This is a genomic window from Rania fehmarnensis (genome assembly GCF_056494185.1).
Genome location: NZ_CM151398.1, coordinates 115,344 through 230,686, shown reverse-complemented (window position 1 = coordinate 230,686; position 115,343 = coordinate 115,344). Strand labels below are relative to the sequence as shown.

The 115,343-nt window shown below is 56.5% G+C and carries 85 protein-coding genes (2 of these 85 cut by a window edge); 43 read left to right on the top strand and 42 right to left on the bottom strand.

The window, feature by feature from the left end; translation table 11 throughout:
- Positions 1-177: the start of a hypothetical protein gene (locus SH573x_RS00785; RefSeq protein WP_479352385.1), read on the bottom strand. Its footprint begins 711 nt before the window's first position; only the first 177 of its 888 coding nucleotides appear in the window; the start codon lies at positions 175-177; its stop codon lies off the left edge, out of view.
- Between the two features lie 238 nt (positions 178-415).
- On the opposite strand from SH573x_RS00785, the gene SH573x_RS00780 reads away from it, so the two are divergent.
- On the top strand, positions 416-1,402 hold the full coding sequence (locus SH573x_RS00780; RefSeq protein WP_479352384.1) for a vWA domain-containing protein: 987 nt from the start codon (positions 416-418) through the stop codon (positions 1,400-1,402).
- 636 nt (positions 1,403-2,038) lie between these two features.
- Here SH573x_RS00780 and SH573x_RS00775 read toward each other — a convergent pair.
- Entirely contained in the window at positions 2,039-3,889 is a 1,851-nt protein-coding gene (locus SH573x_RS00775; protein ID WP_479352383.1) for an aminotransferase class V-fold PLP-dependent enzyme, read from the bottom strand.
- A gap of 130 nt (positions 3,890-4,019) precedes the next feature.
- Between SH573x_RS00775 and mch the strand changes: the two genes are divergently transcribed.
- The 4 genes from mch (at position 4,020) to SH573x_RS00755 (ending at position 8,503) form a co-directional block, all read left to right on the top strand.
- Positions 4,020-5,003, top strand: a complete 984-nt coding sequence (gene mch / locus SH573x_RS00770) for a methenyltetrahydromethanopterin cyclohydrolase (RefSeq protein ID WP_479352382.1) — start codon at positions 4,020-4,022, stop codon at positions 5,001-5,003.
- The gene (locus SH573x_RS00765) at positions 4,991-5,932 is read left to right on the top strand and encodes an ATP-grasp domain-containing protein (RefSeq protein WP_479352381.1); all 942 of its coding nucleotides are present in this window, start codon (positions 4,991-4,993) and stop codon (positions 5,930-5,932) included. Before mch ends, SH573x_RS00765 begins: the two co-directional genes overlap by 13 nt.
- Complete coding sequence (locus tag SH573x_RS00760) at positions 5,916-7,631, top strand: fatty acid CoA ligase family protein (protein ID WP_479352380.1); 1,716 nt, start codon at positions 5,916-5,918, stop codon at positions 7,629-7,631. Before SH573x_RS00765 ends, SH573x_RS00760 begins: the two co-directional genes overlap by 17 nt.
- Positions 7,632-7,717: 86 nt before the next feature.
- Positions 7,718-8,503 carry an SDR family NAD(P)-dependent oxidoreductase gene (locus SH573x_RS00755; protein ID WP_479352379.1) on the top strand — a complete coding sequence of 262 codons (786 nt, stop codon included), beginning with the start codon at positions 7,718-7,720 and terminating at the stop codon, positions 8,501-8,503.
- Here SH573x_RS00755 and SH573x_RS00750 read toward each other — a convergent pair whose 3' ends face one another.
- Positions 8,504-8,779: a hypothetical protein gene (locus SH573x_RS00750; RefSeq protein ID WP_479352378.1), complete on the bottom strand. Its 276-nt coding sequence runs from the start codon at positions 8,777-8,779 to the stop codon at positions 8,504-8,506. It lies immediately after the preceding gene.
- Positions 8,780-9,026: 247 nt separating this feature from the next.
- Between SH573x_RS00750 and dapB the strand changes: the two genes are divergently transcribed.
- On the top strand, positions 9,027-9,830 hold the full coding sequence (gene dapB / locus SH573x_RS00745) for a 4-hydroxy-tetrahydrodipicolinate reductase (protein WP_479352377.1): 804 nt from the start codon (positions 9,027-9,029) through the stop codon (positions 9,828-9,830).
- 18 nt (positions 9,831-9,848) lie between these two features.
- Positions 9,849-10,217 (top strand): hypothetical protein, encoded by a 369-nt coding sequence (locus tag SH573x_RS00740; RefSeq protein ID WP_479352376.1) that lies wholly within the window; start codon positions 9,849-9,851, stop codon positions 10,215-10,217.
- A gap of 127 nt (positions 10,218-10,344) precedes the next feature.
- Here SH573x_RS00740 and SH573x_RS00735 read toward each other — a convergent pair whose 3' ends face one another.
- Positions 10,345-11,298, bottom strand: coding sequence for a hypothetical protein (locus SH573x_RS00735; protein ID WP_479352375.1), 954 nt, complete (start codon positions 11,296-11,298; stop codon positions 10,345-10,347).
- Positions 11,299-11,497: 199 nt separating this feature from the next.
- Between SH573x_RS00735 and SH573x_RS00730 the strand changes: the two genes are divergently transcribed.
- The 3 genes from SH573x_RS00730 (at position 11,498) to SH573x_RS00720 (ending at position 13,774) form a co-directional block, all read left to right on the top strand.
- Positions 11,498-11,989 carry a TadE/TadG family type IV pilus assembly protein gene (locus SH573x_RS00730; protein WP_479352374.1) on the top strand — a complete coding sequence of 164 codons (492 nt, stop codon included), beginning with the start codon at positions 11,498-11,500 and terminating at the stop codon, positions 11,987-11,989.
- 79 nt (positions 11,990-12,068) lie between these two features.
- Positions 12,069-13,316: a vWA domain-containing protein gene (locus SH573x_RS00725; RefSeq protein WP_479352373.1), complete on the top strand. Its 1,248-nt coding sequence runs from the start codon at positions 12,069-12,071 to the stop codon at positions 13,314-13,316.
- A 29-nt stretch (positions 13,317-13,345) separates the two neighbouring features.
- The gene (locus SH573x_RS00720; RefSeq protein WP_479352372.1) at positions 13,346-13,774 is read left to right on the top strand and encodes a TadE/TadG family type IV pilus assembly protein; all 429 of its coding nucleotides are present in this window, start codon (positions 13,346-13,348) and stop codon (positions 13,772-13,774) included.
- 206 nt (positions 13,775-13,980) lie between these two features.
- Here SH573x_RS00720 and SH573x_RS00715 read toward each other — a convergent pair whose 3' ends face one another.
- A complete protein-coding gene (locus SH573x_RS00715) occupies positions 13,981-16,287 on the bottom strand; it encodes an esterase/lipase family protein (RefSeq protein ID WP_479352371.1) in 2,307 nt (768 codons plus the stop codon).
- Positions 16,288-16,697: 410 nt separating this feature from the next.
- On the opposite strand from SH573x_RS00715, the gene SH573x_RS00710 reads away from it, so the two are divergent.
- From SH573x_RS00710 to SH573x_RS00700, 3 genes are all read left to right on the top strand, one after another.
- Positions 16,698-20,087 (top strand): hypothetical protein, encoded by a 3,390-nt coding sequence (locus SH573x_RS00710; RefSeq protein ID WP_479352370.1) that lies wholly within the window; start codon positions 16,698-16,700, stop codon positions 20,085-20,087.
- The gene (locus SH573x_RS00705; RefSeq protein ID WP_479352369.1) at positions 20,080-27,624 is read left to right on the top strand and encodes a hypothetical protein; all 7,545 of its coding nucleotides are present in this window, start codon (positions 20,080-20,082) and stop codon (positions 27,622-27,624) included. The genes SH573x_RS00710 and SH573x_RS00705 overlap by 8 nt, the downstream gene beginning before the upstream one ends.
- Positions 27,625-28,082: 458 nt before the next feature.
- Positions 28,083-29,828: a B12-binding domain-containing radical SAM protein gene (locus SH573x_RS00700; RefSeq protein WP_479352368.1), complete on the top strand. Its 1,746-nt coding sequence runs from the start codon at positions 28,083-28,085 to the stop codon at positions 29,826-29,828.
- An 89-nt stretch (positions 29,829-29,917) separates the two neighbouring features.
- Here the strand turns inward: SH573x_RS00700 and SH573x_RS00695 are convergent, their stop codons facing one another.
- On the bottom strand, positions 29,918-30,568 hold the full coding sequence (locus tag SH573x_RS00695; protein ID WP_479352367.1) for an alpha/beta fold hydrolase: 651 nt from the start codon (positions 30,566-30,568) through the stop codon (positions 29,918-29,920).
- A 67-nt stretch (positions 30,569-30,635) separates the two neighbouring features.
- Between SH573x_RS00695 and SH573x_RS00690 the strand changes: the two genes are divergently transcribed.
- Positions 30,636-32,015 carry an MFS transporter gene (locus SH573x_RS00690; RefSeq protein WP_479352366.1) on the top strand — a complete coding sequence of 460 codons (1,380 nt, stop codon included), beginning with the start codon at positions 30,636-30,638 and terminating at the stop codon, positions 32,013-32,015.
- Between the two features lie 980 nt (positions 32,016-32,995).
- On the opposite strand, the gene sdhB is transcribed toward SH573x_RS00690, so the two are convergent.
- The 3 genes from sdhB to SH573x_RS00675 all read right to left on the bottom strand — a co-directional run bounded on the left by sdhB (position 32,996) and on the right by SH573x_RS00675 (position 36,792).
- On the bottom strand, positions 32,996-33,877 hold the full coding sequence (sdhB, locus tag SH573x_RS00685) for a succinate dehydrogenase iron-sulfur subunit (protein ID WP_479352365.1): 882 nt from the start codon (positions 33,875-33,877) through the stop codon (positions 32,996-32,998).
- Positions 33,874-35,868, bottom strand: coding sequence for a succinate dehydrogenase flavoprotein subunit (gene sdhA, locus SH573x_RS00680; RefSeq protein ID WP_479352364.1), 1,995 nt, complete (start codon positions 35,866-35,868; stop codon positions 33,874-33,876). The genes sdhB and sdhA overlap by 4 nt, the downstream gene beginning before the upstream one ends.
- A 69-nt stretch (positions 35,869-35,937) precedes the next feature.
- Positions 35,938-36,792, bottom strand: coding sequence for a succinate dehydrogenase cytochrome b558 subunit (locus SH573x_RS00675; protein WP_479352363.1), 855 nt, complete (start codon positions 36,790-36,792; stop codon positions 35,938-35,940).
- 343 nt (positions 36,793-37,135) lie between these two features.
- Here SH573x_RS00675 and SH573x_RS00670 point away from each other — a divergent pair, with 343 nt between their 5' ends.
- Together SH573x_RS00670 and SH573x_RS00665 are read left to right on the top strand one after the other, a co-directional pair.
- Positions 37,136-37,513: a DUF3127 domain-containing protein gene (locus SH573x_RS00670; RefSeq protein WP_479352362.1), complete on the top strand. Its 378-nt coding sequence runs from the start codon at positions 37,136-37,138 to the stop codon at positions 37,511-37,513.
- Positions 37,510-41,283, top strand: coding sequence for a bifunctional proline dehydrogenase/L-glutamate gamma-semialdehyde dehydrogenase (locus tag SH573x_RS00665; protein WP_479352361.1), 3,774 nt, complete (start codon positions 37,510-37,512; stop codon positions 41,281-41,283). Before SH573x_RS00670 ends, SH573x_RS00665 begins: the two co-directional genes overlap by 4 nt.
- A 19-nt stretch (positions 41,284-41,302) precedes the next feature.
- On the opposite strand, the gene SH573x_RS00660 is transcribed toward SH573x_RS00665, so the two are convergent.
- Positions 41,303-41,650, bottom strand: a complete 348-nt coding sequence (locus tag SH573x_RS00660; protein ID WP_479352360.1) for a P-II family nitrogen regulator — start codon at positions 41,648-41,650, stop codon at positions 41,303-41,305.
- A gap of 948 nt (positions 41,651-42,598) precedes the next feature.
- The gene (locus SH573x_RS00655) at positions 42,599-43,171 is read right to left on the bottom strand and encodes an RNA polymerase sigma factor (RefSeq protein ID WP_479352359.1); all 573 of its coding nucleotides are present in this window, start codon (positions 43,169-43,171) and stop codon (positions 42,599-42,601) included.
- Positions 43,172-43,280: 109 nt separating this feature from the next.
- Between SH573x_RS00655 and SH573x_RS00650 the strand changes: the two genes are divergently transcribed.
- The 3 genes from SH573x_RS00650 to SH573x_RS00640 all read left to right on the top strand — a co-directional run bounded on the left by SH573x_RS00650 (position 43,281) and on the right by SH573x_RS00640 (position 47,521).
- Positions 43,281-44,744: a pectate lyase gene (locus SH573x_RS00650; protein WP_479352358.1), complete on the top strand. Its 1,464-nt coding sequence runs from the start codon at positions 43,281-43,283 to the stop codon at positions 44,742-44,744.
- A gap of 97 nt (positions 44,745-44,841) precedes the next feature.
- Positions 44,842-45,657: a biotin--[acetyl-CoA-carboxylase] ligase gene (locus tag SH573x_RS00645; protein WP_479352357.1), complete on the top strand. Its 816-nt coding sequence runs from the start codon at positions 44,842-44,844 to the stop codon at positions 45,655-45,657.
- Positions 45,658-45,823: 166 nt separating this feature from the next.
- Entirely contained in the window at positions 45,824-47,521 is a 1,698-nt protein-coding gene (locus tag SH573x_RS00640) for an L-lactate permease (RefSeq protein ID WP_479352356.1), read from the top strand.
- Between the two features lie 154 nt (positions 47,522-47,675).
- Here SH573x_RS00640 and SH573x_RS00635 read toward each other — a convergent pair whose 3' ends face one another.
- Positions 47,676-48,611, bottom strand: a complete 936-nt coding sequence (locus SH573x_RS00635; RefSeq protein ID WP_479352355.1) for a hypothetical protein — start codon at positions 48,609-48,611, stop codon at positions 47,676-47,678.
- A gap of 382 nt (positions 48,612-48,993) precedes the next feature.
- Between SH573x_RS00635 and SH573x_RS00630 the strand changes: the two genes are divergently transcribed.
- Positions 48,994-49,191 (top strand): hypothetical protein, encoded by a 198-nt coding sequence (locus SH573x_RS00630; RefSeq protein ID WP_479352354.1) that lies wholly within the window; start codon positions 48,994-48,996, stop codon positions 49,189-49,191.
- 27 nt (positions 49,192-49,218) lie between these two features.
- On the opposite strand, the gene SH573x_RS00625 is transcribed toward SH573x_RS00630, so the two are convergent.
- Both SH573x_RS00625 and floA read right to left on the bottom strand, forming a co-directional pair.
- On the bottom strand, positions 49,219-50,049 hold the full coding sequence (locus SH573x_RS00625) for an alpha/beta hydrolase family protein (protein ID WP_479352353.1): 831 nt from the start codon (positions 50,047-50,049) through the stop codon (positions 49,219-49,221).
- Complete coding sequence (gene floA / locus SH573x_RS00620) at positions 50,046-51,026, bottom strand: flotillin-like protein FloA (protein WP_479356839.1); 981 nt, start codon at positions 51,024-51,026, stop codon at positions 50,046-50,048. Before floA ends, SH573x_RS00625 begins: the two co-directional genes overlap by 4 nt.
- A gap of 170 nt (positions 51,027-51,196) precedes the next feature.
- Between floA and SH573x_RS00615 the strand changes: the two genes are divergently transcribed.
- On the top strand, positions 51,197-52,234 hold the full coding sequence (locus SH573x_RS00615) for a threonine aldolase family protein (RefSeq protein WP_479352352.1): 1,038 nt from the start codon (positions 51,197-51,199) through the stop codon (positions 52,232-52,234).
- A gap of 408 nt (positions 52,235-52,642) precedes the next feature.
- Here SH573x_RS00615 and SH573x_RS00610 read toward each other — a convergent pair whose 3' ends face one another.
- Positions 52,643-53,299 carry a hypothetical protein gene (locus SH573x_RS00610; protein WP_479352351.1) on the bottom strand — a complete coding sequence of 219 codons (657 nt, stop codon included), beginning with the start codon at positions 53,297-53,299 and terminating at the stop codon, positions 52,643-52,645.
- Between the two features lie 276 nt (positions 53,300-53,575).
- Between SH573x_RS00610 and SH573x_RS00605 the strand changes: the two genes are divergently transcribed.
- Positions 53,576-54,403: a glycosyltransferase family 2 protein gene (locus SH573x_RS00605; protein WP_479352350.1), complete on the top strand. Its 828-nt coding sequence runs from the start codon at positions 53,576-53,578 to the stop codon at positions 54,401-54,403.
- Positions 54,404-54,532: 129 nt separating this feature from the next.
- Entirely contained in the window at positions 54,533-55,843 is a 1,311-nt protein-coding gene (locus SH573x_RS00600; RefSeq protein ID WP_479352349.1) for a Gfo/Idh/MocA family protein, read from the top strand.
- Between the two features lie 136 nt (positions 55,844-55,979).
- Here the strand turns inward: SH573x_RS00600 and SH573x_RS00595 are convergent, their stop codons facing one another.
- Positions 55,980-56,252: a hypothetical protein gene (locus SH573x_RS00595; RefSeq protein ID WP_479352348.1), complete on the bottom strand. Its 273-nt coding sequence runs from the start codon at positions 56,250-56,252 to the stop codon at positions 55,980-55,982.
- Positions 56,253-56,726: 474 nt separating this feature from the next.
- On the opposite strand from SH573x_RS00595, the gene SH573x_RS00590 reads away from it, so the two are divergent.
- Both SH573x_RS00590 and SH573x_RS00585 read left to right on the top strand, forming a co-directional pair.
- The gene (locus SH573x_RS00590; protein WP_479352347.1) at positions 56,727-60,395 is read left to right on the top strand and encodes a S1 RNA-binding domain-containing protein; all 3,669 of its coding nucleotides are present in this window, start codon (positions 56,727-56,729) and stop codon (positions 60,393-60,395) included.
- A gap of 7 nt (positions 60,396-60,402) precedes the next feature.
- Positions 60,403-61,674: a S41 family peptidase gene (locus SH573x_RS00585; protein ID WP_479352346.1), complete on the top strand. Its 1,272-nt coding sequence runs from the start codon at positions 60,403-60,405 to the stop codon at positions 61,672-61,674.
- A 29-nt stretch (positions 61,675-61,703) separates the two neighbouring features.
- Here SH573x_RS00585 and SH573x_RS00580 read toward each other — a convergent pair whose 3' ends face one another.
- The 5 genes from SH573x_RS00580 to cphA all read right to left on the bottom strand — a co-directional run bounded on the left by SH573x_RS00580 (position 61,704) and on the right by cphA (position 69,441).
- Positions 61,704-63,392, bottom strand: coding sequence for a M28 family peptidase (locus SH573x_RS00580; protein WP_479352345.1), 1,689 nt, complete (start codon positions 63,390-63,392; stop codon positions 61,704-61,706).
- Between the two features lie 241 nt (positions 63,393-63,633).
- Positions 63,634-64,713, bottom strand: a complete 1,080-nt coding sequence (locus tag SH573x_RS00575) for an Mrp/NBP35 family ATP-binding protein (RefSeq protein WP_479352344.1) — start codon at positions 64,711-64,713, stop codon at positions 63,634-63,636.
- 30 nt (positions 64,714-64,743) lie between these two features.
- Positions 64,744-65,208: a hypothetical protein gene (locus SH573x_RS00570; protein ID WP_479352343.1), complete on the bottom strand. Its 465-nt coding sequence runs from the start codon at positions 65,206-65,208 to the stop codon at positions 64,744-64,746.
- 94 nt (positions 65,209-65,302) lie between these two features.
- Entirely contained in the window at positions 65,303-66,700 is a 1,398-nt protein-coding gene (locus SH573x_RS00565) for a glycosyltransferase family 4 protein (RefSeq protein WP_479352342.1), read from the bottom strand.
- A gap of 77 nt (positions 66,701-66,777) precedes the next feature.
- A complete protein-coding gene (cphA, locus tag SH573x_RS00560) occupies positions 66,778-69,441 on the bottom strand; it encodes a cyanophycin synthetase (RefSeq protein WP_479352341.1) in 2,664 nt (887 codons plus the stop codon).
- Positions 69,442-70,318: 877 nt separating this feature from the next.
- Between cphA and SH573x_RS00555 the strand changes: the two genes are divergently transcribed.
- Positions 70,319-72,538, top strand: coding sequence for a cyanophycin metabolism-associated ABC transporter (locus SH573x_RS00555; RefSeq protein ID WP_479352340.1), 2,220 nt, complete (start codon positions 70,319-70,321; stop codon positions 72,536-72,538).
- A gap of 49 nt (positions 72,539-72,587) precedes the next feature.
- Positions 72,588-73,097: a cyanophycin metabolism-associated DUF1854 family protein gene (locus tag SH573x_RS00550; RefSeq protein WP_479352339.1), complete on the top strand. Its 510-nt coding sequence runs from the start codon at positions 72,588-72,590 to the stop codon at positions 73,095-73,097.
- 933 nt (positions 73,098-74,030) lie between these two features.
- Here SH573x_RS00550 and hemE read toward each other — a convergent pair.
- A complete protein-coding gene (hemE, locus tag SH573x_RS00545) occupies positions 74,031-75,956 on the bottom strand; it encodes a uroporphyrinogen decarboxylase (RefSeq protein WP_479352338.1) in 1,926 nt (641 codons plus the stop codon).
- A gap of 167 nt (positions 75,957-76,123) precedes the next feature.
- Here hemE and SH573x_RS00540 point away from each other — a divergent pair, with 167 nt between their 5' ends.
- Positions 76,124-77,275, top strand: coding sequence for a hypothetical protein (locus SH573x_RS00540; RefSeq protein WP_479352337.1), 1,152 nt, complete (start codon positions 76,124-76,126; stop codon positions 77,273-77,275).
- Between the two features lie 1,005 nt (positions 77,276-78,280).
- Here SH573x_RS00540 and SH573x_RS00535 read toward each other — a convergent pair.
- On the bottom strand, positions 78,281-79,042 hold the full coding sequence (locus SH573x_RS00535; RefSeq protein WP_479352336.1) for a phytanoyl-CoA dioxygenase family protein: 762 nt from the start codon (positions 79,040-79,042) through the stop codon (positions 78,281-78,283).
- Positions 79,043-79,167: 125 nt separating this feature from the next.
- On the opposite strand from SH573x_RS00535, the gene SH573x_RS00530 reads away from it, so the two are divergent.
- Positions 79,168-79,980: an NIPSNAP family protein gene (locus SH573x_RS00530; RefSeq protein ID WP_479352335.1), complete on the top strand. Its 813-nt coding sequence runs from the start codon at positions 79,168-79,170 to the stop codon at positions 79,978-79,980.
- A 132-nt stretch (positions 79,981-80,112) separates the two neighbouring features.
- Positions 80,113-82,152: a M13 family metallopeptidase gene (locus tag SH573x_RS00525; protein WP_479352334.1), complete on the top strand. Its 2,040-nt coding sequence runs from the start codon at positions 80,113-80,115 to the stop codon at positions 82,150-82,152.
- Positions 82,153-82,275: 123 nt separating this feature from the next.
- Here SH573x_RS00525 and SH573x_RS00520 read toward each other — a convergent pair whose 3' ends face one another.
- The 3 genes from SH573x_RS00520 to SH573x_RS00510 all read right to left on the bottom strand — a co-directional run bounded on the left by SH573x_RS00520 (position 82,276) and on the right by SH573x_RS00510 (position 86,758).
- Entirely contained in the window at positions 82,276-84,195 is a 1,920-nt protein-coding gene (locus SH573x_RS00520; protein WP_479352333.1) for a GMC family oxidoreductase N-terminal domain-containing protein, read from the bottom strand.
- 530 nt (positions 84,196-84,725) lie between these two features.
- On the bottom strand, positions 84,726-85,151 hold the full coding sequence (locus SH573x_RS00515; RefSeq protein ID WP_479352332.1) for a hypothetical protein: 426 nt from the start codon (positions 85,149-85,151) through the stop codon (positions 84,726-84,728).
- Positions 85,145-86,758, bottom strand: coding sequence for a HEAT repeat domain-containing protein (locus SH573x_RS00510; RefSeq protein WP_479352331.1), 1,614 nt, complete (start codon positions 86,756-86,758; stop codon positions 85,145-85,147). Before SH573x_RS00510 ends, SH573x_RS00515 begins: the two co-directional genes overlap by 7 nt.
- 221 nt (positions 86,759-86,979) lie before the next feature.
- Here SH573x_RS00510 and SH573x_RS00505 point away from each other — a divergent pair, with 221 nt between their 5' ends.
- The 4 genes from SH573x_RS00505 to SH573x_RS00490 all read left to right on the top strand — a co-directional run bounded on the left by SH573x_RS00505 (position 86,980) and on the right by SH573x_RS00490 (position 89,824).
- Positions 86,980-87,237, top strand: coding sequence for a hypothetical protein (locus tag SH573x_RS00505; RefSeq protein ID WP_479352330.1), 258 nt, complete (start codon positions 86,980-86,982; stop codon positions 87,235-87,237).
- A gap of 64 nt (positions 87,238-87,301) precedes the next feature.
- Complete coding sequence (locus SH573x_RS00500; RefSeq protein WP_479352329.1) at positions 87,302-88,114, top strand: TatD family hydrolase; 813 nt, start codon at positions 87,302-87,304, stop codon at positions 88,112-88,114.
- Positions 88,115-88,235: 121 nt separating this feature from the next.
- The gene (locus tag SH573x_RS00495) at positions 88,236-89,039 is read left to right on the top strand and encodes a hypothetical protein (RefSeq protein ID WP_479352328.1); all 804 of its coding nucleotides are present in this window, start codon (positions 88,236-88,238) and stop codon (positions 89,037-89,039) included.
- 17 nt (positions 89,040-89,056) lie between these two features.
- Positions 89,057-89,824: an SDR family NAD(P)-dependent oxidoreductase gene (locus tag SH573x_RS00490; protein WP_479352327.1), complete on the top strand. Its 768-nt coding sequence runs from the start codon at positions 89,057-89,059 to the stop codon at positions 89,822-89,824.
- 138 nt (positions 89,825-89,962) lie between these two features.
- Here the strand turns inward: SH573x_RS00490 and SH573x_RS00485 are convergent, their stop codons facing one another.
- Positions 89,963-90,874, bottom strand: coding sequence for a hypothetical protein (locus SH573x_RS00485; RefSeq protein ID WP_479352326.1), 912 nt, complete (start codon positions 90,872-90,874; stop codon positions 89,963-89,965).
- A 228-nt stretch (positions 90,875-91,102) separates the two neighbouring features.
- Between SH573x_RS00485 and SH573x_RS00480 the strand changes: the two genes are divergently transcribed.
- The 3 genes from SH573x_RS00480 (at position 91,103) to SH573x_RS00470 (ending at position 93,480) form a co-directional block, all read left to right on the top strand.
- Positions 91,103-91,552, top strand: a complete 450-nt coding sequence (locus SH573x_RS00480) for a hypothetical protein (RefSeq protein WP_479352325.1) — start codon at positions 91,103-91,105, stop codon at positions 91,550-91,552.
- 68 nt (positions 91,553-91,620) lie between these two features.
- Positions 91,621-92,433, top strand: a complete 813-nt coding sequence (locus SH573x_RS00475) for a segregation and condensation protein A (RefSeq protein WP_479352324.1) — start codon at positions 91,621-91,623, stop codon at positions 92,431-92,433.
- Positions 92,434-92,640: 207 nt separating this feature from the next.
- Positions 92,641-93,480, top strand: coding sequence for an MBL fold metallo-hydrolase (locus SH573x_RS00470; RefSeq protein ID WP_479352323.1), 840 nt, complete (start codon positions 92,641-92,643; stop codon positions 93,478-93,480).
- A 26-nt stretch (positions 93,481-93,506) separates the two neighbouring features.
- Here SH573x_RS00470 and SH573x_RS00465 read toward each other — a convergent pair whose 3' ends face one another.
- The gene (locus SH573x_RS00465; RefSeq protein WP_479352322.1) at positions 93,507-95,075 is read right to left on the bottom strand and encodes a 2-isopropylmalate synthase; all 1,569 of its coding nucleotides are present in this window, start codon (positions 95,073-95,075) and stop codon (positions 93,507-93,509) included.
- 440 nt (positions 95,076-95,515) lie between these two features.
- On the opposite strand from SH573x_RS00465, the gene SH573x_RS00460 reads away from it, so the two are divergent.
- Together SH573x_RS00460 and mtnC are read left to right on the top strand one after the other, a co-directional pair.
- Positions 95,516-96,148, top strand: a complete 633-nt coding sequence (locus SH573x_RS00460; RefSeq protein ID WP_479352321.1) for a 1,2-dihydroxy-3-keto-5-methylthiopentene dioxygenase — start codon at positions 95,516-95,518, stop codon at positions 96,146-96,148.
- Between the two features lie 23 nt (positions 96,149-96,171).
- A complete protein-coding gene (gene mtnC / locus SH573x_RS00455) occupies positions 96,172-96,897 on the top strand; it encodes an acireductone synthase (protein WP_479352320.1) in 726 nt (241 codons plus the stop codon).
- 583 nt (positions 96,898-97,480) lie between these two features.
- On the opposite strand, the gene fabF is transcribed toward mtnC, so the two are convergent.
- From fabF to SH573x_RS00400, 11 genes are all read right to left on the bottom strand, one after another.
- Entirely contained in the window at positions 97,481-98,719 is a 1,239-nt protein-coding gene (fabF, locus tag SH573x_RS00450) for a beta-ketoacyl-ACP synthase II (protein ID WP_479352319.1), read from the bottom strand.
- A gap of 338 nt (positions 98,720-99,057) precedes the next feature.
- Entirely contained in the window at positions 99,058-99,297 is a 240-nt protein-coding gene (acpP, locus tag SH573x_RS00445) for an acyl carrier protein (RefSeq protein ID WP_479352318.1), read from the bottom strand.
- Between the two features lie 322 nt (positions 99,298-99,619).
- Complete coding sequence (fabG, locus tag SH573x_RS00440; protein ID WP_479352317.1) at positions 99,620-100,381, bottom strand: 3-oxoacyl-[acyl-carrier-protein] reductase; 762 nt, start codon at positions 100,379-100,381, stop codon at positions 99,620-99,622.
- Between the two features lie 102 nt (positions 100,382-100,483).
- On the bottom strand, positions 100,484-101,395 hold the full coding sequence (fabD, locus tag SH573x_RS00435) for an ACP S-malonyltransferase (RefSeq protein ID WP_479352316.1): 912 nt from the start codon (positions 101,393-101,395) through the stop codon (positions 100,484-100,486).
- Between the two features lie 5 nt (positions 101,396-101,400).
- Positions 101,401-101,586 carry a 50S ribosomal protein L32 gene (gene rpmF / locus SH573x_RS00430; RefSeq protein ID WP_479352315.1) on the bottom strand — a complete coding sequence of 62 codons (186 nt, stop codon included), beginning with the start codon at positions 101,584-101,586 and terminating at the stop codon, positions 101,401-101,403.
- Between the two features lie 109 nt (positions 101,587-101,695).
- Complete coding sequence (locus tag SH573x_RS00425; protein WP_479352314.1) at positions 101,696-102,022, bottom strand: hypothetical protein; 327 nt, start codon at positions 102,020-102,022, stop codon at positions 101,696-101,698.
- Positions 101,982-102,734, bottom strand: a complete 753-nt coding sequence (locus tag SH573x_RS00420) for a DUF480 domain-containing protein (RefSeq protein ID WP_479352313.1) — start codon at positions 102,732-102,734, stop codon at positions 101,982-101,984. Before SH573x_RS00420 ends, SH573x_RS00425 begins: the two co-directional genes overlap by 41 nt.
- Before the next feature lie 117 nt (positions 102,735-102,851).
- Entirely contained in the window at positions 102,852-103,304 is a 453-nt protein-coding gene (locus SH573x_RS00415) for a DMT family transporter (RefSeq protein ID WP_479352312.1), read from the bottom strand.
- Positions 103,304-103,732, bottom strand: coding sequence for a response regulator (locus SH573x_RS00410; protein ID WP_479352311.1), 429 nt, complete (start codon positions 103,730-103,732; stop codon positions 103,304-103,306). Before SH573x_RS00410 ends, SH573x_RS00415 begins: the two co-directional genes overlap by 1 nt.
- 10 nt (positions 103,733-103,742) lie before the next feature.
- The gene (locus SH573x_RS00405) at positions 103,743-104,120 is read right to left on the bottom strand and encodes a cupin domain-containing protein (protein ID WP_479352310.1); all 378 of its coding nucleotides are present in this window, start codon (positions 104,118-104,120) and stop codon (positions 103,743-103,745) included.
- A gap of 1,738 nt (positions 104,121-105,858) precedes the next feature.
- Positions 105,859-106,194, bottom strand: coding sequence for a 2Fe-2S iron-sulfur cluster-binding protein (locus tag SH573x_RS00400; RefSeq protein WP_479352309.1), 336 nt, complete (start codon positions 106,192-106,194; stop codon positions 105,859-105,861).
- 190 nt (positions 106,195-106,384) lie between these two features.
- Here SH573x_RS00400 and SH573x_RS00395 point away from each other — a divergent pair, with 190 nt between their 5' ends.
- The gene (locus SH573x_RS00395) at positions 106,385-106,954 is read left to right on the top strand and encodes a tetratricopeptide repeat protein (RefSeq protein ID WP_479352308.1); all 570 of its coding nucleotides are present in this window, start codon (positions 106,385-106,387) and stop codon (positions 106,952-106,954) included.
- A 335-nt stretch (positions 106,955-107,289) separates the two neighbouring features.
- Entirely contained in the window at positions 107,290-109,851 is a 2,562-nt protein-coding gene (locus tag SH573x_RS00390; protein WP_479352307.1) for an ATP-dependent Clp protease ATP-binding subunit, read from the top strand.
- A 175-nt stretch (positions 109,852-110,026) separates the two neighbouring features.
- On the opposite strand, the gene SH573x_RS00385 is transcribed toward SH573x_RS00390, so the two are convergent.
- Complete coding sequence (locus tag SH573x_RS00385) at positions 110,027-110,311, bottom strand: coiled-coil domain-containing protein (protein ID WP_479352306.1); 285 nt, start codon at positions 110,309-110,311, stop codon at positions 110,027-110,029.
- Positions 110,312-110,437: 126 nt separating this feature from the next.
- Between SH573x_RS00385 and SH573x_RS00380 the strand changes: the two genes are divergently transcribed.
- Both SH573x_RS00380 and SH573x_RS00375 read left to right on the top strand, forming a co-directional pair.
- Entirely contained in the window at positions 110,438-111,178 is a 741-nt protein-coding gene (locus SH573x_RS00380; RefSeq protein ID WP_479352305.1) for an ABC transporter ATP-binding protein, read from the top strand.
- Between the two features lie 7 nt (positions 111,179-111,185).
- Positions 111,186-112,565, top strand: a complete 1,380-nt coding sequence (locus SH573x_RS00375; protein ID WP_479352304.1) for an ABC transporter permease — start codon at positions 111,186-111,188, stop codon at positions 112,563-112,565.
- A 77-nt stretch (positions 112,566-112,642) separates the two neighbouring features.
- Here the strand turns inward: SH573x_RS00375 and SH573x_RS00370 are convergent, their stop codons facing one another.
- The gene (locus tag SH573x_RS00370; RefSeq protein WP_479352303.1) at positions 112,643-113,440 is read right to left on the bottom strand and encodes an inositol monophosphatase family protein; all 798 of its coding nucleotides are present in this window, start codon (positions 113,438-113,440) and stop codon (positions 112,643-112,645) included.
- Between the two features lie 742 nt (positions 113,441-114,182).
- Positions 114,183-115,343, bottom strand: the 3' portion of a protein-coding gene (locus SH573x_RS00365) for a hypothetical protein (RefSeq protein WP_479352302.1). 1,080 nt of this gene lie beyond the right edge of the window; only the last 1,161 of its 2,241 coding nucleotides appear in the window; the start codon falls outside the window, past its right edge; the stop codon is at positions 114,183-114,185.

Sequence of the window (115,343 nt, the reverse complement as noted above, 5' to 3'; positions counted from 1 at the left end):
TTCTAATTCCCAGACAATGGCCGAGGGCGACGACATTTCCAGTCGCGACAGAAAGATGGCTCCCATCACTACCACTGCCAACCCGACCACGATGGCCAAAGCCAGCATCATCCCAGCCACGCGATCGACGATGTTAGTCTGCAGAGCCCCAAAGTTACGGGATTCTTCCACGGTCATCGGAATTGGGGCTCCTCAAGAATTGTAGACAAGCGCCGACGGTCACACTCCTTTAGGTTAATGCCTGTGAGCTCACTCTACAAAGGTCCAGGTGGGAAATTGGGGAGAATTACCTCGTAGCCGATCTCGCCAGAGATTGGATGAATCAAGCTCACGGCGTCCAAAGTCTGGCGACTTCGGCTACGGGCAAAATACTATTCCCTCTCGCGAAGATCGCCTATAATCGGTCGGTGGTGGTTTGAGCGATTGTTCTTTCAATTGGTGGGTTACCTTCGTGGCCACAGAGCGATTTGCCTGGCGAGAAAAACACGCGCGCGGCACGCTTTCTGTGTTGATCAGCTGCATTGTGCATACGTGCCTGCTGATTTTCTTGGCACTTTCGTACATTGCTACGCAGACCGAACAAGTAGCGGTGGTGCTGCAGGCCACCTTGGCTGGAGCCGATGAAGTCTCAGTCGATTACTCCGAGCTCGACAACTTGGAACCACCGGCTGGGGCTGAAGAATCTAAACCCGTGGCCGCCCCGGTTGCCCAGGCTTTCGAATTGAATTTGAGTTCGGATTTGGCTGCCAGCGCGGCCAAACTGGACGCAACGCTGACGGCGGCCATTGCTTCGGCGGCTCGGCCGGGTGGTTCGGGTGGCATCTTAGGCGGCGGTGGTGGGGGAGTCGGCGAAGTCTCCGATAAGCTTGGAGCCAACTTCTTCGGCTCTTACGCAACTGGAGAACGTTTTGTGTTTGTACTGGACAGTTCCAAAAGCATGACCGGCGATCGCTGGATCTATGCTTGCCAGGAACTGCTCGACAGCATCGGCCGGTTGCAACCCAATCAGAAATTTTTCGTCATCTGCTTTGACGACAAGACAACTTTGATGTTCAACGCCCCGGCCACGCGCAAGCAGTATCATCAAAACAGCGACGAGCTACGCACTCGACTGAAACGTTGGTTGGCGACGCGACGTTTGGGGCCGGGCACGTTGCCCGCTGAGGCCATGGTGACTGCCTTGGAAATGCAGCCTGATGCGATCTTTATGCTGTCCGATGGCGAACTGCGCGACGACACGCTTTTTATCTTGCGTAACCTCAACGGCTTCTCAACCGAGCGTCGTCAGATCCCGATTCACACTGTGCATTTGATGAGCGAAGAAGGCCGTTTGACATTGCAAACAATCGCCACTGAAAACTCTGGCACGTTCACACCGGTAATGGGTGGCGGCGTTCAATAACGCCAAGTTGTCAGAAGGCTACGCGATCGAAGTAGACGCAGCGAATGGTTAGAGGGTTCTCCTAGCCTGCGCGGCTACGGGTTAAACGAGGACACCTCGCCTGCGCGGCTAACTCGTTTAACCCGTAGCCGAAGGCGAGGCAATCGCAGCAATTGTCCTTGCGTGGTGAAGTCATCATCTTAAGCAAGCAGACGCTCAGGTAAACGCAGCGTATGGTTAGCAGGTGCACCTCGCCTGTCGGCTACGGGTTAAACGATAAAATAAATAAACCGTCAAGCAACCACGTGGATCACTTGACGGTCTATTTTCGAAGCTTCCAACCGGTGGCGGCAAAAAGCGGAGCCGCTGCGAGACTGGCGAAGACCGAGCGTGCTACTGCACTTGCTACTATTGATCTTGGCCAACGCGTGTTTATGGTCCCTCTGCCGGAATGACGGTTGGAAGTTCATTTTTGCGGGCTCATCGAGACCCGCATGTTCATCATAGGCCAGGCTTGGCCGACAGCAAGGTTAATCGGCGCTCTCCAGGTTCAATCCCGCACTTTTTTCAAGAATTTAACCTGGGTAAACGGTGCCAAGTCACTTAAATGATCAAGGACTTTAACCTGCGACAGCCGCAAGCGAATCTCGTTCCAATTCAACGTAATTCGCTGGTCAGCGCCCGAGCCAAGACGTCGATGTCGTGCGTGGTGTTGTAGAGGTGGCAAGAGACGCGAACTAAATAGCGACCTTCAAAGTGCATGATGGGCACTTCGATTCGATAGCGTTTCCACAAGCGGTCTTGTAAACCGCTGAAGTCACCACCTGTCTTGCCGCTGGTGGGCAACCAGGCTGCGGCCATCCAGCCCATCAATTCGCGAGACTCAGAGACCAAGGGCGCGGTGCCCATTAAATCGCTCAGCACGCGGCGCGCGTAACAGGCCAATTGGTGATTGCGACTATCGAGCACTTCGTATTCAAACTTCGAAAAGAAATCGATGGCCGCTGGAATCGTCAAGAAAGAACTGTAGTCGCGCGTGCCCACCCACGTCAGCTCGTCCACCCAACCACTCGGCCTGGTCGGCGGCAAGCGTCCCCAGCTGAGCCGCAAAGGTTCCACTTGGTCGTGCCATTTAGGATGCACATACAGAAAGCCACTACCCAGCGGCGCGCATAACCACTTGTGACAACTGGCTGTGTAGAAGTCGCAGTTCAGCCGCTCCAGTTGCACGCGCTCCTGCAACAAGGCGTGCGGACCGTCAATACAACTAGCAATGTTTCTCAAACGCAGCTCTGCACATATTCTGGCCACTGGCAACACGATGGCTGTCGGCGAAGTGATGTGACTGAACACGACCAACCGCGTGCGCTCAGTACACTGACTCAAGATGGCGGCCACGATCTGCTCGGGCTCTTCGATGGGTAGCGGTAACTGGGCATAACGCAATTCGGCTCCCGAGCGCGCAGCCCTGCGCTGCCAAATGCGTTTGACCGCGCCATACTCGTGATTAGTCAGCAGAACTTCATCGCCAGGGGCTAGTGGAAACCAGCCTGCTAACTCGTTCATGGCCACCGTTGCATTCTCGCACAGCGCCATATTTTCGGGGCGACTACCCAGCCAATAGGCCAGGTGATCGCGAGCGCGTTGCCAGGCCGGTTCCGTGGTTCTAGCCAGCAAGTCCATGGGCTCGGCGCGATACCGCTGATGCCAAGCGTGTTGTGTCTGCTGAATTAGATACGGTACCGCACCAAACGAACCATGATTGAGATAACACACGCCTTGTCGAAAGTGCCACAAACGAAAGAGCGTACGATGACTCATCGCATCAATCGGTCGCACATAGCGATTGCGAACAATCTGTAACCACACACCCAACCAATTGAAAAGCCACGACCTGTCCAGCAGGCGATGCCAGACTAGCGGCGCAGTCAACAACCCCAGCAGCACCGGCATGCGCAGCTCCATGACCAGCGGCATGTCGCGCGCGGGCAACCTCAGCCCTAAATTGCGAACGGTCACATCGATCACGATCAAGGCCACGATCGTAACCACGTAGAGCGAAATGCGCCGCGCCAGCCGCTGGTAGGTGCGCAACAAATCGCCAATCAGATACGTCAAGGTCATCACGGTGACAAAGACTATCGCTCGCTGATCGATCTGCAACAGATTGACCACGAACGTGCCCAAAGCGGTGAAGGTCGTTAGGCGAAACATGTCGGCCAGTTGCGGCTGCTCGCCGCGCCACAAGCGTTCGGACAAGCGCACCGCGCCCAGTGCAGGCAACGACAAGAATACGAACACCACCGTCGGCGTTAATTCCATCCCCAACATCGTCAGGCCGATGATGGGATTATTGAATAAGACGATGGTCGCATGAATGGCGATCGGCACCGTGACCGCGATGGCTTCCAGAATCGATCCCTTCTGTTGATCGATTGTCGCGCGCAGCCAGAAAAGGATCGCGCTCAGTAGCACGACAACGAACGGCTCGAATTCAAGAAATCTCATGCAGCCTCACAGCGCAAGTACACATGCTTTTGTCGGGACGATTTTTTGTCTGCAACGCCAATGGACCTGAGTCTCGGTGTTTATAATCGTGCCTTACGCATCCCACGAGTTCCGCCGACTAGATTCCATTATGACCTCAAATTACATTTCAGCAGCAGGGCTGAATCAAGCAGCACTGGCAGTTTGTGAAACTTCTGCTCACGCCCGCGATTCTCTGGCCATCGGCCATCACGTTTTGCCCTGCGGAGCGCATGTGTTGGACTTTGGAGTCCACTCGCGAGGCGGCTTGGCAGCCGGCATTGAACTGGCCCGCATCGCCATGGCCGATCAAGCTCACATCTCGATCGTAGCCGGCAATCCGCAGCTATCGAACGGTCCCTGGATTCAGGTCAGCACCCATCGACCTGTCGCAGCCTGCATGCTGGCTCAATACGCCGGCTGGCCAGTCAAACATGAAAAGTTCTTCGCCATGGGTTCAGGGCCAATGCGTGTGCGACGGGGTCGCGAAGAGATTCTCTTGGAGCTCAAAGCTCACGATCCCACCGCCTTGGCAGTTGGCACTTTGGAATGTGACCAGTTGCCCAGCTGCGATATTGCAACCAGCATGGCTGACCAATGCCAGGTACTGCCGGCCGAACTCTGGCTGGCAGTGGCCCCCACACGTTCGCTGGCCGGTTGCGTGCAGGTGGTCGCGCGCAGCGTCGAGACCAGCCTGCACAAACTGCATGCGCTCGGCTTTGATTTGAGTGCCGTGCACGCTGCCTATGGACTGGCCCCGCTGCCGCCACCGACACCCGACTTCGCGCAAGGCATCGGCCGCACCAACGATGCGATTCTGTACGCTGGCATGGTCACGCTGTGGATCGAAGGCGACGACCAGCAGCTAAAAGAACTGCTGCCCAAATTGCCCAGCAACTCGTCAAGCGATTTTGGCTTGCCCTTCGCAGAAACTTTCAAGCGTTACGATTACGACTTCTATAAAGTCGATCCCGGATTATTCAGCCCAGCCCTGATCACGCTGGTAAATTTAAAGAGTGGCAACAGTTTCGTAGCCGGCCAGTTGCGGCCCGATGTGCTGGCCCAGTCCTTCGGTACCAGCCCATGCAGCGGTTAGGCATACTGGGTTCGCCGCAGGGGGCGTATGTGCGCGAGCTGTCCACGGCGGCCGCGCGCCGCCCACGACCAATCGATGTTCAAGTGCTGTCGTTTGCCGAGCTGTCGGTCGAATTGTCAGGCGAGCCGCAGGCGGGCTGCGTCCACAGTCGCTTGCAGGTAGTATCCACAGTCGCGGGCGACCAGTCGCAGGCAGTGGACTTACTGGCGTTGGATGGTCTGGTGGTGCGCACAATGCCCCTGGGATCATTGGAACAAGTGATCTTTCGCATGGACGTGTTGCAAGGGGTGGAAGCGGCCGGCGTGCCGGTACTCAACCCACCGCGAACGCTGGAGATCGCCATCGACAAATGGCTGACGCTACAGCGGCTGGCTGCACAAGGAATTGCCTTGCCAGCGACGATTGCATGTCAGAACCGCGATGCAGCCTTGGAAGCCTACGAGCGGCTGGGTGGTGATGTGGTGGTAAAACCACTCTTCGGCGGCGAAGGACGCGGCTTGTTGCGCGTGACCGATAAAGATATGGCTTGGCGCGTTTTCAGTACGCTTGGGCAATTGTCATGCGTGCTGTATGTTCAACAGTTCGTTCCGCACTTCGGCTACGATATACGCGTTTTAAAGATTGGCTCGAACCTACTGAGCGTCAAACGTTGGGCCACAGCGGACAACTGGCGCACCAATGTTTCGCAAGGTAGTCGAGCCGAAGCTCATCAGTTGACCGACGACCAGCGCGACTTGGCCGAGCGTGCTGCGGCCGTAACAGGGGGTTCGCTGCTGGGGATCGATCTGTTGCCAGCCCGCGACGGTTCGATCAGGTTGCTGGAGGTCAACGCTGTGCCGGGTTGGCGGGGCACGGCACAAGCGCTCAAGCTGGATATTGCTCAGCTGGTGATCGATCATTTGGAACAATTGCATGCGCAAAGAAGTTGATGAGCCAGTCAATCCAGCCAATCAAACAATGGCGTACTCGGTCAACATCGCTAGCCGACTGGCTGCGCAGGCGCTAAGGCAACCCAACAACGTGGCTTTGGCCGCTCCGCTGGGTCCCTATCGACCGGGCATTAGTCGCCCTTACCGACAACTGACTTTCGCGCAGCTGGAACTGCACACCAACTCAATCGCTGCGGGCTTGCAAGCCTTGGGTGTTCAGCCCGGCATGCGCATCGTGCTGGCCGTACGCTTCGGCATCGACTTCATCGCCCTGGTCTTTGCGCTGCTGAAGACGGGTGCGGTGGTGGTGTTGATCGATCCTGGCATGGGACGCAGAAACCTGGTGGCTTGTCTGGAGCAAACCAAGCCTCAAGGCTTTGTGGCTATTCCGCTGGGGCAACTAGTGCGCATGTGCCTGCGCCATCGCTTCCCACAAGCCAAATTGAACGTCACGGTTGGTCGCCGGTTTGGTTTGCTGCCTGCACCGACGCTACAGCAACTGGAGCGCACGCCATCGTCGCTGTACGAGCCGCCGACTCTCGAGCTCGCATCACCTGCGGCCATCATCTTCACCACCGGCAGCACTGGACCTCCCAAAGGTGTGCTATACACACATCGCACGTTTAACAGTCAAGTGGATCAACTGGTCGAGCATTATGGAATTCAACCCGGAGGTAAAGACCTATCGGGCTTTCCGCTGTTTGGCCTGTTCAATGCGGTGATGGGTACGACGACGGTGATCCCTGATATGGATCCGACGCGGCCGGCAGATGTCGATCCACCGCGATTGTTGGATGCCATCGATCAATGGCAAGTCAACCAGGCTTTTGGTTCACCCGCTTTGTGGACCGCAGTGGGGCGCTACTGCGTGGAGCACGGCCGGCGCGTGCCGACACTGCGCCGCGCACTGTCAGCCGGCGCGCCTGTTCCGCCAAATGTCTTGGAATCAATGCGTGTGGCCATGCACTGCGAAGGCGAAATGTTTACTCCCTACGGCGCGACGGAAGCCTTGCCGATTGCTTCCATCGAATCGCGCGAGGTCTTGGACGAGACCGCGGCCAAGACACGCTGCGGAGCCGGGACTTGCGTCGGTAAACGTTTCTCCGGTATTCAGTGGCGCGTGATCAAAATCAATGACGGACCACTGGCCACCATCGACGAGACCGAAAGCTTGCCCACCGGCGAAATTGGCGAACTGATGGTCTGTGGCGATGTGGTTACGACTCAATACATTACGCGCTTGGATCAAAACGCCTTACACAAAGTCAAAGACGGCCCGCGCATCTGGCATCGTATGGGCGATGTCGGTTACTTGGATCAGCAAGATCGATTCTGGTACTGCGGACGCAAAGCACATCGCGTACTGACCAGCGATGGCCCCCTGTTTACCGAGCCTTGCGAAGCGATCTTCAACACTCATCCACACGTCTATCGCAGCGCACTGGTGGGTGTAGGGCCAGTGGGTAACCAACAGCCGGTTATAATCATCGAACCTTGGCCCGAACATCGTCCGCGCGTTTCAACCCAGTTGCATCAACTGCTGACCGAACTCAAACAACTGGCCGACGCCAATCCCATCACAGTCGCGATCCAACATATCCTGGTGCACTCCGGTCGCCTGCCAACCGACATTCGGCATAACTCGAAGATCTTTCGCGAACAGCTCGCCCCTTGGGCCAGTAAACAGTTGGGCAAGTAGCTGACCATCGTAGCGGAAGCCGACACGGCTTTCGATGACTAAACTAGAGGAGCCTCTATACCGTGGACTTAGGTTTACGAGATCAAATGGCAGTGATCGTCGGTGGTGCGCGGGGTATTGGTCTGGCGACGGCCACACAGCTGTTGGAAGAAGGAGCCCGCGTTGAACTGTGGGACTTCGCAGCTGAGGTGAGCCAGGTCGCTGCCCAACTGGATGAGCAATACGCCGGTCGCTGCAGCGCGCAGCGCGTCGACATCGTGGATGCCGAGGGTTGCATTGCGGCTGTCGCGCAAACGCTCCACAACTTTCAGCGCATTGATCACCTGGTCCTGGCCGCAGCCATTGGCTCGGGCAAGTTCGGCTTTCCGTTTACCAATCTGACTCCGGCCGATTGGCGGCATGTCATCGAAGTCAACGTGCTGGGCACTGCCAACATCGCACATGCAATTGCACCGGTAATGATCGCGCAAAGCAGTGGCACGATCACTCTACTGGGTTCGGTGGCTGGGCAGATCGGTTCGCAAACCGACCCGCCCTACAGCGCCAGCAAAGCAGCCAATATCAACTTTATGCAGTGCATGGCCAAAGATTTGGCTCCGCATGGTGTGCGCGTCAACATCGTCAACCCCGGCATGGTGCAAACCGATCTCAATCGCAGCGTGTGGCAAGCTTGGCATGACCAGCAGCCGCCCGAAGCGCGGCGCAGTTATGAAGAGTGGGCTGGTGAGAAGGTCAGCAAAGTCATTCCACTGCGTCAGTGGCAAACGCCGGCCGATATTGCTGCCACGATTGCGTTTCTGATCTCTTCGAAAGCCCGCAACATTACCGGTCAGGCCATCAACGTCGACGGCGGCTTCGTCATGCACTGGTAACTAGGCAACCGCACAGGGAACAGGCATCGACAGCGTGACCACGGGGACGGGCATCAGAAAGTCCGCCGCCCGGCACAACCGCACATTGCTGCACCGCGCCAAGGCAAACTGCCGTGGTTCCTCTCGGCACAGACACAGCCCCAAAAATCGTTCGCCGGGCATAAAGCGAATGGGACTAACGATGCGGCGGGTAAGGATGCCATGAGCGTCTAAGTAATCCAGGCTGATTACGTAATCATCGGCTGCTTGCATGGCTTTGGACAATATCGCTTTCATGGCAATTCCCTTAGTTCGCGGTAGGTCTGGGTTGTGTCCCTGGGAAGTATCGCCAGCTGCCCGACACCTTAGGTCACCACGCAAACATTCGATCGCCGTTTTTGACCGGCTTTGTGCGATAGTCGTAGCCGCTTCACACTTTCAAACTTATCCACCACCCTGCACAACTGTTTGAATTGGTTTACGATATCCTCAGTCAACATCATGGCTGGGTCGGTAATCGTAACTTCAACAGGTCAATGTGCAGATGAGCTCGGTAAAGGTGGCAATTCATGGAGCAGGCGGCCGCATGGGTCGGCGCCTGGTCGCACTGGGCAGTCAAGATCCTAAGCTCAGCGTGTCGGCAGCAATCGAAAATCCGGCTCACCCCGCCTTGGGGCAAGATGCTGGTGTCGTAGCTGGAGTTGCTCCGCTGGGCATCGCCATTGTGGCTCAGTGGCCAGCGCGGCTGGATGTGGCCATCGACTTCTCTTCATCCGAAGGTGCATCGGCCGCCTTGGATCATTGCACCGCGCAGTTGATTCCACTGGTGATTGCGACCACCGGTTTGAGCGATCAACAGATTTCGGCCATTCATCAAAGCGGCAAGAAGATTCCCATTTGCTGGGCACCTAACATGTCGCTAGCCGTTAACTTGACGATGCGGCTGGCCGAACAAGCCGCGCGTGCACTCAAGGATGTACCGCAAGGAGTCGACATCGAAATCATCGAGCGGCATCATCGCTACAAAGAAGACAGTCCCAGCGGCACCGCGCTCAAATTCGGCCAATTGATCGCTGATCAACTCGGCATTAGCAAACATGTGCACGGCCGTGAAGGCCAAGTCGGTGCGCGCACACGGGAAGAGATTGGATATCACGCGGTTCGCACTGGCGATGATCCCGGTCAACACACGATCATCTTCGGCATGTTAGGCGAAACGATTGAACTGCGCGTGGCAGCCTCCAGTCGCGATTGTTATGCGCAAGGTGCCCTGGCGGCGGCCAAGTTCCTGGTGGGCAAAAAGCCTGGCATCTACTCGATGTTCGATGTCTTGGGACTGAACAGTTAAGCAGGCGTTGGTTGTATTATGGCCAAGTGCGAAGAAGGCTACTTGTGTGAAGTATGCGGAGGAGATGTAGAAAACCTTCGCGACAGCGGTCTGTACTTGCAGTTCATCCTTGGCTGGATCGATCCGGAAACCTTACACACGCGGCGCGAAGTCCACATCACCTGCTTGCCCAGCCTGGCTCAGTTTATTGAAGTCCCGACCTTCCAGCCTCCCACGGCTGTTGTCAACCCTGAGTTTGATCGAGCACATCTGGACCCAAGCTTTGTAGAGGCTCGCGTCCGTCAAGTGACCGACGCCTATCATAGACTCTGCCAGCTCGATGCCATGCGTGAGCGGCCGCCGGTAACCGAGTACCCACTGCCAACCGCCATGCAGCGCTGGCAGTAGAGCGGCTGTCCCCAGCCGCTCTGCACCCGGCAAGTCGTATGCCTGTAATGTTGACCTATTGGTTTGAAGAGACTCGGGTTAGAGGGTTCTGAGCAGCTGAGGATAGCTGCTCTACATCCGGCAAAGCTCATTCTTCGCGCTGTTTGAGTTTCGAGTCATCATCCTCTTGGCGATCGTCTTCATCGCGCTCTTTGGCTCGTTTATTTCTGTCGGGCTTGCCGCTGACCTGCTGAAGTTTCTCTTCAAGGCGTTTGATTTGGGCGAGCAGTTCCTGTTTCTCTAGCTTGGCTCGGGCGGCAATTTCGTGACGTTCGACTTCGAAGCGTTCCTTCATCCGCTGCAGTTCCTGCTCTACGTGCCGATCCGTGGGCGGCGGTGATGCTTGGCGTTCGCGTTCGGCCAATCGCTCATGAAGTTCCAACTGCGCTCGCAACTGAGCGTTTTCTTCAGATAGCTCTAGAAAGCGTCTGATCAGCGGTGACTCGAGAATGCGTTCGGCAAAGCGCAGTTGTTCTTCCACTGCTGGTCCAGGTGCAGGCTGCATGGGCCCGTGCGGATCGTGACCTTGACCATGCGGACCTTGACCATGCGGACCTTGACCATGTGGACCAAGCCCTGGTGGTCGTGGGTGATCGGCTTCATGGCGTGGATGATCGTCGTGACCAGGTTCAGGCTGGGGCTGGTATCGAGGGTTATCGCCAAGATGATTGTCGCGCAGTTGTTGGCCCTGCACTTGCCTGGGTCGGGGTGGGCGCTCTTGGTGAATTTGCGGTGGCCGATAGGGGTTGGAGCGATTTTCGGCTGCGGGCGGTTCTGGCACGATCACCTGCTGAGGCTGCGGGGCGGTAGTCAAGATGCCGGTGGGCTGAGCGGGTGTGACTTGCAGGGGTTCGACACCACCGAGCACGATCAAAGGCTGAGCGGGCCGTAGTTGGAGAGCCGGCAGGCTGTCGGTCGAACTGGTTTGACCGAAGGCCGGCAGGGCCGTGCATACGATCGCACCGGCCAGGCTAGCCGCAATAGCCCCCAGCAAGCGGCGGCGGGGCGCGTGGTGACCCTTTGATATGGAACTTGAGAACATGTCCGAGGACCTCCGTGGGTGGGAATTCATCAGGGCGATGGTTTGCATTATAAGCTGGCTGGAGCGTTCGGCTGGGCCGCATGACCCTACAACCCATACAACCGACAATCTCTTGCGTGGTAAAGAGCTCGTCAGCGCATGAAACCCCATAACTTGGGCACCCAGCGGTGCTTTGGTGACCTAGGTTTGAGAGACGTTAATGCCCCTTTACCGAAATGCTGTCATGTTCACCATCGCACATCGCAACCCAAGTCGATCGCGAATGCGTCTGCAAAACAGGCGAGTTCGCCCACTCCATCGCCGCGCCGCAGCTGCTGTCGAGACGGCATTGCTCTTGCCGCTGTTGATTCTGTTGGCATTTGGTTCGATCGAGTTATCGAACATGGTCTTCATGAAACAGTCCTTGTCGATTGCAGCCTATGAAGGTGCTCGCATCGCTACTCGACCTGGAGCTACACAAGCGCAAGCGGACAATCGCATTCGCGAAGTCTTGGCAGCGCGCAATGTAACCAGCTACAACGTGGCTTACACAACCACCGGCGGTACAGCACTGACCGTCACTCCGATCACACCCCGCGGAACGATGTTGAGTGTAGCCGTCACTTCATCCAACGGTGGTGCCCAATATGGGCCCCTGCGAATGTTCACTGGTCGATCGTTGCAATGTCAAACCACGATGGTTCGACAATAAGCCCCTGACGAACGGATACAGCTAAAGTCCCCTCATCTTTGTCTGACTCTTACCGGTCAGAGAAAAGCGAAAGAGCATCATGAACCACATGCCCCGTGGCTTCCGCTCCTTTGCATCCGGGAAACGTTTCACCGGTCGGTACGCCGATCGACGTGGAGCAGCCGCGATGCTGATTACTGTGATGATGTTCGTATTTGTGGTCACTGCCGCCATTACGGTTGACTACGCTTACATGCAGCTAGTGCGCACTGAGTTGCGCGCTGCTACTGACGCAGCCGCCAAGGCTGGCGCTGAGGCCTTGTCGAGAACTCAGGATACTTGCACTGCCAAGGACGAGGCAGTCCGATATGCAGCCACCAATCGAGTTGGTGGACGCGCATTGAGACTGAGTGCCGATGACGTGATGGTCGGGCGAGTCAAAATGAACGCGGCTGGCAAGTGGCAATTCCGTGAAAACCACTTGCCGCTGAACGCTGTTAAGGTTGTGGCCGAGGCCGGTGACGGTCAGACGGAAGGCGGCGGCGTGCCCTTGTTCTTCGGTCGTGTACTGGGACAGAACAACTTTGCACCAACTTACGAAGCTACTGCTGGTCAGCAAGAGGTTGAAGTTTGTTTGTGCCTGGACCGCTCCGGTTCGATGAACTTCGACATGAGTGGTGTTGACTGGGTATTCCCACCCGACAATCCGCGTTTGTCGAGTTTCACCACTTGGGGTGCCGAGTGGCGCAACATGCTTTCCCCACCGCACCCGGTGGACAGTCGCTGGGCAGCGCTGGCGCGGTCGATCGACGTGTTCTTGAGTGAATCGAGTTCGCCCAATGGCCAACCACGGACTTCGGTAGTGACCTGGGGTTCCGAATATATGATGCCCATCTCACCCTATACCTACTATCCAGATGCAGAGATTGACTTCGCCCTACCTAGTCGCGAGGGCTACAGCTGGGACGACAACGCCAATTCGGTACGCGCAGCGGTGGCTGCCCGCAGTGACTCCGTCATCATGGGTAGCACCAACCTGGCCGCCGGGCTAGATATGGCCGTCCAATCGCTCGACAGCGCCAACAATAACCGCTTTGCCAACAAAGTCATCATATTGCTAACCGACGGTGAATGGAATGTTGGTCGCGATCCGGTGATGGCCGCTTACGATGCCCGAGCGCGAGGTATGATTGTCCACTGCATCTCCATGCTTACTGCGGACCAGGAAGCGCTGCAGACCATTGCAGACACCTGTGGCGGTAAGTACTACGGGACGCAGAATGAAGAGCAACTGCGAAACGCCTTTATCGAAATCGCACGCTCGCTGCCCGTGGTATTAACCGAGTAAGATTCGCCCTCTTATCAAACGTCGCCATCATGTTTATGTTCAAGCTCCAACGCAGTTCCAATCGCTCCGGACGCCCGCGCCGCCAGGCCTCGCGATGCGGGGCGACGACCGTTGAGTTCGCCTTTGTCGTGCCGGTCATCTTCACGCTGTTCTTAGGCACCGTGGAGATGACGCGACTGAACTTCATACGCCACTCAGCTGCCAACGCCGCTTATGAAGGCGCGCGCAAGGCGATCATTCCTGGTAACTCCAGTAGTGAAGCCACCGACGAAGCCATGCGATTGATGACGGCCGTCGGCGTCAGCAACGGAGTCTCAGCGTCGCTGGCTACCGTTGGCGAAACGGTTACCGTAACCGTGACGGTACCGGTCAACCAAAACTCATGGGGCGTCGCCCGCTTCTCCAGCGGCATGACGATCACACAAGCCTGCTCGTTGACCAAAGAAACGCCACGCTAATTTCACGCGACGTTTGGTTACTGCTCTCAACCGACCTCGCGTCGGTGGAAGCGCGACTGGTGGGCTAAGGGCCAGCGACCTAGCTAATCAGTCATCGGTCCACCGAGACAAGCTCGATGGGGCCGACTGGTGGGCTAGGGTTCAGCGACCCAGCCAATCAGTCATCGTCCACCGGGACAAGCTCGATGGGACAAGCTCGATGGGGCCTAGCGACGACTACTACTTTCGCTTAGCGCCTGAGCTTTTAGCCAAGGCACTTGTCGAATTGGTTTAGGCGTGGCCGGTTGCGGTGTGCCTTGGACTAGCTCTTGCATCGATTGCTGCGATTGGCCCGCGCTTGCGCCGCTGTAGTTACTGCCTTCGCCTAACCACTTGGGCAACCACCATGAATCGGGCGAACGCGGCTCCGGTGGTCCCCCACGCATGCCGCTGAAGACCGTGCCCCGCGGGCCTGTACTTCTCGACACCGTGCCAGTGGAAATCTGCACCATTGGCACATGAGTGGTCGATTCAGAATTGGAGATGCGCTGCGGAGTCGTACCATCCAAACGCTCGGCCACTTGCTCGTGGCTCCGCAAGTGATCGAGATGTTCGAGCAGGATGCGGCGGACTTCTAAAATCGCCTTGGGTTGATTATGGATGTTCTGATGATCCGCCTGGACCACGATCTCGCTGACTACGTCATCCATATGGGCGCTGGTTACATCGACCACACCATCGCCATCGGCTCCACCATCGCTGAACAGACCTCGATTGGGAACCTGGCCAACAATATTGTGATAGGTAACCCACGATGCTCGCGGCGCTCGTAACATCACCGGGAACACAGGCGAATCAGGACTGAGTGAATCGATAGCCGTATTGGCTGTCAACAATTCGGTACTGCGGAACGCACCCGGATTTTCACGCACCAATGTCTGACTGGCCGAGATCATCATGGTCGGCAGTTTGATAATCTGCTTGCCCAACCAGCGGGTCGTATCGTTCGAATAAGCGCTGCCGCGATGCGGAGTGCCAATCGTGACGACTCGCTTGATCGACGGGTTGGGACGGAAGAAGAGTTCGCGCGAAAGCTTCTCCAAGTTCTCTGGATCACCCTTGATCTCTTCGAAAGGCTTGTCGCTCATGATGCGCCAGAACTCTTGCCCGCTTTCGATCGTCTGCATGCGGCTGACCAGGCCACCCATGCTGTGGCCCACTAGCACCATTTGATCCAGGGCTGGATAACGTCGATCACTATCAAGACGTTCACGCAGTTCCGCCAGGTCGCTGCGCAATTGTGTTGCGCTCAGCCAAAACGGTTGACCGCTGGGATAATAATAGAACCAAAACTGATAGTTCTTGCGCAGCTCTGGGAAGCTGCGCAGATCGTTGAACATGGGCATCCAAGTCATTGGATTGGACCACAGTCCATGCACCATCAACACAGGAATTCGATTCGGGTCGTAGGGCTCCAACATGTAGATGCCGCGGTTGTTCTGCTTGGCCGCGGGATTAAGTAGTCCCTTGGTTGCGTTAGTGTTCTCGCGAAACTGGGGACTATCGAGAAAAAAGGCCAGCGAAGTACTTAAGTCAGTCTGCAACGGCACCAGGCGCTGGGCCAACTGAATATCCGAAGCAGCCAACGGATCATGCAGTTCCAGGACGCAGTGATGCCGATTGTTGGCTTGATGGCGCTGGCCGGGCTGTTGCCGCACTACGCGCAGCAGCGCGGTTACTGGAAAGCTGAGTCCATCCGGATAATACTTTTCGCGCGGATCGTCGGCTGACTGCTCACGACGCACCGCGATCAACGGCACGCCCAGTCCATAGGTCGTACCGGTAAGATCGAGTTTCTCAGACAGCTTAAACTCGCTGACAAATTCAAAGTGGTCAAAATCCTCTTCACGCCACTTGCCCTTAACCACCGTTGCCACTTCGTAAGTCTGTTTGCCAGTGGTAACTGCGTAGCTCTTACCCGGATGCAATTCGCCTTTGGCATTGACCAGTCGCAGAGTCGCTTCCAGCGAAGTGTTATACAAATCGCAGGCGCCGCGAAACTGGGGATCATAAGGATTGCGTATCGGATCGAACTCCGAGGCAAACAAGTACATGTACGCGTTGCTGACGGCTACTCCATACATATCGAGTGCGTTGGCTACATCTTTTTCTTTTTCGGCTCGGACTCCGGCTATATAAGCCAGCTCCGACAAACCGTAGACCAGATCACCCGTGGGCTCAACGCTGGTCAGCTCCTGCATGCGCTCCAAACAAGTAACGGTATTGGTCTCGTACAGTTCCAGCAGATCGTATTTGCGCAAGAGCGTAAGCGTGCGTGGACTTAGCTGCGGGCCACGCTTGTTCGTCAGTTGCAATTGCAGGGCCAGCGGATTGGCTGGCGTGTCGCGCCGAATCAAGAACTTTTCGCTAGCGCAGCCTGAGCCAACAACGCACCATAGGCACACCATCAGCCAGCCAGCCCAAGGCTTGGCGCGCAGAATGGTCGGCTGTGGTCGAGCGATTGCGAAAAACACTGGGCTTCGTAAACAAGGAGTCGTTCAATTGCGGGCACGGGTTCCACCGCGAACCGTACGAAGAATCGCCCCTCGGGGTCAATGGCATTTAACGCCAGAGTGCCGCACCCTGCCGCAACGCAGCCCGTAGCGGAATGCGTCAAGCATTTCGAGTGTGAACGCCCCAAACTTCCAACGGTCTTCTCTGCGATTCTCTGCGCCTCTCTGCGTTTTAAACCGGACTTTGCAAAAGGTTTGTAAAAACAGGTGGATTCGGAAACTGCCTGACTAGGCGGCGCGTCTATTTCGTGGAACCGTATGAGAATATGGTCGCTTTCCAATTCCCCCCTAAGGCACGTGACATGCGCTCTCGGCTCTTCTCCCCAGGTTGCCTATGGTTGCTAATTTGCTGGCTTTCACTCGTTACGATCTTGCCAGCTCAAGAGTCGCCGCCCCCGTCAACGGACCCATCCCCACCTCAAACTGCTCAGTCGGAGCAGACGGTTTACATCCCTTACACTCGGCTGCGCGAAGTATTTGAAAAAGAAGGCCGCGGAGTCTTTTTGCCTTACGGAGAGTTTCGGCAACTGTGGGACGCAGCCCATGCCAAGCCCACCACGACGCTCGAACAGGGCTCGCCGGTCGATGCCCTTATCTCGGAGATCGATAGTGTGGCGGCCATCGAACAAGATGTTGTGCGCGTTCAGGCCACGTTGACCATTGAGCTCTTGAAAAAAGGTTGGTTGCAAATTCCGTTGCGACTGGGTGACGTGGCCTTGCAACAAGCCACTATCGACAATCAACCGGCTTGCGTCACGCCCGCACCGGGCGGTGGTTACCAATTGCTCATTCAACACGCCGATGCCCATCCACAATCGCTGAAACTCAAACTCGAATACGCCAAGGCCTTTACCAAGTCGCCAGGACAAAATCGCGTTGAAATCGATGCTCCGGCCGCGCCGGTCAATCGCTGGCGCATCTCCATTGCTCAGCCGGGTGTCAAGATCAATGTTCAGCCCTACATCGCGGCCACCGATGCACCAGACAAGCCGGCCGATTCGGACAATACCAGCGAAACATCCGGTGAACCTTCCACGCCACAGCCAACGCCAGAAGAATCCGTTCTGCTAGCCTTGGTCGGAGCTGCTCCGAAAGTCATTATCGACTGGACTCCCAAGTCCGAAGGCGCCAGCGGCATGACCGCGCTAGCCACGACGCAAGTAACCCAGGAACTCTTTGTCAGCGAAACGAGCCTACGCACGCGCGCAAGCGTGCGCTATGACATCAGTCGCTCCACGCTCGGTCAACTCTCGATCGATGTTCCTGCCGATCACAAGATTGTCAACGTCTTTGATGCCAACGTGCGCAAGTGGCAAGTTGCCGCCGTGGATGACAAACAGCGCATCACCATCGAACTATTCGAACCGGCCACCACGCAGCAAACCGTAGCCATCGAGCTGGAGAAGATCATCGAGTCGTCGACGCTAAGCAATATTGAAGCGCCGACCATTAGCGCCCTCGACGTGGGCCGCCAGCAAGGCACCTTCGTGGTCAACGTCGATCCCGTACTCCGCGCCGAGGTAACCACGCGCACTGGTTTGACCCAACTCGACACCGCCGAACTGCCGCCCCAGCTAGCCACTCAACCCTGGACGTTTGCCTATCGCTATGCCGCCCTGCCCTTCGATCTGCGCTTGAGCATGGTCAAGGTGCAACCCAGAATCACCGTCAATCAATTGGTCACGACGCAGTTACGTCCCGACCTGATGGCCATCGACATGCGCGCCATCTATGAGATCGCTGAAGCGGGCATCTTTCAATTGGAGTTCGATCTGCCTGCAGACTTTACGATTCGTGATGTCCAGGGCGTGAACTGGGGAGATGCGCAGGCGGTCCAAGTCGATTCGTATCATCTCGACACCACTCGGCCTAATCACTTGATAGTCAACCTAAGTAAGAAAGCCATCGGTAAAGTAGCCTTGGAGGTTCGCCTCGAACAGAAGTTGTCCGATCCCAATCTCCTTTCACCCACAGGCGCACCCGCAAGCTTGCCCTTGGTCGTGCCCAAAGCCAACCAGGACTTTATCACTCGCGTCAGTGGTCAACTGTTGCTGTACGCGCCAGAGAGTCTGCGCATCAATCCGCAATCGACCAATGGCCTGCGACCCGTTTCGCTCAGTGAAGTGACTCAAGATCCTAACGCTAGTCTGCCCGACGTGCGGTTTCCCAATCGTCATCTGGCAGTCGCCTTTGCTTTCTCGGATCAACCGATTTCGGGGACCCTGGCTGTCGAACGCCGCAAACCTTTTATCACAGCCAAACAGCGACTGCTGGCCAGAGTCGATGCGGGCGTGGTGCGGTTTCAAGCTCATTTCGTCTACGACATTCTTTTCAGCGGCGTTGATTCGCTGCGCATCGATGTACCGGCTGCCCTGGCCGACGAGATCACCAATGAAACGGCCAACGTCCGCGAATCGATCATCACTCCGCCGCCTGCCGATGTCGACACTGGCTACATCGCTTGGAACCTAACCGGTCAGAGCGAAATGATTGGCCAGCAAGTCATCACGCTCACTTGGGAACAACCGCTCGATGAGTTGGCTGTCGGCAAAAGTCTGGAAGTCAGCCTGCCGTTTCTCAAGCCGCGCGGTATCGATCGCTCATGGGGACAGATTGTCGTCTCCAAGGCCGAAGCCATCGACGTCCAACCCAGTGGACAACTGGTTGGAGTGCGTCCCATCGATCCTCATCACGACGTCATGCCCGAAGCACCAGTTGCCAATGCGGCGCGAGCCTTTGAGTTTCATGACGATTGGACGCTGACCTTAAACGTCACGCGTTACAAGTTGGAAGAGATCAAACACACGAGCATCGAACGTGCTTTAGTGCGTTCGGTTCTGACACGCAGTGGTCAAGTTGGCGTTCAAGCACTGTTTCGCCTGCGCAGCGCACACCAAAGGCTGACCGTTCAATTGCCCACAGGCGCTGCGTTTGATGCACAACCGGCGCGCATCAATGGCAATCCCGTTAGTTTAGAACGCGGCGATAAAGACGAACTGTACATTCCTATGTCCGGTTTTGAACCCGATCAATCGTTGGTCCTGGAACTGCGGTACACGCTGGCCGACCACAACGACGTGCTGGACATTCCTCACTTTCCAGATAATCCAGCCACTCAGCGAGTCTTCCAGAACGTGTTCCTGCCTAAAGAACAGGCGCTGATCGGCTGGACGGGACCTTGGACCGAGCAGTGGCAATGGATCAACACTCAATTTCTGATCTGGTCTCCTGTCAATCAAACTTCCGACGATAAACTCGAAGCCTGGGTCAAAGAAGGGATCGCCTCGGCCATCAGCCCGCCATTTCAGCGTGATGGCACGCTGTACAGTTTTTCGACCTTGAAGCCAGAAGCACCACCCGATGGATCCTTGCGGCTGGTTACTGTCAACGCGCGCTGGTTGACCGGTGGCGTATTGGTCATGCTCGCCCTGATCGCCATTCTGCTCTTGCGTAGTCCGTTGAAACTGAAAGTTGTGGCGGTCGCCAGCGTAGTGTTGATCTTTATCTTGGTTGGCATATTTGCCTCGTCGCTAGCAGGACAATTGATGAGCTTTCCAATAGTAGCGGGTATGTCCGTGGTCTTGCTGGTTTGGATCGGCGGTTATGGTTACGCCTGGGCCGATCGCGCGACTAGTTCAAACAACTCAACGGCACCTGAGGTCGCAAGTGCGACTCCAACTTCCGGCCCGGCTGTCCCGGAAGATTCGCCAACCTTCGAGGAACAACCTGATCGTTCGGAGGGAGGTGAGCACCATGGTTAAATTCCTGTGGATACTTGGTGCAATCGCCTGTGGATGCTCTCTAGCCACCACCGCTGTGGCGCAGAGCAAGATTGACAACGCAACTGCAGAGCCGCCTTTGCGCGAACTGTTTGTACCCTATCAAGATCTATCGATCATTTTAGGCAGTGAAACACGCCGCGTGTTCATGACTCGCGATGAACTGGCAGAACTAAAACGCAACGCGAAACAAACTCCCGACGAAGCCTTACCTCAAGAGACTGCCCTGCTCTCGGCTCAATACGAAGCTGAATTGCAAGCCGGCCGCGCGATCATTGACGGTCAGTTCAAGATCGAAGTCTTGGCTGAAGGTTTACATGCTTTGCCTCTGACACTCAGTAACGTTGGCATTCGTCAAGCGCTACTGGATGAACAACCAGCTCATCTCTGGCTGGCTGGCGATGGCCAGGTTCAGCTGATCGTCTCTGGACGCGGTGTGCATACACTTCACCTGGAACTGACGGCACCTGTGGCTACGGCTGCCGCCCAACAGAGTCTGTCGATTCAATTGCCCACGCCACCTTCGACGACCTTTCAGCTGACGGTGCCCGGTAATGTCGAGATGAAGTCAGGCGCGTCGATCATCAATCGGCGGGTCGATGATGACACGCAAACCACGCACTTTCAGCTGCTCCCCACGGCCCAGCAAATGAAACTGGTCATGTCGCTGAACAATAAACGCCTGCGCGATGAAACGACGCTGTTGGCCCGCGGCGTTATGATCAGCGAAGTCACCACTGGGTACCAACGCTTGCACGCTACGATCTCGATGCAGGTGCTGCATGGCGCGGCTGATGAGTTTCGCATTCGCATTCCGGCGGACTACGAAGTCACGCAGGTCACCACACCGCTCTTAGCCCGCTGGAGCATGCAGCAGGCCGACGAACCAGCCGCCGCCGCACAAGACTCGCGAGTTCTACTGGTAAAACTGCGCGAGTTGGCTACTGACCAGGTAGTGATCCAATTGCGCGCGGATCGCCTCAAGAGTGAACTGAGCGACTGGCACATGCCGCGCATTGAACCACTGGGTGTTGCCGGTTTCGCCTCGGTCGTCGGCATCTTGCTGGAAGAGCAACTGAGCAGTGGCCCGCTGCAATCCGACGACTTGATCGCTATCGACAACCAGGTGCTCACCTCGGCGCTGCCACCGAGTGTGTTGGCCACCGAACCGGGCACGCCGAAAGTTCGCCCACTGGCTACCTACTACGCGCCTGAGAGCCAATACGAATTGAACACGAGTTTTGTGCGTCCGCCGGCGCGCATTAAAGTTGCCACCAGCGCCGTACTCACGCTCAGCGATCGCGGCTTGGATATCGATGGCAGTTTAGTGCTCACACCCGAGTCGGAAAAACTGTTTGCCTTCGACATGGTGATGCCCGCAGGCTGGTCGCTAGTGAAACTCACTTCGGCCGCTGGTCAACAACTGGAGTATGAACGTCATACAGCGGATAACCAGCAACGCGTTCGCGTTCGACTACCTGGAGGTCTGGTGCCCAACACGCCAACGTCAATCGCCTATCAAGCATCGATCACACCCGATGGTTGGTTGAACGATTGGGAAGAGCAAGCTCTCCAGCTGCCTCACGTCGCACTCGAGCGCAGCCAGCAGGTGCAACAAAGCGGGGCCATCGCAGTGCGAGCGGTGGACGATTTGAAAGTTCAACCGACGAACACTTCTGGGCTCATCGTCATCAGCGATCAAGAGAAAGTGCAGTATGGTTGTGCGCATGTGCCTGTCGATCTAGCCTGGCGTTATACGTCCGATACTTGGCAAGGTAGCCTGGTGGTCACGCGCAAGACACCGCGGATAGTGGGCCGAGTGTTTTCATTTTTACAGACAACACCCGATGCGCTGGTGGCACACTACGAAGTCTTTTTCGATGTCGAACAAGCCCGCACGCAGCGCCTTGAGTTTACGCTGCCTGCTTCCACACCTACAGAAATTTCCGTGCGCGGACTGGGTGATACTCAGGTCAAAGAATCATCCAGTCAAACGCTCGACGGCCGTCGCCAATGGACGATCATACTCGCTGAAAAGAAGACCGGGCGCCTTCGATTGGCCATCGACTTTACGCAACCGCTGAATGCGAGTGAGTTGGCTAGCCTGGAATTGCCCGATGTCGTAACGTTGGGTACTGAGTATCAATCGGGCCTGGTGGCCGTCGAAGGTCATTCCGAACTGGATATCGCGGTCAGCGAGCATCCGCGGACCGTGGACTTGGGAGAGTTGATCGATGCCGAGTATCAACCCGGTAAGCGCTTGCTGGGCGTCTACAGTTATATCGGCAGTACCATGCGGGTGTTGCTACAAGCCCAGCGACGAGCCATTCACAGTTTGCCCACGACCATTGTCGAGCGCGCCGAATTGGTATCTCTGATCGGTACCAACGGTACTTCTCAAACTGCGGCCAGGTATTCACTGCGCACCAAGGCTCAATACTTGGATATCGAAATCCCTGCCGGTGCGCAGCTATGGTCGATTATGGTCGATGGCACGCCCTCGCTACCGGAACGGCAAGATGATCGCATCGTGGTGGGCTTGCCCGTAGTCCCGGCCTATGTACTGCGAGACTTGCGCGTGGTTTACGAACATGCCGTTGGTCCGTTGACGCTTCGAGGTCAAATTCATTTGAGCGCGCCATCCGTGTGGCAACGCGCCGAGCGCAATTCGGATCGACAGCCAGTTCCAATAGCCGACTTGCGCTGGGAAACCTACTTGCCCACAGGCTATAAACTGGTTCGCTCCGGCGGTTCTGTAGTGGTTTCACCCGAGGACCAGCCCGTTGGTTTTCAACTTTCTCCTTGGCTGACCAGGCTGGGCACATCGCTGGGTGCAGCGTTACCTCGCATCGAGCGATCACCTGCGGTCGCCGCGCGTGTCCCGCGGTCTGCGGCCTCTCGCGAGTTGCCTGGCGGCTTGATTGCACCCATGTTAGACGAGGGTATGGAATTTGATCGACCGTTGGCTGATCTGCAGACAGATGGCGTACCAGCTCTACCACCCGTTCAAGCAGCGGTAGAAATTTCCAGTCAGCCTCAAGTTGCGTTTCCGCCGCCCATGGGCGGACAGGCACAGACTAGCCAAAGTGCCGCTGGTCCAAATGCACCAGCCCAACCCAAGACTTGGGCGCTCGATGGCTTGCGCTGCTTGAACATCGATCTAACCGTAACTCAATTAGGTAAGTCGATTGCCTTCACAAGTTTGGGAGGCGATCCAATGCTCAACATGACTTTGGTTAACGAAGTGCGTTGGCGTTGGTTGGGAGCAGCGGGCGGTTTGGGACTGTTCTTGATCGGAGTGATCTTCATCGAATCACGCTGGCGGGCGCGATTGCGTTTCGCTGTCTTGAGCGTCATTGCAGTCTATGTGATTGCTCTAGCCAGTGGCTGGACAAGCGAACTGGCACCGGTCGTCGGTGGAGTAGTAGCCGGCAGTTTGGCTCTGCTGCTGGTGTCCATGTGTACCGCCGTGGCCAGCCGCGTGCGTGCGCGCCGCCAGAGGCGAGCGGAGCCAGCGCCTACGTTGGTTCGGCCCGTGATCACCAGTCTCATGGCGGCGCTAACGACCATAGCCTGCAGCGCTAATGCGCAAGCTCAATCGCCCATGCCGCCTCCGCCGGCCGTCACCAGCCTCGAGCAGCTGGCGGCCATGATCGACGCGCTGCCTGATAAAACTCCGATCGCCATTCCACACGATGCGATCGTCGTACCTTATGATCCAGCGGGCGAATTGCCCACAACTCAAGCGGCTCTAGGTAGCGAGAAGATACTCGTGCCTTATGAAACGTATACGCGACTTTGGCAAGCAGCGCATCCTGAGGAAAGCCAAACTGGAAAGCCACCGGTCGTTCCCTATGCATGGTCCGCAGCTGGTTATGAAACTACGCTCGACGATGCCCAGACGCTGACCGTACGCGGCACGTTTGCCATTGAGACTTTTGCTGAGGCCGCGGTAACTGTACCGCTAACTCTGGGCGGCGGTGTATTAGAAAGTTTGCTGGTCGACGGCCAAGCTGGCAAGGTGCAATTGGTAGAACCAATTGCTGGGGCCGCTCAAGCGCCGCCACAAGCTGCCGTCGCCGTACAACCCAATTTGCCTCAGACGAGCGTACTGCTGCTCTATCTAACCGGCAAGGGCACCAAACAAGTCACGATCACCGTACGTTTGAAAGTGGAACGACGCGGCGGCTGGCGCGCCGTGGAAGGCCAATTGCCTGCGGCGCCGGCCACCAGTCTCTCGATCAAGGTCAGCCAACCCGACAGCGAAGTGCGACTGTACGATCTGTGGGATCGCGAGCTGCATGAGCTCGACAGCGCCAACCAAACGATCGAGACTTCGCTGAGAACCGATGGCCAGGTAAAGTGGCAATGGCGCACGAAGATTGCCGAGACCGCTGTCGATCAAGGTTTATCGGTCGATTCCAAGGCTGTCTTTGATGTTCAAGAAGATGGTCTGCATTTCATTTGGCAAGGCAACTTCCAATTCCGCAGCGGGCGACGCGAATCGTTTTCGCTGCTTGTGCCTGGCGACTACCTGGTTGAAAAAGTGGTCGGTTCTAACTTGCGCGGCTGGAATGTCGAGCGCATCGATGACCATCAACAACTGACGATCGATCTGCTCGCAGCCGTTGCGCAGCGCGAAACGTTGACAGTCTTTTTGTATCGCAATCAGGATGTAGCCGAAGCGACGGACAACGCTCAGGCCAGCCAGATCACAGTGCCCAACATTCAAGTTCCCGACGCGATGTTGCAACGCGGTGAATTGACCGTGCGGCGCAGCCGACTATTGGATATCCGCTCCAGCACCATGAGCGGCTTGAGCCGCATTGATACTCCCGATAACCAGGGCTGGCTGGGACAAACTTCTGCTGCCAGCCCCCTGCCCTTGGATACATTCCAAGCGTTTCAATTCTCGCAGGTCCCCTACACTTACCAGTTAAACGTTCAGCAATCGCGTTCGATCGTGCGGGCTTACGGCCGCAGCGTATTGAGCCTGTCACAACTGGATTCGGCTCTGGAATCGCAATTCACTTTCGATATACAGCAGCGACCAATTTATCACTTGCGATTGCGTGTGCCCGCCGCCTGGCAATTGGAACCCCCTTCGCTGCCCATTCCCTACGAATGGACTCACACGATCGTTGACGATGCACAGGTCGTCGATATCTACCTGGCCAGTGGAGCCAGCGGTTCGTTGCCACTGGTGCTGCGCGGTCGCTTGGATCAAAGTCTGACTGCAGGGGCCGATGGCACGATTCCACCCGTTCCGCTGCCTAAGATCAGCATCGATGAGGTTGATCAGCAAGCCGGCGACATCGTGGTCACCTGCGATCCAGCCTATGCGGTGCGCACAGCCAATCTCATTAACTGCGAAACCGGATTGTTGGGGAGCGTCAACAACTGGTTGGCCGCTCAACATCGGCCGTTGGCCCAGGCACTGGTTCACTATGCAGATGCCACTTACGACGGCCAGCTGGCCGTTGTTCAACGCACGCCGCAAGTGAAAGCGTTCTCGGTGAGTAACGTTAAAGTGACCGATCGTGCGATTGAAGAAACGTTGTACTTCGAATTTCAAATTCGGACCGCGGGTATTCGCCGACTTGCCGTAGTCGTGCCCGCCTGGCTTTCGGGAACCAAAGTTCGTGGCCCGCTGATTCGCAGTCAAACATGGACACCACTCACGACCGAGGCTGGCTCACCTGTCCGACTGCAGATTGAATTGCAAGAAGAAGTCATGGGGCAGTATTCGTTAGTCCTTGAGCATGATCGATTGCTCGAGGGCAATAGTCAACTTGCTCCCGTACCGACAATCGAAACCGGCATCACCGAACATCGCTTTGTAACGCTCGAGAATTCTGGGCGTGATGAAATGATTATCGATAAAACCGTTTCTATGGAACGCTTGCAGCGCTCACAATCGCAATGGAACGTGCTGGCCAATTTGCTGGGCGGCAAAACTACCGAAGCCTTTGTGGTCAACCAACTGGCTACAGAGAGTCTGACTCCTGAACTTACGTACAGCACGAAAGATCGGGCAACCGTGGAAACCGCCGGCGCGCGCATCGGTATTGCCCAGACCCTGATGGTGGTCGACGAAAATGGCATCTATCGCGCTAGCCAGGAATTGCGGATGGAAAACCGCACCGAGCAGTTCCTGGAAATCGAGTTACCCGAGGGCGCCCAACTGTGGACCGCTAGCGTGGCCGGTGAAGCAGTTAAGCCAATGATCAGCACGGCAACCAGTGCAGGAACAGTAGCCAATGCGGGCGGTCCCCAGCGTTTACGATTACCACTGGTAAAGACGGCTGCGGGCGATTTGGATTTTCCGATCGTTATCAAGTATGGTGGCCAGGTCAATCGTCCCGGTGGACTGCGAACCACGCAATTCCCACTCGTGCGCACGATCAACATCAATGTGGAACTTTCACAAGTGCGTTTGCGTTTGCCACCCGGTATGCGCTGGTGGAACTTCGGTGGCTCGATGTCGCGAGTCGAGAGCGAAGATGAACTGCAGGCGGGCTGGGTTTCCTTTCGTACCAAGCAGTTAATGGAGCTGACTCAACTAGCCAGCCGCGCCTCCAGCGGCGATTTCTCCAAGGCGCGCGCATTGAGCAACTTGAAAGAGTTGGGACGCGAAGTCCAGAGCTTTCAAACGCTATCGCGTCGCGGTACAGCCAATGAACATCTAGACGAATCGCTAGCCTCGAACTACTCGGCGTGGTTCGAAGCTGAAAAGGAACTCAATAAGCCCGTCGATGCCAATCAAACAACTGCGGTGGAATTCTCCAATCGCCTACGGCTGAATCAGCGCGTGCAATCGCAATCCAATTCGCGCTCCTTCAACGTCGCTAACTCGGCGGATGCCAACTTCCAAGATCTTGCCGGCGTGACGATTGCTGAGGGCCAAGACGTCAAGTTCAATTCGGAATGGTTAGCGGGTAATCAACTCAATGACCCAACTGCACAACAAGCCGCCACAGCCAAAGCGGTCGACGACGGCAATCGCATTGTTACCCGAGGCGTGGCACCACCGGCGAAGAAGATGCCCGACCCTCCAGCGCCCGCCCAACCCCCAAGTCCCACTCCGGAAGCGAACTTTGATATAGTCCTCCAAAGCAAAGCGGAACAGGAAGATCGTACGGCACAGGTCTATCGTTACCAGCAACGACTCCAGCAAAACTCAGTCGACTCCCTGGCCCGGCAAACCAACGATGCGCTCAACTCTGCCGTGATCAATGCACCGAGCAGCTTTCCCAACATGGCTCCCAACAATGCACCCAACGTGGCCAATCAATTTGCTACCGCCAGCGGCGGCGGCGCGCCCGGTTACCTGGCCAGCTTGGATACGAATTTGCCCGTGAGAGGTGACGAATATCTCTTCACGACTCCCCGAGGTGCAACTGAGATAACGGTGCAGAGTATCTCGATGAAAACTGTCTCGCGTTGGTTGAGCACCGCCGGGTTGCTAATCGCTGGCCTGATCTTTCATCGCTTAACCCGTAAGAAGAAGTTCGCATAACGATCGCAAGAGCCATGCGACTTGCCGGGTTCGGAGCGGCTGGGGACAGCCGCTCTACAAAAAAGGCGGCCTAAAAAAAAGAAGCCCGGAAGAACATCCTGGTGGATGTCTTCCGGGCTGGGACTAACCTCGTAGGATCCGAAAGGAGTTTGGCCTACGAGCGGAGTGGGGCTGCGACTGATAAGACAGCCCGCCGGCTTCTCACCAAGCACCACTCCTAGGGCCGGAACAGATTAAACTCACCTGATCACCTCCTTTCTGAAATGAAGTTGACCGAGCTTGCCACAGTCAGCCAAGATAGGGCAACGCTACGGTGCAAAAACAGACACGCCGCGACGCGTTATCGCGGCCCATCACCTGTCATTCTAACTCACCGCAATACCCACAATCAAGAAACCGGTGCTCCCCAAATTTGAAAATTAAAATTGCGAGTTTCGAGATTCTGTTAAAATGCTTCTATGAATAATTGTCGCAAGGTCCTGCTGGCTCAACTGCCCATTCCACCCGCCGGTATTCAGCCCATCGTGGGCAACGTACCCCTAGCGGCAGGCTATTTGATTCTGCATGCCCGTTTGCGTGGGTTGGAGGACCGTTATCAGTTTGCGATCCTCCCGCCACCGATCGCCAATACCTATTCCGATAGCGGTTTGGTGGAAGAAATTCTCCAGCGTGATCCATGGCTGGTCGGTTTCTCTTGCTATCTCTGGAATATCAATCGGACACTTTGGATTGCCCAACAACTGAAGGCCCGCAATCCTGAGATGAAGATCGTCCTGGGCGGACCCGAAATCACCAGTGACAATGAGTGGGTCTTGCAAAGTGGGCATATCGACTATGCCGTAATTGGCGAAGGCGAACAGACGTTTACCGAATTGCTAGCGGCACTGGATGTTTCCGGCGGCCAGCCCTTGCCCACGGGCACGATCATTCCCGGCTTGTGGCAAGCCCACCATCCGCAGCTGCCGTTATTTCGCAAACCGTTAGCCAACTTGAGCGAGGTATCGTCCCCGTACCTGGCAGGCATCTTAAATGCCGCCGACGAACGCCTGCTGCTACTGGAAACAATTCGCGGCTGCGTCTTCAAGTGCAAGTTCTGTTACTATCCCAAGAGTTATGATGCCTTGTACTTTGTGGATGAGGATAAAGTCATCGCCAACTTGCGGCATGCGCGTCAGGCGGGCGCTACCGAAGTTGTCTTGCTGGATCCTACGCTGAACCAACGCCGCGACTTCGATGATTTTCTGCGACTGCTGGCCCGCGAGAACCACGACCGGCAGTTCACGTACTTTGGTGAACTGCGAGCCGAAGGTATCAAACCTGAAACGGCCCAGCTATTGCGAGCGGCCAACTTTAGCGAAGTCGAAATCGGATTGCAGTCGATCGATCCACAAGCTCAAAGTTTGATGGATCGCCGCAACAACCTGAAAGCCTTCGAGCGCGGCGTAGGAGCCATGATCGATGCGGGTATCAAAGTGAAAGTCGATTTGATTATCGGCTTGCCAGGTGACACGGTCGCTTCTGTGCGCCGCGGTTTCGATTACCTGGCCTCGAGCCAACTGTTCACTTCGATGCAAGTCTTTAACCTGGCGATCTTGCCGGGCACTGCCTTTCGGCATGAAGCCGAACAGTTGGGTTTGAAGTTCCAACCGCGTCCACCCTATTACGTTTACGAAACGCCTACACTCCAGACCAGCGATCTATACACGTTGATGGAAGATGCCCAAGAGGCATTTGATTCCGAATGGGATCCCTTCCCCGAACCAACGCTCGAGTTTGACGCTGCAGTCGATAGTAAACAACGCCCTATTCAGTGCATTAAGTTTCATCTCGATCAAGCCACTCAGCCTACATTACCGCGACCCGAAGAGTGCGCGCAAGCTCTGTGCCTGTGGTTCGCTGCCGATGATCTACAAGCTCACCAATCGGCTATCGACTCTCACATCCGCCAGTTATTGCAAGCCAATCCTCATAGCACGCTCCAAATCGTGCTCGAACCCACGGGCGATCATCGTCGCTTGCAACCAGAGTTGGTCGAATCGGTACTCCAAGTTTGCTATGCACAGCCAAACTATCTCGATCGCTATTACAGCCTCAACCCCCAAGGTCTACTGGGTAGCAAACGCGTCGTCATCAAGCTGAAAGACGATGACCAGGCCGATGACGATTGGGCGGAGAGCATGCTGGACTCGGCCACACTGGTCTAAATGTGGCATAGGCTTCCAGCCTGTGGTCTAGTGTGGCATAGGCTTCCAGCCTGTGTAGAACAAAGAAGAAAATACCACAGGCTAGAAGCCTATGCCACCACGCTTTTCAAATACGCAGTCACTTCTGCAGGATGAGTCAGCGAAACTATATGTCCGCCACCTTCAATGATTGTTTCGGGCTGAGTGTAACGCACGGGTAAGACCCAATCGCGCTGGCCATGGATGTGATGAATTGGGCAAACGACCGGCGGTACGCTGCGCCAGTCTAGCAACTGGCATATCGACCAGCGGATCACGCGCGGATCGGCGCGGCGCATCTGGGCAGCCAAACCATACATGCGTGGCGACATACGTTTCGTCAATCCCATTACGATAGGCGCCAACAGCAGCTGCCATGGTCGCACCGGCAGATAAGGCACCCAGCCGCGCAGTGGTCGAGCCCAGCTCGCATAGCGCGGCAATTCCTGCGGAGTGCGGATGCTGCCGATCAAGATGACACTGGCAGGCTGAACATACTGTGCCATATGCAAGGCCAGAATGCCGCCGAAGGATGCACCGCCAATGTGCAGTGGCTTGGGCACATCCTCCAGATTGTGACTCATGCGCTGCGCGTAATGATCTAATGTTTCGCTCGCAACCGGTATCAACCAGCGTGGCACTTGCAGCTCGGGGATCGCTAGCTTTTGCGGCATGAAGACCAGCTCATCAGCGGCCAGACCGGAAAACAAGACGAGTGACATAGGTTATGATGCTCTAGCTAAATCGGCCAATACTGCAGTCTGAAATCTGAAGTTTGAAATCCATACCATGAACGATACTCGACCTCCACTGTTCCGCGATCTTTCTTTCTGGGGACTGGCCGTCACGCAGTTTCTGGGAGCGTTCAATGACAATCTCTACAAACAACTGCTGCTACTTTTGGCCGTCGGCGCTACGGTCACCACGGCCGTGGCAACGACGGCTACTACTGCAGCCACCACTGCAGCTACAGCCGCAGCCACGACGGTCGCGGAACCGGCCGTCGCGGGCGGTGGGCACATCGATGTTCAAGGCTGGGCGCTGTTGGTGTTCTCGATCCCGTTTGTGATCTTCAGCGGCTTTGCCGGTTACCTGTCGGATCGCTTTAGCAAGCAACCGATCATTTGGATCTGTAAGGTGGCCGAGATCATTATATGTTTGTTGGCGATGGCAGCCTTTCTGATGTATGACACTTTCGGTATGGCTGGCACTTGGACAGTGCTTTTCTTGCTGGGTACACACAGTGCCTTCTTTGGCCCGGGCAAATATGGCATCATTCCCGAACTGTTTCGCAAGACCGATGCGGCTTCGGCCAATGGCATTATCCTGATGTCGACCTTTCTGGCAATCATCTTCGGCACAGTAGCCGCCGGTGTCTGCAAATACCTTTTGGTCGGTGAATCGGGCCAGACCGATAAACTGTGGTTGGGATCCTTGGTGTGCGTAGGCATTGCCGTCGTGGGAACGATTACGGCTGGCTTTATCCGTCGCACTCCGGTGGCTGATCCCAACTTGCCACTAACCCAAGATGCACTCTTGGTGGCCAAAGAAGTACGTCATGCCTTGGCGATCGACCGGCCACTGATGATGGCGCTCTTGGCTTCATGCGTCTTCTGGCTGGTCGCTGGTACTGTGATGCCCACCATCAACTCGCTGGGCCTGACCCAGTTGAAAGTTAACGATGTCTTGACCAGTGTCTTAACTGCATCGACGGCCATCGGCATTATGGGTGGCGCGGTGCTGGCCGGCGCGATCTCGCGTCGTGGCAAGACCGATCGCCTGGTAACGATTGGCATGTGGGGCATCGTCGGTTCGCTCTTAGCCCTGGGACTGTGGCGTGATGCTGACCAACATGTTTTGGGCATGTCGGGTAGCGTACTGGCCCTGATTGCACTGGGCGTGTTCTCAGCGATTTATTCAGTGCCCTTGCAGGTCTTCTTGCAGCAACGCCCGTCAGCCGAGATCAAAGGCCGCATGATTGCCACGATGAACCAAGCTAACTTTGTCGGCATCTTAATCGCCGGTCCGCTGTACCAACTTTTCGAACGCATCGCCAGCTGGAGCCATCTACCGATCTCTAGCGTCTTCTGGATGATCGGCCTGCTGGTATTGCCCCTGGCCATCTTCTACCGTCTGGATTCCGAAGCCCCGGCTACCAATGCCGTGTGACATGTCCCCCAACCGTTGACGATGGGCTTCAATCGTTTAACCCGTAGCCGCCAGGCTAGGCAAACGAAGGAGTTCACGTGCAGTGGCGAGTCTCTGTCTTAAGCACGCAGATGTTCAGGTAAACGCAGCGCTTGGTTAGCAGGTGCGCCTCGCCTGGCGGCAAATCGTTTAACCCGTAGCCGCCAGGCTAGGCAAACGAAGGAGTTCACGTGCCATGGCGAGTCTCTGTCTTAAGCACGCAGATGCTCAGGTAAACGCAGCGCTTGGTTAGCAGGTGCGCCTCGCCTGGCGGCAAATCGTTTAACCCGTAGCCGCCAGGATAGGCAAACGAAGGAGTTCACGTGCAGTGGCGAGTCTCTGTCTTAAGCACGCAGATGCTCAGGTAAACGCAGCGTTTGGTTAGCAGGTTCGCCTCGCCTGGCGGCAAATCGTTTAACCCGTAGCCGCCAGGCTAGGCAAACGAAGGAGTTCACGTGCAGTGGCGAGTCTCTGTCTTAAGCACGCAGATGTTCAGGTAAACGCAGCGCTTGGTTAGCAGGTGCGCCTCGCCTGGCGGCAAATCGTTTAACCCGTAGCCGCCAGGCTAGGCAAACGAAGGAGTTCACGTGCCATGGCGAGTCTCTGTCTTAAGCACGCAGATGCTCAGGTAAACGCAGCGCTTGGTTAGCAGGTTCGCCTCGCCTGGCGGCAAATCGTTTAACCCGTAGCCGCCAGGCTAGGCAAACGAAGGAGTTCACGTGCCATGGCGAGTCTCTGTGTTAAGCACGCAGATGCTCAGGTAAACGCAGCGCTTGGTTAGCAGGTGCGCCTCGCCTGACGGCAAATCGTTTAACCCGTAGCCGCCAGGCTAGGCAAACGAAGGAGTTCACGTGCAGTGGCGAGTCTCTGTGTTAAGCACGCAGATGCTCAGGTAAACGCAGCGCTTGGTTAGCAGGTGCGCCTCGCCTGGCGGCTACGGGTTAAACGATGGAGCCAACTCTTTATCGATCGAAGATCTTTTTGACCGCATAGACAGTGGCCTCGCGACCGGCTTTGGCGATGGAGGTGGTCAGCGGGATATGCTTGGGGCAGACGGCCACGCAGTTTTGCGCATTACCACACACTTGGATGCCGCCAACATCGGTCAGGGCCTCCATGCGTTCTTCTTTCATATTCTGGCCCGTGGGATGCGAATTAAAGAGCACGGCTTGGCTGATAGGCGCAGCGCCTAAGAAGCCTTGATCGTAAGCTTCGCGTTTGCGATTCTCGAAGTCGGCATCACTTTCGCCAGGCCGGCGATTCAATTCGATTTTGTTGTACTGAGGACATGCATCCAAACAACAACCGCACGACATGCATTCGCTGAGCGGGTAACTCTCTTCTTGTTGATGCCGAGATTGTTTAGGTCCGGCACCCATGTCGTAATAACCGTCGACGGGCACCCAGGCTTTGACTTTCTTGAGCGAGTGGAACAGGCGCGAACGATCGACCAGCAGATCGCGGACGACTGGGAACTTCTGCATAGGGCGAAGTTCGATTTCGACTGGGTTGTCTTCCAGCAATCGATCGACCAGGGCCGAACAACTTTGGCGCACGCGACCGTTGATGACCATCGTGCAGGAACCGCAGACTTCTTCCAAACAGCCGCAGTCCCAGGCCACCGGCGCAACGGCTTTGCCTTCGACTGTGCGCGATTGGGCAGCGATGCGTTGGAGCACGCTGATGACATTCATATTTTCTTCGTAGGGAACTTGGTGGCGTTCCCAATACGAAGGCTGGCCTGGTCCGTCTTGTCGCAGGACGCGCACGTTGATCGCACCGCGATTGGTGGGCGCGGCGGCAGCTGCGGTATGACCGTTGGTATGTGCGTGGGGTGCGTTCATGCGTTCACCTCAAGTGGTTCTTGAGCCTTATTCTTTTTAGCGGCCTGCTGTTTAGCGGCCACGCGTTCTTTCCACACTTCTTCTATCGTTTCGGCGCCGACAAGTCCATACAAACGCGGCCGTGGTGGGATTAGCGATGTATCGACATCTTCGTAAGTAATATCCGGATGTTCACCGTTCCACGCAGCGATAGTCGACTTCAAATACTTGTCGCTGTTGGCTTGGAACATGTCGCACCATTCTTCAGCTTGTCGCCGGCGTTCGGCCGGTTCGGTCGCGGACAGACTGTGCATCTCAAATTCTGGTTTGTAGTGCGCACCGCGGCATTCATCGCGGAGTCGCGCGCCCTTGAGAATGGTCTTGGCCAGCGGGAACATATCCTGCAAGGCTTTGGTAAAGATCACATTCTGGTTGGTCCAGTTACCTGTGTCGCTGAGCGAACAGCGCATGGCCCGATCGTGCAATTCGCTGATCTTGGCGTAGGCCTGGTCGAGCTGATCGTTGCGACGCACCACGGTAGCGGCTTCTGTCATCCACTTACCCAGCTCTTGGTGGATCAAATAGGGGTTTTCTCCGCCTGAGGTTTTCATCAGCGATTGATGCCGCGACTCTTCGCGAGCCACTGCGCGTTCGTAGAGGCTCGAAGGCAGATCAGCGGCGGCGCCCTTCTGTGCATTGATGTAATTCTGCACCCCGGGGCCAGAGATCAAACCGGAGAAGATACAACTCAAGAGCGAATTGGCGCCCAGTCGATTGGCTCCGTGATATTGGTAATCGCATTCACCCAGCGCATAGAGGCCGGGAATGTTGGTCATCTGGTTGCGCGGCGAGCCGGCTTTCAGACCACCGTCGGCGCTCTTCTCGTAGTCGGCCCACAGACCACCCATCGAGTAATGCACGGCTGGGAAAATCTTCATCGGCGTAGTCCGCGGATCGACGCCTTGGAATTTCTCGTAGATTTCGAGAATGCCACCGAGCTTGCGGTCCAACTCGCTACGACTGATGTGTGTCAGATCCAAGTACACGCACATCCGATTGGCTTCGACACTCAGTTTGCTGTTGACGCAAATGTCGAAGATCTCGCGCGTCGCGATGTCGCGTGGTACCAGGTTGCCGTACTTCGGATAACGTTCTTCCAGGAAGTAATAACGTTCCGATTCAGGAATGTCCTTAGGCCGGCGTGAATCTTGAGGTTTCTTGGGCACCCACACGCGGCCGCCTTCCCCCCGAGCCGACTCGCTCATCAGACGCAGTTTATCGGCGCCGGGAATGGCAGTAGGGTGCACCTGAATGAACTCGCCATTGGCATACTTCACACCCGCCTGAAAACAACGACTAGCCGCGCTGCCGTTGCAGAAGACCGACATGGTCGACTGACCATACAGCAATCCACAACCACCGGTGGCCACCATACTGGCATCTGCAGGGAAAGCGCGAATCTGCATGGAGACCATGTCTTGAGCAATCACGCCCACACAGCGGCCAGTATCATCCAGCACCGGTCCCAGGAAGTCCCAGAACTCAAACTTGCGCACCAGACCTTCGCTCTCCATCCGCCGCACTTGTTCGTCGAGCGCGTATAGCAATTGTTGGCCAGTGGTGGCGCCGGCAAAGGCCGTACGTTTGTAGAGTGTTCCGCCGAAACGACGTCGATCCAAAAAGCCTTCGGTGGTGCGATTGAAGGGCACACCCAGTCGATCCATCAGCTCGATGATCTTCGGGCCATAAAAAGCCATCTCTTTGACTGGCGGCTGATGTTGCAGAAAATCGCCACCGTAGACTGTATCGTCAAGGTGTTTCCATTCGGAATCACCCAGCTGCCGTGTTTGATCATTGCAGCTATTTATGCCACCTTGGGCGCAGACGCTGTGCGATCGCTTGACGGGTGTCAAACTGATCAGATCGACTGCGACGCCCAGTTCGGCCAACTTCATCGTGGCGGCCAGACCAGCCAGTCCGCCTCCGACAACTACCACACGCTTTGTTGCCATTTCAAAATCTCTCCAGCTCTAGACTGACTTAACCGTGCAGAGCTTCACCTTGGTTAACCGATGGTTGATTTATTTTAATTCTGCGGAAGTGTGCATCACTTGACCTGCACTGGTCTGGCCGTCGCCGGCCGTCGCATGATCAGGAGCACTGGAGCGTTTGTGCGGATCTTCGAGGATCTCGCCGGTCTTGATTTTCTGCTGATACATGGCGTCTTCGACTTGCCGAGCCTGGTCGATGCTGGTGGTCTTGGCAGCAAACAGGGCGGTCATTCCCACTGCAAACAGAAAAACGCCAAAGGCGGAGCAGACGTAACTAGCTCGCTGCTGGGCTTTGGGTGTTAACCACAATCCCCAGGTGATACCCATGGTCCAGATTCCATTGGCGAAATGGTAAACGCTAGCGAGGACGCCAATGAAGTAGAAGACCGGCCAACCGTATCCGCTCAGCGCTTTTGCTAGCGTGCTGGCCGCGTTGTAGGGGCGAAACTGAGCCATGCCGAGAGGTTCAGCCACATTCTTGAGCCATGTGTCAAAGTGAAACCAGCCGTGCAAATGAAACACGTGCAACAGAATGAACACGGTCGCCACCACCCCCGACCAACGTTGCAGGGAGTAACGTCGGTTGTTTAGGTAACGATACTGCGAAGCATTGGAATGACCGGACTGGATGATCCACAACCCTACGACCGCATGAAAGATCAATGGCAGGAAGATAAACAGCCATTCAACGGGCAAGAGCAACGCGCCCAGCGAGTGGATCTGATTCACCTGGGTCTGAAAGGCACCCGGGCCATTGACGAGCGTCGAGTTGACCAGGAGGTGGACCGTCATATAGGCCCCCACCGGCACCAAGCCGCTCAGTGAATGCAATCGCCGGATCAAAAACTCATGCTTGGCAAAAAATGTCGGTGAAGCAGCGTTCATTGCGAAATCAGCTCGTTGGATCGGGCGCTTCGTGGGTGGGATACCGCAGGTAGATAACCTCGAAAAGTATATCGGTTTAACCCGATTCGCGTCAGGGTACATTCCGCCCGATCCGTAGCCGCAGTCGCCAGACTTTGGAAGCGACAAGCTTGATTCATCCAATCTCTGGCGAGATCGGCTACGAAAGATCCCGTAGCCGAAGTCGCCAGACTTTGGAGGCGACAGCCTCTCTGCGTTTTAAGATTTTGCGATCCTAAAAACGAGGTTTCCAATGGCACGAAAGGCTATAGAATAGGAGCCGGAAGTGAAGTTTTTGTGGCTGTAGACTTGAGGACGGTGGCGGATGAGCGACGCAAAAGTTGTTGGATTTGTGCATCTGATCGAAGAGACCAAGACCTTCGGACAAAAAGGCTTTCGCAAACGCCTGCTGGTCTTGGAGCAGGACAATGGTCGCTTCCCGAACTTCATACCTATCGATTTTATTGGTGACGCCTGCGATAGTATCGACAGTTTAAAAGTGGGTGAACAGATCGAAGTCAGCTACCGCCTGGCGGGACGGCGCTGGCAAAAAGACCCCACCAGTGAAGTGAAATTCTTCCTCAGCTGTGAAGCCACCAGTTTTCGGCAGCTCAGTGCCAAGACCGGCGGAGAAACTCCGACCAATGCCAACGCAGCTTTTGCCGAAGCCTCTTACGAAGACGACGAGGACGTACCGTTTTGACACAACTCTCCGCTCAAGTCCTGCATTCAATCGCCGGTGGCACTCACTCCAAAACTCAAGCCGCCGCCAACCGACTGCTTTCTTCCGACACCCAATCTGCCGCTCCGGGTGTCGCTACTGACGGGCCCGATGCCTGGCTACTGAGCGAATCTGTCTTGGCCGACATCACGGCCCGCGCGGGCCAATTGGCCAAGCGCATCCAAGAGCGGGCTACTCAATTGCAAACGCCGGCCGAGCGACGTCAGCAGGCTGAACTGGATCGCATGCTTCAGCATCCAGAAGACAAAGTCACGCTGACTCAAATGACCGATCAGGGCTTCCGCTCGCGCAGTCCCGATCGAGCCGTCGACCAGTTGATTCACATCCTGGACGTACAAGGTATCCCGCGGTTCTTCTCGCAACTTGATCGCGCACTGCTCCGCGGTTTTCAATCCTTCGGCAACTATCTGCCCGGTGTGGCTGTGCCGATGGTCAAGGACAAGATGCGCAAAGAAACATCCAACGTTATCTTGCCTGCCGAACCGAGCATGCTCCGCGAACACCTGTCGGCTCGCCGCAGCGAAGGCATTCGCATGAATGTCAATTTCCTCGGTGAAGCCCTGCTGGGTGAAGATGAAGCTCAACACCGCCTCGAAAAATACTTGTCGGCTCTGCAACAACCGGAGATCGAAGTCGTCTCGGTCAAGATCTCTACCCTGTACTCGCAAATCTCGGCCATGGCCCGTGAGCATACGCTGCGCATCGTCGGCGATCGCTTGGAACTCCTGTATCGCGCAGCTGCGCGCCATCGCTTTCAACCTCTCAACGGGCAACCGCTGCCCAAGTTCGTGTATTTGGATATGGAAGAGTATCGCGACATGGCGCTGACGTCAGCGGCTTTCATGTCGACGCTCGATCGTCCTGGGCTGGAACATGTCCGCGCCGGAATCGCTCTGCAGGCCTACGTTCCGGACAGCTTCTTGGTGCAACAACAAATCACGCAATGGGCTCAACAACGCGTCGCTCGCGGCGGCAGTCCAGTGACCATCCGCATCGTCAAAGGTGCGAACATGGAAATGGAACGTGTAGAAGCCTCGCTCCGCGGCTGGCCTCAAGCCCCGTATAAAAATAAAATCGAGACCGATGCCAATTACAAACGCATGGTGCTCTACGGCATGCATCCAGAGCATATTCGCGCTGTCGAGTTGGGAGTGGCCAGCCACAATCTGTTCGAAGTGGCTTTCGCTTTGGTCTTAGCCGTACGTCTGGGCGTCTTTGAACAAGTTCAGTTCGAGATGCTGGAAGGCATGGCCAATCATCAGCGCCGGGCACTGCGCGAGCTGAGCGATAACTTGCTGCTCTACGCACCGGCCTGCACCGAGCAAGATTTCACCAGCGCGATTGGTTACCTGGTGCGTCGCCTGGACGAAAACACCGGCCCCGATAACTTCTTGCGGCATGCGTTCAAGATCTCGGTCGATAGCCCCGCCTGGGAAAAACTGGAACAGCAATTCGTACGTTCGGCCCTTACCGCCAGCAGCGTCTCCAACCAACCCAGGCGCACTCAGAATCGCTTTACTCCACCCGCTCAACCACCAGCCGCCACAGATTGGCGCTATCTGGCTAACGAACCCGACACCGATTTTTCCTTAGCCCAAAACGGACAGTGGGCCGAGAGTCTTATTCAGGCCTGGCAACCACGTTGCGATGCCCACGCGACCAACATACCGGTCACCATAGCTGGCCAGGACGTCAGCGGCGATGGTCCGCTGTTCGAATCCCCCGATCCTTCGCGGCCGGGCGTAATCGCTGCCCGTTACCAACAAGCCGACGCGGGACAATTGCGATTGGCTCTGGAAACTGCCGTCAGCGATCGCGACGGCTGGCGCGCGCTCAAGCCCGATGAACGTTATCGCATCTTGCGAGCGGTGGCCCAGCGCTTGCGCCAGCGGCGCGGCGATCTCATTGGTGCTGCCCTGGCCGACGGCGGTAAGACGATCGGTGAAAGCGATCCGGAAGTCAGCGAAGCCATCGACTTTGTCGAGTTTTATGCGCTGACGGCGCTCGAACTTTTTTCCTGTGGCAGTCGCGGACTGGGCACCATCGTGGTGGTCAGCCCTTGGAACTTTCCGATCGCTATTCCTTGCGGCGGCATCGCGTCGGCCTTGGCAACCGGCAACACGGTGATCCTGAAACCGGCCTCCGATACCGTCTTGCCAGCCCGCATCCTGTGCGAATGTTTTTGGGAAGCTGGGGTATCAAGGAACGCTTTGCAATTAGTGCCCTGCTCTGGCCGACTGGCTGGCGAAGTCCTGTTGGCCGATCCACGCATCGATGCTGTTATTCTGACCGGCGGCACCTCAACAGCCCAGAACATGCTTAGTCGCAATCCAGCTTTGAAACTGCTAGCCGAAACCGGTGGCAAAAATGCAACCATCGTCTCGGCACTGAGCGATCATGACCTGGCCATCAAGAACGTCGTGCACTCCGCTTTCTCGCACGCTGGCCAAAAGTGCAGCGCCACTAGTTTGTTGTTGCTGGAACAAGAGGTCTATCACGATGCGCGTTTCCGACATTCACTAGTGGACGCCGTGTCCAGCATGGAAGTGGGCTCGGCATGGAAACTGTCGACCAAAGTTGGTCCTTTGATTCGACCACCAACCGACGCGCTGCTGCGCGGACTGAAGGAACTGGAAGCCGGTGAGTCTTGGGCCATCATGCCCCGGATGTTACACGACAACCCTTACCTGTATTCACCCGGCATCAAGTGGGATGTGGCCCCGGGCAGTTTTACACATCTGACCGAACTGTTTGGCCCAGTGCTGGCCGTCTTACCCTATCGCAATTTGAGTGAAGCGATCGATCTGGTGCATCAAACCGGCTATGGACTGACCAGCGGCTTGGAAAGTCTGGATGATCGCGAACAAGAATTATGGATGAATCGCATCAAGGCCGGCAATCTCTACATCAACCGGCCCACGACCGGCGCGATCGTACTGCGGCAGCCCTTCGGCGGCTTGGGCAAGAGTGCCTTTGGTCCCGGCATCAAAGCCGGTGGCCCCAATTATGTCATGCCGCTAATGCATCATGCCAGTTTGAGCTATCCGCAGACGCCAGCATCAATAGACGGTATCCCCGAGAGCGAAGCCTTGCGCGATCTATGGGAGAGATTAACCAACGAGCGCGACGAACATACCCAAGCGCTCAAGCACATGTTCGCACCCGATCAATGGAATGCACTCCGGGCAATCATGCTGGATTACGATCGCTTTGGACGCGAAGAGATTGCGGTCGAGCACGATACCCTGCGACTGATTGGCCAAGATAACTTGCGCGTCTACTTGCCGCTGACTTACCTGAGAATTCGAGTCACTGCCAGCGATGAGCCGCTGGATATTCTCGCGCGCATTATCGGCGCGCGGGCCGCCGGTGGCCGAGCGGTCGTGAGCGCAACGCCGGGTGCCCATGTCGAACTTTTACAACTGCTAGAAGAGTTGACCGACATGTGGGCCGCCGCCCTGGAGATCGTGGAAGAAGATGACGCTCAACTAGTAAAGGCCATCTCGCGCGGCCAGGTCGATCGCCTGCGGTATGCCAGTTCAACCGTGGTACCAACCGCGGTGCGCGTGGCTGCCAACGATGCCTTTGTGTATATCGCCGACGCACCCGTTTCTACGCAAGGCCGCGTTGAATTACTGTGGTACGTTCAAGAGCAGAGCTTGTGCGTTGATTATCATCGCTACGGAAATCTGGGCGTGCGCAGCCTGGAAGAACGAGCGGGCGTGTTATAAGCTCGCCAGAGGACAGAGTTTAGATGGCCTCCGAGCCACGTTCGCCGGTTCGAATGCGGATGCAATCGTCCATCGGCAAGATGAAAACTTTGCCGTCGCCGATTTGCCCTTTGTCACTGCTGCGCGCCCCATTGAGAATCGCACTGACCGTTGGCTCCACGAATTCATCGTTAACCGCGATCTGCAATTGAACTTTACGGACAAGATTCAGGGCATTTTCGTGTCCACGAAACGCGCCGACCTGGCCCTTCTGCCGTCCGAACCCTTGGCAATCCAACACGGTCAATCGAAAGACTTCCACTTCGGTAAGTGCCTGCTTGACGGCTTCGAGCTTGGCGGGCTGGATGATCGCGATGATCAGCTTCACTGGCGCTTTCCTTTGCAAGGATCCATTCAGTTCATTTCGGCTGTGCAGATTGTAGCCGCAATGGTGCCCAGGCTAGAAGCCTATTCCCGAATAAGAAAGCAAGCCTGGGCCAAAAGAAAAATACCCCGACCCGGATGAGTGAGGCGGACACTCATCGCAGGTCATTGGGGTACCTTCTGGCCCAGGCAAGAGCCGAAGACTTACGTTCGCAAGAAAGCAGTTTTGCGTGGTGGCTTATTACGTAAGTGGATGTTCGAAAAAGGTGTCGCTCGGGGAAACAAAGGTGCAGTAAATTTGCTCCCCGAGCGACATGGGTAGGGTACCAACGGCGTCTAGCTCGGTGGGTGTGGGTTTGGGAGTCTTCACTCGGGCCGGTCGCAGCCGGCACTTCCATGTACACGACATCAATCCTTTGGTTAAAAGGTGTCGCGGACACGACCGACCCGAGTGAGAGACTAACCCCCAACAACCCCACAAGGAGAACGCTCTTGTATCCTTCAGTATGCGTGTTGTGCTTTGTCTGTAACTCTCAGCGTGTTAGGCTCACGCTTGTGATTTGACCAATATGCACTAACTGGACCAATGCCGGCGAAGCTGCCAAAAAACAAACTCACGATTCGCCGCAAACAACACGCACATAAGACTTTAAGGAAAGTTTGAAAAATGTTTTGGGAATTTCTGTCGCCGATTAAGGCACTGGCACTGCCTAAGAAATAAGCATCCATTAGCAGCGAAAGCGGGCACAATAGCACGTCTCTCGACCCGCAGCGGAAGCCGTCGAGGCTTGCAAGAGTGGGTCCGTAGCGGAAGCCGTCAAGGCTTTCGACCGCGATCACTCCGGCATCAGAGCGCAATGCGCAGCATAGCCAGTGCTCAAAACGAAGCGGTTGATATTCGGGCTGCAGTTGACCTGAGCTAATGAAACCGAAGTTTCAAAGCACCATTCCGCTACTTTCCGGAAATCTGCCGCAGCTTGGCGCGGGCCTGGCTGAGCAAGGGGCCGACGCTGTTTTCAGGGATCCCCATGTGCAAGCTGATTTCGCGGTAGCTGCGATCTTCCAAGTGGAACATGCGCACCGCGGTCGCTTCGCCGCTGGGCAACTTGGCCAGCAACATCTGTACTTCTTCGCGATTGGCTGCGACCAATTCATCGGCGGGCTGGTGGTGGGCCGGCTCCCGCGCTGTTTCGCTCGGCGGCAAGCTCACCTGGCGAGTGCGTTGGACCTCGGCCAACTTGCGGACAGCGATCCGCCGGGCTACCACGACCAGGTAAGTTCCGAGAGAACTTTGACCACGAAACTTGCGAAGCGTGCGATAATCGTGGTCGACCAACACTAAAAAGATATCGGCGACCACATCGTCGCGCAGCGCATCGGTCAACTCAATCGAACGACTCCTGGCGACTTCGGTCACCACAAAGGTGATCAGCCCCAAATAGCGATCCACGAAGTCTTCCCAGGCCTCGGGCGTTCCCTGCAAACAGCGGGCAAGTAGATCGCGGTCGAGATTCGATAAGACCACGCGCACCACCTTTTTGGACGAGAACGAAAACCCAGGGAATGGCCTAAGTCCATATTAGGTAAGAGCCCCACGACCTGCAAGTCTTAGCCCTTTTTTGGAGCCCAAGCCAATGCTCTCCACATTATTCCTCTACCTCAGCTTGGCAATCGCCCAAGCACCCACTCCAGCCACTCCCAGCACCCTCCAGCAAGCCCAAGCGGCCCAAAAGAAAGCGGTCGAGTTCTTTCATGGCCAGGTCGCGGTCGAAGGCGGCTACGTCTACCAGGTCAGCGCGGACCTGGCACTCCGCGAAGGCGAAGGGGATGCAGGCCAGAGGACAGTTTGGGTCCAGCCTCCGGCTACCCCGCTGGTGGGCATTACTTATCTTGAAGCCTACGAGCGCACGGGACAAGCCTACCTGCTGACGGCGGCTCGCGATGCGGCCCAGTGCCTGCTGCGGGGACAATTGCATAGCGGCGGGTGGCAAAACCACATCGACTTTGATCCCGAATTGCGCGGCAAACTGGCCTACCGAGTCGACGGCCAGCCAGGCAACAAGGCACGCAACATTTCCAGTTTGGATGACGATCAAACTCAGTCTGCCCTGCGGTTCTTGATGAAGCTCGATCAACTACTCAAATTTGAAGATGCCAACATTCATGAAGCCACTGCCTTTGCACTGGCGGCTGTTATGCGCAACCAGTTTCCCAACGGCGCCTGGGCGCAAGGGTTTGATGTGCCCGATATCAACCAGCCCCACCACCTCACGAGCAACTATCCGGAGAGTTGGTCGCGTGAATATCCAGGTGGCGCCTACTGGTTCCACTACACGCTGAACGATCAAGCGCTTGTCCGTATGATGCAAACCATGTGGCTGGCCGGTGAGGTTTATGATTCCGACCAATATCGACAATCTGCACAGCGGGCCGCCGACTTTTTGCTCGCTGCTCAAATGCCCGAACCTCAACCCGCCTGGGCTCAGCAGTATAACTATCAGATGCAACCGGTGTGGGCCAGGAAGTTTGAACCGCCGGCCATCAGCGGCGGCGAATCGCAAGTTGTTATCGATGCGCTCATGGATATGGCCATCTATACGGGCGATGGCAAATACCTGGCTCCTATTCCGCGAGCCCTCGAATATTTAAAGACCTGCGTCTTGCCCAACGGACAACTAGCGCGCTTTTATGAATTGCGCACCAACCAACCACTCTACTTCACCCAGCAATACCAACTCACGTATGCCGACGATGACTTGCCGACCCACTACGGTTTCAAGATTGGTAACAACCTGGACAAACTGAGCAGACGTTTCGATCAATTGAAAGGGCTAGAGCCTGACGAGTTGAAAAGTCTGCGCCCCAAAGTTCGTCAGCCCGGCTCGTTGAAATCGGATAAAGTTCCCAGTGAGAAAGCTATCCTGCAGATCATGGCCGCGCAAGATGCCCGCGGTGGCTGGGTCGAACCAGGCAATTTGAAGTACATCAAGTCGCTACCCCAACAGCGCGATATGATTCTCTCAGAAACATTTATCAAGAACCTCGGTCAACTCAGCCGCTTCATCGCCGCGCACAGCGTCACTACTGGCACAAAGTAGCCACCGTCGCCAGACGGTGGACAAGCTGTGGTTGCCCATCGCTTGGCAGCGGTGGCTACTTTAGTTTGTCTCCTAATCCCGAATTGGAAGAGTCCACGTGCTTAAGTTTGATACGCGTCGTCAACTGGCAATCGAAGAACTGCAGAGCGGTGGCTGGTTGGCGGAAGTCAGCTGGCTTGAAGAGGTTGATTCGACTAACTCACTGGCGCGGCGCCGCTTGCTGGAAGGCAACTTGCTACTGCCAGCGTTGTTGGTTGCCGACAAGCAGACCGCTGGTCGCGGGCGCACGACGCGCTCCTGGTGGTCGCCCTCGGGTTGCCTGATGATGTCGCTAGTGATCAGTAGTGGTCACTTGCCCAGTGATTCTCTTTCGTGGCCGCAACTGAGCCTAGTTACTGGCGTAGCGGCTGCGGCCGCAGTGGAACAAGTGGTGCCGAACGTCGCAGTGAAACTCAAATGGCCCAACGATTTGTACATCGGGACATCGAAACTAGCCGGTGTCCTGGTCGAAGCTGTACCGCTGAGCAAGTCCAGCGACCATCCGTTTGCGTTTATTGTCGGTATTGGCCTGAACGTGGCGGTTGATTTCACTAGCGCGCCGCTGGAGGTTCAGCAGCGTGCCTGTTCGCTCAGTCAATTTCATCGACAAGCGACCGATGTGGCAGGCATGCTGATTCACTTGATTGATCAGTTGCGACAAGAGCTGGACGCCTGGCGTGGTGGAGATACCAATTGGTGGCACGCCTGGTCCCAGCGCAGCTTGCTGACTGGCAAATCGGTGCAGGCTCGCCTGCCATCGGGCCAGGTGCGGACCGGCAAGTGTGAAGGCATTGATCACCATGGCTACTTGGTGTTGCGAGACGCCGACGGTGTGTATGATCTACAGTCCGCCGAGATTTTGCACTGGGAATAGCCGCCCAGGCTGTCGTAGCGGAAGCCGTCAAGGCTTTCGACCCTGCGCGTCGCGAAGCAGTCGAATTCGAAATGCTTGACGCATTCCGCTACCTGTCGCAGTCGAAATGCTTGATGCATTCCGCTACTTATCGCCACCCGCTAGCCACTTAAAAGCAACTCCACTCATGCCCTGGTCGCAAATGTACGATCCGCTGGGCCAGTTGGCTTTATCTGCCCTGGTCGCTAGCTTACCGATCGTCTTGCTCTTATCACTGCTAGCCTTTTTTCATTGTCGGGCTCACTGGGCGGCGCTGGCCGGTTTGGCTTGTGCGCTGGCGATTGCAATTATTGGTTTTGGTATGCCCATCAGCTTGGGATTAAGCGCTGCGATTTACGGAGCCATGTATGGATTGTTTCCGATTGGCTGGATCGTGGTGTCGGCTATCTTCGTATATCGCATTGCCGTCGATACCGGCCAGTTCGATATCTTGCGCGGGCAGATAGCTTCGCTGACCGATGATCGGCGCATTCAAGTTCTCTTGATTGCGTTCAGTTTTGGCGCGTTCATCGAGGGAGCGGCTGGCTTTGGTACTCCCGTTGCCATTTCCGCAGCCATGTTGATTGGACTTGGGTTTCGCCCTTTACCTGCGGCCGGCCTGGCCCTGATCGGCAATACAGCACCGGTGGCTTTCGGCGCGATTGGTACGCCCGTGATTGTGCTGGCAAGAGTTACGGAGTTGCCTCTGGAGCAACTCAGTCAAATGATCGGTCGACAACTGCCCGTGTTCAGTTTGATCGTGCCCTTTTGGCTGGTTTGGACGATGGCCGGTTGGCGGCAGATGTTGCAAGTATGGCCGGCATGCCTGGTTGCCGGTGGCACGTTTGGTTTCGTGCAGTTTGCTGTTAGCAATTGGCACGGACCGTGGCTGGTAGATATCGCCGGCTCGGTAGCCTCGATCGCCGCGATGGTCTTGCTCCTGAAAGTTTGGCGGCCTCCGGCGCTGGATCCACAAGTGATCCTGGCCATCGCAGAACCCGGTGCAGAACCCGGTGCAGAACCCAGTGCAGAACCCAGTGGAGCAACAACGCCGGCAGCAGAGGCGAACGTCAGTCGCATCAAACCGCTGTTACCGTGGATCGTGTTAACGATCTTGGTCAGCCTCTGGGGTATACCTGCCATCAAGAGTTGGCTCGATCAAGCGACCGTGCGGTTCCCGATCACCAGTCTGCATCTGCTGGTGCAACGCGTACCGCCGGTGGTCGTGCAGCCCGCTCCGGAGAAAGCGATCTTCGATTTCAATTGGCTGTCGGCCACAGGCACAGCCCTGCTGATCACCGGTGTGATATCGGGTTTGTGTTTAGGCACAAGTATCACACGGTTGATGGTGTTGTTCTTGGAAACCCTGCAACGCACGGCGCTGTCACTGGTCACGATCGCGGCGATGATGGCGCTGGGGTTTACGACGCGCTATAGTGGACTGGATGCCACGATGGGATTGGCAATGGCCAGCACCGGTGCCTTGTTTCCGTTCTTTTCGCCGATGCTGGGTTGGCTAGGAGTGGCGCTAACCGGCAGCGATACCTCCTCCAATGTGTTGTTTGGGAACTTGCAACAAATCACGGCCACCAGCCTCGGCTTCTCGCCAGTTCTAGCCGCCGCAGCCAACAGCTCCGGCGGCGTAATGGGCAAGATGATCGACGCTCAATCGATCGTGGTCGCCGGTGTCGCCACCGGCCAACACGGCCAAGAAGGACACATCCTGCGATATGTCTTCTGGCACTCACTCGTCTTAGCTGCACTCGTCGGCCTGGTCGTCATGCTGCAAGCTTACGTGTTCCCCTGGGTTATTCCAGGCATCACGAGCGGTTCGTTTATCCCGTAGCCGTCAGGCGAGGCATCACGAGCGGTTCGTTTAACCCGTAGCCGTCAGGCGAGGCGCACCCTCTAACCAAACTCTGCGTCCACCTGAGTGTCCGTTGGCTCTAGATTGACACTAGCCACTGCTAAGTCTGCTCCTTCGATTGCCTCGCCTTCGGCTACGGGTTAAACGAGTTCGCTGTTAGTCGAGATGGTTGGCTGGGTTGAAAGATGACATGACTCTTGCGGGCTGCGGGTAAGCTGGGCAAAGGTTGCATGTTTGGCGGTGGCACTAAGGATTGTTCCTGTGGCTGAGTTGGTTCATGCGACTGGCCAAAGCGTATCTTGGGAGCAGCTACCGAGCGCATGGCGGGCTCTCCAACGGCTTGCCTGGTAATGGCCGGTGGCCGGACCGTCGCTACTTGCGCGGTTGCTGCAACCTGAGATAGCACTTGATCGGGTGCGACAAGCGCACTTTGCAATTGACGTAGCGGCTTTTCTGACTGAGCCACTTGTTTAGCGGCAAATCTTTCGTCGGGCCAGGCGCTCACCGACAGTTCACGCGCTGGTTGGGAACGCGGTTGATTCGAAGCCAATTGTGTGTCACTGACTGCAGGCGGATTATCGAGTTCCTCACGATCGTCCGACCAAGGCGATACCGATGCGGGACTCCCAGCTGCAATCAAACGGCCTTCGCTGGATTGGAGACTGGGATCGCTCGCCACCTGGCTCGGTTTGGAGCTGGGTGGTGGAGTGATCCACGGACGCAGGGGCTGCAGTGGCAACACATCTGGCTCAGGCACGTCAGGTACTTTGGCAGTTTGATGCATGAGTTCATCAAAAGGCGAGTGACGAGCTTGAGCCCAGGCTGGCAACTTCTCAGGCGGCGCAGCCTGATGGGGGTCAATACCGGCTGATATTGACTGGGCAGGTGTGCTGGAGGGCGGCGCAGTCACTGCAGCGGCCAGTGCTTCCAAGCTGGCCAGCACATCGGTCTCCACTGGCGGAGCAGGTCGAGGTGAATTGGCTCGCTGTGTAAAGGGTAGCGCCAGGAGTGCACCACCAGCCACAACGACGAAAGCCCATCGGCGTGGTCCGAGACGAGTTTGATTCATGGCACTTTCCATCGACAACTAAGGTCGATTGTTACCCGCGTGCCACGTCCATGCGAGAGTGCGGTCGAGCGAAGCCATCACCAGACTTCAGCGCCTTCGTGCGCTCTAGTCCTAAAGGTGTTGGCTGAATTGGACACCAGGCAGCTACATGCCTGAGTGAGTGGTTTTCGGCTGCGCTGGCCAAGATCTTCAATCGGAAATCAAAAGTTTCGAAGCTAAATTTTGAAATTCTCGAGCGGCCAAGCCAGCCACCCTACAACCGTTACAAACTCTTGGCGAATCTTCGCAAACCGCCAAGCCCTGCAAGTCTCGCGCTCTATTACAAGGCGATATTAATAAGGTGTCTTAGAGTTCAAGCGTTGACTTTATTGAGAGGGGAATCATGCAGGTCAACTCATCCGCTACAGCAACCGATCCGGCCATCACCGAATCGATCGTCAAGAACAATATCGATATGGCTGTCGCCGTTCGCGCTCGACAGGTTGACAAAATGCAAGGCGAAGCCGCTGTCCAAATGATTCAAAGCGCCGCCCAGATCAGCAACCAAATCGATGCCGGCCGCATCGATGTCAAACTGTAACGACGACGTGAAACAGTAGTTACGAAGTCAAGCTGTAGCGATCGCTTGCAGGCGCTGCCACCAGGTGGCCAACATGGCCGCCACGTATTCGACATCGCCCGGTCGATTGGCCAGCAAGTGATCGGCGCCTGGCAGGCTGATCAGGCTGGACAAAGAATGCGAATCGTGATGACTGCCTGGTCGCGAACTGGTCCCGCGCGTCAGCGCTTCCAGTAATCGCAAGGCATGCGAGAACCGCAGAGTCTCGTCGCCGGGCGCATGAAAGATCAGCACCGGTTTGGTAAACTCCTTCAATTGAGCCAGCACATCATGGCTGCGAAAATCGTCCACCATTTGACGAGTAATGTGATAACTGCGGCCGCCGATGGAAACTTCTCCGCTTCCGGACTGGGCGATGGCTGGATTCATGCGTTCCAACAGCGCCGCCAGGTGATGCGTGTCGCTAGGAGCCGCAATCGTAGCCACGCCCAACACCGATTCGACTTCGCTAGCCACCGATAGCGCGGCGGCTCCACCAAAGCTATGTCCGATAAGCAGCGTGGGTGCCGCGTACTGCTCGGTAATAAAACGAATGGCGGCCAGCAGATCAGCGCGGTTGGTGGTGAAGTTGGAATCGGCGAAGTTACCTTGGCTTTCACCCAGGCCCATAAAGTCGAAGCGCAGCACACCCAGACCGCGAGCGGCCAGTTCGCGGGCGATGCGCACTGTGGCCTTAATATCTTTGGAGCACGTAAAGCAATGTGCAAACACAGCCATGGCTTGCGGTTGGTCGACTGGCAGATCGACAATGCCGGCTAGTTGGACACCAGCGCCTCCCAAGAAGGTAACGCGTTGGCTGCGTCGTAGCGGCAAGCTCAACTGGACGCTCCCAAGGTGGAACCGAGGTTGCCTTGTCGAAATGCATTGGCCATCGCGCGTGGCACTTCGGCTTCGGCCAATACCAGGCTTGCGCGGTTAGCAACCACGATAGCGCGATTCTCTTGCTCCATGGCAATGGCCTCGGCGCGGCGTTGTTCCGCGCGGGCTCGAGCCACGCGCACGTCTGCTTCGGCCTGGTCGGCTCGCAGTCGGGCGCCGATGTTGTCGCCAACATCGATATCGGCAATATCGATCGACACAATCTGAAAGGCTGTCTGCGCATCCAGGCCGCGTCGCAACACGGTTCGCGAAATCAAGTCTGGGTTTTCCAGCACCTTCTGGTGCGAATCGCTGGACCCGATCGAACTAATGATCGATTCGCCCACGCGAGCAATGATCGTCTCTTCGGTTGCGCCACCGATCAATTGTTCGAGATTGGTCCGCACCGTTACTCGAGTCCGCACGCGCAATTCAACACCATCTTTGGCTATCGCGCTTAGCGTTGCTTTACCGCTGCGACGTGGGTCGGGACAATCGATGACCTTGGGTTGTACGCTGGTACGGACAGCGTCGAGCACATCGCGACCGGCCAAATCGATGGCTGCCGCGCGGTCAAAGTCCAAATCGATGCCGGCGCGCTGGGCGGCGATAATGGCCTGAATAACACTCATCACATTGCCGCCCGCCAGATAATGCGCTTCCAGCCGCGCGGTAGTGATGCCGTTGCGCGAAGAGATATCCAGTCCGGCTTGCGCCGCCATAATCTTGGCATTGACGATGATTGGTGCCCGCACCTGGCGAAAGTACATGCCAACCAGGCTCGACATGCTCACCCGCGCACTGGCCGCCGCGGCTTGAATCCACAGGGCTCCGAAAGCAAACAGGGAAACGACAAACACCAGAGCCACCATCGCCAGGATGGCGATCAGGGTGAAAGTGACAATCGTAAAGGCGTTGATCTCTGCTAGGAAAAGCATCGGCATGATAACCACTCTCGTCAAAGCTGCATCAAAGGGAACCGCCGTATGATATAGTCTGACCGGGCTCCGCGAAAGACAATGCAGGTTCGAATCAGCCCTGCCACCCTCCCCTGCCACCGTCCTCTGCCAGCTGGGTCCCCTGCGGAGCCCATGCACACAAAAAAATTATGCCAAATTTTGAAATCGATTTACGTAGCGACACCGTTACCAAGCCCTGTGCGGCCATGCGCGCGGCGATGGCGGCTGCGGAAGTTGGTGATGATGTCATCGACATTGATCCCACTGCGCAGCGGCTGGAGGAACGCGGGGCGGCCGAACTGGGCAAAGAGGCGGCCATCTTTATGCCTAGCGGCGTAATGGCCAATCAAATTGCCCTGCGCGTGCACTGCCGTCCAGGCGATGAATTCATCTGCGAAGCCGAATGCCACATTTATCATTACGAGCAAGGTGCCTTCGCACAGCTGAGCGGCTTGGTGGCTCGCACCGTGGCCGGCCGCGATGGCGTACTTGAGGCCGATCAATTAGCCCAGCTAATTCGCTCGCCCGCGGATCATTCGGTTATGACCCGCCTGGTCTGTTTGGAGAATACGCACAACCGAGGTGGCGGTACGCTTCAACCGCAGCCGGCAGTCGAAGCCATTTGCCAGTGGGCACATGACCACGGACTACTGACGCATTTAGATGGAGCCCGGCTGTACAACGCAGCGGTGGCCAGTGGTCAATCGGTCGGTCACCTGGCCGCTCCCTTTGACTCCGTGGCGGTGTGTTATTCGAAAGGATTGGGAGCACCGGTTGGTTCATTGTTGGCAGGGCCAAAAGACTTTATTCGCGCCGCGCGACGTGCGCGCAAACTCTTTGGTGGTGGGATGCGCCAAATCGGTGTACTGGCCGCCGCCGCCCTGTATGCTCTGGACCACAATCTTCAGCGACTGACACAGGACCATGTGCATGCCAAATTGTTGGCCAATGCCATCGAGCATACTCGCGACTTATCCGTAACCTCCGCCAACATCGATACCAACATGGTCATCTTTCGAGTCGACCCAACTGCCGGCACAGCCGTTCAATTCGTCGAGCGGCTGGCTCAGCACGGTATTGGTGCCCTGCCTTTTGGACCACAACTGGTGCGCTTTGTGACACACTTGGATGTCGACACTGCAGCCATCGAACGGGCGTGCCAGGTCATTGGCAAGTTGGGCCAGTAGGATAGGGGGTGGCACTGGCTATGCGCAGCATTGCCAGTGCATGGAACGTTTTGTTCGTCCACTTTATCGGCGTCGGAGCAACTTCCGCGATTGACTTGTACGATTGTTGCCAGTTGCCGAAACGATGCCCCGACTTTTAGAAGACGAAAGACAGCCTCACGCAAAGGCGCTAAGGCGCAAAGATGTTAACGCAAGCATCTTTGCGCCTTACAGGTGTTCGACACGAAGATTTAGGCTTCGGCCCCACCGAGCATTGTTTCGGTGGACCGATGACTGATTGGCTAGGCGTCAGGCCCTAGCCCACCAGTCGTGCTTCCACGGACGCCAGGTCGGTGGAGAGCAACTCACGCATAGTAATTTCGATTGCATAGCCAGTGCCACCCAGAACCTTTAACGCCATGCGGTGCCTTAGCGTGTGAAGAACTCGCGTAGTTCCGTCAGCGCATGACCGGGATCGGTGACGATCATGGTGACGGCTATGGCCAATAGTCCAGCTCCGAAGAGTGTTAATCCCAGGCCAGCCCAGCCGCTGCGTTGGGAGTTCATTTGCCGGCACTCTTTGACAACTTCTTTTTCAAACTGGATCCAGGGTGCGATGCTGGTCAGCCCGGCCACGCTGGTGGCTGACTGCACACCTTGGGCACCGGTCGGTTCAGCCATCAGTTGCAGCCCGGCTGTGGGCAGTGTCAGGACGTGGCCTTGCCAGCCAGCTTCATGGTCCACGCGGCGCGCGGCCGCCTGGAGCGCGTAGTAGAACTGCTCCTCACCCAAACCGTACACGATCAAGCGAGGTCGGCAGCTGAGCACAACCAGTAACAAGCTCAACAAGTACAACGCCAGCAGCATCAACCATACCCAGCCGGCAAAGCGGGCGGCAGCGTAGGTCGGAAAGAACAGCTGCATCGGGCCGATCGCCACCAACCCCATAATGGCGATGCCCAGGGCAGTCGTATCGCGCCAGCCGGTCGTCACCAACGGGCGCCGTGCCAAACGCAGTCGGCCAACCAACAGCAGGTAGATGGCCGCTGGCATGGCAGCAATCGCGAAAGCTACGGGCGATATCATGCTCGTTTGTCAGTCGTTTACAGAGGTATTTGCTGGAAGTTCAACAATTTGCTCATCCAGCTTACACTCCGCGTCGTAGATACAGAAAGACCCGCGGTGAGTGGTTTGTGCCAAATGCCAGCCAGTTTTCGATCGCCCATCACCAATCCGCGGGCTACAGTTCCACCGGCGGAGCCTGTTGCCTGAGGGTAGCCAATTGCGGTTTTCCTTCAGGTGTGATGATCACATCCCTACAAGTTTTCGGATTGAGCGCACGCCGATCCCGCGCGACAGCCTATGACCACTACCAAGACTCCAGATGCGTTGCCTTCGCTAACCGTTATTGGCGAGCCAATCGATAAAGCTCTCGACAAACTCGAGCATGCCTCCGCCCTGGTCGATCAGGCAGCTCAATCGCTCGCGCCCGCACCGACCACGGCTCAGTGCGAACTGAGCGTCATCATTCCGGTCTACAACGAACCCAAGACCGTGCTCGAGATCGTCGATCGCGTGCGACGTCTGGCCATCAGCAAGCAGATCATTGTCGTCAACGACGGCAGTACTGATGAAACGCCGCAAGCTCTCCGGCAGTTGGAACACTTCAAAGAAGTGCGGGTCATTCATCATGCGCTCAACGCTGGCAAGGGTGCCGCCCTGCAAACCGGCTTCCGCTTAGCGACTGGCAAAATCGTCATTGTTCAGGACGCCGATCTGGAGTACGACCCCAGCGACATCTTGAATGTGATTCAACCGCTGCGCAATGGCACGGCCGATGTGGTTTACGGTTCGCGTTACCTGATGAACTCGCAGCAGGATCCGTCGCGTGTGCACCGCTTGGGCAACTGGCTGCTGACAACTTTCTCCAATCTCATGACCGGTTACCGGTTAACCGACATGGAGACCTGTTACAAAGCGTTCAAACGTGACTTGCTAAACGATATCGAAATCGAGCAAGAGCGTTTCGGCTTTGAACCCGAGATCACTGCCAAGCTGGCCAAACTGGGTGTGCGCATCGAAGAAGTTCCGGTGCGTTATCAAGCCCGCGGTTGGGAAGAAGGCAAAAAGATCGGTCTGAAAGACCTCATCAGCACGCTGGCCTGCATCTTGCGCTACAGCTGGCGATAAGCGCCACCGGATCTCTGCGGTCTCAGCGAACTCAGCGTTTCCAAATGGGATCTGCTAGCCGCTTCAGTTAAATTCCAACTACAATGCGGGGTAGCTTCAAACTACTTTTGCGTTGAATTGGGTGATGCTATGTCTGGATCGAGTCGACGTTCGTTTTTACGGAGCACGTCAGCCGCGGCGCTGGCTGCACCGCTGTTTGTGTCGGCTCGCGCACTGGGTTTGGAAGACGCGCCGGCGGCCAGTGATCGCATCATCATGGGCGCCATTGGCACCGGTGGTCGTGGCCAGTCAAATCTAAAAAAGTTCTTGGCCGAATCCGATGTGCAAGTCGTGGCGGTCTGCGATGTCGATCGCTTGCATGCCGAAGAGGCCAAGAAACTGGTCGATGATCACTATGGCAATACCGACTGCAAGATCTTCGAAGATCAACTGCTCATGCTGCGCGAACCGAGCATCGAAGCGGTGGTCATCTCGACTCCCGATCACTGGCACGGTATTAGCGCAGTGCAAGCGGCCCGCGAAGGCAAAGACATCTACTGTGAAAAGCCGCTGGCCGGCAGCATTGGAGAAGGTCGCGCGATCGTCGATGCGGTCAATCGCTACGGCAATATTCTGCAAACCGGCAGTCACGAGCGCAGCAACAACTCGATTCGCTTCGGTTGTGAATTACTGATCAACGGTTACATCGGCGACCTGCAGCGCGTCGTAGTCAACTTGCCGACCGATGAACCTCATCATCAACAAGTGCGAGCTCTGCAAACGATGCCAGCGGTGCGCGAAGTACCACCGGAGTTGAATTACGATCGCTGGTTGGGACACACACCGCTAGTGCCTTACATTCCGGAACGGGTGCATCAGAATTGGCGCTGGGTATCGACGACCGGAGGCGGCGAGATCACTGATCGCGGCGCGCATGTGCTCGATCTGGTGCAGATGTACTTAGGCACCGATGGCACTACACCCGTGTTGTATTCCGCCGAAGGTAAGCGTAACGCTGGTTCGTTGTACGACGTGTTCTTCGACTACAAATTTATCAACGTTTATGCCAATGGCTTGCAAGTGGTCGGCAGTGCACAAGGACCGCGCGGTATTCGCTTTGAAGGCACCGATGGCTGGTTGTTCGTGCATGTCCATGGGGGCAAGTTGGAAGCCAAAGATGCCAAGATCTTGGCCACCGACCCAGAAACACTGGAGCTAACGATCGGTCGCAGTCCAGGTCATCATCGCAACTTCCTGGACTGTGTACGCACGCGCTTCCAGCCCATTGCCAACCACGAGATCGGTCATTCGACAGCCACGCTCTGCCACATCAATAACATCGCCATGCAACTGGGTCGCCAATTGCAATGGGATCCCCAGAGCGAACAATTTTTTGACGAAGAAGCCAACAATCTCATCCTGCCCACCATGCGCGAGCCGTATTCGCTCGTCAGCATGTAAGCGATGCTTGCTCTTCTTCCTACTCCTACTCGAATTGAATGGCGACCTTACTTTACGAGTAGGAGTAGGAGTAGGAGTAGGAGTGCGTGTCGGTGTTGGACTGACGTTATGCCAGGTCGCTGGAGATGTTCATCCGTTACGCAGCACGGTTGATGCGCTTGTAGGCCAACAAAACTTCGTACAAGTCTTGCGAGACAATCACGCGATCGTTGGAGAAGTCGCCCAGCCAGGCACGACGGCTCTGCCAGGCGTCGGCCAGCAGTGGCAACAAGTCGTTGACCGATACGGCCACGCGGGCCTCGCCCACGACGCGTTGGTACGTGACGGCGGGCTTACCGGAGTCGGAAGCGGGCGATTCTTCGCAGTGGCTGGCCTGTGGATTGAAAAGCCGCAAGTGAGAGCGGTCCATGCATCTACCTGTCTTGAGGGCTTGTGTCATTGCGCTGCGAGTTTTTGCGCTGTGTTTCGTGCGCAGTGGCAACTCGCGAGTAACTTGCTACTGGTTTTCCCATCGAGGCGACAAGTGCAGCTTGCGATCTACAGAAAACGAATTTTTCGTCAATTGCAATCAGCTTTCCGCACTCCACCCGGTGGAATGTCCAACATGCCGGTTTAGATCGGCTAGAATAAGGCCTATGCACCACTCAAACCTTGCCGATCAGCCAAATTTTTCCGATAAAACAAAATGGGCAATTTAGCTTTACCCTGATCGTTCTGCTTGACTCGGTGGCTGTACGCTTGACAATACCGCCCTGTGTACCTTAGATTCGCGCGTTTAAACTGGGACCTAATTCTCGTTTTAGCCCATTTTGTGACCACTTTCGTCATAGTCTCAGCAAGCGCCTGCCAGGGTTGCTGGGGGTGACCGGACTCCTGTCGATTTATGATTGACCTTCGCAATATTGCTCAGCAATTGCGTTTGCCAGTAGATCAGCTGCGATTAGCAGCCGATTTGCTCGAGCAAGGTTACCAACCCGCCTTCATCGCTCGCCATCGCGCTGACGAAACAGGCCACCTGCCTGGTTCTGTCTTGTGGGCGATAAAATTCGCCCTCGAGCGTGAACATCAATTGAATGCCGCCAGGCAAGAAGCCCTAGCGCATTTAGGCGAAGGCGTTGAACTGGACGAAGAGGCCAAGCAACGCGTCGAGCATGGGCAATCAATCGCCGCCATCGACGTCGCCATGCGCTGCTTTCGTTCGCGCAAAGCGGCCAAGCAGAGTGGTGAACGCACCGGCCAGCCTTCGCAACTGCTCGAAAAGATGATCGCCGCCAGCGGACCGGTGGCCGATTTACCCTCCTGGGTCGCCGAGCAAATGTCGGTGGAAGCCGCCCAGGTCGAAGGCCTACTGCAGCAATCGTCACGCCTGATAGGCACCCTGCTGGCCGGTGACACGCGACTCTTTGAACGCATGCGCCAAGCGATTCAAAAGAAAGCCACCATACGCGTCGAACACCTGCCCGAACCCTCGGCCAAGTCCAAACCCGACCGAGAAAATGCCGAAGCAGGTAAGTCCGATAACGCGGCACCAACGACCGACTCGGGCGAAGCAGATCACGATACCGACGCTTGGGCACATGCCGAAGACGATCTGATCGGTGATCACGATGAACATACCGAACAACACGCCGAACAGCACGACCAGCACGACAGCCCCGAGCAGGACGATACGCCTGCCACCCCACCTGTTGCCAGCGATGGTTCGGCAACTACTGAGTCGCTCGCCAGCGAATCCGGCACCAGCGAATCCGGCACCAGTGAATCGAATAGCGATGCCGCCTCTACAGAAAGCAGCACCACTGAAGGCGCCGCCACCGAAGTAAGTGCAGGCGAAGTAAGTGCAGGCGAAGTCACCACAGGCGAAGCGCCGATCTCCTTGTCGTTCGAATCGGCCAAGAAGTCGCGCGATGCCAAACTGGGCAAACGCAAAACCACTGAAAAACCATCACCCAAGTCGGCCGCCAAACTCACGCCACGCCAACGCCGCCGCCGCTGGCTCAGCAGTGTGCTGCAACCGCTAAAATCGCTCAAAAAACCCGTCAATCGCTTGACCGCTTATCAAATGCTGATGATCGGTCGCGGCCAGCGCAGCCAGTTGATCAAAGTCGAATTGGACTACGATCGACGTCAACTGATCAACATGGCCCGCGATGTTTTTGTGCCCGAATCGCATCCGTTGGCCAAGTGGTTTGCCGAAGCGGCTGAACATGCGTTGAGTACTGGCCTGTACGCCAAGGCCGAAAGCGATACGTTGGCCGAGCAAGATGAATTGGCCCAGCAGAAGCTGCTGGAAGCCGCCACTGATCAATTGCGAGCCTCGCTGCTACAACGCCCGGTCAAAGGTCATCGCATCCTGGTGATCGATACCGTTGGTCCCAACTCGGCCTGCGTGGCGGTCGTCGATGCGCGCGGCAAGAGCATAGTCACTCAAGAAGTTGTGTGCACCGCGCTGCCATCGGTCGTCAGCCAAAACGTGATCATGCTCGGCGAACTGGTGCACAAGCACAAGGTGACGCTCGTCGCGATCTCCAACGGACCGGCGCGGCGATTTTTGATTCATACATTGGTGGAGCTGATGAAGCAGAGCGCAGGCAGCAACCTGCGCTGGACCATGGTCGACCGTGGCGGGGCTGAAGCGTACGCGACCAGCAAGCAAGCCAGCATCGACTTCCCGCAACTCAATCGCCGCTTTCGTGCCGCGGTATGGCTCGGCCGGCGCTTGCAAGATCCGCTAGGCGAATTACTCAAGCTCGATCCAACACGCCTGCGCTTGGGCAGTTATCAGAGAGAATTGCCGCAAGAGCCGCTGAAGCGGTTGGTCACAGCCACGCTCTCGGATTGCTTGTGCGTTAAAGGCGTCGATGCGCGTTATGCGTCGGAACAACAATTCAATTACGTGCCCGGCGTCTCGGCCGAAATCGCTGCCAAGCTGGCCGAGATGACAGCCAAACGCGAGTTCACGTCGCGCGAAGCCCTCGTCAATCTAATTCCCGATTGGCCGGAGACTGGCAAGCGACAAGCACTCGGCTTTATTCGCATCTTCCAAAGTCCCCAGCCGCTCGACGGCACGCTGATTCATCCTGACGATTATCGCCTGGCCCAACGCATCATCGAGGGCACTGAGCTGACCGAGCCACCGCCTGCACCAGAAGGCTGGTTGCCGCCTAAGGTGAAAGCTCCCAAGCTGCCCAGAATCGCTGCGGCAGAATCGGCCAAGCCAGTAAGCGAAGGCGAATCCAGCGCAGCAGAACCAGTCGCTGCTAACGAGGCGACTGATACTGATACAGGCGCGACCGAGCCAGCTGCCGCCCCTGAAATAGTCGCCGAATCAACCATTGAAGCCGCAGGCGACACCGCAGTTGACCCTGCCGCCGAATCAGCCACCGCTAGTGAGACTACAATCGTCTCCGACGTCGAAGCTGCAGGCGAACCAGACACTAGTGCTGAAGGAACCGGCGACGCAGCGGCAACGCAAGCTGCCGAAGAGACCGCCACTGCCTCACCGATCAAGCCTGAATACTCGGAAGATGTGGTAACCGAACAATCTGCTCCGCCACCGGTGGATGCGGAAAAACTGGCCAAGGGTTGGCAAGTTGGTCGAGCCAAAGTGGCCTTCTTGGCCAACTGCCTCGCCAAACCTTTCAGCGATTCTCGCGATCGACGCCCGCCGGTGCCCATGTTAACCAGCGTACCCACCCTGGCTGACTTGCAACCCGGCATGACCGTCTATGCGATTGTGGTTGGTGTAGCCGAGTTCGGCGCGTTTGTGGAACTCGGTCCCGATTGCGGTGGCCTGATCCACATCAGCCGTCTATCGGCTGACTATGTCGAAGACCCACATCAAGCGGTACAGATTGGCGACTTGATTCAAGCTTGGGTGGTTTCGGTCGACCCGGAAAAGAAACGTGTCGCACTGACTGCCCTGTCGCCTGAACAACAACGCCGCCTGGCTGAAGATCAACGCGAGCACGAACAAGCTCGCCGGAACGAAGGTCGACCGCGTGGCCAAGGTCAGGGACAAGGCCATGGTCAGGGGCAAGCGCAGGGGCAGGGTCAAGGTCAAGGTGGACGTGGTTCGCAGGATCGCGGCCCAGGTGGTCGCTCGGGCGGCAACCGTCCCGCACCTGCCGGCGCCGGTAGCCAAGAAGGTCGCCGACCAGACCGTGGCGATCGCTCACCGCGCGGTGGACATGGTGGACGCGACGGCGGACGTGATGGTGGACGCGGAGATAATCGTGGCCGTGGAGGCCGCCGTGATGAATCGCGGCCCGTGGTCGTCAAGAGCAAGAAACCAGCCGCACCGATCACGGAAGCGATGAAGAAAGGACAAGAGCCTCTGCGCTCGTTCTCCGATCTGCTCCAGTTCTACGAAGTTAAACGTACCGATACAGCCCCGCCCGCTACGGTAACACCAGCCAACCCGGAGGCTGCTGCCACCGAAGTTCGCGAAGAACAAGTCGCACCACCGCCGGCGACACCTGCCGAGCCAACGCAGGCGACAACTCCGTCGGCTCAGCCAACCGGTGACGCGGAACAACCAACCACCGAGTGACCCGCTCTTGCCAGCTCGCAATGCTCAGATACTAATCCTGGCCACCCTCGTGTGCTTGCTCTGTTACGTGCAAGCCAAGCGACTGAAGTATGCCGGTCGCATCGGGGCCGCCATAGAAACGATCGAGCAGAACTACGTTGACGAGGTCAAGGGAGAGGATCTGTATCAGGCGGCCATGAAGGGCATGCTGAAACTGGATCCCTACTCGGAATTCATACCCGCGACCGAGTACACCGAGTTCCAAGCGACCATTGGTCAGCAGTTCGGTGGTGTGGGCATCTTGATCGAAGGTCCACCTACCACCAAGCAGTTGACGGTGGTCGCGCCGCTAGCAAATACGCCGGCCTATGAAGCTGGCATTCAACCCGGCGACGAAATCGTACGCATCAATGGCCAATCGACCGCAGAGATGACCTCCGATGATGCCCGCGACCAAATGCGCGGACCGGTAGGTACGACAGTTGATCTATCGATTCGTCGCAGCACCGAGAAAGACGATCTTGAATTAACGCTCAAGCGTGCTGATATCAAAGTTGACTCCGTGGTGGGCGATCATATCAACGCTGATTCAACTTGGAATTACTTTCTGCCGGAAGAGCCGCAAATCGCTTACATCCGCGTGTCGCTCTTTGGCGAACGCACGGCTGAAGAGTTTCGACAGGTGCTCAAGCAAGTCAAGCCGACTGCCAAAGCGCTCGTAATCGACCTGCGATTCAATCCAGGTGGTGTGCTGAATGCCGCGGTGGAAATGTGCGATATGCTGCTGACCGAAGGCCGCATCGTTTCCACTAAGGGACGACGCTCGGGCTTTGATCATACTGAATCGGCCGATCCCGATTTGGAGTTGCCGCTGGAGATTCCCATCGTCATTCTGCAGAACGATCAATCGGCCAGCGCTAGCGAAATCATGTCGGCTTGCTTACAGGACAATGGTCGCGCCAAGATCGCGGGCCACCGCAGTTTTGGCAAAGGGACGGTACAGCAAGTCTTTGAGATCGATCATGCCAGTACGGCCATCAAGTTCACGATCGCGCGTTACTTGCGGCCTAGTGGCGCTAACATTCATCGCACTCCAGAGATGAAGCCCACCGATGTCTGGGGCGTCTCACCGGACAAAGGTCTTGAGTATGGCCTCACCGAACCGCAACAGATCTACTTGTTCCGCCGCTGGCAACAGTCCAGCGATCCACGCCGCAGCATCGGACCTCAACCGCCCGCCCCGCCCTACTCCGGCGACCCGCAGTTAAGACAAGCGGTTGAATATCTGCTCTCGAACTAAACCGACTGCGTTAGCCGCGGTTAGAGTATCTAAACCGACGGCGTTAGCCGCGGTTGCTGCCCCCAGGCGGCCAGCGTCGGAAGCATCATCACGGCCACCAAGGGGGCAATCAACATACCTGCGCGTGGACCCAACGCTTGGGCCAGCAGTACATAAGTGGGCGCATACATCAGGGCTGGCACGAGAGTCGCGAGCACAACCAAGGCCGTCGATGACTTTTCAGACTCCCAGCGCCGCTGAAGGTTCGTCCAGCCTATCAGGCTCAAACTCAACGCCATTGCCGGCCAGAGAAACAAATAAGCACCGCCTGGCAACCACCAACATGCTAGCGCAGCCAGTAGTCCATAACACAAACCGGTCGTTTGAATGATCTCTGCGGCATTACCGATCCAGCCTGCCATGCGTCCCAGGCTGAACAACAAAGCGATCGATAAGATCGCAAACACCAACACAACCCACTCATAACCGGTCACAAAGTTGCGCGGCGAAAGATCGGCCGCTTGCAGGCCACGAATAACAATCCATCCCAAACCAAAGGCAACTGCCGCGATGCCGATGCCCAATCCCAATAGTCCCAGCACTCGCACGGGCCGCAGATAAAAACGTGCAAAAAACCAACAAATCAACCACAAAACCGCCACCAGCGCCAAGTGAGCCATATTCCAGCTCATTGGATACACGATCAAAAACAGGCCTAGCACATCGAAGAACACGGCCGGCTGCGATTGATCAAAATTTTGCAATTCAGCCGGTGCCAATCGATCCAGACCGCGCAGCAAGTGAAATGCATGGGCAGCAAAGTGCTGCACGCTGCGGGCACTCAAGTTCTGAATATTGTCGTTGGGTGTATGGTAGCGATCTGCACCGGCTACCACCGCAAAATTCCAGCCGCACCAACCGCCGTCACGAAACATGGTGAAGTCGGTGCCATTGGGCAAGCGCTTGTAAACATTGACCATCAAACTGGTCGAGACTTGTGGATAAGCAATCGAGCCCGCAGCCAGTTGCATGGCGCGGTAGTTGTTCTCGTGCGTCTCATACAACAGGACAGCGCCACGATCACCACGAGCATCAAAGTTGATGACCACCGGTTTACCATCGCCCCAAGGTGCGTGCCCCGCGGCGACAAACGCCTGAGCTCCCCACAAGCCTAACTCTTCGGCATCCGTTAATAGAATCCACGTCTCATACTTGAGCGGTTCCTCTTTTAGCGCCCGGGCTGTTTCCAAGATTGCGGCGACACACTGGCCCGCGTCACCGGCCCCTGGTGCGTCAGGCGCGCCATCATAGTGGGAGGCCAGCACCACTGGCCGACTACGTTTCTCACCAGGCACCCTGGCCACGATCGAGATCAGCGGATGCGTTAATTGCAAATCGATCTTGCGCGACGCCAGCCATTGCAAACCTTCTGCCGGTGGCTCGAAAGGAAACTGCATCGTTTCCAAGCCGAGTTCATCCAGCAAGCCTAAGATGCGAATACGCACCTCTTCGTTCTCTTTGGTCCCAGTGCGATGCGGCTGCTGCTGGTCACCTAGCACATTCGATAAAGTCTGCAGTGCACGACCAGCCGATACACCTCCTTCAGCACTAGATGGTCGCGGAGCTGGGCCACTGTACTGCAGGGCCGCCACGACACCGATCACCACATACAGCGCCACCGCTAACCACCATCGCCGCTCTGCCTGCCGAGTATGCGTGAGTTGCGAAGGCTGTGGCATGATTGGGAACTCGTTACAGAATTGAAGTGGTACCCCGTAGCCACCGTCGCCAGACGGTGAACGCGTTGTCTGCCGTAGCCACCGTCGCCAGACGGTGGATGCGTTGGCTCGGTCATAACCACCGTAGCGCAAGCCGTCAAAGCTTTCGACCCCGACGCATTCCGCTCATCAGGCTTCGAAATGCTTGACGCATTCTGCTACGACCATTTTCGAAATGCTTGACGCATTCCGCCACGATTGTTTAGGTCAATACTGGCAGAGCAGCCGTGACGGGTGCGTGTGCAGCTTTGCGGGCCAGTTCGCGAGCCAAGGCGCGTACGATACGGTCCATCGAGGCGTGGCAGTTTGGTTCGTCAAGCGCTGCGGACAATCCGCCCTGATCGCTCTGAGCTCGCAGGTTGATGGTGATCGGCACATCGCCCAAGAATGGCACATCCAGCTCCGCCGCTTTGTCACGTGCGCCGCCTCGGCCAAAGATGTCGTAGCGTTTGTTGCAGTCGGGACAGATAAATCCGCTCATGTTCTCGACCATGCCCAGGATCGGTATCGAGACCTTGTTGAACATGGCGATGGCCTTTACGGCATCCAGGAGAGCGACCTCTTGTGGAGTGCACACGACGACCGCGCCGCTAAGCGGCAACATCTGCGACAGGGTCAAAGCGATGTCACCTGTGCCGGGAGGCATATCGATGATCAAGTAATCCAGCGAACCCCAGTAGGTATCTTTCAAAAATTGATTGATCGCGCCATGCAACATCGGACCGCGCCACACGACGGCTTCGTTCTTACCTACGAGAAAGCCCATCGACATCACAGGCATGCGTCCGGCAAAGATCGGCATGATCTTGCCATTTTGAATCTCGGGGCGACCCGAGAGCCCGAGCAAATGCGGCACGCTGGGACCATACACATCGGCATCCAGCAGACCTACGCTGGCACCAGACTTCTGCAGTGTCAGCGCGATCGAAGCGGCCAGCGTGCTCTTGCCGACACCACCTTTGCCCGAACCGACGGCGATGACGCTCTTGACGTTCAGCCCAATTTGGCCAAGCGGCAGCGCGGGTCGATCGAGCACCTCGCGCACAACTTCGACACTGCTCAACTGGGGCACCGCAGTCTGGATGGCTTCGCTGACACTCTGACAAAACTCGTCGGCAATCGGCGAGCTGTGCGTGGTGAGTTTGATGACACAGGTGGCCGCGTTGCCGTTCACTTCCACCGAACCGACCTGGCTGTTCTTGGCTAGCGGTCGGCCGGTTTCCGGATCGCGCATTCGTCCGGCAGCTTCACGAATCTTGGAGATGATATCGGAGTCACTCATGGTGCTTGATGGTCTTTCGATCAACGGGACCTAGGCCTCTTTCCAAGGCAATCGGTCCACAAGTCCGGTCGTCAGGGGGTGATTGCCACCAGCCCGCCTGGGAGCGGCGGAGACAATCATCGACAATTGTCGCTGCATCCATGGTATCTGCTTGACGACAATCTGGGCACCCGCCTCCCTGAGTCGCAGTTCATCCAACAACAACGGCTCGGGAAAATAGACGCAGCGAATACAAGCTGGAAACCGCAATTGCAGCCGTCGCAAAACACGCATGGCGACCGGTTCATCCTCTGTCACCAAGGCTAGCGTCGCCAGGCCCGCACGATGTTGCTCAACCAGGGCATAACTTTCTTCGAAACTGCTGGCCAGCAACACTTGCAGACGACACGTCTCGGGCAAGGTCGCTTCCAGCATGCCCTTCAGGCCAGCCGAAAAGACCTGGGCTCGATCGTAGCTGACCCACACGAGCGTTTCACCATGCAAGAGTTCGGACATTTCTGTTTTCGGTCCCTTTAATTGCACAGCGACCTTTTGGTAGCCGCTGCCAAGCGGTGGATTTCGCTACATGTCCACCGTCTGGCGACGTTGGCTACATGTTCACCGTCTGGCGACGGTGGCTAGTTATCAGCTCCTGCAGGATCTTCGCCAGGCGTGTGGCCTCGCCAGCGGTAGTGGCCTCGCCCAGTACGCGTTCCCTGCCAAGTGCCCCCAGCGCACGAGCCGTAGGCAAATCCGTGATTACACTGTGTAGCCGCTCGGCCAAGGCCTGCGTGTCGCCGTGCGGAACCAAGTGACCACCTCCAAGGCGTTCGATCAACTCGGGAAACGCCGCATGGTTGGGCAGCACCACCGGCACCCCAGCTGCCATCGCCTCCAACACGAACAAACCCTTGGGTTCGAAGTGCGTTACCGGGACACACAACACATCGATGTTCTGCAAAAACTCGAGCTTGCCCGCGCGATCTACACTGCCCCAATAGTGTACTCGCGAACTCAAACCCGCGGCGGCCAGGCGCGCCTGTTGCTGCTGCCAGTAGTCTTGATGTTGCGGACCTAACCAACCGGCGATCTCCAACCTGGCATCCGGATGGCTCTTGGCCAGTTCCAAAAAGGCATCGACCAGCACATGCAGACCCTTTTCAGGTGCCAACCGAGCCAGGTATCCGATCACCGGCGGTCGATCATCGCGAAAGTCGCGAGGTGGCAAGGCGATAAAGTCTTGGGGATCAAGCGTTAACGGTGTTACCTGCCATTGATCGGGCTGCAAATCCAAACGCTCTTGCATGCGCTGGCCATAGGCGCGCGAATGAACTAGAAACAGATCGACTTGCTGTGCAAGTTTCTTCAACAGGGCCAGCGCTTGGCTATGGAATGGTTCGCTTAGTTGATCGAAGAACGCATCATCACCCTGCAAGATAACCACCAGCGGGCAGGCTAGTCGCTTACGAATCTCTGGAATGGCTCCGCCAATCAACAGGTTCGAAAAGATAATCGCCTGCGGATGAATTTCGCTGGCCAGCCAATCCACCAGTCGATCTACCTCCTTGCGCTGGTTGCCATCTTTGCCTTGCAACATGGAAACAGTTAGACCACCGAGTTTGTCCGCTGTGGTGCCCATCGAGCGCGAGGCGATCCAACCCACCAGCTTCGGTGAACTCAGAAAACGGTCCGCCCACTTGGGTAGCCATCGCGCTGGTGCAAAGACCTGCTGCAGATAGACATTCAATCCACCATAGAAGAGCCGCTGGCCAGCCACGCTCGATTCATCGGTCAGAATCGGTGTATAGGTCGGCACCAGCAGCGCGTCGTGACCTTGAGCAATAAGAGCCTTGGCCAGCGCGTTGTCGTGGAGACAACTCCCGCAATACATGCCAGCTGCACCGGCCGTCAAATAGACTATCCGCAAGTCATCACCCTTAATGTTGAGCAGATAATCGTAACGGAACGCGTCAAGCGTTTCAAACGTCCCCGTAGCGGAACGCGTCAAGCGTTTCGGATTTCCGGTGCGTTCAAATTCCGAAAGCCTTGACGGCTTCCGCTACATCGGCTTCCGCTAGGAATCGATTACTGCTTTTTCAACTTGCGTTCGATGGCTTGCTGGTGTTGGATCGCGATATCGCGGAAGAACGCCACCGACTCGTCGACTTCGTCGGCTTGGATCAGTACCACGTCGCCGGCTTGAGCCATATCGAGCGCTCGCTGGGCAGCTTCTTTCCAGGTGGAATAACCCACCTGTTCGCGACAGCGCTTGCCTTGATGCAGACCTTCGCCAAAGAGTTTGATGATGTCACCGCGTTCGCGTCCCCGGACGTAACAGCCTTCGTACAGCAGCACATGATCGAAGCTGTCGCCGAGCAATCGGCCTTGATCGATCATATCGCTATCGCGCCGGTCGCCGGCGGCCGAGTAAACCGCAATGCGTCGCGCACCGGGAAAGCCCGCGATGGCTTCCAGCACGCTCTTGAGCGCCGAAGGATTGTGACCGTAGTCAACCACTAACGTCGCACCATTCATCGAGAAGACGTTGAAGCGTCCGGGGCTCGAATCAAGCGAAGCGGCGAAGGTTTCCAGTCCAGCGCGAATAAATTCTGCGGGCACGCCCAGGGCCCAGGTCGCCGCGACTGCAGCCATGACGTTTTCAACTTGGAACTTGATCTTACCGGCATGTGTCAGTGGCACACGATCGAGGGTGATTAACGAAAACTCCGAAGGACCGTGCGCTAGCACCAATGCCCCATCGCGCGTAAACACGACGCGACCACCTTCGGATCGACGTTTCACTAGCAGCGGATTGTCGGCTGCATGCGAGAAGAACACGACCGCGCCGCGGCAAGCACTAGCCATAGCAGCTACCAATGGATCGTCGGCATTCAGTACAGCCGAACCACTCTTGTCGACGGCCTCCACCGGAATGCGTTTTACTTCTGCCAGCTGTTCCAAGGTATGGATGTGGCCCAGGCCTAAGTGATCGCCTTCGCCCACGTTGGTGACGATGGCCACATCACACGCATCAAAGGCTAGCCCTTCTCGCAACATGCCACCTCGAGCTGTTTCCAGCACGGCGGCGTCGATCATCGGATTGGTTAGCACTTTGCGAGCGCTCTGCGGACCGCTGCAATCACCGTCATCGATGCGCCGCGCGCCGATATAGACTCCATCGGTGGTGGTCATACCTACGCGCTTGCCTTGTTGAGCCAGCACGTGTGCGACTAGTCGTGTAGTTGTGGTCTTGCCGTTGACACCAGTGACGGCCACTACGGGCACGCGACCGTTATCGCCAACTGGGAACAGCATATCGACGATAGCTTCGCCCACGGGTCGCGATGAACCTTCGCTGGGTTGCAGATGCATCCGCAAGCCTGGGCCGGCATTGACTTCGACGATACCACCACGCTGAGCTTCTAACGAGACCGAGATGTCCTTGGCGATTACATCTACACCCGCGATATCCAAGCCTATGATGCGGGCCGCTTCGACCGCGCGAGCGGCCACTTCGGGATGCACGATATCGGTAACGTCGCAAGCCGTGCCACCTGTGCTCAAGTTGGCGTTGCGACGGATCAATACAATGTGGCCAGCTGGGGGCACGCTGTCAGCGGTCAGACCTTGTTGAGCCAACACGGCTTCGGCAACCGGATCGAGCGTGATGAAGCTCATCACCGTCGAGTGGCCATCACTGCGGCGTGGGTCTTTATTCACTTCGGCAACTAACTGTCGGACCGTCGACTGGCCATCGCCAGTGACTTGAGCCGGCACGCGCCTGGCCGCCGCGATCAGGCGATCGCCAACGACCAACAAGCGGTAGTCATCACCTTCGAGATACTTTTCGACCACTACCGTCGATTCTTCTTGGCGAGCATTTTCATAGGCGGCCGTTACTTCGGCCTGCGTCAAGAGGTTGGTGGTCACGCCGCGGCCGTGGTTGCCATATTGCGGCTTGACGACGACGGGCAAGCCCAGCTCCTGTGCCGTTTCCCAGGCTTCAGCCGCATCGCTGACTGGGCAACCCTGCGGTACAGGGATGCCAGCGGACGACAGCAGTCGTCGTGTCAGCTCCTTGTCCTGGGCAATCGACTCTGCAATCGCGCTCGTGCGGTCGGTCTCAGCTGTCAGAATACGGCGCTGTTTGGAACCGTAACCCAATTGCACCAGTGAGCCGCTGTTCAGGCGGAAGTAAGGCACACCCCGACGCGTGGCTGCATCCACGATTGAGCGCGTGCTCGGTCCCAGGCAAACGTCGTAGGCCATATCGCGCAGAGTGGTGATCTCAGTCGACAAATCGATCGGGCTGTTTTCAATCGCAGCCACAATCACGCGCACCGCCAGGTTGAGAGCGGCTTTGGCGACTTGTTCGTTAACGTATTCGACGATTACGCGGTAACTGCCAGGCTGGTCCAGTTCTTTGGTGCGTCCGAAACTAACTTGGTTGCCTACCAGCGATTGAATTTCCAGCGTCACGTGTTCGAGCACATGCGCCAAGTTGGTACCACTGTTGAGTCGCTCGACAAACGCGCCGCGTTGGTCGGCTAAACATCGATGTTCGATAAGAGTTGGCATCCACGCCATCAAGCGCCCGCCAAATCCACTTAAGGAAATGGTGGTGGCGCTGCTGAGTCCCGCCAGATCGACCCAGGCCTCCAAGACCGGGAAGTTCGCCCACAAGTTCGGCCCTCGCAGAGCCAATACTTTACGGAGCGAGAGAGGCTGAACATTTTCTTGTTTGGTCATAGTTTTGGTGTCAGGAACTTTCCTGAATTAGGAATAAGCGTTTACGTAACCGTAATTGTTATCGGCTTACATGGGTGTAAACCTTGGGTTGCGACATCTAGGGGATTGTGGCCACAAGTGGCGGGCATGGATCGCTGGCAGACATGGGTCCGACTAGGCGCAGAAGTTCACCGGAGTTTCACATCCAGTGGTGACCGACGTTGCCAAAACGGAAGCAAGCAAGCTTGTGGCAGGAATGCAATCAGGCTGCAGCGAAGCTGAGTTTTTCGAACCACCTCTCCGAATAACTTAACTCACCGCCGCCCATTCATGGGCAAGTCGAGTGGGACGCTTGGTTAGACAAGCAATTGTTCATCCTAGAATGCCGCAACCTCAATCCTGAATTGCGGCCCGTATTTATCCTGATACTTGTACGCTGGCTTGGCAACGATACAGGGACGTTACCTAAGCTTTCAACTTCAATGAACTATTGTCTGCCTGCGCGTGGGTCAAACCTTAAAGTATTCTACCCTCGTCCGTGCTTTACGCTGTTATTCTGGCAGACTCCTCCAGACAGGCCCTATTATCGCCACCTCCTGCCAAAAGGCTAGCCCCAAATTGTCTTCTTTCCGTAGCGGAAGCCGTCAAGGCTTTCGTCACACATGCTCACCATCGGCTTAGCCCCCACCGTTCGAAATGCTTGACGCATTCCGCTACTCCACCGAAATGCTGGACGCATTCCGCTACGATTGCTGTTCGAAATGCTGGACGCATTCCGATACGGTCGCTGTTTGACCCCCGATAGGCGGGCTAACGTCGATTTCGGAGAAATCAACCAACGGTTACAATACAGCCAACTTCGTGCAAACAGCCGTCATCAGTTGGGTATCCGCGACGTATGTCGACCGAAAATCAAGCAATCCAATCGGCTGCTGTACCTCCAGTTGCACTCCAAGCAGGCGAAGCAGTCCAAGCAACTTTTGCACCTAACCTTAACCGTCAGCGGCATTTTGAAGCTTCTTTATTGGTCCTGACCAACCGCCGACTCCTCTATGTTCCGCATGGGGGTTCTACGGAAAGCTGGGCACTGGGCGCGGAATTAACGCTCGAGGTCGGCGTAACCGGTGGGTTGGGCAAGCTCACGCTCAGCCGCCACCAAACGGTCGTCCAGCAGTGGTGGTTCACGGCAGCCTTAAACGCCCAAGTTGACCGCTTTGTGGGTGCATTCCACGGCGCTATTCGCTCCCATGAACAGTCGCTCTCCAGCGCCGAACCCCAGACCTGTCCCTCGTGCGGGTTTGTGCTCAGCAGCGATGACCCGGTCTGCCCCAGTTGCACTCCGGTCGCCGCGCCGCCCGCGACTCACTCGTTGCGACGCTTATTTCCCTTTGCCCGCCGGCGCGGCCTGACGATTTTGTCTGGTCTGTTATTGACTGTGGCCGCCACCGCGGCCGGTTTGGTTCCGCCCTATCTGTCGATCCCACTGCTGGACAAAGTGCTGCTGCCCATGCAGAACGGTGCGAGTGTTTCGCCGCGGCTGGTCGGATGGTACTTGGGTCTTTTGGCTGTCGCCGCCGTGGCCGCGTGGCTGATGGGCTGGGCAAAAACGTTTGTGCTCGCCTTGGCCAGCGAACAGGTCAGCTCCGATCTGCGGGTGGCGACCTACGCTCACTTGCAGCGGTTGTCTTTGGAGTTCTACGGCGGTCGCCGCACAGGTGACCTGATTTCTCGCATCAGCTCCGATACGGATCGACTGTGTAACTTTCTGTCGATGCACCTGGTCGACTTTATTACCGACGTCCTGATGTTTATCTTTACTTCGATCGTGCTGCTCTGGATCGATCCAGTCCTGGCCGCGGTGACCCTATTGCCCTTTCCAGCCATTGCCTGGTTGGTGCATGAAGTTAGGACTCGGTTGCGACATGGCTTTGCCCGCGCGACCAATGCGTGGGGCGATATGGTCAGTGTGTTGACCGACGCGATCCCGGGCGTGAGAGTGGTGAAAGCATTCGCGCAAGAGTCGCGCGAGGTCGATCGCTTTCGGCAAGCTGACAAGCATGTGCTCGATTCCAACGTCAAGGTCAATCGACTGTGGGCCTTCTTTGGTCCCACCGTCACGCTTTTGACCGAGATCAGCGTGCTGATCATCTGGGCGTTCGGTATCTGGCGTGTCGCCTCGGGCAGTATCACCGTGGGTGTGCTGACCGCCTTTCTGGCTTATACCACGCGGTTCTACGTGCGTTTGGATTCGATGAGCCACATGCTGGCCAATACTCAGCGGGCGGCCGCCTCAGCCTACCGCATCTTTGAAATCTTGGACCGCGTGCCTAGCGTCAGCGAACCGGTCAAGCCTCATCATCCCGGTCGCTTGAGTGGTCGCTTGAGCGTGAACGATATCTCGTTCAAGTATGGCAATCGGCAAGTCCTCAAGAGCGTCAGCTTGCACATCAATCCCGGCGAGCTAATTGGCTTGGTCGGGCCGAGCGGTTCGGGCAAGAGTACGCTGGTAAACCTGGTTTGTCGTTTTTATGATCCACTGCACGGTTCGATCACGGCCGATGGCACCGATATTCGCTCGTTTCCGCTCGAAGAGTATCGCCGCAATATCGGCATCGTGCTGCAAGAGCCCTATCTGTTCTATGGCACGATCGCCGAGAATATCGCTTACGGTCGCCCTGAAGCGAGCCGCTCTGAGATTATTGCAGCAGCCAAAGCCGCGCATGCGCATGGTTTTATCCTGCGACTAGCCGAAGGGTATGACTCGATCGTCGGCGAGCGCGGCCAATCGCTCTCCGGCGGCGAACGGCAACGCATCTCGATTGCTCGTGCTCTGCTGACCGACCCGCGCATTTTGATCTTGGACGAAGCAACTTCGGCGGTGGACAACGAGACCGAACGCGAGATTCAGAAAGCCCTCGACAACTTGATTCGCGGTCGCACGACGATTGCCATCGCCCACCGCTTGAGCACGCTGCGCAATGCTGACCGCATCATCGTCCTGGAGGACGGACAAGTCGTTGAGGTGGGCGGCCACGATGAATTGCTTGACCGCGACGGCGTCTATCGTCGACTCTATAACGCTCAGCTCGAAAAACATGAACAGGTCGCCGTCGGCTAAAAACCCTTTGCCGCCATCACACCCGACGCACACTGCCAGGGACGTTTTTATGGACCCCGATGATTTGCAACACATAGAACCCAAACTCGATCCGCAGGGCATGAAGCTCATTCGCGGCACCGATGGTCTCTTGCAAGCCATCGAGACGTCGGGTCAACATTACGCGGGGTTGGCTCCCATCCGCATGTTTCCGCTGACCGATCCGAACCATTGGATCGTGCTGGTCGACCGCCAAGGCCGTGAAGTGACTACCATCGATGACCCAGTCACGCTCGACGCCGGCTCGCGCAAACTGCTCAACGAAGAACTCAACAGCCGCGAATTTGTGCCCCACATCCAACGCATCGTGTGGGTCTCTGGCAACTCCGAGCCGTCGAAGTGGCGCGTCGAAACCGACCGCGGCTTAACCGAGTTTGTACTGAACGATGAGAAAGACATTCGCCGACTGGGGACTCACGGCGTGCTGATCATCGATGCCCACGGCATTCGGTATTTAATCGAAGACGATCGCCGCCTGGACCGCTACGGACGCAGATGGATCGAGTGGTACATCACATAAGTGCACTTTCGCCTTAGGTGATCCTCATCAGATGCACAGCTATACCGCTAATGCGCTTCGAGATAAAAGAGCGAACGCGACGGGCTCCGTGCGGGCCGATATTGCACGAAACTTCGTCGCGTCGCTTTTCTTCAAATTTTCGATTAAGTTTAGAATCAAACTAACGAGCGTACGTCGTTTGATGAAAGTCTCTAAATGCACGGGGCATGCCAAAGCCCTCGGACGCTGGACAAATTCTTGAACCACTGCATCGGCCCAAGGTTTTTACAGGGAAATCTGCGGAGCTGTGCGGGTGACTTTCGGCTAGCCATCCCAGGCGGAGCATTGCACGAAGTTAGCCATGATGGTTGATCGCTCATATTTATGGATGGAGATCAATCATCGTGCACGCCTGCCAGCCAATTTCAGGTTGCTATCGCGGCCAGCGGTTGGCATTGAAAGCAATATCATTTCCCATACCAGCCGCTGGTCTGTCCCCGGTCGTAGAGCAGCTGTCCCCAGCTGCTCAGCACCCTCCAACCCAAGTCACTTCAAAACACGGGGCGGCAAACTTTGTCGTCTGCATTTTCTCTGCGGACTCTGCGAACTGCGTTTTATAAATGGATTTGCTAGGACTAAGTCCACGCCACTGCTGCAAAGGAGATCCGCGGTTTGCAGATGCTGTAATTAGAGGGTGCTCTCTTTAAAACGCAGAGAAGCGGAGGATCGCAGAGAAGACCTTTAAAACTGGCGGCCCGCGGCAAACTATGTCGCCTGCATTTTCTCTGCGGACTCTGCGAACTCTGCGTTTTATAAATGGATCTGCTAAGCAACTAAGTCCACGCCACTGCTGCAAAGGAGATCCGCGGTTTGCAGATGCTGTGATTAGAGGGTGCTGTGATTAGAGGGTGCTGAGCGGCTGGGGACAGCCGCTCTACAAACTCCGCAGTTTAGCTATCGCTGGCTGATTTCGTGCACCATGTCCACCAGGGCGATGACATTGTCGACGTTGGTTTGGGGCAAGATGCCATGGCCGAGGTTGAAGATGTGACCCGAACGATTGCCAGCGGCTTGCAGAACATTCTCCGCCATTTCGCGAATCGTCTCAGGTTCAGCCAACAAGGCCACCGGGTCGAGGTTGCCTTGCACCGCGCGGTCGTGGCCGACGGTCGCCCAGGCTTGGTCCAGCGGCACGCGCCAGTCGATGCCGACCACGGTGCGCGAGTCACCGCGCAGCAGTGGCAACAACGCCGGATTGCCGGTCGCAAAGTTGATCACCGGTACGTCGGGAATAATGCTGTCGATGATCAGGCGCATGTGAGGCAAGACATACTTCTGGTAATCATCAACCGATAGACAACCAGCCCAAGAATCGAACAGTTGCACGCACTGGGCTCCAGCTGCAATCTGGGCGTTCAGATATCGAGCCACGGTGCGCGACAACTTGCGCATCAGCTCCTTCCAAGCACTTGGATGGCGATACATCAAACTCTTGGTGTTGTGATAGTTGCGGCTCGATCCACCTTCGATCATGTAGCTGGCCAGCGTAAACGGCGAACCGGCGAAACCGATGACCGGAATCTCGGGCGAAAGCGCATTGCGAGTCAGCGTCACCGTCTTCATCACAAAGTCTAGCGACTCCATGCTCTCCAGTTCGAGCACGCGTTCGACATCTTTGGCTTCGCGCAAAGGGTTATGAATGACTGGTCCATCGCCCTTGGCGAATTCCAACTGCATGCCCATCGGTTCCAGGATCGGCAGCAGATCAGAGAAGATAATGGCGGCGTCGACCTTCAACTTCTCAACTGCCGTGACCATTACCTCTGCGCACAGCGCCGAGTCTTTGCAGAGCTCGAGAAAGCTGACCTTCTCGCGTACGGCCCGATACTCAGCCATGTAACGCCCCGCTTGTCGCATCAGCCAAATCGGTGTTACCGAAGAGGCTTCGCGGCGGCACGCCCGCATAAAGGGGCCATCGTACCAGGCTGCGCCGCGATCTTGCGGTTGAAAGTTCCCACTGCGGACGGCGACCTGCCGAGCGGCTCGACCACCCAACAGGCTGCGCGCCCGTTCGGCTGTCTCTTGAACCAAGTGACCCATCTTGGGATGCGAGGGTTCCAAATCCACCGGCAAGTCATTCTGCAATAACATTTCGCTGGTGGTCGGACCAATCGAAGCGACGATCATCTGCTTCAGACCTTCGCGCAGTTGTTCTTCGATGCCCATATCGGCAGCGATGCGCAGCATGTTGGCAACTTGATGCGCACTGGTCAGCAATAACACATCGCGTTGGCCAGCTGCGATCGCCCGCACGTTCTCGGCTAGCGGAGCGGTGTCTTCGGGAAAGTCCCAATGATAGACGCGCACGCTAACCACTTCGGCCCCGCGAGCTTCCAGGCCAGCAATCAAACTGGTGTTGGGCTTGCCGTATTCTTGCAAGCCGATCTTCATGTTGGTGACGCCACCGTTTTCGTCCAGCGTCGTCAGTAGTTCGCGCCACGTATTGGGTTCGGGCACCTTGATGGTCGGCGTCAATCCAAACTCGCGCATGGCCGCCGCGGGCTTGGGACCGCGTACTACGGTGGTGATATCGGAGAGCGAATCCAGGAAGCGCTGCTTGTCGAGACTCTTCTCGATAGCGGTGATCAGGTGCTTGAAGCCCACGCCGGTCAAGAAGATAACCATGGTGAACTCGCCGGTCAGTACGCGATGAGCGAATTCGATAGCTGAGCGATTTTCGGTGATGGGCACTTCGCGCATCGACGGTGAAACGAACGCTTGACCACCGAACCGCTCGATCATGCGAGCCATTTCATCGCGTCGGCGACTTTCCAGTGCAGCCACGCGCAGACCTTCCAGTGTAGGGGCAGCATCGGTCATAACAGTATCGGTCGTCTTTCTTGAGCAAGCGGGTTATACTGACTCCAGTTCCGGCAGCGGAATCACCTGCTGTTGTCGCCTTTTCCGCTCGGTCGTGCCAGGGGGCCGACGCAGAATCCGTTTGCCCACCTCTGCTGCATTTGCGTTAACCCACCAAAGAAACCTTCATGAGTCAACCTGCGGAACTGTACGGCCAATTGGCCGAACTTTGCCAAACCTCTGGTCCCAGTGCGGCCCTCGATCGCGTGATCGACCAGCTGGAAGCCGAACATCGTTACCACGAGCTCTTCGAAGCTCTCAAGATGCGATCTCGCCTGAATCTCGGCTTGGTGCCTACGCAAACCATCCGCGATGAACAGCTCGACGAAGAAACCGAACTGAAGATCGAACGAGCTTTGTTGGATGCTTGCCGCCGGGTGGGTGAAGGCTTTATGAAACAAGGGCAAGTGCGCGAGGGCTGGATGTACTTGCGGCCGGTGGGCGACAAGCTTCTGGCGGCCAAGGCCTTAGCTCAAATCGAACCCAACGACGAAAATGTCGATGCACTGCTGGAGATCCTGGTGCACGAGGCCGTCGACGTGGCGGCCGGTTATCAACTGGCCCTCAAGCGCATGGGCACGTGTAACTGCATCACCTTGTTCGAAACCGCCATCGCTGCCCGCCCGCGCCGCGACCAGCAAGCTGCAGCTGCACTGTTGGTAAAACATGTGCATCACGAACTGCTGGAGAACCTGCGCAGCGACATCGCTCGCCGCGAAGGCCAGCCGCCCGAAGGCACCACCTTGGCCGCCATTCTGGCCACCAGGCCTACGCTGCTGCGCGATGGCACCTACCACCTTGATACCACGCACCTGGCCTCGACCGTGCGCTTTGCCAGAGTGCTCGATGACAAAGATTCCCTACAACTAGCCTACGACCTGGCGCAGTATGGTCGACACTTGCATCCTCAATTTCAATACCCGGGCGAAGAACCGTTCATCGATTTATATCCCGCTTCGCTTGCGTTCTTTGGCGCATTGTTGGGCGAACAAGTCGATGGCGGCATCCGTTACTTTACGCAGAAAGCCGAATCGGTCGATCGCAACACGTACGGCAATATTGCAGTCGAAGTCTTAGTCGATCTGCTCTCACGCGTCGGTCGTCACGAAGCAGCCATCGCAGAGTTTGCCAAACGCATCCCACCCGATTCCCGTTTGATGGGCATCGCTCCAAGTATGCTCGAACTGAGCGAACGCTTGGGTAGCTTCGAGACGATGAAGAAACTCTGCGCCCAGCGTGGTGATATCCTCGGCTATACCGCGGCACTTATTCAACCGTAGGTGGCTAGACGAGCACGCTCCATCGTTTAACCCGTAGCCGACAGGCTAGGCTATCGAAGGAGTTGATCTGGCAGTGCGAGCTCACCTTAATCGTTTAACCCGTAGCCGACAGGCTAGGCACTCGAAGGAGTCGATCTGGCAGCGGGAGCTCACTCCCTTAAGCACAAAGATCTCCAGGTAAACGCAGGGATGGTTTAGCGGGTGCTCCTCGCCTGGCGGCTACGGGTTAAACAACCGTGGCTCCATCGTTTAACTTAACCCGTAGCCGAAGGCGAGGCAATCGAAGTAGTCGATATCGCAGTGCGAGCTCACTCCCTTAAGCACAAAGATCTCCAGGTAAACGCAGGGATGGGTTTGCGGGTGCTCCTCGCCTGGCGGCTACGGGTTAAACAACCGTGGCTCCATCGTTTAACCCGTAGCCGACAGGCTAGGCACTCGAAGGAGTCGATCTGGCAGCGGGAGCTCACTCCCTTAAGCACAAAGATCTCCAGGTAAACGCAGGGATGGGTTAGCGGGTGCTCCTCGCCTGGCGGCTACGGGTTAAACAACCGTGGCTCCATCGTTTAACCCGTAGCCGACAGGCTAGGCTATCGAAGGAGTTGATCTGGCAGTGCGAGGTCACTCCCTTAAGCACAAAGATCTCCAGGTAAACGCAGGGATGGGTTAGCGGGTGCTCCTCGCCTGGCGGCTACGGGTTAAACAACCGTGGCTCCATCGTTTAACCCGTAGCCGACAGGCTAGGCTATCGAAGGAGTTGATCTGGCAGTGCGAGGTCACTCCCTTAAGCACAAAGATCTCCAGGTAAACGCAGGGATGGGTTAGCGGGTGCTCCTCGCCTGGCGGCTACGGGTTAAACAACCGTGGCTCCATCGTTTAACCCGTAGCCGACAGGCTAGGCAATCGCAGGAGTTGATCTGGCAGCGGGAGCTCACTCCCTTAAGCACAAAGATCTCCAGGTAAACGCAGCGTTGGGTTAGCGGGTGCTCCTCGCCTGGCGGCTACGGGTTAAACGAGAAACACTTCGGCATCATCTAACAACTCTAGCGGGCAATAGCTGGGATGGCGCGATGCTTTGTACGGATCGTTCTTGCGCGTGTTGTAGCAACAGATCAGTGCCCAGCGCGGATCGGGGCTGGTGTTCTGATCGGAGCGATGCAGCAAGTTGCCGTGGAAGAACAAGCCGTCGCCTGGTTCCATCTCGATGTATTGAATCGGCAAACGCTCGAGCACTGCAACCACGCGCTCAGCATCGGCGCCCGTCTGTCCGCCGACTTTGCCGTGGTCCATGCGGCCCAAATGATGCGAACGTGGAATCACTTGCAAACAACCGTTGGATCGCGTGGCACGATCGACCGCGATAAAGCAGCTGGCCATCGTCGGGTAGAGGCAACCGTAGTTGTACCAGTAGCCATAATCTTGATGCCACTCCCAGGCTCCGCCGACGAAAGGCTCTTTCAACATCATCTTGTGATGATAGTGATAGACTTCATCTCGCAAGAACTTCGACATGTTCTCGGCTACGCGCCGACTGCGCACGATGCGCCCATAGAGATCGCTACCCAACTCGTTGGCTAGCGTCAAGGTCGTGGTTCCACCTTGGGCGTCAGAGCGCGTGGTCGCCCGTTCCTTCAAACTCTCGTCGCTGCGGGCCGTGGCCCTCAGAGCTTCCGCTTCGCGCTCATCAAACAGTTGCGGAATGAGTACATAACCTTCCAGATCAAAGTGTTCGCAATCGGCGATCGAAGCTTGATAGTAGTTAGTAGTCATTTCGTTTAGCCCATAGCGGCCGTTTCAGGCTGCGCCCTGTGGTAGTTCGTAACGCCTATCGATGGTGTATCATACTCCTACCTCGAGTTCCAGTTGTCGAGCGACCGCGCTAGAAAGAAGTTATCATGAAATCACTTGTCATTCTGGCAGTTACCTGCCTGTTTCCAGCTTTCGCTCTGGGAGACGAGCCTGTGAAAAAACAAGTGCTCGAATTGCGGACTTATACACTGAGAGATGAGGTCGCTGTAGCCGCCTTTGACCAGTATGCGGCCGATGCCCTGATTCCGACTCTCAACCGTCTTAAGATCGAACCCGTTGGTGCCTTCAAACTGGCTGCCGAACAACCCGCGCCGGCTCCAGGAGCGGCCAAACCCGATAGCATCCTGCCCTCCCAACCCAAAGTCATGCTGCTCTTGCCCGCGGCCGATAGCCAGACGCTCCTGATCGCCAACCAAACCGTCGCCGCCGACGCCAACTACCAGAAAGCGGCCGCCAGTTACCTGGCGACACCCAGCGATCAACCGCTACTGGACCGAGTGAGCAGTGAACTACTGCACTCGTTCGATAGCTGGCCTGAAGTCAAGGTGCCTCCGCAAAAAGCTGCTGGTAAAGAACGCTTGTTCGAACTGCGCGTTTACGAAAGCCCGACCGAGCATCTGGGGCATTTGAAAGTCGAGATGTTCAACTCGGGCGAAGTGCCGATCTTCTTGGATTGCAAGATCCAGCCCGTGTTCATGGGCCAGGCCGTCGTGGGCAGCCGCATGCCCAATCTGACCTACATGACCGTCTACGATAACTCCACCGAACTGGCAGCCGCTTGGAAGCGTTTTCAGGAGCATGCCGATTGGAAAGTGCTCAAAGAAGTTGCCAAGTACAAAGGCACCGTCAGCAAGATCCACAAGAGCAACTGGGTGCCCGCAGCCTATTCCCAGTTATAGCCAACACTTACACTTATATTTCGTAGCGGAAGCCGTCAAGGCTTTCGTCCCGTAGCGGAAGCCGTCAAGGCTTTCGATGCACTATTACAACGTCAACTTCGACGAAATTTTATTGTCCTTATGAAACTTACTATGCGCAAATCGATTCAAGTACTCTTGGTGACCATGCTGAGTCTAACCTCAACGATGGTGACCTCCGTCCAGGCTCAGGAACCTAAGCTGAGCTCCGGCATCGACATGTCGAACATCAGCCAGGCCAGCGCGGCAGGTCAAGACTTTTACGAGTACATCAATGATGGCTGGTTGAAGAGTACACAAATCCCGGCCGATCGTTCCAACTACGGTGCCTTCTCGATACTCGACGACGATACCTTGGCTGCGGTGCGCAAGATCATCGAAGAGGCAGCCGCTGACAAGCATGCCACGCCCGGCAGCGATCGCCAGAAAGTCGGCACGTTCTTTCGCAACTATACGAACATCCAACAGCGCAACGCGGCGGGCATCAAGCCGATCGCCAAACTACTCGAGACGGTGGCAGCGCTCAAAGACAAACACGAGGTCTTGCCGCTGGCGGCCACTTTGTATCGCCAGGGCGTGGGTACAGTGCTGGGTGTGTATGTCGAGCCCGATGCCCGGCGAAGTGAACAGTATGCGGTCTATGTGGGCCAGTCTGGACTGTCGATGCCCGACCGCGATTACTACCTGAAGTCGGACGATACCAACCAATCCATGCAGTCGGCCCTGAGAGCCTACACACGCGACATGCTGACCGCCGCCGGAGTTGCCGATGCCGAGCAAAAAGCTCAAGCGGTCTATGAACTAGAAGCTCAGCTAGCAGAAATTCAATGGACCAATGTCCAGAACCGTGATCCGGTGGCCACTTACAACAAGAAGAATCATACGGACCTGGCAAGCGATCTGCCTGCGCTGAACTGGCCCAAGTTCGTCAGTGGCATGGGCTTTGACAAAGAATCCTCTGCGATCGTTCAGCAGGTCAGCTTCATCGAAGGCCTGGCCAAGCTGATCGAATCCACTCCGATGGAGACTTGGAAGAATTACTTTACATATCAAGTAATTGATGCGTACGCGCCTATCATGACCGAAGAGCTGGAGAAGCGGCACTTTGAATTTCATGAAAAGACGCTCAGCGGTGTGGCTGAACAAAAACCGATGTGGCGTCGCGGTGTGGAAGCCACCAATCAAGCGCTGGGCGAAGTGGTCGGCAAGCTATATGTAGAACAGTACTTTGCCCCCGAAGCCAAAGCTCGTATGTTGCAGTTGGTCGAGAATCTTAAAGTAGCCGCTGGTCAGCGCATTGATGCACTGGAATGGATGGGCCCCGCCACCAAAGTGCAAGCTCGCCAGAAGCTGGCCAAGTTCACGACGAAGATCGGCTACCCCGACAAGTGGAAAGACTACAGCCAGCTGAAGATCGAAGAAGGTTCCATCGTCGCCAACATGATGAATTCGGCCGCCTTCGAAGTCGCTCGGCAGTTTGCCAAGTTGGGAGAGCCGATCGATCGTACCGAATGGTTGATGACGCCGCAAACGATCAACGCCTATTACAACCCGCTGATGAACGAGATCGTATTTCCCGCAGCCATTTTGCAACCACCGTTTTTCAATATGGCCGCGGATGATGCAGCCAACTATGGCGGTATCGGGGCCGTGATCGGTCACGAACTTAGCCATGGTTTCGATGATCAAGGCAGTCAGTATGATGGGGATGGCAACTTGCGCAAGTGGTGGTCCATCGAGGATCGCGACGAGTTCGAACGTCGAGCCAAGGAACTGATCGCCCAGTACAACACGTATCGACCTTTCGAAGACATGAGTGTCAACGGCGAGCTGACGCTGGGTGAAAACATTGGCGATCTGGGCGGATTAAACTTTGCATATACGGCTTACAAGAATTCGCTTGGCGGCCAGCCCGCTCCTGTGATCGATGGACTCACTGGCGATCAACGCTTCTTCTGCGGCTGGGCTCAGGTCTGGCGTCGACTGTATCGCGAGCCTGAGCTGCGGAAACGTTTGTTGGCTGATCCTCACTCGCCCAGTCGGTATCGAGTCAACGGCATCGTCTCGAACATGGACGCCTTCTATTCGGCCTTTAACATCAAGCCCGAAGATCCTATGTACATTGCACCTGAAAAGCGCGTGCGCATTTGGTAGTGCTTCGCGATTCTAGGTAGCCACCGCTGCCAAGCGGTGGATTTCGTCGCCATGAAAGTCCACCGTCTGTCGACGGAGGCTACCCAGTGAAAAGTGACGCTGTCCAACTGAGCACCGGTTGCTCTATAGTTTGCAGTCGAACAGATCAGCAAACTCGGGTTCCATTGTCAGCAATTCGCTGGTGCGTTCAGCCAGAGCGCTAATCGTCAGCAGCGGATTGCAGGCGATCGACGTGGGCAACATGGCACCGTCGCACACATACAGGCCCGGATGCACGCGTGGCGCGGCGGTGACTGGATCGATGTCACCTCCGCAGGCGGCATCAAAGACCTGGCCCTTGTGATTGACGACTCCGGTGTAGGCTGAATCGCCCATCCCACAACCGCCTAGCGGATGGACCGAGATCATCTTGTCGCCGAAGATCTTCAAGAACTTGTAGTCGCCGCCATGGGCATCGGCCAGTCGGCGAAACTCTTGACGAATCAATTGTCGATAACTGCTGTCGGTCAGACCGGGCCAATCCAGCCTGGCTTGATCTTTCTCCAGGCTGATGCGACCTTCGGCGCCGTCGTGCCCCATGCCCAGTAGAACTTGCGTGTTCGATAGGTCGAGGTCTTGCATAAGGACCGACATCGCATTGACGTAGGCGCGAGTGGCAGCGCCCTCTTGGATTAGCACGCGGTACCGCAGATCGGATCGCGTGGGATAGGTGACGTTGGTTTGGATCGTCGGACCGACGGGCGCGTTTCCGTCTGGATAAGCACCGAAGCCTTGGATGCCGGTACGTACTTGTGTGCGTTGGATGAAACCGAGGGCATCTCCGTTGCCGGTCCAGCGCGAACCAATCGTATTGGACACGGCCAGGCTACCGGCTGAACGCATCAGGATTTCGGTTGAGCCCAGGCTACCGGCGGCCAGCACTACGACGCGGGCGGTGATCTCGAGCGGCAGGCCTGGCTGGGCTTGGTCTGCGTTGCCTGGGTAATGGACTGCTTGGAGTTTGTAAAAGCCCGGACACTTGTCGATATGATGAATTTCGGTTTGCGTATAGATCTCTGCGCCGGCCGCGCGAGCCATCGGCAAGTAGTTCATGGCCAGCGTATTCTTGGCTCCCACGTTGCAACCATTCAGACAATCGCCGCAGTCGATGCAACCGCGCTGGGTCAGCCCCTGACGGTTGATGACCGGCAAACCGCCACATCCGGCCGAACGAGTTAGCGTCAGCGCAGCCGCTTCGAAGTGGGCGCCGCAGTCACGCAGACGTTCGACAGCCAGTCGTTGCGAGCGCATCTTGTCGGACCAATCGTGCGGCTCGCGGGCGGTGCCCAGTTCCCATTCGGCTCGATCATAGTAGGGGTCGAGAAACATCCGATCTCGCAGCGGTGCTGGCCAGACTGGTTGGTGAAAAACTTCTAAGTCCGGGCGAATTGCGACGCTAGCATTGATCAGCGATGAACCGCCCAGGCCGGTCCCGCTGAGCACGCTGATTTCTTTGAACTGGCGGACGTTAAAGAGTCCGAGCGGATTGCGAATTTCGCTGGTCTTAATGAACAAGCGATTCCGCGACGCATCGATCATGTCATTGACTCGATCCGGAAAGGTGCCTGGCACCCATTCTTGTCCGCGCTCGATGATAGCTAGTCTTCCGCCGGGCCGCATACGCCTGGCCAGTCGCGCCGCCATGACCGCAGCCCCGTATCCCGAACCCACCACCACCACATCAAACTGCCAGGGGACAGACCTCGCCGCGGGCATCATCAAGCTCGCAATGGGACATGCCAATCGTCCCCCGAACCTAGCCATGTTGCTAGCATAATCCGCCATGGCAGCCTGCTTGAGCCAGGTGAGGCTGGTGGTGCGTCGTTCCATGCGTGCCGAGATCGTCGCCAGGGGCCCATTGGCCTGCGCGTTAGGCGCCTGTCCCACAACTGGTAATGCTAGCGTTGCAGCCGCGATAGAAGAGATCGCCTGCCGCCTGGTGATGGCTGGGGTGGACGATGGCTGAGTAGACGACTCGTTGGAAGTCTTCGGCTGTGACTTCATCGGCAGAGTCTCACAGTTGGGCGGGCGGGCATAATCGACGCTTCTTCCAGCAGTCATATCGTCACGCGTCTTACCAGCCAGTTGCCGAAATTAACCAACGACGCGCAAGTTATCCGCTTCGCCCAATCTCGCAGCTCGATTGAGCACAATCACGCTAGCAAAACAACCCGGGGTCTGTCCCCCGGACCGTACCCCGGGACCGTAGGACCGTAGAGCGGCTGTCCCCAGCCGCTCAGCACCCTCTGAGCATGCATCTTCAAACCTGGTTTCCCCGGGGGGACAGAGCACGTGCGCATCCGTAAGAGCCTTTCCACTATCGTGCTAGCAAATCAACCGGTGGTCCGTCCCCGGTCGATCCCGGGGACAGACCCCAGGCTCTAGAGCGGCTGTCCCCAGCCGCTCAGCACCCTCTGAGCATGCATCTTCAAACCTGGTTCCCGCGGGGGACAGAGCACGTGCGCATCCGTGCGGAGCAACGAAGTCCGGTGGCGCGGTGTATGTCCCCGGGCGCGAGTCTGGGGACAGACGTTCTACGCTTGGCTGCGGGCGACGTTGGGGGCTTGGAAAAGAGTCTTGTGGATCTTTTGCAGCTTGTCCCAATCCCGCTTGTCGAGGTCACCCTCGGGGATGCGCCAGGCTGAGCTATCGACGAAGAGCGTCGCCGGACAGGGCAACTTCAGCAGCTTGGCCAGATGCCAGACCAAATGACTTTGGCTACCGCTTAACTGATGGGCTCGGCTTAACTCACGAAACAAGCTGCGCGCTAAACTCTCCGGCGTTGGCTTTTGACCTCGAATCAAAAAGTAGGCCACCAAGCCCAGGCCGGCTGCCAAACCAATTGCTAGCATGAGAACAACTGTTCCCATCGATATCGAGCTACGCTTGGCCGAAGCCGCCAACAGCAGACCGAGCCATGGCAGCTTCACATGTACCAACGTGATCATGATCATTAACACGAGGCAGCCTCGCTTCCAGAATGAGGTTGTGCGATGGGTAGAACCAGCGGCGAGGCAGTCGCTTTGCGTCGACGGTCCAAGCGACGCTTGGCCCGCAATGCCGCATCCTGCACATCCGTGGTCGGATCGTTTAGCAGATCCGGCAACATGCCAACTAGCTCCGGCGCTCCAAGAGCAGCCAATAAGTCGATCGCCGGCACGCGAACCTCAACTCGACCATCGTCCACTAGCGGCAGTAAGCGATCCTTGATCTGGCCCGACAAGTCCATCAAACGAATGACTTGCAGTGCCATAATGCGTCGCTTGGGTGCGGGACTCTCCAGAGCCTTCAAGACCTGGGGTACCACATCGGGTTCCATGCGCTTGACGATTTGCGCCATCACGCGGCACATGGGTGCCGGCCACTGCCGAATGATGTCCAAGAAACGCTGCAAGGTGAAATCGGCAAAGAAGTCTTGAGCGGCCGCCTTCAGCACCGTCGATGGACTATCCAGCCAACCGAAGATCGTCTGCAGTTGGGCACCGACACAATGCTTGTCATCCGGGTTGGCTGCCGCGTATTGCATGTACTGAACCAGGCTATCGATGTCGCGGCGTCGGCAGGTGCGAACAATCTCTGCACCCAGGCGACGACCTTCGGCTGTCCCCAGCTTGGACATCGCCACTGCGCCCGTCAGTACCGGTTCGACCGTCGTACTACTGGCGGCCATCATCAACCACAAGCGACGCTGAACTTCAGGCGTCACGCCGGCTGGCTGCACCGACAGGCCGCCCAGAGAAGCCAATTGCGGCAGCTCGCGCAGGCGACGCACGGCCGCAGTCAACAAGTTATCGTTCAGAATGTTAGCGATGTTGATCGCCAGCTCTGGATCCTCGCGATCACACAAGATGCTCAGCACTGACTTGGGCGTTGAAGAGCGCCACAAGTAACCGCCCAGCAATTGCATCACCATCGGGCGTCGGCTTTCCCAAAATCGCGACTGCACGGCTCGGAACGCCGGATGAACTGGGTCGTTGATGATCGCCCGCTGCGCGGAATCTTCCCATGTCACCAGGCTCAACCAAGCATCGACCAATTCGTTGTTCTGATGCATGGGATATTCATGAATGGCCCGCGAGAGCGCATCGAGCATCGGTGAACGCACGCTCGGCACATCGCTACCACTACGCGCCTTCTGGCCCCAACGCTCGCACATGGCCATCAACGTGTGCATGGCTGTTTCGTTCAGCGCGCTAGTCTTTTCTAACGCGAGCATGATCAGGTCTGGCATGGCGGACGTCATGTCCAGTTCGCCAATTGCGGCCAAGGCAGCCTGCTGATGAGTCGGTGAACCGCTTTTCAACAGTTTGCGGCTGGCGGGTATGAGTTCGAATGTGTTCTTGCCTAACCCGCTACGCGTGTGCGCATCGAGCTTGGCCCAACGCGACACTATGGCTTCATGGGCAGCCGGTTCCGGACGTGCAAGCAACAACTTGACGCACTTGGCCCTCAACTCATCCGTGTTGGAGTCCAAACCAACGGCCAACGCACTGGCCGCCAGTGGATTGCGGGTCTGAGCCAGCACGTCAAAGGTCTGCTGACGTGGAAAAAGTGAAGTGATGGGCATCGGCCTTGGTCCCCCGATTGAGTTGGATGCTGCCGAAACGTAGCTCAAGCCTTACGGCCATCCCAGTCAAAGATCAGCAATTGATCCAAGATCGATACAGTCACCAAGTGTCACAGGCGTTACAGGCTGGATTATCGGAGGAGCAATTTGCAAGTAGAATAAAGGGATTGTCACAGTTGCCAGAGATTACCGTCTGAAGCTTAAATCCGAAATTTGAAATCATGCCTCAAACCGCTGAACAGATTTTGCAACAGGAGTTCCTGCTGGCTCGCGCCAAGATCCTGGAGCTGGCAGCCACGCTCGACCGCATCGAACGGGCCGGCGGCCACATGCAAGAGCATCCTCAAATGCAATTGCTCCAGCAAGGATTCGCCATCTTGAACAATCAAGCCACGCAGCCCACCGCCCGCGCCGAACAAATTCAGTTGTTGTTCAGCCGAGAGTATTCCGCCCAGTGGCGCCAGAGCTTTGGTGTATAGTCTGACTCAAACCAAGCGCCTCCAATTGGGAATTAGGGCACAAACAGGAATCGAGGATACTGAGATGTACTTTGTCGATCCGCATATCCATATGGTCTCGCGCACGACCGATGACTACGAAACGCTGGCCAAGATGGGTTGCGTCGCGCTGAGTGAGCCCGCCTTTTGGGCCGGCTTTGATCGCGGCAGCGTCGAGAGCTTTCGCGATTACTTTCGTCAGCTAACCGATTTCGAACCGCGCCGTGCCGCTCAGTACGGCATCCAACATTTCACATGGTTATGCATCAACGCCAAAGAAGCTGAAAACGTTTCGTTGTCGCGCGAAGTCATCGCCATGATCCCCGAGTTCCTGGACAAACCCAACGTGCTGGGCATCGGCGAAATCGGGCTCAACAAAAACACTCGCAACGAAGCCACCATCTTTCTCGAGCATGTCGATCTGGCCGTGCGCCATAATCAGCAGATCCTGATTCACACGCCTCACCTGGAAGACAAATACCAAGGCACGCGCATGATCCTGGATATGTTGCTGGGCGACTCGCGCGTCGATCCCAGTCGCGTGCTGGTAGACCATGTCGAAGAACATACCGTCAAGCATGTCTTGGACAAAGGCTTTTGGGCCGGGATGACTCTGTATCCGATCACCAAATGCACTCCCCAACGCGCGGCCGATATGATCGAAAAGTATGGTTCCGATCGCCTCATGGCCAACTCAGCCGGCGATTGGGGCCCCAGCAAGCCGACCGCTGTTCCCGACTTGATTCTGGAACTGCGCCGCCGCGGTCATAGCGAAAAGTTCATTCGCCAAGTCGTGTACGAAAACCCAGTCCGGTTTTTCTCGCAGAGCAAACAGTTCAATTTCAAACCACGCGACTGAATCGACATCGCCGCCCACGCTTGATAATGGCAAATGCGACAGAATTACCAGCAACAAATCGGTTGGTGCGGTAACGGAAGTCGCACGCTCGAACACCCATTTCATTTCTTGGAGCCCGAATATGTTCTCTGGCATTTCACGTAGTCTGTATGCGCTGGGCTGTCTGGCCTGTGCGGCTGGCGTTCCCGCTTTAGCCCAAGAAGATGTAACTATTGGGGCTGTCGAGGTCGTCAGTGTAGCTGGCGGCGCAGGCGGTGAGGGCGGCGCGGCTGTCTTCAGCAGCGGTAGCGGAGGCGTCGGCTTCAGCAATTTCGGGGGTATCGGCGGCGTCGATCCCAACAACAAATCAGCCCTCTTCGGTCTGCTAGAAAACAGTTCCATTCAACGCGAACTGAAGTTGACTCCCGAGCAACAGGAAGGCGCCAAACGTATTGCCGGTGAGTCCAACAAACGCATGAGCGACATGGTGCGTGAATCACTCAAAGCGGGCCGGTCACTCAAGGACGCTGGCTTGATGGAGCTGATCGCCGAGAATCGCAAACAATCAGAGGCGGCCCTCGAAGAAATTCTCTTGCCCGAGCAACTCAAACGCATCCGCCAATTGGCCTATCAGGTCGAGATCGCCAAAATTGGCATGGCCGAATCGCTGACCGATGGCCGCTTGGGCAAAGATATCGGAGTCGTCGACAATCAAAAGCAACACCTGGCGGAAAAAGCTGCTCTGGTCGAAGCCGAAACCCGTGCGGCCATCGCCAAGATCCGCGCTGCCGCTCAAGCCAAACTGTTTGCGGAACTTTCAACCGAACAGCGTCGGGCCGCCGAGGAACTGCTGGGCGAATACTTTTTGTTCGAGGAGCCTAGCATTGAGCAGCGAATTCGTCAAAATCTGAAGGCACGTCAAGCTCCTCCTCCCAAGAAGCCCTGAACTCAGTGCAGGCCTCGATGCGATTTCACAATAAAGTTGTCTTAGTGACCGGTGGTGCAGCCGGCATCGGTCGCGGATGTGTCGAAGTCTTTCATGCCGAAGGTGCCTGCGTCGCCATCATCGATCGCGACGCCGGAGCAGCCGAAAAATTGGCCGGGCAGCTCAATCAGCTACGACCAAATAGCGCCATCGCCTTTGCCTGCGATGTCGCTCAAGCCGCCAGCTTGCAGAAGGTGATCGAGGACACGGTCAATCACTTCGGACAATTGCATTGCTTGATCAATAACGCCGGTATTCATCCCCCCGACACGCCGCTGGATCAAATGCCACTAGCGGACGCTCAACACGTGTTTGCGGTCAACTTTTTCAGCACCTATGTGGCCAGCCAAGCCGCCCTGCCCCATCTGCGCAAGACCCGCGGCTCAATCATCAACATGAGCAGCATGACGGCCGTGCTGGGGCAAAAGAACTCGGCCGCGTATGCAGCCAGCAAAGGTGCCCAGCTCAGTTTCACTAAAGCCCTGGCGCTGGAAGTCGCAGCCGCAGGCATTCGCGTCAACGCAGTTTTGCCTAGCAATGTCGACACGCCGCTGATGCGAGCTTGGGCCAACACGCTGGCCGATCCACAAAGTGCCCTCGAGCGTATCGAGCAATTGCAACCGCTCGGCCGCATGGCTCAGCCCGCGGAGATCGGCCGCGTTTGCCTGTTCCTGGCCAGCGACGATGCCAGCTTCGTCACCGGCCAAGGCATCGAAGCCGACGGCGGCGCCGCCCTGGATTACTAAATGTAGTTCGCCACAAAGTCTCCTTTCGCTCCGCGAAAGGCGAGCTTACTTTGAATAGCAACTATTTAGTTGATATATAAATTAATTCGTGGTTTGTGCTTGAGGATTAGCATTCCTTTCGCGGAGCGAAAGGAGACACTAGAACAATTCATCGACGATTGGTACGCCACGCTCCTCGAGCCATTGGCGGTCAGCGTCGGCTTCGGCTGTACGGCCGAGGGCTTCCAAAATGCTTAGTCGATGGTAGCGCAGCACGGCCAGGTTAAAGCTAACCCCTAAACGGCGAGTGGCTTCGCGAATGGCAACGTTCACGTTGTCGTATTTGTCGGCTTTCTCGAGTTCTTCTTCGCTCAAGGGCTCCGGCAACTTCGTCCCACGCAGCTCATGATCCTTCTCGGTATAGCTGACCGCCTTTTGCATATAGCCGAGCGCTTCCAGGTCGCGGCCCAGGCCGTGCAGAATCCAGGCTTTGGTGTCCAAATACCCGCCCAGCTCGCCGGGACGCTCGACCTGGTCGGTGCGCAGAACGTCGTCCAGGTCGGCGCCATTGATCGTGCGCGAGATCGCTTCCTCTATATCTTTCAGGGCTTCATCCAGTTCCAATCCGGCCAGCGATCGATAGTAGGCCAACTGATTTAAACCGATCGCGGTGCTGGGACGCTGATGGAGAAAGGCAATCTTCAACGCCCGCACGGCCCGTTGATAATCATGATCCTCGGCCAACACCTGCGAGGCCTCAGCCGCTTTAGGTGCCCAGCGGGAATCGCTCATCACGGCTTTCTCTATCAAGTCCAGCAGTTGGTCGGCGTTCTGTAATTCAGCCGGCACCTGGGCGATCCAGTAATCGGCATCCTCTTTGATGCCCTCATCCCATGCGACCGCTTTCTGCAGATAGTGTTCAGCCAAGACCGAGTTCTTTATGCGGAACGCATTCTGTGCCGCCGCCAAATACCACCGCGCAATCTCGCGCGGCACCAGTACCGGCCCTAAAACCAACCCCAGCGCAGCCAGCACGACAAGCACCGTCGACCATTTGGATTTTCTCGGCATGGATGATTTACTGTTTGGCTTGGGGATGCGTCAGTTTGAGAACGTTCGCTGGAGCTGGCTGTGCGATTCGAAAGCTTTGACAACTTCCGCTACGACCATTTTACACCTGGGAACCAATTCGAGCGACCGCAGCCGTTCCTTGTTATCATGATGCAGACGAGCGGCCCTTGACGGACGGGTACGAAGCGAACAACTTTGCCATGGCAATCGATGCTGGGAGACTAAACGATGGTGCAAACTGCGCGTTGGAAAACTGGAGCCTGGCTGGCTGCCGTGATCGCTCTGGCTGGATGTGAACCGCCACCACCTCCACCAGTTACGCAGCCGGCGGCTCCACCGGCTGCCCCCGCCCCGCCGCCCGCTCCAATCAAAGCCGAAGCAGGTGTTGGCAAGCAAGGACAGAGCCTCAAAAATTCTTCAAGCGTCGATCGGATGATCGTCCAGCCGGCCATCTCGCTGTTCGCTGTCCGACAACGGGTGGTCTTTGAAATTCAGATTCCGCAAGCCATGAATCTCTATCAAGCTGAAAAAGGCAACTTCCCCAAAACGCATGAAGAGTTCATGACCCGCATCGTCAAAGCCAACAACATCAATCTGCCCGAATTGCCCGAGGGCCAAGTCTATAAATATCATCCCGACACCAACGACCTGTGGGTCCATCCAGCCGGAGAAAAGTAGCCCTATAGCCCAAGTAGCCCTCCCAGGTTGATCTTGCTGCCGCCGGCAAACTTTGCGATGGTGGCGACATGTCATTCTCTGTGGAAACCGATATCTACAGCGGGCCGTTGGAACTGCTGCTGCACCTGGTCCGGCGCGAAGAGCTGCCGCTGGCCCAGATATCGCTCAACAAACTCACTCAGCAGTATTTCGATTACCTCGAAGTCCTGGTCGAACTCGACTTGGACGACGTGGCTGAGTTTCTAGAGATTGCTAGCATTCTGATCGAGATGAAGGCCAAAGAGGCCGTGCCCACCTCGGAAACAGCCCAGGCGGAAGAAGAACAATCGATTGAAGATCCGACCGATCAACTGGTGCAGCGCCTGGTCGACTACAAACGCATTCGCGACGCAGCCAGTTTGCTGGACGAAAACTCCAGACGTTGGCAATTGCGTTATGCTCGCATGTCCGACGATTTACCGCCGCGGAAACTCGATCCCGGGACGCAGCCAATCGAATCGATCGAAGTCTGGGACTTGGTCAGCGCTTTTGGAAGAATCCTGCGCGAACGCGAAGCCCCACCGCAGGCCAATGTCATTCAAGATGATACGCCCATCCATGTATACATGCAGCGTATCCATCAGCGTGTGCTCAGCGAGCCGCGCGTTGAACTGGGTAGCCTGTTCGAAGCCGGCATGCACAAGAGCTCGCTAGTCGCTATGTTCCTGGCAACTCTGGAATTAGCCCGACATTACGGTCTGAGTACCGAACAAAAAGACGCTGGCCAACCTCTCTATCTGCTGGCAGGCCCCGAGTTCAAACGCCAATTGGACGTGCATCAGATCGACAATCTGTCATTCGAACGCGTCATGAACTCGAACATGCCAGTGACTCCACGCTAATGTGGCATAGGCTTCCAGCCTGTGTAGCTTGTGGCATAGGCTTCCAGCCTGTGTCTTTCCCTAGCTGGCCCCCTCCAAGGTTGGAGTAATACCCTGAGAAGTACACAGGCTAGAAGCCTATGCCACACAGGTTAGAAGCCTATGCCACAACGGCTGGAGCCTGTGCCACACTACCGCCCGCGGCCAGATTGTGAATAATCGTAGCCCATGCTTGATAACGCTCCCATTTTGTCGCACCGCCATGGTGCTTTGACCATCGAAGGCTACTCGCGCGCCGCTGTGCAGAGCTATTGGCGCATTCCTGAACTGCGGATGGCTTTCGATGCGGGAGCGCATCCGTGGGATTTCATGAGCATTCCTTCGCTGGCGATCAGCCATGTGCACTTGGACCACGTAGCGGCTTTGGCTGTGCACATCGCCCGCCGACGAATGATGAAGATGGAACCGCCCACCATTTACGTCCCCGAAGAGGCAGTCAAGTCCATCGAGATGCTGCTGAAGGTTTTCAGTCGTTTGGACCGCGGGCGCTTGCCGTGCCAATTGGTCGGCGTGGTGGCTGGACAAGAGCTGGAACTGTCGCGCGAACTAGTAATGACCGTACACCGGACCGTGCATACGATCCCCAGCGTGGGTTACATCGTTTGGGAGCGGCGTAAGAAGCTCAAGCCCGAGTATCTATCGCTTGCCGGACCCCAAATTCGCGATCTGAAAAATTCGGGTGTCGAGATCACCACGGAAATGCGTTTACCGCTGGTGGCCTACACCGGCGACACGTCGCCTGCCGGACTGGATAACAATCTGGACTTCTATCGGGCTCAAGTACTGATCACCGAGATGAGTTTTGTGGCGCCAGGTCATCGCAAGGAGAAGATCCACAAGTACGGCCACATGCACTTGGACGACTTCGTGGCCCGGGCTGATCGATTCGAAAATGAACTGATCATCGCGGGCCATTTCAGCGTGCGTTACAACACCCGGCAGATTGAACGCTGGGTGAAGAAACGCTTGCCCGAAATGCTAGGTGGCCGACTGAAGTTGTGGTTGTAGATTGTAGGTTTCAAACTTCAAAGTTCTCAAATTCCTGCTTCGGTAGGCGTCAAGCGACTGGCGACTGACTTGACCGTGGCGATGCGATTGATGGCGTTCAGCATGGCCAGAATGGTTGACTCGACCGTATCGGTCGAAACGCCGACACCTTTGATGATTTGGCCTTCGTATTCCACTTCGACTTGCACTTCGCCTTGAGCATCGCGACCGAGGGTGGCACTGCGTACGCGGTAATCGCGACAGACCACTTTCAGTCCGGTGATGCGTTCTACGGCCCAGAAGGCAGCATCGATCGGGCCATCACCTTGCTCGACCATTTGCGAATACTCTTGACCATTGTGGGCCAGAGTCAAAGAGACGCGCGGCGAGCGACCGGTGCCGCTGGAGACTTCAAACTTGACCAGCGTCCAGCTCTGTTCCACTTCGCCCGAGATAACATTTTGGATCAAGGCTACGATATCGCCGTCGTAGACATCTTTCTTCTTGTCGGCCAAATCTTTAAAACGTTCGAAGACCGTCTGCAACTGTTCAGCGCTGATCGTAAAGCCCAGGGCTCGCGCGCGATCGGCCAAGGCAGCTCGACCACTGTGCTTGCCCAGCACCAGGTCGGTCTTCGACAATCCGACATCTTCGGGCCGCATAATTTCGTAAGTGCTTCGTTCTTTCAGCATGCCATCTTGATGGATGCCCGATTCGTGCGCGAAGGCGTTACGTCCAACGATCGCTTTGTTGCGTTGTACTTCCAGGCCGGTAATCTTGCTGAGCAAACGGCTGGTGGGTACCAGGCGTTGGGTATTGACGCCGGTGGTGCATTTGAACATTTCATAGCGCGTGCGCAGCGCCATGACCACTTCTTCCAATGCACAATTGCCGGCTCGTTCACCGATGCCGTTGATCGTGCATTCGATTTGACCACAACCGGCAGCCACGGCGGCTAGCGAGTTGGCCACGGCCAGTCCCAAGTCATCGTGACAGTGGGTGCTCAACACGGCTTTGTGCATATTGGGTACGCGCTCGATCAAGAGGCGGATGCGAGCGAACATTTCATCGGGCGTGGTGTAGCCGACTGTGTCTGGAATGTTGATTGTCGTCGCTCCGGCATCGATGGCTGCTTCGACCACGCGGCACAGGAAATCGTGTTCGGTGCGGGCGGCATCTTCGGGCGAGAACTCGACATCGTCGCAAAACTGCGCCGCCAGTTTGACGCCTTCGATCGCGCGGGCGACGATCTCGTCTTCATTCATGCGGAGCTTGAACTGGCGATGAATGGCGCTGGTGGCCAGGAAGACGTGAATGCGTGGTTGGGGTGCACCTTTGATTGCCTGGTAAGCGCGTTCGATGTCGGCGTTATTGCAGCGAGCCAGGGCGCAGACGGTTACGCCGCGAACGGAGTTCGCGATCGCTTCGACCGCTTCGAAGTCGCCGGGCGAGGCGATGGGAAAGCCGGCTTCGATAATATCGACTCCCAGTTCGGTAAGCGCATGAGCCACTTCGAGTTTTTCGGCCAGGTTCATACTGGCGCCCGGCGATTGCTCGCCGTCGCGCAAGGTCGTGTCGAAGATTCGAATGCGACGCTCCGCAGGAGTGGCTGTCATGATCTCTCTTTCTTGTAGAGCGACTGTTCCCAGTCGCTCGGCTTAGAACACCAAAACTTTGAAACTCGAAAAACTGAACACGAAAACAAAAAAACCCCGACGCTTGTGGGCAAGCGCCGGGGTTTGGATTCTGTGAGCTGATGGTCTGATTGCTGCAGACGCTTCCCCGGTTCGCTTACCCGCCTGGTGCGAGTGCGAGAGCAAGTAGGATGCTAAGGGAAATTTGCAGTGCAATCATGGATTAATTTATTGGTCGGCCAAAGGTAATAACTGTAGAACACAATAATGTCGCACTCGCGTTCTTGTCAAGTGGACACGCACCTGTTTGCAGAAAGCGTCTGTTTCGCGTAAGTTAGACCGATCCGCCGGCATCCGGCTGGCCACCACAAACTAAGCCGACCGCGTTAGCGGCGGTTCCGAAAGACACAGGCTGGAAGCCTATGCCACAATGCAGGCTGGAAGCCCAAACCAACTCCCAGGCAGGTGCCCAAATGGCTCGCGTCGTAATCCCAGACGAAAATCGATCGATCACTGACGTCACCGAAATCCGCAACTTTTTGGCTCCCTATGGTATCTGGTATGAAAACTGGCCGGTTGCCGAGCGTTTGCCAGCCGACGCCACCAACGAACAGATCTTGGCCGAGTTTGCTCCCGAGGTCGAATCGCTGAAGGCTCGTGGCGGCTTTGTCACTGCTGATGTGATCAACGTCAAACCCGACACGCCGAACCTGGATGCCATGCTGGCCAAGTTCGATAAAGAGCACACGCACGCCGAAGACGAAGTTCGGTTTACCGTCGCTGGTGGTGGCGTGTTCCACATTCATCCCGATAACGGACCAGTGTTCGCAGTGGAAGTTTCCTCAGGCGACTTGATCAACGTGCCCTGCGGTACCAGGCACTGGTTCAACCTGTGTGCTGAACGCACCATTCGTTGTATTCGCTTGTTCGAAGACGCCGCGGGTTGGACTCCTGAATACGTGGCTGATGGAGTTCACAGCCGCTACGAAGCGTTGTGCTTTGGACCTAAATACGTCCAGGCCGAAAACCAAGTGGCTTCGGTTATCAAGATCTGAGAATAGAAATTTCAGATCCCATCATGCTACAACTCGACTCCCAGATTCGCGGTGTTTTGCTGGACATCGAAGGCACGACGTCCAGCATTTCTTTTGTCCACGATGTGATGTTTCCGTTTGTCCGCGCGCACCTGTCCAACTACTTGCGGTCCCATTGGCATTCGGCCGACATGGACCGCGTGCGCGAACTGATCGCCCAAGATGATGGCCAGCCGAGCTGGGATCAGTGGCTGGACCGCCGCGGGGTGGAGCCGGAATCGGCTTTGGAGGCCTGCCAGCAGCGAATCATCGAACTGATGGATGCTGATGCCAAGATCACGGGGCTGAAGGCTCTGCAGGGCATCATTTGGGAAAGCGGATTTCGCTCTGGCGAGTTGAAGGCTCACGTCTATCCGGACGTCTTGCCTGCGATCAAGGCCTGGCGTGCAGCAGGCATCGACGTACGCATCTATTCATCGGGTTCGATCGCTACGCAGAAACTTTTCTTTGGTCACCTCGATGGCCACGGTGATTGCCTGCATCTATTCAGCGGTCATTACGATACGACCAGTGGCGTCAAACGCGAGGCGACCAGTTACGCCCGCATCGCGTCCGACTGGGGCCTGGCCCCTCACGAGATTCTCTTTATCAGCGATCTGGAACCCGAGTTAGCTGCTGCCCAAGCCGCTGGCCTGGCCGTGCTAGCCAGCGTGCGCCCCGGCAATTCTCCACTCACCCAGAGCTGGCCACAAACGACCAGTTTCCAGTAGCGTCGTAGAGTGCCCACGGTGTTTTGCTGGCATGCTCGCCGGCACCAGTGCACGTGCTCTCGTGCTCTGTCCCCGGGCGCGACGGGGACAGACGTCCGGTCGGAAGTGGCTGGGTTAGCGGGTGCTAAGCGGCTGGGGACAGCCGCTCTACGATCGGGGACAGACCCGCGGTGTTTTGCTCGCAGTGCTCGCCGCTCTAGTGCGCGTGCTCTGTCCCCGGGCGCGACGGGGGACAGACGTTGAGTCGGAAGTGGCTGGGTTAGCGGGTGCGGAGCGGCTGGGGACAGCCGCTCTACGATCGGGGACAGACCCCGCGCGGTTTTGCTCGCATTGCTCGCCGCTCCAGTGCACGTGCTCTGTCCCCGCGCGCGACGGGGGACAGACGTTGAGTCGGAAGTGGCTGGGTTAGAGGGTGCGGAGCGGCTGGGACAGCCGCTCTACGATCGGGGTCAGACCCCGCGCGGTTTTGCTCGCATTGCTCGCCGCTCCAGTGCACGTGCTCTGTCCCCGCGCGCGACGGGGGACAGACGTCCGGTCGGAAGTGGCTGGGTTAGAGGGTGCTAAGCGGCTGGGGACAGCCGCTCTACAGAACTTTGCCGCAGATAATGCTAGCGTTGTGGCCGCCGAAGCCGAAGCTGTTGTTCATGGCGCGGGTGATCTGGCGATCCACGGGATGGATCGGCGTGTAGTTCAGATCGCACATGGGATCCGGATCAGTCAAATTGATCGTAGGAGGCACGATGTTGTTGTGGACAGCCAAAGCGGTCAAAATCATCTCGATGCCGCCACTGGCGCCCAGTGCGTGGCCCAGATGCCCTTTGGTGCTCGAGATAGCCACCGTGCGCGCGTGCTGGCCGAAGACTGCCTTCATGGCTTGCGTCTCGGCTTTATCGCCTAACGGCGTGCTCGTGCCGTGAGCGTTGATGTAATCGATCTGGTCGACCGGCAACTTCGCATCGCGCAGCGCATTCTGCATGGCGCGGGCTGCTCCACAGCCTTCCGGGTCAGGCTGAGTGATGTGCCCTGCATCGCCGCTGGCTCCGTAACCAAGTACCTCCGCATAAATCCTGGCGCCGCGTGCCCGGGCGTGCTCGATCTCTTCAAAGACCAATATGCCCGAACCTTCGCTGAGAACAAATCCATTGCGGCCGATATCGAACGGACGACTGGCTAGATGAGGAGCGTCGTTGCGGTCGGATAGAGCCTTCATGTTCTGAAAGGCACTCAAGCCCATGGCGGTAATGGCCGCCTCGGTGCCACCGGTGACCACTACATCTGCATCGTCATACTGAATCGTCTTGAGCGCATCACCCATGGCATTGGTCGCGCTGGCACAAGCAGTCGCCACAGTATAGTTCGGGCCGCGCAAACCATAACGAATCGAAAGGTTCCCGCCGGCAGCGTTGAGCATCAGCTTGGGAATAGTCAGCGGGCTGACGCGGTCCGGCCCTTTACTGAGCAAGCGTTCCACTTGGATTTCGATTTCGGATAAACCGCCGATGCCAGAGCCGAGAATGACACCCACGCGGTACGGATCTTCTTTGGAGAAGTCCAAGCCGGAATCTTGAATGGCTTTGCCGCCTGCCACCATGGCAAAGAGCGTAAAGCGATCGAGACGCTTGTGATCTTTGGGGTCAACCCAACTGCCCGGATCAAAGCCGGGAATATCGCCGGCCACCTGCACCTTGTAAGGCGCAGGGTTGATAACACTCAAGCGGTGGATACCACTTTGGCCCGCAAGAACGCTGTTCCAAACCTCGGGGACTTCCTGGCCCAACGGAGTGACAATGCCCATGCCGGTTATAACCACGCGGCGTTTCATGCTAATTCTTTATACTCTGGTCGATGGGGTGTTCGGGTGTTTCTAGAGGAGAAGCCCGCGCTTACGCGGCGGGTCATGATTGCCCGCGCTCGCGCGACAGGCTGCGATAGTCCATTATCACAATTGCTCCAATAAGTCACGACCACATCCTATGCGGTCCGTCGACTACCGGAGTCAATATTTAGACGGCATCCTAAGGCAGCACTACGCAAAGCAATTGTTTTGGACAACTGCTCTGCGATCCTGCCAAAAGCGTTCACTCACCAGAGGCCTCTAGAAAGGGTCCAAGACCATAGCGGCCTCGGATACAACAGTTTCAGAGCGCCTCAACCGGACGCTTAGCTGGCCTGCTCTTTTTCGATGTACTCGATGGCTTCGCCTACGCGTTGGATTTTTTCAGCCTGATCTTCCGGAATGCTGATGTCGAACTCTTCTTCCAACTCCATAACCAGTTCAACCGTGTCGAGCGAATCGGCACCCAGATCGTTCACGAAGTGCGTTTCGCGAGTGATCTTGTCCTTCTCAACCCCTAGTTGCTCGGCGACGATGTCGATCACGCGTTCCTCAACGGATGCCATGTAATAACTCCCAAAAGATTTCTTATGTACTGATTGTGGTCAAACGCGACCCTGGCCGCGCTGGCCGATTGGTTACGGGGGCGACGTCCAATTACGATTCGAGCCATTAACGCTACGGCTGGAAATTCGAACGGATTTTATCGCTATAGCTGACGGGGTCGAGTCAACTGAAGCCAAGAAGATAGAAGATTTTAACAAATTTGGTCAAGGCAGGTAGGTTATTACGTGCCGGAAAGTCTAAAGCCCAGCCTTTAACCAGTTGCTCCAGGGCTAGGGAGCGTCCCCTCGCCTAAGGCACCAGGTCAAACCACGGGACTTGGGATTAAACGGTTAAGCCGCCATCTACGGTGATTACCTGGCCAGTTACGTAGCTGGCTGCCGAGCTGGCCAAGAACAGTACAACAGCGGCCACGTCATCAGCCGCGCCCAAACGGTTGGCCGGGATCCGACCCTTGACCTCTTTGAGCATCTCTTCACCCAAAACTTCGGTCATTTCGCTCTCAATAAAACCAGGAGCCACGGCGTTGACAGTGACTTTCCGCTTACCCAGTTCGCGGGCCAAACTGCGAGTCAAACCAATCATCCCAGCCTTGGAGGCAGAATAGTTGGTCTGACCTGGATTGCCGATCAATCCCGCTACGCTCGCCATGTTGATAATTCGTCCATAACGAGCCGACATCATCGTCAACGACGCCGCCCGACAACACAGAAAACAACTGGTCAAGTTCGTTTGAATTACTTCGTCCCATTGCTGGTCGGTCATGCGCGGCAAAAGCGTGTCGCGGGTAATCCCGGCATTGTTCAGCAGGATATCCAGCTTGCCAAATTTATCGTGCACGTCGGCAAACAGTTGCTTCACGGCCGCGCGATCGCATACATCGCAAGGCATCGCCAGGGCTTTGCCTCCAGCGGCTTCGATCTCGCCAACGGTCGCAGCCAGCTTCTCCGCTTTGCGGGCAACGCAGACGACCGTAGCCCCATTCTCAGCCAAGCGAGCTGCACAGGTTTTACCCAGGCCCTGCGAGGCACCAGTTACAATCGCAATTTGACCTTGAAGATCGACCGATAAACCAATCTGACTCATGTTGACGGATTGCTTTCTACTTTAGAAGTCAGCGTAATCGGCTGGCGCCCCGAATGGGTGCAGCCTACCGCATGGGCCATTAGCCCAATTCCCCTACAAGCCTCAATCGCCAAAGGATTCACAGGCAACTTTGCGATCAACGCGTTTGAGCGTACCGGCCAGAACTTTGCCGGCACCTATTTCAATAAACGAACTAAAGCCCGCGCTTAACAGGTTGCGCAGCGAAGCTTCCCACAAAACAGGTGTTACGATTTGCCTAGCCAACAAACCGCGCAATTCGTCGGGTTGACTATGCGGGGCCGCATCGACATTGGAGTACACCGGCACACAGGTCGGCAAAAATTCGGCTCGCGAAAGCGCCTCAGTCAAGCGACCGACAGCCGGTTGCATCAGCGCCGTATGAAAGGCTCCAGCGACTGCCAAACGAATCGCTTTCATCGCGCCGGCCTCAACGACTGCCTGCTCGGCGCGCTCCAGCGCCGCCACGTGGCCGCTGATGGCGATGTTACCAGGGCAGAGCAAATTGGCGATTTCGACAAACTCCGTGCCTTGAGTCACCGCCAGGCAAACTTGGCGCAGCTTGTCGACGTCCAGACCAATGACGCTGGCCATGCCGCTGGAAACCTGATCGGCGGCTGCTTGCATCGCCAAGCCGCGAGCATGAACCAGCTTCAAGCCATCGGAAAAGCTAAGGCCACCTGCGGCCGCGATAGCCGTGTATTCCCCGAGGCTCAATCCGGCAACTGCTCCGACCTCGTCCCATAACTGGGGACGCTCGCTGACAAGCTGCGAGAGGGCCGCATAGCTGTGGACGTACAGAGCCGGCTGAGAATACTCAGTGCGATTGAGCTGATCGGCTGGGCCAGTGAGACAAATTTCCAGCAGGTCGAAGCCCAGGATGTCTCGAGCCTGATCGAAAAGTTCGCGCGTAGTCGAACTCTTGCTCAGCAGACCCTGTCCCATCCCAACAGTCTGCGCACCTTGGCCTGGAAAAAGAAGTGCGATGGAGGCCAAGATCGTTAGCCTTCGTCGCTCATCTCGACCACGTTACGCCCCATGTAGTAGCCACATTTGGGGCATACAGCGTGGGTTGGCACGGATGTGCTGCACTGGGGGCAAAAGCCTGCCTGCTTGGGTTTCTTGGCATGATGGCTCCGGCGGCGACCGGTGCGTGAGTTCGAATGGCGTCGCTTTGGCACAGCCATGGCAGGAATCCCTCAAAAACACTATCAAATGGCGGTTAATCGTCTGATCTGTAAATTAGCAGAGCTCCGCAAGGTATTGGCAAAGTGCCAGATTGTCAAGCCATGATCTCTACTCTTCTTCAATCGCGTGTCGAATGGCCAGCACCAGGCGAGCGCGGCTGGCGGCCGTGGACTGGAGGGCTGAGACGTCGATGCCCAGGTATTCACCTAGCTTGATCGCCAAATCAACATCGCGCACCCCGAGATACTGATTGACGATCCGCTGTTGGTAGTAAATCGTCTGACTGTCGGCGCGGAATCCAGACTCAAAGCAATCTTCCAGCTCTTCGATCCACATCTCCGGAATGCCCCGCAACCGACAGTGCTCGACCGACCAGATATCGTCACCGGTGCACTCAGAGAGCAGCGTCAGGGCTTTCAATCGATTCAACGTCATTGTTTTCTGAAAGTTCCTCGGGTGGCAATGGCGATTTCATTTCGTCGATTTCGGCCCGGAGGGCCGCGTTTTCGGCTTTCAACCTTTCGATCTCCGCGCGAGCTGCAGCCAAATCGCTGGCCATGGTAGCTCGCGGTGACGGAGCCGAGCCCGACTCGCCATCTTCATCTGGCAAACTGATCTTGGCGCGGAGCGCATCGAGCTCTTCGGGCAGGTAAAGATTGTGGGTGAATAATTGCCCGCGACCAGCTGGAGTCAAGGCAATCACCAGATTCTTTTCCATCAACGAACTGAGCACCGTTTGCAGAGCTGCCAAATCTGGGATCGGTTCAAAGCGACTGGCCCGCGTCCGCAGATCGCCCGCACTCTGATGGCCCCGCAGCAACAATTCGATCATCACCGCCGCTTCGACGCCTTTGACACCCAACCAGGCGTGACCGTAGTGCCGGTACTTGGGCACTCGTCCGCTGCCTTGAATTTCGGCAGCAGCTCCAATCTTGCGCATGACCGTCAGTTCATCTTCCACCTGTTCTGGCGTCAAACTCATCAGCGGATGGCGATTGGATTTTTGATTCGCTCCAGTCACCAGCCCGGTAAGTGACAGTGGGTATGCATCGGGCGTTGTTTTGGCTTTCTCCATCATCACGCCCAACAAGCGACGTTGCCTGGAGTTGATCGCCGTCCATTGTGGAGCTTCCGTTTGTTCAGTCATTAGTTCTCTTTCGCCACACCAAGAATCGTTCAAGGCCACCATCATACCCCGAAGCGGCTACGAGGGATGCACCCTGTACGACGTGGGAAATCGCCGTAGGGGCGATATCACCCTGCCTTAAGAACGCAAAACTAAGAAAACGCCTGTAGCTAAAAAGCAGGCCCCCACCACGCGCGAGACCGACAAGGGATGCGGCCGAAATCCGAGCCATCCGTAATGGTCAAGCACCAGCGACAAACCCAATTGGCCGGCCACAACAAGCGCGATCCAGTTAGCCGCGCCGAGTTTAGGGGCCACCAGCAACGACACTGTCACCATATAGGTACCCAGCAGTCCGCCGGTCCAAGCCCAGAGGCTCAAGCCCGATAGTCGACTCGGTTGAGGAACGCCTACGCGCAGCAGGCACCCGACCAGACACAGGGCGAGAAAGCCGGTACCAAAGCTGATAATCGAAGCTTGCAACGGATGACCGCAGCGCTGTGCCAGGGTGCCGTTGGCCGCTGGTTGCACGGCCATCGCAAAACCGGCTACGACCGCTAGCATCGGGGTCAGCCACAAGAATCGATCCATTAGAGCTTACCCGACACAGGCGCCGGTGCCGCCGGTTGTTCAGCTCGCAGTACGGCTGCCAAGCGTTGCCGCGTTTGCTCGCTGGCCAGCTCCTTCTTGCCAAACCCCGGCAAAGCGCCAGCTTGTACGGCCAGTTCCTGATGGTCTGCGTAGTTGGTGACCATCATAACGGGTATCGACGAGAACTCGGGGTGTCGCTTGAGCAGCTTGATCACTTCGATACCATCGCTGTAGTCGTGATCGAGTTTGCGATTGACCAGTACCAAGTCAATGGACTCGCGGGCCAAGCGTTCGAGAGTTTCAGTAGCGCTATCGGTGGCGATCGTCTCAGCTGCAAAGTTGCGTTGGAGCATGCTGCTGATCATCCCGTGGTCGTGCCCACAGTTGCCCACGTCTAGAACGCGCGGTGTTTTGTTGGTACCCATCATTGTTTATCCGTTAATCAAACCATTCGTCTTTGGGATCAAATTTAGGCCAGGCGACAATCGCCACTTTCATTTTACCTATCGCGCGATGGCGAGTCCCGGGCGGAATCAGGATAGCCATTTCCGGTTCCAGGGGGAGTTGCTGGCCATCGACCTCCAACGTGGCACCGGCCTCGCACTCCAAGACCAGATATGTTTCTGTAATCCGTTTGTGATAGTGCGTGCGTGCTTCTTGGCTGATCGTAGTGATGTGGAGCGAATATGGGACCTGCGGCGAGTCCATAAAACCCCGCTTGGCGATACCACAAGGGCAAGGTATGCCCTTAAGTTGCGAATAGTGAACGACATCGACGCCTTGGGGAACAGATGTCGTTTTTTCGCGTGAATTCATGAGGATATCGCTTTGAGAAGTAGGTGGCTGTGCCGCGCCATTTTGCACAGTTGCTCAGGTGTGGCGAGTGGCCGCCTCAGGGGGCACGGAAGTTATATTTTCCAACTATTTTCTGCTCGCCACCGCTGCAGGCGTCGTGACCAAAGTAGTGAACAGGCAAGCTGTATCATACGACTTTGCCTTCTTTAACGCACAGGGATGGACGATCAAAGAGCCCAGTTGGCAAGGTTTATTCAGGCCTCAAATCTTATCAGATGAATAGCCCTAAGTGCCGCTGCCAAAAATGACTTACGGCTCTCAAGCACTTCTCGAAACTCAGCCGATACCCTCTTTTACCCAAAGGATCCACATGGTGTGACGGATGGTTAATGGTGGCCTGAGGGTAAAAGACGTCGGATCACCCAGGAGCCCAAGGAATGGCTCATCCGATGACTGGCAAAGGTTGAATACGGATGACGACCGTAACTTCGGTGGTGCAGGCACCAGCTCGATTTGCCCCGTAGCAAGTCGAGCGGAGACCATCAGCGGCACAACGAAGTCAAATGAGTAGTTTGCTTGCAAGCGAAAGTTTGTGGCCGTTCCGGCCCCGAGAGCGATTTCGTCGACGACTTCGTACGTCGAAACCGGTCTCGGCCAAACTTCACCCCCGACTAATTTAGGCCAAACCGTGCCAGGATAATGGTTCATCGCTTAGGAGTTGTAACTCGATGAAATGGAACATGCTTGTTGGAAGTTTGGTACTCGGCGCTAGCCTGTGTACCCCAAGCTTTGCTGGCGGTTTGCTTGACAAACTGCTCGGCTTGAAGGGCTGCGGCTGTGACAGCACCTGCTGTGACACCGGCTGCGCTGCTGATCCGAGCTGCGGATGCGAATCTGCTTGCGGTGGTGGCTGTGCTGCTGATCCAAGCTGCGGATGCGAATCCGCTCCTGCTTGCGGTGGCGGCTGTGCTGCTGACCCAAGCTGCGGATGCGAATCGGCTTGTGGCGCCGGCCCAAGCTGTGGAATTGAATCAGCCTGTGGCGGTGGTTGTGGCGCTGCTCCTAGCTGCGGTTGCGAAACCGCTCCTAGCTGTGGTTGCGAAACCGCTTGCTGCAAGCCACGTCGCAAGCCTCTGCTCGAGCTGCTCTGTGCAGCTAAGAGCAAGAAGGACCACCTGATTTCGAAGTTGAAAGTCCACAAGTGTGGATGTGACACCGGCTGTGCTTCGGCCTGCGAACCAACCTGTGGCGTTGCTGATCCTAGCTGCGGATGTGAATCTGCATGCAGCGATCCATGCGCCGGCGGTTGCGGTGCAGCTCCTAGCTGTGGCTGCGAAGTTGCTACCTGCGATTCAGGTTGCGGCTGTGGTCCTAAGAAGTGCGGTCTGTTGAGCAAGTTGTTCAAGCACAAGCTGAAACTCGGCTGCGATAGCGGCTGCGACAGCGCTTGCGATGCTTGCCCATCGGCTGGCTGCAGCTCATGCAACAGCTGTGGTGGCTCGGCCGCTCCAGCTCCTGCTGCTGAAGCTGCTCCTATGCCTCCAGCACCAGTTGTTGATCCAAGTGCATACTTGCAAAGCAATCGACGCGTCATTCAAGCTACCAGCTATGTTCGCTAAGACCGCAAGGTCCTAGCAGAGCACCGGTAGTCCCGAGATGCGTTCACTAGAAAACGGCTCGTCAGGGTAAAATCTGACGAGCCGTTTTTATTTGGTTGATGCTCAAGGCTGAATTCACAGGCTGGAAGCCTATGCCACACCTATGGTTCCATCTGAGGTGACACGGGACTGCCCGCGTCCTTGCGACCCGATCCTTCAAAGCGACTGATGACGCGCACCGTCATGTCTTGCTCGCAAGCGATCTGACAACTTAGCCTGACGCCGGACAGTTGCCGCGAAGCCAAGGCGGCTTCTTCAGCCGGGCGCATTGCTTCGGGCTCGCCGGACAAAATTTCTACCCGGCATGTCGTGCAGCGGGCCTTGCCTCCACAAGCATGCAGTTGATCCGCGCCCAAGTCCTCAGTCAAAGCGAGCACCAGTCGCTTGCCCGCAGCCACCTCTGCCGTGGCACCATTCTCCACACTGATCTTTGGCATCGTATGTCTCCTTTCGCTCCGCGAAAGGTAACGCGCAACCGAGAATCTCTCCATCGCTGCATTACCCGTCAGCTCGGCAAACTTCTTTCTGGGTTAAGTTCATAAGAATAAAAGCCTTGACGCACAGCGGCACTTTCCGCTAAAGCTTTCGATAGCATAACCCGTTTCCTTACGCGACATACACTACCCTATGCTGGCACCAGATCGACTCAGCTGTTTCTGGCCAGGTCTTGCCCAAGCCTGGTGGCGAGGCAATATCACCGGCCTGCTGGGGGCGATTGCCTTCGGCTGGGCTCTCTGTGCGCTCATGCTAGCAACCTTCGTATGGCCGAATTGGTTTTGGCCATGGCTGGTGACGTTGTGCTGGCTGGCCATGCTCGTCTTTTGGGTAATCGAGACTTTGCGCAGTCATTGGCGCTGGGGTCAAATGCAACTGGACGCCGGCCCGGTCGCCGGTGATGATCGCTTTGCACAAGCTCAACGCGAATATTTGAAGGGCAACTGGTTCGAAGCCGAATCGTTGCTGCATGCCATTCTGACCGAATCGCCACGCGATGCCGAATCGCAACTGCTGCTGGTCGGTGTTTTGCGACACTCTGGACGATTGAATGCCGCCATGCGCAGAATCGAACAGCTGGAACTCTTGGACACCGCGGCCCGTTGGGCGTTTGAGATTCGACGCGAAAAGCGGCTTATTGAGCAGCGGCAAGCCGAACCGACTGACGATGCACATTTACAACTGTCAAAACCGGTAGAATAAACATAGGCGGCGTTTTCCGGCGACAATTGAATTGTTTTCGCTCACGCGCACTATTCGCCGCGATCGCGTGTCCTAGAGTTATGGGGGTCCATCGGCCAGCGAGCATCCCAATTGGAGTGGGAAGTCGACGAAGTGGGGTTTGCGCAGAGTATAACTTCCCTTAGTCTTGCCATTTTGACACATGCGTGCTCGGTACACCTTTTGCGTCCCCGCACCTATTACTAGTTGTCATGCCTGCCAAAACGCAGGTAGGACACCAGCATGAGGTCGGTCCTCCTGTGAGCGTCTGGGTCTTTCCCAAAAAAGACCCCTGACAAAAGAAAAGAGGTTTTGACATGTACGAACGATTCACTGATCGCGCTCGCAAGGTCATGCAGCTGGCCAATCAAGAGGCTCAGCGCTTTAACCACGAATACATCGGTACCGAGCATATCCTGCTGGGGCTGGTCAAAGAAGGTAGCGGTGTCGCCGCCAACGTTCTTAAGAACCTCGATGTCGATTTACGCAAAATTCGCTTGGAAGTTGAAAAACTTGTCCAAAGCGGTCCAGAGATGGTCACGATCGGCAAGCTGCCTCAAACGCCGCGGGCCAAAAAAGTTATCGAGTACTCGATGGAAGAGGCTCGCAATCTCAATCACAACTACGTCGGCACCGAACATATTCTGCTCGGCCTCTTGCGCGAGCAAGAAGGTGTCGCCGCTCAAGTCCTGATGAACTTGGGTCTCAAACTGGAAGACGTTCGCGAAGAAGTTCTCAACCTGCTCGGCCATGGCATGGAGAGCGGTGAAGGCGGCGAACGCGGTGGACGTGAAGGCACTGGTGGCGGTGCTGCTAGCACTGGCGAACCCAGCAGCTCCAGCAAAGGCTCCAAGAGCAAGACGCCCGCTCTGGATAGCTTCGGTCGCGATCTGACCGAACTGGCCAAGCAAGGCAAACTCGATCCCGTTATCGGCCGCGCTCGCGAAATCGAACGCGCCATTCAAGTTCTCTGTCGCCGTACCAAAAACAACCCAGTCCTGTTGGGTGAAGCCGGTGTCGGCAAGACAGCGATTGTCGAAGGCTTTGCACAACGCGTCATCAATGGTGATGTGCCCGAGATCCTCTCGGATAAGCGTATCGTGGTCCTGGACTTGGCCATGATGGTCGCCGGTACCAAGTATCGCGGTCAGTTCGAAGAACGCATCAAAGCCGTCATGAACGAAGTGCGTCGCGCCAAAAACACCATCCTGTTCATCGACGAACTCCATACGCTGGTAGGTGCCGGCGGTGCGGAAGGTGCCATCGATGCCGCTAACGTGCTCAAGCCAGCCTTGGCTCGTGGCGAAATTCAATGTATCGGTGCTACCACCCTCGATGAGTATCGCAAGTACATCGAGAAGGACAACGCGCTGGCTCGCCGCTTCCAGGAAATCATCGTCGAACCCACCAGCAAGGACGAGACGATTGAAATCCTCAAGGGCTTGCGCGAACGTTACGAAGAGCACCATCGCGTCAAGATCACCGACGAAGCCGTAGTGGCCGCCGTCGAAATGAGCGAACGCTATATCACCGCGCGTTGCTTGCCCGATAAGGCCATCGACGTGATCGACGAAGCCGGGGCGCGCGTCCGACTGCGTACGATGAGCAAGCCACCCGACTTGAAAGATATCGACGACGATATCGAGAAGCTGAACAAAGAAAAAGAAGACGCGGTTGCTAACCAAGACTTCGAAAAAGCTGCCTCGTTACGCGACAAAGCGGACAAGCTGCGCAAGAAGAAAGAAACCATTACTCGTCAGTGGCGCGAAAAGAGTCGTGAGACCGATGGCGTCGTCGACGAAGAAGTGATCTCCGAAGTTGTTTCGAAGATGACCGGCATTCCACTAACTCGACTGAGCACCGAAGACAGCGCTCGACTGATGAAGATGGAAGACGAACTGCACAAGCGCGTCGTCAGCCAGGAACAAGCCGTCACGGCTGTCGCCAAGGCTGTACGTCGTAGCCGCAGCGGTCTGAAGGATCCACGTCGACCATCAGGTTGCTTTGTGTTTGCTGGTCCTACCGGTGTCGGTAAGACCTTGCTGGCCAAGGCGCTGGCCGAATTCATGTTCGGTGATGCCGATGCCTTGGTCCAGATCGACATGAGCGAATACATGGAGAAGCACAACATCAGTCGACTGGTGGGTGCCCCTCCGGGCTATGTCGGTTACGAAGAAGGCGGACAACTGACCGAGAAGATTCGACGCCGTCCCTACGCAGTGGTCCTGCTGGACGAAATCGAAAAGGCTCACCCAGACGTCTTCAACATGCTGCTGCAAGTAATGGAAGAAGGCCGCCTGACCGATAGCTTTGGTCGCAACGTCGACTTCCGAAACACGATTTTGATCATGACCACCAACGCTGGTGCCGAAGCGATCAAGAACGAAGCGCAGTTTGGTTTCGGTACGCCGGACAAAGACAGCTCGTACGAAGCGATGAAGGCTCGCGTGATGGACCAAGTGGAACGCGTCTTCCGCCCTGAGTTCCTTAACCGCCTCGACGATACCATTATCTTCCGTCACTTGACCAAGGAAGATTTGAAGGGTGTGATCGACTTCGAACTATCGAAGGTTCGCGAACGCCTGGCCGATCGTGGTTATGGTCTGATCCTGACCGATGTCGCCAAGGAGTTCTTGATCAAGAACGGTTCGAACCTCGACTACGGAGCTCGTCCACTGCGTCGAGCGATTGAACAGCGCGTCGAAGATCCGCTAGCCGAAGAAATTCTGCGAGGCGCCTTCGAAGGCACCAACACGATCGTGGTCGATGCGATCAAAGATGAACAAGGCAAGACCAAGCGACTGGGTTTCCACGGTGAGAACCGCGCACCAGCCGAAGAACCCGTCGTCACTGCCGCTGCCGGTACTACCGAACAGTAGTACTACCCAACAGTAATAGTGACCTAGGATTCCAGCCAGAATAGAAATCAGAACGGGCGGCCAAATTTGGCTGCCCGTTTTCATTTGTCTCCTTTCGCTCCGCGAAAGGCGTGTTGTTTAGCCTGCCGTCGCTCCGCGACAGGCAAGTTCCTTTTGCGGAGCAAAAGGAGACACTCTAGTAACTAACCGGCTCTTGCGAGCGTTGCTGCTCGAGCTGACGAATCCGGCCTTCCAGCTCGGCTATCTTCTCTTGCAGTTCCTCGGTATCTTCAGCTGAGCTGTTGGCTGCGCGAATGATGCTGGAGATCGCATACCCGATCGCACTGACCACTCCGGTCCCAAAGATTAACAGCAAAACGAGCTTGCCTTTATCGATTTCCATCAGCAGGTCGATCAAGCCGCTTCTGGCAGCCTGAGCCAATAAAGGGGCCGAAATTGAGAATAGTAGGTCACTGGCCATGGCCGCTCCTCGAATCAATAGGGTAACGGGCTTCCGCCCTTCAATCGCAGCATCGCCGTCGCGAATCACTTATTCTATTCGAAACAATTCGCGGACTATTGGAAAAATTTTCTCTAAGACTGAACCATGCTGCAGGTTAACCGATTGCGCTTTGCCTATGGACCGCGGACGGCCGTCGATGATGTTTCGTTTGAGATTCGTCCGGGCGAGCTCTTTGGGCTGCTGGGGGCCAACGGGGCCGGCAAGACGACTACGATTTCGTGCATTTGCGGATTGCTGAGCGGCTGGACCGGCCAGTTGAGCATGGAGGGCCAGCCCTTCGCGCCAGCCAAGACTACGCAAGATCGCAGCCTGTTGGGCGTGGTACCTCAAGAACTCGCTCTCTATGATACCTTAACCGCCAAAGAGAATTTGAAGCTCTTTGGGCAGTTGGCTGGTTTGCGGGGTTCTATGCTCAGCCAACGCATCGATCAGATGCTCGAATTGGCCGGACTGTCGGCGCGCCAAGCGGATCTAGTCAGTGCCTACAGCGGCGGCATGAAACGGCGACTGAACCTGGCCGTCGGCGTGATTCATCATCCCAAACTGCTGCTGCTGGATGAACCGACCGTGGGCGTCGATCCGCAAAGCCGCAATCATTTGTTTGATTCGCTAGGCGAGCTAAAACGTTCGGGCATGACGATGCTCTACACCACACATTACATGGAAGAGGCTCAGCGTCTGTGTGATCGCATCGCGATCATGAACGAAGGACGCATTATCGCAATTGGCACCGCCAGCGAACTGGCTCACTCGATCGGCGAGCCCGAAGCCAATTTGGAACAGGTATTTCTGCAACTAACCGGCCGTCGTTTGCGAGATGAATAACTAACTCATGCTGACTTCCATTTGGGCCTTGACGGCCAAAGATCTGAGGATGTATTTTCGCGATTCGATGGGTTTGGTAACCAGCCTGCTGGTACCGATCGCTCTGGTAACTGTCTTCGGTTGGCTCATGGCCTATGCCTTTGGTGGCTCCGGCGGCATGCCCAAAGTCAAGTTATGGGTGGTCGATTTGGATAACTCTGCTCGCAGTCAGCAGTTTGTTCAATCGCTCCGAGAATCGAGCATGCTCGACTGCTTGCCTCGCCCAGACGACGAACCAATCGATCGGGAGCGTCTGCAGCAGATGGTCACCGATGGCGATGCGCATCACGGCTTGGTGATCCCAGCCGGTTTCGGTGCCTCCAGTTCAGGCAGCTTGCCACCAGACATGGAGATGATTCGCGATCCCGGCCGACAAATGGAAGATCGCATCCTGCAATTCGCGCTGCTGCAATCATTTATCGGCAGTGGCGATAACGCCCTGTGGAAGGGAGCCCTCACGCGCTGGATCAAATCCGAAGGTGCCAGCGAATCAGAGCTCAAACGTTTCGATGAGATCTTTGACACCGTTGAAAAGACGATTCAGTCAGGCATCGATGATATGGCCGTCGACGGCTGGGGCGACCAGGCCGGCGCAGCACCCGAGCCTGCTCCCACATCCAGCGATCCAGTAACCAATAACCAGCTGAACATGGACGACATGCTCAGTATGCTCGACAACGCGATGCCGGTCACCCATGTCGACATTACTCCGCCCGAACGCCCGAAGCGCATAACTTTTCAACAGGCGCAGAGTATCAGCGGCGTCAGTGTAATGATGATGATGTTCAGTCTAACCGGCGCAGGAGCACTATTACTGGCCGAGCGCGAGCGTGGCACGTTGCGTCGTTTGATCGCTCTGCCCATGCCCCGCGAACATATTCTGCTGGGCAAGTTTTTGTATGTGGTCATCGTGGGTTTGATCCAGATGGCCGTACTGATGGCTTACGGCGAGTTGATGTTCAAAGTGGGACTGTTCCGCGATCCGCTGACGCTAGCCATCTTGATCTTGAGTTGGGTCGTCACCGCAGGTAGCTTTGGCATGGCCATCGCCACCCTATCGACTTCGACTAAACAAGGCGATGGCATCGCCACCATTATCATTTTAGTAATGGCCGCTTTGGGTGGATGTTGGTTTCCCGTCCAAATGATGAGCTTGCCCTTGCCGTTGGAGATCGCCTCCAAGTCGACGCTAACTTATTGGGCCATGGAAGGCTTTCAAGGCATGCTGTGGAACGGCCTGGCCTGGTCGGATAGCAAGATGATCAAAGCCATCGGGATCCAGTGGCTGTGGGCTGCGTGCTTGAGCACCGTGAGCATCTACGCTTTCCGCAGAAACTATCTGCAATAGAGCAGGCGTAAATGCGGCCCGGCTCTAGTGCTGTATGTTCTGAGTTCAAATCGTGGCAAACGCCGGTGGCTCAAAAGTTATGCAGTTAACAGCTTGATAACTTCTTCGTGCACAACTCCGTTGCTGCCGATGCCATCACCATCAGCATAGCTGGAGGTGCCTTGCCAGCTGGTGAACTTGCCACCGGCCTCTTCGATGACGATTCCGACGCTGGCCAGGTCCCATGGATTGGCAATTGGGTCGACCATCACTTCGGCTCGGCCCGTGGCGACCAGCAAGTAACCGTAACCATCACCCCAAGTCCTAGTGACGTAAGCGACCTTTTCCAGTGCCAGCAGCCCGTCGCCAGCGCCGCGCTTGCGAAACGAATCAAATTGCGTGGTGACGAACATGCCATGCGCCAAGTCGCGTGTGGATACTTGCGCGCGCTCGGCCGGTTTGTCGCCGACGCTCCACCACGCCCCCCTGCCCTTCACGGCAAAGATCAGCTCTTGCAAGGGTGGAATGTAAATAGCGCCGGCCAACACTTGGCCCTGATGAACCAGCGCCAGCAGAGTCGAATACATCGGCACGCCGCCAATAAAGCTCTTGGTTCCATCGATGGGATCGACGATCCACTCGAACTCACTGCTGCCAGCTTGCGAACCAAACTCCTCGCCCAGAATGGCATCGGCCGGATACAACTCGGCCAAACGCTGTCGAACCAGTCGCTCCGCATTCTTGTCAGCCACCGTGACCGGCGAATTATCTCCTTTGCGTTCGACCGCATAGCGATCAGTTTGAAAATACTCGAGCGTCGAATCACCCGCCTCCCGAGCCAAAGAACGCGCAGCAGCCAAGCGACCATCGAAACCAACTAGGACTGAGTCAAGCATAGTGTAAGGTGTAAGGTGTAAGGTGTAAGGTGTAAGGTGTAAGGTGTTAGGCTGCATATTTTACACGTCTTGTGGCGCAGTTGTCCTCAGTTGCCAACGCGGTTATCGTTGAAACGCCATCGTAGAGCAGCTGTCCTCAGCTGCTCGGAACCCTCTAACCCAAGTTTCTTCCGACCAACGGACCAGTGTTACAGGTTGCCGACTTGCCGGGTGCCCATCGTAGAGCAGCTGTCCTCAGCTGCTCAGAACCCTCTAACCCAAGTTTCTTCCGACCAACGGACCAGTGTTACAGGTGAGCAACTTGCCGGGTGCCCATCGTAGAGCAGCTGTCCTCAGCTGCTCAGAACCCACTAACCAAAGTTTCTTCCGACCAACGGACCAGTGTTACAGGTGAGCAACTTGCCGGGTGCCCATCGTAGAGCAGCTGTCCTCAGCTGCTCAGAACCCACTAACCAAAGTTTCTTCCGACCAACGGTCCAGTGTTACAGGTGAGCAACTTGCCGGGTGCGGAGCGGCTGGGGACAGCCGCTCTACAGCTAACCCAAGTTTCTTCCGACCAACGGACCAGCGTTACAGGTGAGCAACTTGCCGGGTGCCCATCGTAGAGCAGCTGTCCTCAGCTGCTCAGAACCCACTAACCAAAGTTTCTTCCGACCAACGGTCCAGTGTTACAGGTGAGCAACTTGCCGGGTGCGGAGCGGCTGGGGACAGCCGCTCTACAGCTAACCAGACAGCAGAGCGGCTACGGTTTCAGAAGCGGTCGGCAGGCGCGTACGAAGAGATATTTGCCGTCTGGCGCCGGGACCAGCTTCAGCATGTTCTCGCCGGTGATCGGATGCAGTGGAGCCAGTTCCTGAAGTTCTTCGGCCCACTCTTCGGCACTCCTGTCCGCCAGGGGCAACAAGTACAAGCGCGGCTGGACGCGATGCGCCTCAGGGGTTGTGACCCACAAGTTGCGTGCATCTTCGATGGCAAAGACTACGTCGTATACATCGGCATAATGCTGCAGCAAATCGGCCAGTGTGCGCTGAGGATTGACGACGATGGCAGTTTGACTGGGTGAAATGTTGGCTGCCGCCAGGCTATACCAATCGACCCAGCAGGCCACTTTGGCTTCGAAGGTAAAGCGTTGCCAACTGCGGACGATCGGTTCCTTCGAAGTCAGCGTTTGCTTAATCCTGGTTTGCGCAAATGGCTCGATGGTTTGCACCGACCAGGCAGGTAATAAATTCTTGGCTGGCACCAAAACCGCAGTCTGTTCGTTAGTGATACCTTGCACGGCGCGCCATGACTGCAGCAAACGGGCAACTTGGAACCATACCAGCCGATTCTCGCTGGTCAGCTTCAATTGCAAATGCCCATCGCTGACAGTCGCGTCGGCAATCTCGGGCACAACTTCCTTGATCGCCTGCAACAATGCCTCGGCCTGCTGCGCGTCGCTGGCCAAATCATCGATCGGCAGCATCTCAGGAATGCGCTCTTGGAGCAACTTATCCGAGCTTCGCGCATACAGAACTTTGTTCTCCCATGGAACAAAGGCTATGCCGGTCTCTTTCTCGATGGCGTTGAAAACATCGCCCAGCTTGGTGGGAGTCTTGGCTAGAAAATCGATTTGAGGATTGCGTGGCAAGCCACCCGCCAGGATCGAATCCAAATCGGCCATCACCGGCATGTCGGCCACCAAAGCCAACGAGCACAGAGTCTCGGATAACGGACGCTTGTCAATCAACAAACCCGCCAGTTGCAAGCCCATGCGTTTCTCGACAATGGATGGTAGACCATCAACCGGTGTGGCGGTATCGGCAGGTAAGGGCTTGGGTGCAGTATCGGGAACCTCTGGGGCTTTGCCCACCGGTACGGCTGCATCGGGCAAAACATGTTCAATCGAAGGCGCAAACAGGTT

What these genes read in the sequence shown, in the direction of transcription:
- SH573x_RS00400 (WP_479352309.1), bottom strand. Translation starts at nt 106,194, where the DNA reads ATGCCAAAGATCAGTGTGGAGAATGGTGCCACGGCAGAGGTGGCTGCG.
- sdhA (WP_479352364.1), bottom strand. Translation starts at nt 35,868, where the DNA reads ATGGCAACAAAGCGTGTGGTAGTTGTCGGAGGCGGACTGGCTGGTCTG.
- SH573x_RS00555 (WP_479352340.1), top strand. Translation starts at nt 70,319, where the DNA reads ATGTCGACCGAAAATCAAGCAATCCAATCGGCTGCTGTACCTCCAGTT.
- SH573x_RS00670 (WP_479352362.1), top strand. Translation starts at nt 37,136, where the DNA reads ATGAGCGACGCAAAAGTTGTTGGATTTGTGCATCTGATCGAAGAGACC.
- SH573x_RS00700 (WP_479352368.1), top strand. Translation starts at nt 28,083, where the DNA reads ATGAATAATTGTCGCAAGGTCCTGCTGGCTCAACTGCCCATTCCACCC.
- SH573x_RS00395 (WP_479352308.1), top strand. Translation starts at nt 106,385, where the DNA reads ATGCTGGCACCAGATCGACTCAGCTGTTTCTGGCCAGGTCTTGCCCAA.
- SH573x_RS00690 (WP_479352366.1), top strand. Translation starts at nt 30,636, where the DNA reads ATGAACGATACTCGACCTCCACTGTTCCGCGATCTTTCTTTCTGGGGA.
- sdhB (WP_479352365.1), bottom strand. Translation starts at nt 33,877, where the DNA reads ATGAACGCACCCCACGCACATACCAACGGTCATACCGCAGCTGCCGCC.
- SH573x_RS00465 (WP_479352322.1), bottom strand. Translation starts at nt 95,075, where the DNA reads ATGACAGCCACTCCTGCGGAGCGTCGCATTCGAATCTTCGACACGACC.
- floA (WP_479356839.1), bottom strand. Translation starts at nt 51,026, where the DNA reads ATGCTTTTCCTAGCAGAGATCAACGCCTTTACGATTGTCACTTTCACC.
- SH573x_RS00575 (WP_479352344.1), bottom strand. Translation starts at nt 64,713, where the DNA reads ATGAGTGACTCCGATATCATCTCCAAGATTCGTGAAGCTGCCGGACGA.
- SH573x_RS00485 (WP_479352326.1), bottom strand. Translation starts at nt 90,874, where the DNA reads ATGCCGAGAAAATCCAAATGGTCGACGGTGCTTGTCGTGCTGGCTGCG.
- SH573x_RS00540 (WP_479352337.1), top strand. Translation starts at nt 76,124, where the DNA reads ATGAGTCAACCTGCGGAACTGTACGGCCAATTGGCCGAACTTTGCCAA.
- fabG (WP_479352317.1), bottom strand. Translation starts at nt 100,381, where the DNA reads ATGAGTCAGATTGGTTTATCGGTCGATCTTCAAGGTCAAATTGCGATT.
- SH573x_RS00500 (WP_479352329.1), top strand. Translation starts at nt 87,302, where the DNA reads ATGTACTTTGTCGATCCGCATATCCATATGGTCTCGCGCACGACCGAT.
- SH573x_RS00480 (WP_479352325.1), top strand. Translation starts at nt 91,103, where the DNA reads ATGGTGCAAACTGCGCGTTGGAAAACTGGAGCCTGGCTGGCTGCCGTG.
- SH573x_RS00705 (WP_479352369.1), top strand. Translation starts at nt 20,080, where the DNA reads ATGGTTAAATTCCTGTGGATACTTGGTGCAATCGCCTGTGGATGCTCT.
- SH573x_RS00595 (WP_479352348.1), bottom strand. Translation starts at nt 56,252, where the DNA reads ATGGACCGCTCTCACTTGCGGCTTTTCAATCCACAGGCCAGCCACTGC.
- SH573x_RS00490 (WP_479352327.1), top strand. Translation starts at nt 89,057, where the DNA reads ATGCGATTTCACAATAAAGTTGTCTTAGTGACCGGTGGTGCAGCCGGC.
- SH573x_RS00605 (WP_479352350.1), top strand. Translation starts at nt 53,576, where the DNA reads ATGACCACTACCAAGACTCCAGATGCGTTGCCTTCGCTAACCGTTATT.
- SH573x_RS00765 (WP_479352381.1), top strand. Translation starts at nt 4,991, where the DNA reads ATGCAGCGGTTAGGCATACTGGGTTCGCCGCAGGGGGCGTATGTGCGC.
- SH573x_RS00425 (WP_479352314.1), bottom strand. Translation starts at nt 102,022, where the DNA reads ATGACGTTGAATCGATTGAAAGCCCTGACGCTGCTCTCTGAGTGCACC.
- SH573x_RS00615 (WP_479352352.1), top strand. Translation starts at nt 51,197, where the DNA reads ATGCCAAATTTTGAAATCGATTTACGTAGCGACACCGTTACCAAGCCC.
- SH573x_RS00695 (WP_479352367.1), bottom strand. Translation starts at nt 30,568, where the DNA reads ATGTCACTCGTCTTGTTTTCCGGTCTGGCCGCTGATGAGCTGGTCTTC.
- SH573x_RS00390 (WP_479352307.1), top strand. Translation starts at nt 107,290, where the DNA reads ATGTACGAACGATTCACTGATCGCGCTCGCAAGGTCATGCAGCTGGCC.
- cphA (WP_479352341.1), bottom strand. Translation starts at nt 69,441, where the DNA reads ATGACCAAACAAGAAAATGTTCAGCCTCTCTCGCTCCGTAAAGTATTG.
- rpmF (WP_479352315.1), bottom strand. Translation starts at nt 101,586, where the DNA reads ATGGCTGTGCCAAAGCGACGCCATTCGAACTCACGCACCGGTCGCCGC.
- SH573x_RS00375 (WP_479352304.1), top strand. Translation starts at nt 111,186, where the DNA reads ATGCTGACTTCCATTTGGGCCTTGACGGCCAAAGATCTGAGGATGTAT.
- mtnC (WP_479352320.1), top strand. Translation starts at nt 96,172, where the DNA reads ATGCTACAACTCGACTCCCAGATTCGCGGTGTTTTGCTGGACATCGAA.
- fabF (WP_479352319.1), bottom strand. Translation starts at nt 98,719, where the DNA reads ATGAAACGCCGCGTGGTTATAACCGGCATGGGCATTGTCACTCCGTTG.
- SH573x_RS00460 (WP_479352321.1), top strand. Translation starts at nt 95,516, where the DNA reads ATGCCACAATGCAGGCTGGAAGCCCAAACCAACTCCCAGGCAGGTGCC.
- SH573x_RS00385 (WP_479352306.1), bottom strand. Translation starts at nt 110,311, where the DNA reads ATGGCCAGTGACCTACTATTCTCAATTTCGGCCCCTTTATTGGCTCAG.
- SH573x_RS00775 (WP_479352383.1), bottom strand. Translation starts at nt 3,889, where the DNA reads ATGAGATTTCTTGAATTCGAGCCGTTCGTTGTCGTGCTACTGAGCGCG.
- acpP (WP_479352318.1), bottom strand. Translation starts at nt 99,297, where the DNA reads ATGGCATCCGTTGAGGAACGCGTGATCGACATCGTCGCCGAGCAACTA.
- SH573x_RS00635 (WP_479352355.1), bottom strand. Translation starts at nt 48,611, where the DNA reads ATGAATCAAACTCGTCTCGGACCACGCCGATGGGCTTTCGTCGTTGTG.
- SH573x_RS00475 (WP_479352324.1), top strand. Translation starts at nt 91,621, where the DNA reads ATGTCATTCTCTGTGGAAACCGATATCTACAGCGGGCCGTTGGAACTG.
- SH573x_RS00725 (WP_479352373.1), top strand. Translation starts at nt 12,069, where the DNA reads ATGAACCACATGCCCCGTGGCTTCCGCTCCTTTGCATCCGGGAAACGT.
- SH573x_RS00650 (WP_479352358.1), top strand. Translation starts at nt 43,281, where the DNA reads ATGCTCTCCACATTATTCCTCTACCTCAGCTTGGCAATCGCCCAAGCA.
- SH573x_RS00730 (WP_479352374.1), top strand. Translation starts at nt 11,498, where the DNA reads ATGCCCCTTTACCGAAATGCTGTCATGTTCACCATCGCACATCGCAAC.
- SH573x_RS00550 (WP_479352339.1), top strand. Translation starts at nt 72,588, where the DNA reads ATGGACCCCGATGATTTGCAACACATAGAACCCAAACTCGATCCGCAG.
- SH573x_RS00415 (WP_479352312.1), bottom strand. Translation starts at nt 103,304, where the DNA reads ATGGATCGATTCTTGTGGCTGACCCCGATGCTAGCGGTCGTAGCCGGT.
- SH573x_RS00600 (WP_479352349.1), top strand. Translation starts at nt 54,533, where the DNA reads ATGTCTGGATCGAGTCGACGTTCGTTTTTACGGAGCACGTCAGCCGCG.
- SH573x_RS00720 (WP_479352372.1), top strand. Translation starts at nt 13,346, where the DNA reads ATGTTTATGTTCAAGCTCCAACGCAGTTCCAATCGCTCCGGACGCCCG.
- SH573x_RS00590 (WP_479352347.1), top strand. Translation starts at nt 56,727, where the DNA reads ATGATTGACCTTCGCAATATTGCTCAGCAATTGCGTTTGCCAGTAGAT.
- SH573x_RS00505 (WP_479352330.1), top strand. Translation starts at nt 86,980, where the DNA reads ATGCCTCAAACCGCTGAACAGATTTTGCAACAGGAGTTCCTGCTGGCT.
- SH573x_RS00760 (WP_479352380.1), top strand. Translation starts at nt 5,916, where the DNA reads ATGCGCAAAGAAGTTGATGAGCCAGTCAATCCAGCCAATCAAACAATG.
- SH573x_RS00675 (WP_479352363.1), bottom strand. Translation starts at nt 36,792, where the DNA reads ATGAACGCTGCTTCACCGACATTTTTTGCCAAGCATGAGTTTTTGATC.
- SH573x_RS00630 (WP_479352354.1), top strand. Translation starts at nt 48,994, where the DNA reads ATGCAGGTCAACTCATCCGCTACAGCAACCGATCCGGCCATCACCGAA.
- SH573x_RS00420 (WP_479352313.1), bottom strand. Translation starts at nt 102,734, where the DNA reads ATGACTGAACAAACGGAAGCTCCACAATGGACGGCGATCAACTCCAGG.
- SH573x_RS00530 (WP_479352335.1), top strand. Translation starts at nt 79,168, where the DNA reads ATGAAATCACTTGTCATTCTGGCAGTTACCTGCCTGTTTCCAGCTTTC.
- SH573x_RS00495 (WP_479352328.1), top strand. Translation starts at nt 88,236, where the DNA reads ATGTTCTCTGGCATTTCACGTAGTCTGTATGCGCTGGGCTGTCTGGCC.
- SH573x_RS00470 (WP_479352323.1), top strand. Translation starts at nt 92,641, where the DNA reads ATGCTTGATAACGCTCCCATTTTGTCGCACCGCCATGGTGCTTTGACC.
- SH573x_RS00380 (WP_479352305.1), top strand. Translation starts at nt 110,438, where the DNA reads ATGCTGCAGGTTAACCGATTGCGCTTTGCCTATGGACCGCGGACGGCC.
- SH573x_RS00410 (WP_479352311.1), bottom strand. Translation starts at nt 103,732, where the DNA reads ATGATGGGTACCAACAAAACACCGCGCGTTCTAGACGTGGGCAACTGT.
- SH573x_RS00750 (WP_479352378.1), bottom strand. Translation starts at nt 8,779, where the DNA reads ATGAAAGCGATATTGTCCAAAGCCATGCAAGCAGCCGATGATTACGTA.
- SH573x_RS00525 (WP_479352334.1), top strand. Translation starts at nt 80,113, where the DNA reads ATGCGCAAATCGATTCAAGTACTCTTGGTGACCATGCTGAGTCTAACC.
- SH573x_RS00570 (WP_479352343.1), bottom strand. Translation starts at nt 65,208, where the DNA reads ATGTCCGAACTCTTGCATGGTGAAACGCTCGTGTGGGTCAGCTACGAT.
- SH573x_RS00510 (WP_479352331.1), bottom strand. Translation starts at nt 86,758, where the DNA reads ATGCCCATCACTTCACTTTTTCCACGTCAGCAGACCTTTGACGTGCTG.
- hemE (WP_479352338.1), bottom strand. Translation starts at nt 75,956, where the DNA reads ATGACCGATGCTGCCCCTACACTGGAAGGTCTGCGCGTGGCTGCACTG.
- SH573x_RS00370 (WP_479352303.1), bottom strand. Translation starts at nt 113,440, where the DNA reads ATGCTTGACTCAGTCCTAGTTGGTTTCGATGGTCGCTTGGCTGCTGCG.
- SH573x_RS00405 (WP_479352310.1), bottom strand. Translation starts at nt 104,120, where the DNA reads ATGAATTCACGCGAAAAAACGACATCTGTTCCCCAAGGCGTCGATGTC.
- mch (WP_479352382.1), top strand. Translation starts at nt 4,020, where the DNA reads ATGACCTCAAATTACATTTCAGCAGCAGGGCTGAATCAAGCAGCACTG.
- SH573x_RS00740 (WP_479352376.1), top strand. Translation starts at nt 9,849, where the DNA reads ATGGCCAAGTGCGAAGAAGGCTACTTGTGTGAAGTATGCGGAGGAGAT.
- SH573x_RS00520 (WP_479352333.1), bottom strand. Translation starts at nt 84,195, where the DNA reads ATGAAGTCACAGCCGAAGACTTCCAACGAGTCGTCTACTCAGCCATCG.
- dapB (WP_479352377.1), top strand. Translation starts at nt 9,027, where the DNA reads ATGAGCTCGGTAAAGGTGGCAATTCATGGAGCAGGCGGCCGCATGGGT.
- SH573x_RS00535 (WP_479352336.1), bottom strand. Translation starts at nt 79,042, where the DNA reads ATGACTACTAACTACTATCAAGCTTCGATCGCCGATTGCGAACACTTT.
- SH573x_RS00755 (WP_479352379.1), top strand. Translation starts at nt 7,718, where the DNA reads ATGGCAGTGATCGTCGGTGGTGCGCGGGGTATTGGTCTGGCGACGGCC.
- SH573x_RS00610 (WP_479352351.1), bottom strand. Translation starts at nt 53,299, where the DNA reads ATGATATCGCCCGTAGCTTTCGCGATTGCTGCCATGCCAGCGGCCATC.
- SH573x_RS00580 (WP_479352345.1), bottom strand. Translation starts at nt 63,392, where the DNA reads ATGCCACAGCCTTCGCAACTCACGCATACTCGGCAGGCAGAGCGGCGA.
- SH573x_RS00735 (WP_479352375.1), bottom strand. Translation starts at nt 11,298, where the DNA reads ATGTTCTCAAGTTCCATATCAAAGGGTCACCACGCGCCCCGCCGCCGC.
- SH573x_RS00640 (WP_479352356.1), top strand. Translation starts at nt 45,824, where the DNA reads ATGCCCTGGTCGCAAATGTACGATCCGCTGGGCCAGTTGGCTTTATCT.